Source organism: Variovorax sp. OV700 (assembly GCF_900099805.1).
In the GTDB taxonomy this organism is placed as follows: domain Bacteria; phylum Pseudomonadota; class Gammaproteobacteria; order Burkholderiales; family Burkholderiaceae_C; genus Variovorax.
Window position 1 is genome coordinate 57,376 of sequence record NZ_FNDR01000011.1, and the last position, 111,139, is coordinate 168,514.

The 111,139-nt window shown below is 67.2% G+C and carries 107 protein-coding genes (1 of these 107 cut by a window edge); 48 read left to right on the forward strand and 59 right to left on the reverse strand.

Going from position 1 to position 111,139, the window contains the following annotated elements; all coding sequences use genetic code 11:
- The 5 genes in view from hpaE to hpaR are tightly spaced (at most 44 nt apart) and all read right to left on the reverse strand, a layout consistent with a single transcriptional unit that may run on beyond the window.
- Positions 1-1,460, reverse strand: partial view of a 5-carboxymethyl-2-hydroxymuconate semialdehyde dehydrogenase gene (gene hpaE / locus BLR24_RS22965; protein WP_093021180.1) — the 5' portion only. 1 nt of this gene lie to the left of the window's left edge; 1,460 of the gene's 1,461 nt are visible here — the first part of the coding sequence; its start codon is at positions 1,458-1,460; its stop codon straddles the left edge of the window (only 2 of its three bases are visible, at positions 1-2).
- Between the two features lie 16 nt (positions 1,461-1,476).
- Positions 1,477-2,460 carry a Bug family tripartite tricarboxylate transporter substrate binding protein gene (locus tag BLR24_RS22970; protein WP_093021183.1) on the reverse strand — a complete coding sequence of 328 codons (984 nt, stop codon included), beginning with the start codon at positions 2,458-2,460 and terminating at the stop codon, positions 1,477-1,479.
- 44 nt (positions 2,461-2,504) lie between these two features.
- Positions 2,505-3,275, reverse strand: a complete 771-nt coding sequence (locus tag BLR24_RS22975; protein WP_093021186.1) for a fumarylacetoacetate hydrolase family protein — start codon at positions 3,273-3,275, stop codon at positions 2,505-2,507.
- Positions 3,272-3,913, reverse strand: a complete 642-nt coding sequence (locus BLR24_RS22980; RefSeq protein ID WP_093021189.1) for a fumarylacetoacetate hydrolase family protein — start codon at positions 3,911-3,913, stop codon at positions 3,272-3,274. Before BLR24_RS22980 ends, BLR24_RS22975 begins: the two co-directional genes overlap by 4 nt.
- On the reverse strand, positions 3,910-4,344 hold the full coding sequence (hpaR, locus tag BLR24_RS22985; protein WP_093021192.1) for a homoprotocatechuate degradation operon regulator HpaR: 435 nt from the start codon (positions 4,342-4,344) through the stop codon (positions 3,910-3,912). Before hpaR ends, BLR24_RS22980 begins: the two co-directional genes overlap by 4 nt.
- Before the next feature lie 99 nt (positions 4,345-4,443).
- Here hpaR and radA point away from each other — a divergent pair, with 99 nt between their 5' ends.
- A complete protein-coding gene (gene radA, locus BLR24_RS22990; protein WP_093021195.1) occupies positions 4,444-5,835 on the forward strand; it encodes a DNA repair protein RadA in 1,392 nt (463 codons plus the stop codon).
- 51 nt (positions 5,836-5,886) lie between these two features.
- On the opposite strand, the gene BLR24_RS22995 is transcribed toward radA, so the two are convergent.
- The gene (locus BLR24_RS22995; protein WP_093021198.1) at positions 5,887-6,342 is read right to left on the reverse strand and encodes a hypothetical protein; all 456 of its coding nucleotides are present in this window, start codon (positions 6,340-6,342) and stop codon (positions 5,887-5,889) included.
- Between the two features lie 218 nt (positions 6,343-6,560).
- On the opposite strand from BLR24_RS22995, the gene BLR24_RS23000 reads away from it, so the two are divergent.
- Entirely contained in the window at positions 6,561-6,989 is a 429-nt protein-coding gene (locus BLR24_RS23000) for a glycerate kinase (RefSeq protein ID WP_093021201.1), read from the forward strand.
- Positions 6,990-7,016: 27 nt separating this feature from the next.
- On the opposite strand, the gene BLR24_RS23005 is transcribed toward BLR24_RS23000, so the two are convergent.
- Positions 7,017-8,027: a recombination-associated protein RdgC gene (locus BLR24_RS23005; RefSeq protein WP_093021204.1), complete on the reverse strand. Its 1,011-nt coding sequence runs from the start codon at positions 8,025-8,027 to the stop codon at positions 7,017-7,019.
- A 138-nt stretch (positions 8,028-8,165) separates the two neighbouring features.
- Between BLR24_RS23005 and BLR24_RS23010 the strand changes: the two genes are divergently transcribed.
- The 3 genes from BLR24_RS23010 to BLR24_RS23020 are packed head-to-tail and all read left to right on the forward strand — an operon-like array spanning position 8,166 to position 9,750.
- The gene (locus tag BLR24_RS23010; protein ID WP_055800429.1) at positions 8,166-9,119 is read left to right on the forward strand and encodes a branched-chain amino acid transaminase; all 954 of its coding nucleotides are present in this window, start codon (positions 8,166-8,168) and stop codon (positions 9,117-9,119) included.
- Between the two features lie 8 nt (positions 9,120-9,127).
- The gene (locus BLR24_RS23015; protein WP_093021207.1) at positions 9,128-9,337 is read left to right on the forward strand and encodes a zinc-finger domain-containing protein; all 210 of its coding nucleotides are present in this window, start codon (positions 9,128-9,130) and stop codon (positions 9,335-9,337) included.
- Positions 9,334-9,750 carry an ABZJ_00895 family protein gene (locus BLR24_RS23020; protein WP_093021210.1) on the forward strand — a complete coding sequence of 139 codons (417 nt, stop codon included), beginning with the start codon at positions 9,334-9,336 and terminating at the stop codon, positions 9,748-9,750. Before BLR24_RS23015 ends, BLR24_RS23020 begins: the two co-directional genes overlap by 4 nt.
- 5 nt (positions 9,751-9,755) lie before the next feature.
- Here BLR24_RS23020 and BLR24_RS23025 read toward each other — a convergent pair whose 3' ends face one another.
- The 7 genes from BLR24_RS23025 to BLR24_RS23055 form a co-directional block, all read right to left on the reverse strand.
- Entirely contained in the window at positions 9,756-11,018 is a 1,263-nt protein-coding gene (locus BLR24_RS23025) for an O-antigen ligase family protein (RefSeq protein ID WP_093021213.1), read from the reverse strand.
- 59 nt (positions 11,019-11,077) lie between these two features.
- The gene (locus BLR24_RS23030) at positions 11,078-12,274 is read right to left on the reverse strand and encodes an ATP-binding protein (protein WP_093021530.1); all 1,197 of its coding nucleotides are present in this window, start codon (positions 12,272-12,274) and stop codon (positions 11,078-11,080) included.
- A gap of 4 nt (positions 12,275-12,278) precedes the next feature.
- Entirely contained in the window at positions 12,279-13,001 is a 723-nt protein-coding gene (locus tag BLR24_RS23035; protein WP_093021216.1) for a response regulator transcription factor, read from the reverse strand.
- A complete protein-coding gene (locus BLR24_RS23040; RefSeq protein WP_093021219.1) occupies positions 12,998-14,704 on the reverse strand; it encodes an NAD(P)/FAD-dependent oxidoreductase in 1,707 nt (568 codons plus the stop codon). The genes BLR24_RS23035 and BLR24_RS23040 overlap by 4 nt, the downstream gene beginning before the upstream one ends.
- Positions 14,705-14,710: 6 nt before the next feature.
- Positions 14,711-15,553, reverse strand: a complete 843-nt coding sequence (locus BLR24_RS23045) for a beta-ketoacyl synthase chain length factor (protein ID WP_093021222.1) — start codon at positions 15,551-15,553, stop codon at positions 14,711-14,713.
- Entirely contained in the window at positions 15,550-16,752 is a 1,203-nt protein-coding gene (locus BLR24_RS23050) for a beta-ketoacyl-[acyl-carrier-protein] synthase family protein (protein WP_175543333.1), read from the reverse strand. The genes BLR24_RS23045 and BLR24_RS23050 overlap by 4 nt, the downstream gene beginning before the upstream one ends.
- Positions 16,753-16,896: 144 nt before the next feature.
- Positions 16,897-18,282 (reverse strand): AmpG family muropeptide MFS transporter, encoded by a 1,386-nt coding sequence (locus tag BLR24_RS23055; protein ID WP_093021225.1) that lies wholly within the window; start codon positions 18,280-18,282, stop codon positions 16,897-16,899.
- 58 nt (positions 18,283-18,340) lie between these two features.
- On the opposite strand from BLR24_RS23055, the gene BLR24_RS23060 reads away from it, so the two are divergent.
- From BLR24_RS23060 to BLR24_RS23120, 13 genes are all read left to right on the forward strand, one after another.
- The gene (locus BLR24_RS23060; RefSeq protein ID WP_093021228.1) at positions 18,341-19,204 is read left to right on the forward strand and encodes a M48 family metallopeptidase; all 864 of its coding nucleotides are present in this window, start codon (positions 18,341-18,343) and stop codon (positions 19,202-19,204) included.
- A gap of 238 nt (positions 19,205-19,442) precedes the next feature.
- Positions 19,443-21,152, forward strand: a complete 1,710-nt coding sequence (gene atzF / locus BLR24_RS23065) for an allophanate hydrolase (protein ID WP_093021231.1) — start codon at positions 19,443-19,445, stop codon at positions 21,150-21,152.
- 17 nt (positions 21,153-21,169) lie between these two features.
- Positions 21,170-22,174 carry an ABC transporter substrate-binding protein gene (locus tag BLR24_RS23070; protein ID WP_093021234.1) on the forward strand — a complete coding sequence of 335 codons (1,005 nt, stop codon included), beginning with the start codon at positions 21,170-21,172 and terminating at the stop codon, positions 22,172-22,174.
- Between the two features lie 2 nt (positions 22,175-22,176).
- Positions 22,177-23,010: an ABC transporter permease gene (locus tag BLR24_RS23075; RefSeq protein WP_093021237.1), complete on the forward strand. Its 834-nt coding sequence runs from the start codon at positions 22,177-22,179 to the stop codon at positions 23,008-23,010.
- A complete protein-coding gene (locus BLR24_RS23080) occupies positions 23,007-23,840 on the forward strand; it encodes an ABC transporter ATP-binding protein (RefSeq protein ID WP_093021240.1) in 834 nt (277 codons plus the stop codon). The genes BLR24_RS23075 and BLR24_RS23080 overlap by 4 nt, the downstream gene beginning before the upstream one ends.
- Positions 23,837-24,217 (forward strand): oxalurate catabolism protein HpxZ, encoded by a 381-nt coding sequence (hpxZ, locus tag BLR24_RS23085; protein ID WP_093021243.1) that lies wholly within the window; start codon positions 23,837-23,839, stop codon positions 24,215-24,217. The genes BLR24_RS23080 and hpxZ overlap by 4 nt, the downstream gene beginning before the upstream one ends.
- A 53-nt stretch (positions 24,218-24,270) precedes the next feature.
- Positions 24,271-25,389 (forward strand): BMP family ABC transporter substrate-binding protein, encoded by a 1,119-nt coding sequence (locus tag BLR24_RS23090; protein WP_093021246.1) that lies wholly within the window; start codon positions 24,271-24,273, stop codon positions 25,387-25,389.
- Between the two features lie 19 nt (positions 25,390-25,408).
- A complete protein-coding gene (locus BLR24_RS23095) occupies positions 25,409-26,494 on the forward strand; it encodes an ABC transporter permease (protein WP_093021249.1) in 1,086 nt (361 codons plus the stop codon).
- Positions 26,491-27,414 carry an ABC transporter permease gene (locus BLR24_RS23100; protein WP_093021252.1) on the forward strand — a complete coding sequence of 308 codons (924 nt, stop codon included), beginning with the start codon at positions 26,491-26,493 and terminating at the stop codon, positions 27,412-27,414. The genes BLR24_RS23095 and BLR24_RS23100 overlap by 4 nt, the downstream gene beginning before the upstream one ends.
- A 5-nt stretch (positions 27,415-27,419) precedes the next feature.
- A complete protein-coding gene (locus BLR24_RS23105; RefSeq protein WP_093021255.1) occupies positions 27,420-28,112 on the forward strand; it encodes a biuret amidohydrolase in 693 nt (230 codons plus the stop codon).
- 7 nt (positions 28,113-28,119) lie between these two features.
- A complete protein-coding gene (locus BLR24_RS23110; protein ID WP_093021258.1) occupies positions 28,120-29,742 on the forward strand; it encodes an ABC transporter ATP-binding protein in 1,623 nt (540 codons plus the stop codon).
- Between the two features lie 28 nt (positions 29,743-29,770).
- Complete coding sequence (locus BLR24_RS23115; protein ID WP_093021261.1) at positions 29,771-30,442, forward strand: cysteine hydrolase family protein; 672 nt, start codon at positions 29,771-29,773, stop codon at positions 30,440-30,442.
- Positions 30,439-31,218 carry a GntR family transcriptional regulator gene (locus tag BLR24_RS23120; protein WP_093021264.1) on the forward strand — a complete coding sequence of 260 codons (780 nt, stop codon included), beginning with the start codon at positions 30,439-30,441 and terminating at the stop codon, positions 31,216-31,218. The genes BLR24_RS23115 and BLR24_RS23120 overlap by 4 nt, the downstream gene beginning before the upstream one ends.
- Here the strand turns inward: BLR24_RS23120 and BLR24_RS23125 are convergent, their stop codons facing one another.
- Positions 31,219-32,022 carry an exodeoxyribonuclease III gene (locus tag BLR24_RS23125; RefSeq protein WP_093021267.1) on the reverse strand — a complete coding sequence of 268 codons (804 nt, stop codon included), beginning with the start codon at positions 32,020-32,022 and terminating at the stop codon, positions 31,219-31,221.
- A gap of 12 nt (positions 32,023-32,034) precedes the next feature.
- Here BLR24_RS23125 and pyrE point away from each other — a divergent pair, with 12 nt between their 5' ends.
- On the forward strand, positions 32,035-32,718 hold the full coding sequence (pyrE, locus tag BLR24_RS23130; RefSeq protein ID WP_093021270.1) for an orotate phosphoribosyltransferase: 684 nt from the start codon (positions 32,035-32,037) through the stop codon (positions 32,716-32,718).
- A gap of 11 nt (positions 32,719-32,729) precedes the next feature.
- The gene (locus BLR24_RS23135; RefSeq protein WP_093021272.1) at positions 32,730-33,425 is read left to right on the forward strand and encodes a DUF4124 domain-containing protein; all 696 of its coding nucleotides are present in this window, start codon (positions 32,730-32,732) and stop codon (positions 33,423-33,425) included.
- A gap of 22 nt (positions 33,426-33,447) precedes the next feature.
- Here BLR24_RS23135 and gatB read toward each other — a convergent pair whose 3' ends face one another.
- Genes gatB through gatC form a run of 3 tightly spaced genes read right to left on the reverse strand, consistent with a single transcriptional unit; the run spans position 33,448 to position 36,723 of the window.
- On the reverse strand, positions 33,448-34,938 hold the full coding sequence (gene gatB / locus BLR24_RS23140; RefSeq protein ID WP_093021275.1) for an Asp-tRNA(Asn)/Glu-tRNA(Gln) amidotransferase subunit GatB: 1,491 nt from the start codon (positions 34,936-34,938) through the stop codon (positions 33,448-33,450).
- Between the two features lies 1 nt (position 34,939).
- A complete protein-coding gene (gatA, locus tag BLR24_RS23145) occupies positions 34,940-36,427 on the reverse strand; it encodes an Asp-tRNA(Asn)/Glu-tRNA(Gln) amidotransferase subunit GatA (RefSeq protein ID WP_093021278.1) in 1,488 nt (495 codons plus the stop codon).
- Entirely contained in the window at positions 36,424-36,723 is a 300-nt protein-coding gene (gene gatC / locus BLR24_RS23150) for an Asp-tRNA(Asn)/Glu-tRNA(Gln) amidotransferase subunit GatC (protein ID WP_093021281.1), read from the reverse strand. The genes gatA and gatC overlap by 4 nt, the downstream gene beginning before the upstream one ends.
- Before the next feature lie 215 nt (positions 36,724-36,938).
- On the opposite strand from gatC, the gene BLR24_RS23155 reads away from it, so the two are divergent.
- The 4 genes from BLR24_RS23155 (at position 36,939) to mrdA (ending at position 41,618) form a co-directional block, all read left to right on the forward strand.
- Positions 36,939-37,982 (forward strand): rod shape-determining protein, encoded by a 1,044-nt coding sequence (locus BLR24_RS23155; protein ID WP_007833435.1) that lies wholly within the window; start codon positions 36,939-36,941, stop codon positions 37,980-37,982.
- An 83-nt stretch (positions 37,983-38,065) separates the two neighbouring features.
- The gene (mreC, locus tag BLR24_RS23160; protein WP_093021284.1) at positions 38,066-39,067 is read left to right on the forward strand and encodes a rod shape-determining protein MreC; all 1,002 of its coding nucleotides are present in this window, start codon (positions 38,066-38,068) and stop codon (positions 39,065-39,067) included.
- Complete coding sequence (gene mreD, locus BLR24_RS23165; protein ID WP_093021287.1) at positions 39,064-39,585, forward strand: rod shape-determining protein MreD; 522 nt, start codon at positions 39,064-39,066, stop codon at positions 39,583-39,585. Before mreC ends, mreD begins: the two co-directional genes overlap by 4 nt.
- Before the next feature lie 65 nt (positions 39,586-39,650).
- Positions 39,651-41,618 carry a penicillin-binding protein 2 gene (mrdA, locus tag BLR24_RS23170; RefSeq protein WP_093021290.1) on the forward strand — a complete coding sequence of 656 codons (1,968 nt, stop codon included), beginning with the start codon at positions 39,651-39,653 and terminating at the stop codon, positions 41,616-41,618.
- A 133-nt stretch (positions 41,619-41,751) separates the two neighbouring features.
- On the opposite strand, the gene fahA is transcribed toward mrdA, so the two are convergent.
- The 5 genes from fahA to BLR24_RS23195 form a co-directional block, all read right to left on the reverse strand.
- Positions 41,752-43,023: a fumarylacetoacetase gene (gene fahA / locus BLR24_RS23175; RefSeq protein WP_093021293.1), complete on the reverse strand. Its 1,272-nt coding sequence runs from the start codon at positions 43,021-43,023 to the stop codon at positions 41,752-41,754.
- Positions 43,024-43,052: 29 nt separating this feature from the next.
- The gene (gene hmgA, locus BLR24_RS23180) at positions 43,053-44,363 is read right to left on the reverse strand and encodes a homogentisate 1,2-dioxygenase (RefSeq protein ID WP_093021296.1); all 1,311 of its coding nucleotides are present in this window, start codon (positions 44,361-44,363) and stop codon (positions 43,053-43,055) included.
- A gap of 31 nt (positions 44,364-44,394) precedes the next feature.
- Positions 44,395-44,592 carry a DUF2783 domain-containing protein gene (locus BLR24_RS23185; RefSeq protein ID WP_093021536.1) on the reverse strand — a complete coding sequence of 66 codons (198 nt, stop codon included), beginning with the start codon at positions 44,590-44,592 and terminating at the stop codon, positions 44,395-44,397.
- 8 nt (positions 44,593-44,600) lie between these two features.
- Positions 44,601-46,238, reverse strand: a complete 1,638-nt coding sequence (locus tag BLR24_RS23190; RefSeq protein WP_093021299.1) for an FAD-dependent oxidoreductase — start codon at positions 46,236-46,238, stop codon at positions 44,601-44,603.
- Positions 46,239-46,309: 71 nt separating this feature from the next.
- Complete coding sequence (locus BLR24_RS23195; protein ID WP_093021302.1) at positions 46,310-47,269, reverse strand: MBL fold metallo-hydrolase; 960 nt, start codon at positions 47,267-47,269, stop codon at positions 46,310-46,312.
- A gap of 148 nt (positions 47,270-47,417) precedes the next feature.
- Between BLR24_RS23195 and BLR24_RS23200 the strand changes: the two genes are divergently transcribed.
- The gene (locus tag BLR24_RS23200) at positions 47,418-48,281 is read left to right on the forward strand and encodes an IclR family transcriptional regulator (RefSeq protein WP_093021305.1); all 864 of its coding nucleotides are present in this window, start codon (positions 47,418-47,420) and stop codon (positions 48,279-48,281) included.
- A 39-nt stretch (positions 48,282-48,320) separates the two neighbouring features.
- Here BLR24_RS23200 and BLR24_RS23205 read toward each other — a convergent pair whose 3' ends face one another.
- The 6 genes from BLR24_RS23205 to BLR24_RS23230 all read right to left on the reverse strand — a co-directional run bounded on the left by BLR24_RS23205 (position 48,321) and on the right by BLR24_RS23230 (position 53,373).
- Positions 48,321-48,542, reverse strand: coding sequence for a hypothetical protein (locus BLR24_RS23205; RefSeq protein WP_021005054.1), 222 nt, complete (start codon positions 48,540-48,542; stop codon positions 48,321-48,323).
- A 49-nt stretch (positions 48,543-48,591) separates the two neighbouring features.
- Positions 48,592-49,266: an ABC-type transport auxiliary lipoprotein family protein gene (locus tag BLR24_RS23210; RefSeq protein WP_093021538.1), complete on the reverse strand. Its 675-nt coding sequence runs from the start codon at positions 49,264-49,266 to the stop codon at positions 48,592-48,594.
- Positions 49,267-49,280: 14 nt separating this feature from the next.
- Positions 49,281-50,252: an MlaD family protein gene (locus BLR24_RS23215; protein ID WP_093021307.1), complete on the reverse strand. Its 972-nt coding sequence runs from the start codon at positions 50,250-50,252 to the stop codon at positions 49,281-49,283.
- 14 nt (positions 50,253-50,266) lie between these two features.
- The gene (locus BLR24_RS23220) at positions 50,267-51,091 is read right to left on the reverse strand and encodes an ABC transporter ATP-binding protein (protein WP_093021310.1); all 825 of its coding nucleotides are present in this window, start codon (positions 51,089-51,091) and stop codon (positions 50,267-50,269) included.
- 61 nt (positions 51,092-51,152) lie between these two features.
- Positions 51,153-52,319: an MlaE family ABC transporter permease gene (locus BLR24_RS23225; protein ID WP_093021313.1), complete on the reverse strand. Its 1,167-nt coding sequence runs from the start codon at positions 52,317-52,319 to the stop codon at positions 51,153-51,155.
- Positions 52,320-52,467: 148 nt separating this feature from the next.
- The gene (locus BLR24_RS23230; protein ID WP_093021316.1) at positions 52,468-53,373 is read right to left on the reverse strand and encodes a LysR family transcriptional regulator; all 906 of its coding nucleotides are present in this window, start codon (positions 53,371-53,373) and stop codon (positions 52,468-52,470) included.
- A gap of 132 nt (positions 53,374-53,505) precedes the next feature.
- Here BLR24_RS23230 and BLR24_RS23235 point away from each other — a divergent pair, with 132 nt between their 5' ends.
- On the forward strand, positions 53,506-55,137 hold the full coding sequence (locus BLR24_RS23235) for a GMC family oxidoreductase (RefSeq protein ID WP_093021319.1): 1,632 nt from the start codon (positions 53,506-53,508) through the stop codon (positions 55,135-55,137).
- Between the two features lie 312 nt (positions 55,138-55,449).
- On the opposite strand, the gene BLR24_RS23240 is transcribed toward BLR24_RS23235, so the two are convergent.
- The 7 genes from BLR24_RS23240 to BLR24_RS23270 are packed head-to-tail and all read right to left on the reverse strand — an operon-like array spanning position 55,450 to position 62,125.
- Entirely contained in the window at positions 55,450-56,523 is a 1,074-nt protein-coding gene (locus BLR24_RS23240; protein WP_093021322.1) for an ABC transporter substrate-binding protein, read from the reverse strand.
- A 12-nt stretch (positions 56,524-56,535) separates the two neighbouring features.
- Positions 56,536-57,681: an NAD(P)/FAD-dependent oxidoreductase gene (locus BLR24_RS23245; RefSeq protein ID WP_093021325.1), complete on the reverse strand. Its 1,146-nt coding sequence runs from the start codon at positions 57,679-57,681 to the stop codon at positions 56,536-56,538.
- Positions 57,678-59,093 (reverse strand): FAD/NAD(P)-dependent oxidoreductase, encoded by a 1,416-nt coding sequence (locus BLR24_RS23250; RefSeq protein ID WP_093021328.1) that lies wholly within the window; start codon positions 59,091-59,093, stop codon positions 57,678-57,680. Before BLR24_RS23250 ends, BLR24_RS23245 begins: the two co-directional genes overlap by 4 nt.
- Complete coding sequence (locus tag BLR24_RS23255; protein WP_093021331.1) at positions 59,090-59,398, reverse strand: (2Fe-2S)-binding protein; 309 nt, start codon at positions 59,396-59,398, stop codon at positions 59,090-59,092. The genes BLR24_RS23250 and BLR24_RS23255 overlap by 4 nt, the downstream gene beginning before the upstream one ends.
- Positions 59,399-60,193: an ABC transporter permease gene (locus BLR24_RS23260; RefSeq protein ID WP_093021334.1), complete on the reverse strand. Its 795-nt coding sequence runs from the start codon at positions 60,191-60,193 to the stop codon at positions 59,399-59,401.
- 4 nt (positions 60,194-60,197) lie between these two features.
- On the reverse strand, positions 60,198-61,058 hold the full coding sequence (locus tag BLR24_RS23265) for an ABC transporter permease (protein ID WP_093021337.1): 861 nt from the start codon (positions 61,056-61,058) through the stop codon (positions 60,198-60,200).
- On the reverse strand, positions 61,055-62,125 hold the full coding sequence (locus BLR24_RS23270) for an ABC transporter ATP-binding protein (protein WP_093021339.1): 1,071 nt from the start codon (positions 62,123-62,125) through the stop codon (positions 61,055-61,057). The genes BLR24_RS23265 and BLR24_RS23270 overlap by 4 nt, the downstream gene beginning before the upstream one ends.
- A 205-nt stretch (positions 62,126-62,330) precedes the next feature.
- Here BLR24_RS23270 and BLR24_RS23275 point away from each other — a divergent pair, with 205 nt between their 5' ends.
- The 5 genes from BLR24_RS23275 to BLR24_RS23295 all read left to right on the forward strand — a co-directional run bounded on the left by BLR24_RS23275 (position 62,331) and on the right by BLR24_RS23295 (position 68,963).
- Positions 62,331-63,191, forward strand: coding sequence for an IclR family transcriptional regulator (locus BLR24_RS23275; RefSeq protein WP_093021342.1), 861 nt, complete (start codon positions 62,331-62,333; stop codon positions 63,189-63,191).
- A 167-nt stretch (positions 63,192-63,358) separates the two neighbouring features.
- The gene (locus BLR24_RS23280; protein WP_093021345.1) at positions 63,359-64,897 is read left to right on the forward strand and encodes an L-piperidine-6-carboxylate dehydrogenase; all 1,539 of its coding nucleotides are present in this window, start codon (positions 63,359-63,361) and stop codon (positions 64,895-64,897) included.
- 97 nt (positions 64,898-64,994) lie between these two features.
- Entirely contained in the window at positions 64,995-65,897 is a 903-nt protein-coding gene (locus BLR24_RS23285; RefSeq protein ID WP_093021541.1) for an amino acid ABC transporter substrate-binding protein, read from the forward strand.
- Positions 65,894-67,138: a pyridoxal phosphate-dependent aminotransferase gene (locus BLR24_RS23290; protein ID WP_093021348.1), complete on the forward strand. Its 1,245-nt coding sequence runs from the start codon at positions 65,894-65,896 to the stop codon at positions 67,136-67,138. Before BLR24_RS23285 ends, BLR24_RS23290 begins: the two co-directional genes overlap by 4 nt.
- A 151-nt stretch (positions 67,139-67,289) precedes the next feature.
- Positions 67,290-68,963 (forward strand): thiamine pyrophosphate-binding protein, encoded by a 1,674-nt coding sequence (locus BLR24_RS23295; RefSeq protein WP_093021351.1) that lies wholly within the window; start codon positions 67,290-67,292, stop codon positions 68,961-68,963.
- A gap of 13 nt (positions 68,964-68,976) precedes the next feature.
- Here BLR24_RS23295 and BLR24_RS23300 read toward each other — a convergent pair whose 3' ends face one another.
- Positions 68,977-69,276, reverse strand: a complete 300-nt coding sequence (locus BLR24_RS23300; protein ID WP_055800565.1) for a hypothetical protein — start codon at positions 69,274-69,276, stop codon at positions 68,977-68,979.
- Between the two features lie 426 nt (positions 69,277-69,702).
- Here BLR24_RS23300 and BLR24_RS23305 point away from each other — a divergent pair, with 426 nt between their 5' ends.
- Together BLR24_RS23305 and chrA are read left to right on the forward strand one after the other, a co-directional pair.
- Positions 69,703-70,461: a TSUP family transporter gene (locus BLR24_RS23305; protein WP_093021354.1), complete on the forward strand. Its 759-nt coding sequence runs from the start codon at positions 69,703-69,705 to the stop codon at positions 70,459-70,461.
- Positions 70,462-70,483: 22 nt separating this feature from the next.
- Positions 70,484-71,830 (forward strand): chromate efflux transporter, encoded by a 1,347-nt coding sequence (chrA, locus tag BLR24_RS23310; RefSeq protein WP_093021357.1) that lies wholly within the window; start codon positions 70,484-70,486, stop codon positions 71,828-71,830.
- Between the two features lie 6 nt (positions 71,831-71,836).
- Here chrA and BLR24_RS23315 read toward each other — a convergent pair whose 3' ends face one another.
- The 5 genes from BLR24_RS23315 to BLR24_RS23335 all read right to left on the reverse strand — a co-directional run bounded on the left by BLR24_RS23315 (position 71,837) and on the right by BLR24_RS23335 (position 75,272).
- Positions 71,837-73,348, reverse strand: a complete 1,512-nt coding sequence (locus BLR24_RS23315; protein WP_093021360.1) for a tripartite tricarboxylate transporter permease — start codon at positions 73,346-73,348, stop codon at positions 71,837-71,839.
- Positions 73,349-73,361: 13 nt separating this feature from the next.
- Positions 73,362-73,850 (reverse strand): tripartite tricarboxylate transporter TctB family protein, encoded by a 489-nt coding sequence (locus tag BLR24_RS23320; RefSeq protein WP_093021365.1) that lies wholly within the window; start codon positions 73,848-73,850, stop codon positions 73,362-73,364.
- Between the two features lie 217 nt (positions 73,851-74,067).
- Complete coding sequence (locus BLR24_RS23325; protein ID WP_093021368.1) at positions 74,068-74,478, reverse strand: RNA recognition motif domain-containing protein; 411 nt, start codon at positions 74,476-74,478, stop codon at positions 74,068-74,070.
- Positions 74,479-74,658: 180 nt separating this feature from the next.
- On the reverse strand, positions 74,659-74,892 hold the full coding sequence (locus tag BLR24_RS23330) for a DUF3820 family protein (RefSeq protein WP_082517498.1): 234 nt from the start codon (positions 74,890-74,892) through the stop codon (positions 74,659-74,661).
- 5 nt (positions 74,893-74,897) lie between these two features.
- A complete protein-coding gene (locus tag BLR24_RS23335; RefSeq protein WP_093021371.1) occupies positions 74,898-75,272 on the reverse strand; it encodes a translation initiation factor Sui1 in 375 nt (124 codons plus the stop codon).
- A 62-nt stretch (positions 75,273-75,334) separates the two neighbouring features.
- Between BLR24_RS23335 and BLR24_RS23340 the strand changes: the two genes are divergently transcribed.
- Positions 75,335-76,606, forward strand: coding sequence for a DEAD/DEAH box helicase (locus BLR24_RS23340; protein ID WP_093021374.1), 1,272 nt, complete (start codon positions 75,335-75,337; stop codon positions 76,604-76,606).
- Between the two features lie 8 nt (positions 76,607-76,614).
- Here BLR24_RS23340 and BLR24_RS23345 read toward each other — a convergent pair whose 3' ends face one another.
- The 10 genes from BLR24_RS23345 to argE form a co-directional block, all read right to left on the reverse strand.
- Positions 76,615-77,367 (reverse strand): slipin family protein, encoded by a 753-nt coding sequence (locus tag BLR24_RS23345; RefSeq protein WP_093021377.1) that lies wholly within the window; start codon positions 77,365-77,367, stop codon positions 76,615-76,617.
- An 85-nt stretch (positions 77,368-77,452) separates the two neighbouring features.
- Positions 77,453-78,616, reverse strand: a complete 1,164-nt coding sequence (locus BLR24_RS23350) for an acyl-CoA dehydrogenase family protein (protein WP_093021380.1) — start codon at positions 78,614-78,616, stop codon at positions 77,453-77,455.
- Positions 78,617-78,623: 7 nt separating this feature from the next.
- Positions 78,624-79,784 (reverse strand): acyl-CoA dehydrogenase family protein, encoded by a 1,161-nt coding sequence (locus BLR24_RS23355; protein ID WP_093021384.1) that lies wholly within the window; start codon positions 79,782-79,784, stop codon positions 78,624-78,626.
- A gap of 14 nt (positions 79,785-79,798) precedes the next feature.
- Positions 79,799-80,716: an SDR family oxidoreductase gene (locus BLR24_RS23360; RefSeq protein WP_093021387.1), complete on the reverse strand. Its 918-nt coding sequence runs from the start codon at positions 80,714-80,716 to the stop codon at positions 79,799-79,801.
- A gap of 43 nt (positions 80,717-80,759) precedes the next feature.
- Positions 80,760-82,709, reverse strand: coding sequence for an acetyl/propionyl/methylcrotonyl-CoA carboxylase subunit alpha (locus tag BLR24_RS23365; RefSeq protein WP_093021390.1), 1,950 nt, complete (start codon positions 82,707-82,709; stop codon positions 80,760-80,762).
- On the reverse strand, positions 82,706-84,316 hold the full coding sequence (locus BLR24_RS23370) for an acyl-CoA carboxylase subunit beta (RefSeq protein ID WP_093021393.1): 1,611 nt from the start codon (positions 84,314-84,316) through the stop codon (positions 82,706-82,708). The genes BLR24_RS23365 and BLR24_RS23370 overlap by 4 nt, the downstream gene beginning before the upstream one ends.
- Positions 84,317-84,388: 72 nt before the next feature.
- Entirely contained in the window at positions 84,389-85,162 is a 774-nt protein-coding gene (locus BLR24_RS23375; protein ID WP_093021396.1) for an MHYT domain-containing protein, read from the reverse strand.
- Positions 85,163-85,292: 130 nt separating this feature from the next.
- Entirely contained in the window at positions 85,293-86,945 is a 1,653-nt protein-coding gene (locus tag BLR24_RS23380; RefSeq protein ID WP_093021399.1) for an NHL repeat-containing protein, read from the reverse strand.
- Positions 86,946-87,062: 117 nt separating this feature from the next.
- On the reverse strand, positions 87,063-88,286 hold the full coding sequence (locus tag BLR24_RS23385; RefSeq protein ID WP_093021402.1) for a DUF445 domain-containing protein: 1,224 nt from the start codon (positions 88,284-88,286) through the stop codon (positions 87,063-87,065).
- 31 nt (positions 88,287-88,317) lie between these two features.
- On the reverse strand, positions 88,318-89,484 hold the full coding sequence (gene argE / locus BLR24_RS23390; protein WP_093021405.1) for an acetylornithine deacetylase: 1,167 nt from the start codon (positions 89,482-89,484) through the stop codon (positions 88,318-88,320).
- A 100-nt stretch (positions 89,485-89,584) separates the two neighbouring features.
- Here argE and BLR24_RS23395 point away from each other — a divergent pair, with 100 nt between their 5' ends.
- From BLR24_RS23395 to BLR24_RS23405, 3 genes are all read left to right on the forward strand, one after another.
- Positions 89,585-90,778: a glycerophosphodiester phosphodiesterase gene (locus BLR24_RS23395; RefSeq protein WP_093021544.1), complete on the forward strand. Its 1,194-nt coding sequence runs from the start codon at positions 89,585-89,587 to the stop codon at positions 90,776-90,778.
- A 78-nt stretch (positions 90,779-90,856) separates the two neighbouring features.
- Positions 90,857-92,059, forward strand: coding sequence for a M20 aminoacylase family protein (locus BLR24_RS23400; protein ID WP_093021408.1), 1,203 nt, complete (start codon positions 90,857-90,859; stop codon positions 92,057-92,059).
- Positions 92,056-93,150: a M14 family metallopeptidase gene (locus tag BLR24_RS23405; protein ID WP_093021411.1), complete on the forward strand. Its 1,095-nt coding sequence runs from the start codon at positions 92,056-92,058 to the stop codon at positions 93,148-93,150. Before BLR24_RS23400 ends, BLR24_RS23405 begins: the two co-directional genes overlap by 4 nt.
- Before the next feature lie 18 nt (positions 93,151-93,168).
- Here BLR24_RS23405 and BLR24_RS23410 read toward each other — a convergent pair whose 3' ends face one another.
- Positions 93,169-94,293 carry an ABC transporter substrate-binding protein gene (locus BLR24_RS23410; RefSeq protein ID WP_093021547.1) on the reverse strand — a complete coding sequence of 375 codons (1,125 nt, stop codon included), beginning with the start codon at positions 94,291-94,293 and terminating at the stop codon, positions 93,169-93,171.
- A 62-nt stretch (positions 94,294-94,355) separates the two neighbouring features.
- Here BLR24_RS23410 and BLR24_RS23415 point away from each other — a divergent pair, with 62 nt between their 5' ends.
- From BLR24_RS23415 to BLR24_RS23430, 4 genes are all read left to right on the forward strand, one after another.
- The gene (locus BLR24_RS23415; RefSeq protein WP_093021414.1) at positions 94,356-96,443 is read left to right on the forward strand and encodes a molybdopterin-containing oxidoreductase family protein; all 2,088 of its coding nucleotides are present in this window, start codon (positions 94,356-94,358) and stop codon (positions 96,441-96,443) included.
- Positions 96,440-97,567 (forward strand): aminopeptidase, encoded by a 1,128-nt coding sequence (locus tag BLR24_RS23420; protein WP_093021417.1) that lies wholly within the window; start codon positions 96,440-96,442, stop codon positions 97,565-97,567. Before BLR24_RS23415 ends, BLR24_RS23420 begins: the two co-directional genes overlap by 4 nt.
- On the forward strand, positions 97,560-97,874 hold the full coding sequence (locus BLR24_RS23425; RefSeq protein ID WP_093021420.1) for a polyhydroxyalkanoic acid system family protein: 315 nt from the start codon (positions 97,560-97,562) through the stop codon (positions 97,872-97,874). The genes BLR24_RS23420 and BLR24_RS23425 overlap by 8 nt, the downstream gene beginning before the upstream one ends.
- A 97-nt stretch (positions 97,875-97,971) precedes the next feature.
- A complete protein-coding gene (locus BLR24_RS23430) occupies positions 97,972-99,219 on the forward strand; it encodes a CaiB/BaiF CoA transferase family protein (protein ID WP_093021423.1) in 1,248 nt (415 codons plus the stop codon).
- A gap of 17 nt (positions 99,220-99,236) precedes the next feature.
- Here BLR24_RS23430 and BLR24_RS23435 read toward each other — a convergent pair whose 3' ends face one another.
- From BLR24_RS23435 to BLR24_RS23460, 6 genes are all read right to left on the reverse strand, one after another.
- Positions 99,237-99,494 (reverse strand): acyl-CoA-binding protein, encoded by a 258-nt coding sequence (locus tag BLR24_RS23435; protein WP_093021426.1) that lies wholly within the window; start codon positions 99,492-99,494, stop codon positions 99,237-99,239.
- A 92-nt stretch (positions 99,495-99,586) separates the two neighbouring features.
- Complete coding sequence (locus BLR24_RS23440) at positions 99,587-100,423, reverse strand: tetratricopeptide repeat protein (protein ID WP_175543335.1); 837 nt, start codon at positions 100,421-100,423, stop codon at positions 99,587-99,589.
- 3 nt (positions 100,424-100,426) lie between these two features.
- A complete protein-coding gene (locus BLR24_RS23445; RefSeq protein ID WP_093021429.1) occupies positions 100,427-101,137 on the reverse strand; it encodes a TetR/AcrR family transcriptional regulator in 711 nt (236 codons plus the stop codon).
- Positions 101,138-101,261: 124 nt separating this feature from the next.
- On the reverse strand, positions 101,262-101,768 hold the full coding sequence (locus tag BLR24_RS23450; RefSeq protein ID WP_093021432.1) for a phasin family protein: 507 nt from the start codon (positions 101,766-101,768) through the stop codon (positions 101,262-101,264).
- Positions 101,769-101,869: 101 nt separating this feature from the next.
- Positions 101,870-102,316 (reverse strand): acyl-CoA thioesterase, encoded by a 447-nt coding sequence (locus tag BLR24_RS23455; protein ID WP_093021435.1) that lies wholly within the window; start codon positions 102,314-102,316, stop codon positions 101,870-101,872.
- Between the two features lie 95 nt (positions 102,317-102,411).
- On the reverse strand, positions 102,412-103,308 hold the full coding sequence (locus BLR24_RS23460) for a LysR family transcriptional regulator (RefSeq protein WP_093021438.1): 897 nt from the start codon (positions 103,306-103,308) through the stop codon (positions 102,412-102,414).
- Between the two features lie 136 nt (positions 103,309-103,444).
- Between BLR24_RS23460 and gtdA the strand changes: the two genes are divergently transcribed.
- The 7 genes from gtdA (at position 103,445) to BLR24_RS23495 (ending at position 111,003) form a co-directional block, all read left to right on the forward strand.
- On the forward strand, positions 103,445-104,530 hold the full coding sequence (gene gtdA, locus BLR24_RS23465; protein ID WP_093021441.1) for a gentisate 1,2-dioxygenase: 1,086 nt from the start codon (positions 103,445-103,447) through the stop codon (positions 104,528-104,530).
- A gap of 70 nt (positions 104,531-104,600) precedes the next feature.
- The gene (locus tag BLR24_RS23470; RefSeq protein WP_093021553.1) at positions 104,601-105,305 is read left to right on the forward strand and encodes a fumarylacetoacetate hydrolase family protein; all 705 of its coding nucleotides are present in this window, start codon (positions 104,601-104,603) and stop codon (positions 105,303-105,305) included.
- 25 nt (positions 105,306-105,330) lie between these two features.
- On the forward strand, positions 105,331-106,584 hold the full coding sequence (locus tag BLR24_RS23475) for a 3-hydroxybenzoate 6-monooxygenase (RefSeq protein WP_093021445.1): 1,254 nt from the start codon (positions 105,331-105,333) through the stop codon (positions 106,582-106,584).
- A 60-nt stretch (positions 106,585-106,644) separates the two neighbouring features.
- Positions 106,645-107,628 (forward strand): Bug family tripartite tricarboxylate transporter substrate binding protein, encoded by a 984-nt coding sequence (locus tag BLR24_RS23480; RefSeq protein WP_055800658.1) that lies wholly within the window; start codon positions 106,645-106,647, stop codon positions 107,626-107,628.
- Positions 107,629-107,683: 55 nt separating this feature from the next.
- On the forward strand, positions 107,684-108,661 hold the full coding sequence (locus BLR24_RS23485) for a Bug family tripartite tricarboxylate transporter substrate binding protein (protein WP_055800661.1): 978 nt from the start codon (positions 107,684-107,686) through the stop codon (positions 108,659-108,661).
- The gene (locus BLR24_RS23490; protein WP_093021448.1) at positions 108,661-110,022 is read left to right on the forward strand and encodes an FAD-dependent oxidoreductase; all 1,362 of its coding nucleotides are present in this window, start codon (positions 108,661-108,663) and stop codon (positions 110,020-110,022) included. The genes BLR24_RS23485 and BLR24_RS23490 overlap by 1 nt, the downstream gene beginning before the upstream one ends.
- A 102-nt stretch (positions 110,023-110,124) precedes the next feature.
- Positions 110,125-111,003 carry an acyl-CoA thioesterase gene (locus BLR24_RS23495; protein ID WP_093021451.1) on the forward strand — a complete coding sequence of 293 codons (879 nt, stop codon included), beginning with the start codon at positions 110,125-110,127 and terminating at the stop codon, positions 111,001-111,003.
- Positions 111,004-111,139: the final 136 nt, after the last annotated feature.

Below are 111,139 nucleotides of genomic sequence, written 5' to 3' on the forward strand. Positions count from 1 at the left end.
CAGACACCCCAATGCGGAATATGGTGCGAACCCATCGAAACCGCAACGTTCTTCGGCTCGCAAAACACTTCGTAGCTCCAGGTGCCGCCCTCGCGTCCCGTGCCCGAGGCCTTGGTGCCGCCAAAAGGCTGGCGCAGGTCTCGTACGTTCTGGCTGTTGACGAAGCACATGCCGGCCTCCACCGCAGCCGCCACGCGGTGCGCGCGGCCGATGTTCTCGGTCCACACATAACTCGAGAGACCGTACTCGATGTCGTTGGCAAGGCGGATCGCATCGGCCTCGTCCTTGAACGGAATCAGGCAGGCCACCGGGCCGAAGATTTCCTCTTGCGCAATCCGCATGCGGTTGTCGACGTCGGCGAACACCGTCGGCATCACGTAGTTGCCGCGCTTCACGCGGTCGGGCAGGTCGGGCGTGCCGAGCCCGCCGCACAGCAGCGTCGCGCCTTCCTTCGGACCGAGCTCGATGTAGCTGCGCACCTTTGCCAGGTGGGCCTGCGAAATCATCGGGCCAACGATGGTCTTCTCGTCGAGCGGGTCGCCCACCACGATGCGCCTGGCGCGCTCGGCAAACTTCGCGGCAAAGTCCGCATAAATCGACTGCTGCACCAGGATGCGCGAGCCCGCCGTGCAGCGCTCACCGTTGTTGCTGAAGATCATGAACACCGCCGCGTCCAGGGCGCGGTCGAGGTCGGCGTCGTCGAAGATCACGAACGGGCTCTTGCCGCCCAGCTCCATGCTGAACTTCTTCAGGCCCGCACTCTTCACGATGCGGTTGCCCGTGGCGGTAGAGCCGGTGAAAGAGATCGCGCGCACGTCGGGGTGGGCCACCAGGGGCTCGCCGGCTTCCTTGCCGTAGCCGTGCACCAGGTTCAATACGCCGGGCGGAATGCCCGCTTCGAGCGCGAGCTCGCCCAGGCGCGCGGCCGTGAGCGGCGAGAGCTCGCTCATCTTCAGCACCGCGGTGTTGCCGAAGGCGAGGCACGGCGCGACCTTCCAGGTGGCCGTCATGAAGGGCACGTTCCACGGGCTGATGAGCGCGCACACGCCTACCGGATGGAACAGCGTGTAGTTCAGGTGCGTGGGCGTGGGGTAGGTGTGGCCATCGACGCGCGTGCACATCTCGGCAAAGTAATAGAAGTTGTCGGCCGCACGCGGAATCAGCTGCTTGCCGGTCTGCGCGATCACCTGGCCGCAGTCGTTTGTCTCCGTCTGCGCGATTTCGGGCACGTGCTTGGCAATCAGGTCGCCGAGCTTGCGGACCAGCTTCGCGCGCTCAGTCGCGGGCATGCCGGCCCACTTCGGAAACGCTTCCTTGGCGGCGGCCACGGCCGCGTTCACTTCGGCTTCGCCGCCGGAGGCGACCTCGGCCAGCACCTCCTGCGTAGCCGGGTTGACGGTCTGAAAGTAGTCGGTGCCGGCAACGCTCTTGCCGCCAATGAGGTGATGGATCTGTTGCATGAGGTTTCCGGTAGGGTCAATCGAGTTTGATGTCGCGCGCCTTGATCAAGGCATGCCACTTCTTGCGCTCTGCATCGACGAAGCGCGCCATCTCGGCGCCGTCGGCGGGGCGTGCCTCCCAGCCCGCGTCGTAGAGCTTCTGGCGCACGCCGGCATCGGCCATGGTCTTCTGCAGGTCGGCGCCGAGCCGGGCCTGCACATCCTTCGGCGTGGCGGCCGGCACCACGAGGCCTTGCCAGGTGTAGGCCTCGACGCCCGCATAGCCCAGCTCCTTGGCGGTCGGTACGTTGGGCAGCTGCGGAATGCGTTCGGCGCCCATGGTCATGAGCGGCACCACCTTGCCGGCCTTCACTGCGCTCACGCCGCTGGGCAGGTCGAGCATCATCAGCGGCACCTGTCCGCCCATCAGGTCTTGCAGCGCGGGCGCGCCACCCTTGTAGGGCACGTGCAGCATCGAAACACCGGCTTCGCGCTGGAACAATTCGAGCGCCAGGTGATGCGGGCTGCCAGTGCCCGGCGTGGCGATGCTGTACTTGCCCGGCGATGCCTTCAGCGCGGCGATCAGCGCCTTGGCGTCGGCCAGGCCGGCGTTGGGAGCGGCCGTGATGACGAGCGTCGAGCGGCCCATCATGCCCACGGTCGCGAAGTCTTTCTCCGCGTCGTAGGGCAGCTTCTTGTAGAGCGCGGGGTTGTACACCAGCACGCCGTTGTCGGCCGAGAACACCGTGTACCCGTCGCCGGGCGAGCGCGCCACGTTCTCCGACGCGATGATGGCGCCCGCGCCGGGGCGGTTGTCCACCAGCACCGGTTGGCCCAACTGCTGCGAGAGCTGGGCGCCGGCGGTGCGCGCGAGAAAGTCGGTGCCGCCGCCCGCGGGATAACCGACCACCCAGCGCACGGGCTTGGCGGGGAAGGCCTGGGCCTGTGCATGGGGTGCGAAGGTGGCGGTGGCGAAGGCCACCAGGGCCACCGCGAGCGCTAGCTTGTTCCTGGTCGTCATGGGGTTTGTCTCTTCTGTCGTTGGTATAAGAAAGCGGTGCGGCGCTAGGTGCCTTCGATGGTGTTGACCAGTGCGCCGATGTGCTCGATCTCGGTCACCACCACGTCGCCGGGCCGGCAATCAACCACGCCGTCGGGCGTGCCGGTAAGAATCAGGTCGCCGGGCGACAGCGTCATGAAGCGACTGAAATATTCGATGAGAAAGGGCGCGTCGAAGATCATGTCGCGCGTGCTTCCCTGCTGCGTGACGGTGCCGTTCACCGTGGTCTTGAGCGCGAGCGCCATCGGGTCGGGCACATCGGCCGCGTCGACGAACCAGGGCCCGAGCGGCGTGCAGGTGTCGCGGTTCTTCACGCGCAGATTGGGGCGATACCAGTTCTCCAGGTAGTCGCGAATGGCGTAGTCGTTGGCCACGGTGTAGCCGCCGATGAAGTCGTAGGCGTCGTCCCGCTTCACGTGGCGCGCGGTCTTGCCGACGACGATGGCGAGCTCGCATTCGTAGTGCATGAACTGCACGCCGGCCGGGCGGTGCGTGCGCTGGCGGTGGCCGGTCAGCGTGCTTTGCCCCTTGACGAACGCCAGCGGTTCCTCGGGCGCCTTGAACTCCAGTTCCTTGGCGTGGTCGGCGTAGTTGAGGCCGAGCGCAAGGATGGTGCGGGGCCGCGCCGTGGGCGCGAGCGGCGGCAGCCAGGTGAGCTGCTCCTGCGGCACCACGCGGCCGTCTTCCAGGCGCACGGCGGCATCTTGCTCGCCATTGAATTCGTGCGCGGTGCCGGTGTGTTCGCGGCCTTCGTAAATGACGCGTGCGTGCTTCATGCGGCCACCTCCTGCACCAGCGTGTTGGCCAGGGTCTCGAACCCCGCCGCGGAAATCTCGATGCGGTCGCCCGCGCGGGCCAGCGGCCGGCCGGCGTCGCAGCCCAGCATCAGCACGTCGCCATGCGCGAGCGTCATGAAATCGCCGACGTCGGCCAGAAGTTGCTGCGCCGGACGTACGAGCTGCGAAAAATCGATCGACTGCTTGAGCGTGCCGTTGATGCGCACCTCGATGCGAAAGCCCGCAGGGTCGGCCACCTCCTGCGCGTCGCGCAGCACGGGACCAATGCCGAGGAACCCGTCCACGCACTTGAACTTCACGGGAGGGCGGAAGAAGCTCGCATGCGGAATCGAGAGATCGTTCATCAGCACGAAGCCTTCCACGTCGCCCTCGGCGCCGATCACCATGCCGATGCTGGCGCCGATCTCCACGTCGGGCACGGATGAAGGCACCGCAATCGCTCTGCCGTGCGGGCTCCAGGTGTTGGCGGTCTTCACATAGAGCACCGGTGCTTTCGGCGGCGCCTTGTAGGGCAACTCTGCCATTTGCGGCGCGAGCGCGTCGAACTCGGCGCGAAAGTTCAGCAGCGTGCCGTACACGGTGCCGGTCGGAAGGTAGTGCGGGGCGCTGCTGCTCATGAAGGCTGCTCCAGTGCAATGAGTTCGTCGAGCAGCCCGTAGAGCTGTGTGAGCTTGGTCTTGCCGAGCGACTTTTCCATCCAGTCGTAGTGCGCCTCGATGCTGATCGACAGGCGCTTCACCAGCTTCATGCCGTGTGGCGTGGCCTCGACCACCGTACGTCGCTGGTCTTCGGGATCGCGGCTGCGCGTGACGAGCTTGTCGCGCTCCATGCGCGCGAGCACGCCGGTGAGGCTGGGGCCGAGGATGAACGCCTCGCGCGCCACGTGGCCGGTTTCGACGGCGCCGTGCTCGCCGAGCACGCGCAGCACGCGCCATTGCTGGTCGGACAGCGCGTGCTCGCGCAGGCTGGGCCGCGTGTGGGCCATCACGGCTTCGCGGGCCTGCAGCAGCAGGCGCGGCAAATTGCGGTGCGTGAAGGTGGTGCTCAAAAGCTGTACCTCGTTGAATTAGTTAACATGTTAAATGATTTGGAATTTCTTTCCTAGCCGTTTTCCATCAGGGTTTGTGCGGACACCTAAACTCCCCGCATGGCCAAGGAAAAAACACTCTTCGTCTGCAGCGAATGCGGCGGCACCAGCCCCAAGTGGCTCGGCAAATGCCCGAGCTGCGGCGCCTGGAACACACTCATCGAGCAGGTGGCAGGCAACGGCAGCGGCCCGGCCAACAACCGCTTCGGCACGCAATACGCCTCGCTCGCGGGCGCGTCCGAACTCGCCACGCTGTCGGAAATAGAAGCAACCGACATCGAGCGCACGCCCACCGGCCTCGAAGAACTCGACCGCGTTCTGGGCGGCGGCATCGTCTCGGGCGGCGTCACGCTCATCGGCGGCGATCCGGGCATTGGCAAGTCGACCTTGCTGCTGCAGGCGGTCGATGCGCTGCAGCGCGCGGGGCAGAACGCGCTCTACGTCACCGGCGAGGAAAGCGGTGCGCAGGTGGCGCTGCGCTCGCGGCGGCTCGGCCTTGACCATTCGCAGGTGCAGGTGCTGGCCGAGATCCAGCTCGAGAAGATCATCGCCACGCTAGACGCCACGCGCCCGGCCATCGCCGTGATCGATTCGATTCAGACGGTGTATTCCGACCAGCTCACCTCCGCGCCCGGCTCGGTGGCGCAGGTGCGCGAATGCGCGGCGCATCTCACGCGCTTTGCCAAGACCAGCGGTACGGCCGTGGTGCTGGTGGGCCACGTTACCAAGGAGGGCGCGCTCGCGGGGCCGCGCGTGCTCGAGCACATGGTCGACACGGTGCTGTACTTCGAGGGCGACACGCATTCGAGCTTTCGCCTCGTGCGTGCCATCAAGAACCGTTTCGGCGCGGTCAACGAGATCGGCGTGTTCGCCATGACCGAGCGCGGCCTGAAGGGCGTGGCCAACCCGAGCGCGATCTTCCTGAGCCAGCATGCCGAGCCGGTGCCCGGTAGCGTGGTGCTGGTCACGCTCGAGGGCACGCGGCCGATGCTGGTGGAAATCCAGGCGCTGGTCGACAACGGCGGCCCGAGCCCGCGCCGCCTTTCGGTGGGGCTTGACCGCGACCGCCTCGCGATGCTGCTGGCCGTGCTGCATCGCCATGCGGGCGTGGCCTGCATGGACCAGGACGTGTTCGTCAACGCGGTGGGCGGCGTGCGCATCAGCGAACCCGCCGCCGACCTGGCCGTGATGCTGGCCATCACCTCGAGCCTGCGCGGCAAGCCGCTGCCCAAGGGCTTCATCGCGTTCGGCGAAGTGGGTTTGGCGGGTGAAGTGCGCCCCGCGCCGCGCGGCCAGGAGCGCCTGCGCGAAGCCGCCAAACTGGGCTTCAGCGTGGCCGTGGTGCCCAAGGCCAATGCGCCGCGCAAGGGATCGAAAGAGATCGAGGGCCTGACCATCCACGCCGTCGACCGCATCGAAGAGGCGATGGACGTGGTCCGCCGCCTCGATTGATCTGCGTTGAAAAAATGCCCGGCGCGCCAGTGACGCGCCGGGCCACCCTCCCTACCCCCCGATGTGCATCGTGAACGCCGGTCCGCCGTTGAGCACGCATTGGCCGCTGCCCAACGTGGCCGAGTTCATCGTGTACTGGCAACTCAGGTTGCCGCCGCGATTGCCGCTGGCGTTCGCCAGGCCGGCACCTCGCGAGCCGGCAACCCGGGTCGCCTCTCCCTGGAACTGCTCCCCACCGATCTGCGCATTGAAATGGCCGCGGCCGTTCATGTCGTTGGTCACCGTGCCTGCGACGGTTCCGTAGCGCGCCGCTTCGGCGTTCGACGGATACAGCCGCGCACTGAAGCTCTGCGCCACCGGACCCGGTGCCACGGCATAAGCCTGCGAGGGCGGCGCCGCGGGTGCGGGTTGTCCGAGCGGCACCACGTAGCAGCCGCTGAGGACGGTGGCCGTGAGCGTGGCGGCGAGGGTGAGACGAATGAAGCTGACAGGACGCGGACTATTCATACGCTTTTCAGTGGCCCGGGCAGATGCCCGTGCGGTGAAATGTGCCGGCTCGCGCCACCGCGCCACTTGCTTTTAGCGATGAGTACCGCCCCGCGCGCCCGGCAGTAGCCATGGCCGCTACTGCCGCCTGTCATGCCAGTGCGGCAAGAAAAGCGCCGCCGATCCACATGCGAACTTTTGAATGACGCCAGGAAGGTGGGGATCGCCGGGCGGCGACAATGCGCCCCATGAATTTTCAGAAATTGCTGGTGCCCGTGGGCGGCATCGTCCTTCTCGGGCTTGCATGGCGCAGCTACGGTTGGGCCGGCGTGGCGCTGACCGGCGGCGTGATCGTGATGTTTTTGCTGTTGCACTTCAACCGCGCGATGCAGGTGCTCAAGAGGGCCGCCGACCGGCCCGTGGGCTACGTCGCGAGCGCGGTGATGCTGAACGCCAAGCTCAAGAAGGGCGCGACGCTGATGCACGTCATTGCGATGACGCGCGCACTTGGCGAGCTGCATTCGCCCAAGGACGAGCAGCCCGAGCTCTACCGCTGGACCGACACGGGCGGCTCGTATGTCGACGCCGTGTTCAACGGCGGCAAGCTGCAGAGCTGGACGCTGACGCGGCCCGAGGCGCCGCCCGAAGAAGAAACGCCGGCGAGCTGATCAGGCAAGCCGGGCGGGGCGCTTCCTTCAGAACGGCGCGTCTTCTTCTTCCTCGACGGCGTCGGCTGGCGTCGAGGTAGTGGGCGCCGCAGCAGGCACTGCCGCCGGCGTCGAGGTTTCGTCCTTCGGGGCGCCCGAGAATGCCGCTTCGCCGCCCAGCGCGTCGAGCAGCGCCGGCACCAGTTGGCCGAGTTCGCCCGTGGCAATGGCCACGTCGGCATCGAAGTTGTCTTCCTTCTTGCCGCCCGAGGCACCGTCGCCCGTGCCTTCGAGGAACACGATCTTGCGGATCAGCATGCCGTGCGTCAGCTCGAAGGACACGCGGTCGTCCCAGGTGAGCGCGAGGCGCGTGGGGCGCTTGCCGTCGGTGATGTGCTTTTGCACTTCCTCGATGTCCAGCGGGTGCTTGGCGTAGCGCACCACGGCTTTCGAATCATCCGAGGCCTTGAGTTCGCACTCGCGGTCGATGGTGAAGCCGGCCGGCGGCTCCTGCGTGAGCAGCCAGTTGGCCATGGCGGCGGCCGGCTCGATCTGCGTATTGATGAGGGCCACGGCAAAGCCGTCGAGCGACTTCACCAGGCTGGTGACCACTTCGTCGGCGCGTGCGGCATTGGCGCTGTTGATCACCAGGCGGCGCTCGGCCTGGTCGATCCACACGGCTACGCGGGCGCTTCGCGTGAAGGCCATTGGCAGCAGCTCGAGCGTGATGTCTTCCTTGAGCTCCTTCTTTTCCTTCTTGCCGGGCTTGCGGCCGGTGGTGGCCTCGATCTGCGCGCAGCGTTCGTCGAGCTTGCGGCGCACCACGGAGCCGGGGACGGCCTTGCTCTCGATCATGTATTCGACCAGCCACTGGCCGCCGATGGATTCGGCCAGCGGGCCGTTGGCCTCGCCGCGGGGCTCCACCCAGCCGGCGGACTTTTCCTGCGAGGGGCCGCAGGGCTCGAAGCGCTGCTTGCCGAGACCTTCTTCCACCTCGGTCAATGTTTGGGACCAGGCAGGTTCGATGCGATAGACGATGACGTTCTTGAATACGGACACGGAAACCCTTTTTCCACTGGTTTGGACAACCGGCCATTGTCGGGCACCCCGTTCCGGGGCCGGCCGTAAAATCGCAAGCTTTTGCGACTTCCTCTCCGTCGCACCCCCACACCGCTTCCCAAACAAAGGAATCAGGAAATGAGCTCGATCCCCCCCTCGCTGGACGACCGTGACGGCAAGATCTGGATGGACGGCGAACTCGTGGACTGGCGCGACGCCAAGATCCACGTGCTGAGCCACACGCTGCACTACGGCTGCGGCGCCTTCGAGGGCGTGCGCGCCTACAAGACGGCAGATGGCGGCACTTCCATCTTCCGCCTGGCCGAGCACACCGAGCGCCTGTTCAACAGCGCCAAGATCCTGCGCATGAAGATTCCCTTCACGCCAGAACAGCTCAACGAAGCCCAGAAGCAGGTCGTGCGCGAGAACAAGCTCGAAAGCTGCTACCTGCGTCCGCTGATCTGGATCGGCTCCGAAAAGCTGGGCGTGAGCCCCAAGGGCAACCGGATCCACGCCATGGTCGCGGCCTGGTCCTGGGGCGCCTACCTCGGTGAAGAGGGCATGCGGCGCGGCATCCGCGTGAAGACCTCCAGCTACACCCGCCACCACGTCAACATCACGATGACGCAGGCCAAGTCGGTGAGCAACTACACCAACTCCATCCTCGCCAACATGGAAGCGCTGGACGACGGCTACGACGAAGCGCTGCTGCTCGATGCGAGCGGCTTTGTCTCCGAAGGCGCGGGCGAGAATATCTTCGTGGTCAAGGGCGGCGTGGTCTACACGCCCGACCTGTCGGCCGGCGCGCTCAACGGCATCACGCGCAACACCATCCTGCACGTGTGCAAGGACCTCGGCATCGAACTCGTGCAAAAGCGCATCACGCGCGACGAGGTCTACATCTCCGACGAAGCCTTCTTCACCGGCACCGCCGCCGAAGTGACGCCCATCCGCGAACTCGACCGCATCGAGATCGGCAACCGCGGCGACGGCGGCTCGCGCGGCCCGATCACGGAGAAGATCCAGGCGGCCTTCTTCGACATCGTGAACGGCAAGAACCCCAAGTACGCCCATTGGCTCACGAAAGTCTGAGAAAACCCATGCCTACCAACGCAGTCGTCGAACTCCTGGCCAGGGAGCTCAATCATCAGGGCGGTGTGTTCTGCCCCAGCCCCAAAGCGGACATGAAGCTCTGGGACACCCATCCCAAGGTCTACCTGGACGTGGCGCGCACCGGTGAAGCCAAGTGCCCGTACTGCGGCACCGTCTATCGCCTGAGGGCGGGCGAGACGGTGTCGTCCCGGCATTGACGGTTCGCGGTCTGCTGGGCCGTTTCGGCGCCGGCTACCTGCTCCTCTTGGTCATCCTCGGCCTGGCGCTGAACCTGTTCGGCGTCAAGGCCAATGCGGGCGTGAACACGGCCGCGCTCCTTGGCGCCGTGATGTGGGTGTGCCTGGCCTTCGGCAAGAAGAACGGCCGCTACCTTGCGCGCGACGAAAAGACCCGCGCCGTGCTCGGGATGATCGCCATCGACCTGGCCATTCAGGCGGCGGTTTCGGTGTCGGCGGCCCTGGCTGCCGGGGCGTCGGTATTGCAGCTGGGGCCGATGCTGCTGGTGCTGCTTTTCGTGGGTGTGCTGCACGCCGGCGTGATCTACTTTTTCGTCGGCATGGCGGGCCGGCAGTTCGCGGCCGCCGAAGCCAAGCGAAGCAGCCGTAGCTAGCCTAGCTAGCTGGCTTGCGGCGGGGCCTCATCGAGCGCCGCTGCGATGCGGCGGCTCGGCCACAGGTCGCGCCAGGGTTGCGCATCCCGCGGTTCCTGCGCGAGCCGCAGGTAGACCATCGCGATCCAGAGCAGCGCCAGGCCGATCTGGGCGTCGCGCATTGCCGAGTTCACGCTCGACGCGATCAGCGCGATCAGCGTGGCGGCGAGCGCGTAGCGGCCCGCGATGTCAGGCCTTTTCCATGCCTGCCAGACGGCGCCGGCCATGATGACCAGCAGGCTCAGCAAGGCCGGAAGGCCCCCCTGCGCGCCGACCCACAGGAAGTCGTTGTGCGGCATGTTCGAGTCGGCAAAGAGCACCGGCCCGCGCTTGTGCCACTGGTCGGTCCAGCCGCCGATGCCCCAGCCGGTGAGCGGCCGGTCGGCAATCATGAGGCCTGTGTCTCGGTACATGTAGTAGCGGATGACCCAGCTGCCCTTGAAGATCTCGCCGGCCTGCGCCTTCTCGATTTCCTCCACGCCGGTCTCGACCTTGTGCTGCAGCTGCGGCAGCTGATACAGCGCCGCCGCCAGCACCACGGCCCCCAGCACCAGCGCGCTCACCAGCATCTTGAGGTGGCTGCGCCATTGGTGGATGCACACCACCGGAATCACCAGCATCAGCGCGAGCACCGAGGTGCGCGAGGTCAGCGGCAGCGCCACCACCAGGCCCAGCCCGAGCACCAGCGCGAAGGCGGGAATGGCGCGCAGCGGCCTGTGCGCGGCGATCTGCGCAATGCCCCACACGGCAGCCGTAGACGCCACCACGCTGAAGAGCAGCGCGTTGCTGATCGACTTGTTGCCCACCTCCATGACCACCGCGCGCAGCGGCGACCAGATCGGAAAACCGATGGCGTAATGGGCCAAGATCAGCAGGACATTCAGCGCCGCGATCAACAGGAAGCCGCGCAGCGCCCAGATCGCTTCCTCGCGCGTGAGCGCCATGGCCATCAAGATTGTGAGGCCGATGCGCAGCCCGTGGAACAGGTTCGATCCCGTCTCGGGGTAGTGCGGCCCGAAGGCCAGCACGATGAAAGTCCAGGCCAGGTACGCCACCACCGGCCACCACAGCGGGTTGGCGCGCAGCCGCGCGAAGCGTTCGCGCAACCCGCCGGCCAGCCCCATGGTGGCGAGCAGCAGCAGGGCCGAAAGGTAGGTGACGCCGACGGGCATGAACACCACCAGCCCCCAGAACATGGCCGCGGGCCTGACGATGTGCGATCTCTGCATAGGGGCGGGATTTTAGGTTGGGCCTGCTGGCCCAACCTGACTGGGCGCCCCGCGTCCGCTCAGACGGCGCCGCTTGCCGCCGGCAGCCGGATGACGAAGCTCGCGCCACCGCCCGGGCGCTCCTCGCAGCGCACGCTGCCGCCGTGCCGTTCGGCGATCGACTTCACCAGCGCCAGCCCGAGGCCGACGCCGCCATTGCGCTCGCTGGCGCCGGGGAGCCGGTAAAAGGGCTCGAAGATGCGCTCGCGCAGGGCCGCCGGCACACCCGGGCCCCGGTCGTTCACGCGCACGGTGGCAAAGCCGTTGGCGCTGCCAAGCTCGACCGAGATTTCGCCCGCACCATAGCGGCGTGCGTTCTCCAGCAGGTTGCGGATCGCGCGGCGCAGCAGGCGTGAGACGCCCGGCACCGTGAGCTTGGCGTTGTCGGTGCCTTCCACCAGGTCAAGCTCGGCATCCACCTGCGAGCACTCCTCGGCCGCGAGCCCCGTGAGGTCGACCGCCTCGATGGTGCCCATGTCGGCCTCGCTCGCATCGAGCCGGCTGGCCAGCAGGATCTCGTCGATGAGCTGGTCCAGCTCGCCGATGTTGCGCGAGATCTCGTCGCGCGCGGCGGGGCTCGGGCGCTCGCCCATCAGCTCCAGGCCCATGCGGATGCGGGTGAGCGGCGAGCGCAGCTCGTGCGATGCGTTGGCCAGCAGCGATTTATGCGAGCGCACCAGTTTTTCGATGCGTTCGGCCGACGCGTTAAAACGTTTGGAGAGATCAGCCACTTCGTCCTGCCCTTCTTCGGTCACGCGCACCGAGAGATCGCCCTCGCCCCAGCGTTGCACGCCGCGCTGCAATGTTTCCAGCCGCTGGGTGAGCCGGCGCACGATGGGGTACACGCCCAGGGCCACGGCAATGCCCACGAGCGCGATCATCCAGCCCAGCCCGAAGGGCGTGCGCCAAGGTGCGAACCCGCCGCCGGGGGGGCGGTCGCGCGGCGCCACGCGCAGCGTGATGGCCTTGCCGTCGCTCAGCGTCACGTCGAACTCCAGGCCCTGGCCCGGCACCCGCAGGGCCTTGCCGCTGCCAATGGGCCGGTCCTGCGCGTCGAGCACCACCACGTTGCGCGGCACCGGCGCCAGGCGCTCGCGCTCGGCCTCCGCCGCCTCGCGCACGATCCAGTTGGCCATCAGCGTGAGGATGACGACGCCGCCCACCACCGCGAGCCAGATGCGCACGTAGAGGCGGCGCGAATACAGGTTGCGAAGCATCAAATCAATCTTGCTGCTTGGCGAAGACGTAGCCCACGCCGCGCACGGTGAGGATGCGCTTCGGGTTCTTGGCGTCGACTTCGATCGCGGCGCGGATGCGGCCCATGTGCACGTCGATCGAGCGGTCGAAGGCTTCGAGCTCGCGGCCGCGCACCGCTTCCATGATCTGGTCGCGGGTGAGCACGCGGCCCGCGCGCTCGGCCATGGCCACGAGCAGGTCGAACTGGTAGGAGGTGAGGTCGGCCAGCGCGCCGCCCACCGACACGGTGCGCGCGTTGCGGTCGATCTCGAGCGTGCCGAAGCGCATCACCGTGCTGGCTTCGGTGTCGGTGGTGTTCTCGCTGCGCCGGCGCAGCACCGCGCGGATGCGTGCCAGCAGCTCGCGCGGCTCGAAGGGCTTGGGCAGGTAGTCGTCGGCGCCGATCTCCAGGCCGATGATGCGGTCCATCGGGTCGCCCTTGGCGGTGAGCATCAGCACCGACACCTTCGAGGCGGGGGCGGGCAGCGACCGGATGCGGCGGCAGATTTCGAGGCCGTCGGTGTCCGGCAGCATCAGGTCGAGGATCACCAGGTCCGGCGCGTGCTGCTGCAGCAGCTCGAGGCCGCTGGCGCCGTCGCCGGCATGCGAGAAGAGGAATCCCGACTGCGTCAGGTATTCGCCCACCATGTGTGCCAGGCGGGCGTCGTCTTCGATCATCAGGAGTTGGGGGGTGCTCATGCGCTTCATGGTCGTCCACGGGGGGCAACGGGGCTTGAACGCTCCGTAAAGTTGGGTAAACCCGGCGTCCGGATGTCAACCGGGGGTGCCGCGAAAAGCATGGGGCCAGCCGGTGCATCGGCAGGCGGCGTAGTCATGCTTTCCTCGAGGATGGCAGGAAGGTTGCAGCCGGCCAGCTCCGCATTGTCCGCGCGCGCCCGCGCCAGGATTTCGCCGGCCAGCTGGTGCAGCTGAAAGGTCGAAGCCCGGATGCGCGCCTTGAAGGCGGCGTCATCCAGACGCTGGTCCTTGAGGCTGCGGTTGAGTTCGGCGAACCACGGCATGGCGGCCTGGTCGAGCATGACCGGGGCGTTGCGCCGGGGGCTGGCGGCGGACCATGCGCGCATCAGTTGCTGCACCGCCAGGTTCAGGCGCTGGCAGTGCTGCAGCTCTTCCTTCAGGCTGCCCAGCAGCATCAGGTCGGTGAGCCGTTGCTGGAAGAAGATCTGCGAGAGCACGCCCCAGTAGTAGGCGTAGTCCCAGATCACCTTCACCGGCAGCACTTCGGGGTCGCCGAACAGCGGGTACTGGTCCTGGTAGAGCGCCAGCGTGCTTTCGTAGAAGGAGTGGTAGATCTGGTCGTAGAGCTGCGCGCGCGCTTCGAGCGAGCGGCCCGCGCGGTCGTGCGCCACCAGGTCGGTGATGTAGGTGTTGCTGATCGCAATGAAGTCGCTGCCGGGCGAATAGAAGGGGTCGAGAAACAACCCCGCCTCGCCCGTCAACGCCCACCGCTGGCCCGAGAACACCTGCTTGCAGCCATGCGAAAAGTGCTTGAGGAAGGCAAAGTCCTGCAGCAGGTGCCGCTTGCCGTCGAGCGCGTCGAAAAGCCGCGGCTGGTAGGTGGCAAACCACTGCATGGCTTTTTCGAAGGTGTCGATGGTGTCGAGCGGATGCAGCTTCGGGTCGGCCACGATGCCCACCGAGTGCGAGCCCGAAGCCAGCGGAATCAGCCAGGCCCAGTAGCCGGCGCCCACCAGGTGGTTGGTCGAGAGCCAGCGCGCCTGGGGATCGCAGCGTCCGCGCCAGACCGTGTCGTCGCTCCATTCGTCGATGGAAATGCGCTCGCCGATGCGGAACCACACGGCGTTCACGCCGTGCGCGTTGGCCTCTGCGAGCCCGAGCTTGCGCTTGAGCAGGCTGGCGCGGCCGCACGCATCGATCAGCCAGCGCGCCTCTGCGCTGTGGGTTTCGTCGCCGCGCGACCACTCCAGGCGGTGCGGCGCATCGGCGCCCTGGGCCAGATCGACGCGGCGCACCAGCGCGGCATCGTCGAAGCGAACGCCGCGCCGCACGGCCTCCTGGGCAAGGTAGTTCTCGAAGATGCCGCGGTCGATCTGGTAGCTGGGAACGGCCAGGTAGCGGCTGGCGCCGATCTCGGTCACCTGGTCGATGTCGCGCCGGCCTTCGCTGAAGAAGAAGCGAAAGCCGAACTTGCGCAGCTGCGCGCTGTCCATGTGGGGCTTGAGGCCGAGCACCGTGTCGAAGTAGTGCGCGCCGATCTCCACCGACGATTCGCCCACCTTGTGGGCCGCGTGCGGCACCGGATGGCTGCGCCGTTCGAGCACCAGCACATCGATGTCTTCGAAGCGCTGCTTCAGCTGCAGGGCCAGGGTCAGCCCCGCGAGCCCGCCGCCCATGATCACTGCGTCACATCGTTGCGCAGTGCCGGTCATGGAGCTTCAGTCCCGGATCGGCCGCAGTTGCAGCCGCAGCGAAAGGGTGGAAGAAGACAGCGGCAGCTCGAGCGGCGGCGGGTCGTCCTCCACGCGCGCCAGCGATTCGAACAGGCCGAGCGCATGGGCCATCGGATTGATGTGCACCAGCGTTTTCGCGGCATCGGAAGAAAGGGGCGCCGGCACGCCGCCGTCGTTTTCTTGCAGCGACCAATCGAGCGAGGCCACGGTGCGCGCAGTGCGCTCGGGCGCGATCACCAGCGCCACGGCCAGGAGGCCCTGGCTGTCGGTCACGGAGGTCAGCGCACCCACAGTGGGCGTGTCGTAGCCCACCAGCAGCACCGGCGACTGGTCGGCCGCGCATTGGACCGCCGCTTCGAGCAGGCCGGCGGCAAAGCTGTTTTCGTAGGCCGAGACGGAGTTGCTGGCCGCCATGCAGCCGGTGCCGATGGTCCAGTAGCCCACGGCCGCGTTGTGCACCGAGTTGTGAAAGCGCGTGGGCGAGAGCACCGTGGGATCGGTGGCCAGCGTGCTGCACATGTAGTCGTTGATCGAGAGATCGCCGTGCGCCGACACGAACACGCAGGGCACGTCGGCGGCATTGCGGCCCGAGCCCGCCATCGAGGCGGCGGCCACCTCGAGCGCGAGGGCCACGGTGTCGGGCGCGCGGCGGCGCTCGGCGGGCGCCAGCACCTGGGGCGACGGGCGCTTGGCGGGCGGATCGGCCAGCGTGCCTTCGCCGCGGAAGGCGGCGCGGGCGGCGTCCCATCCCGGCAGGGTGGGCGTCCAGAAGGCGGGGCCTTCGATGTAGAGAGTCGGGGGCTTCGGAGCCTGGTGGGTGACGGTCATACCGCAGCCTTGCCGAACACCAGCGAGCAGTTATTGCCGCCGAAGCCGAAAGAGTTGGTCAGCGCGTAGCGAACCTCGCCGTGCGCGGGCTGCAGCCTGATCTGCGGCCCGAAGCCCGCGTCGAGCTGGTTCGTGTTCACGGTGCCCGGCATCAGGCCGCGTTCGATGGCCAGGAGGCTGATCACCGATTCGACGATGCCCGCCGCGCCCAGCGTGTGGCCCATGAAGCCCTTGGTCGAGCTGGCATGGGTGCGCGCCGGGAAGCGCCGCGCCACCAGCGCGCCTTCGACCTCGTCGTTCTTCTGGCTCGCCGTGCCGTGCATGTTGATGTAGTCGATGGCGTCGGGCGCCAGGCCCGCGCGTGCCAGCGCCTCGTCCAGCGCCCGTTCGGCGCCCAAACCTTCGGGGTGCGGCGTGGACATGTGGTGCGCATCGCTGGCTTCGCCGTAGCCGAGCAGCCGCAGCGGCGCGCCCGCCTCGTCCTGCACCCGTTCCACCAGCGCAAAGCCGGCCGCCTCGCCCAGGCTGATGCCCTTGCGGCCGGCGTCGAAGGGACGGCACGGTTCGTTCGACACCAGCTCGAGCGAGTTGAAGCCGAACAGCACGCTGCCGCACAGCGTGTCGACCCCGCCCACCACTGCGGCGTCGGCCAGCCCGAGGCGGATCAGCCGCTCGGCCGAGGCAAACACCTTGGCGCTCGACGAGCAGGCGGTGGAAATCGTCTCGCTGGGGCCGGTGAGCCCGAGCACCTGCTGCACGAACATGGCCAGCGAATGCGGCGTATGCACCGCCGCACGGCGCTGGTTCTCGGGAAAGAGGCCATCGGCATCGAGCTGCGTGTAGGCGAGCTCGGTTTCGCCGATGCTGGACGTCGAGGTGCCCAGGATCAGCGCGATGCGCGAGGCGCCGTACCTGGCCCGCGCGGCGGCCACGGCTTCAAGAAACCCGTCCGCATGCAGGCCCAGCCAGGCGAGACGGTTGTTGCGGCAGTCCCAGGAAGCCAGGGCTTCCGGCAGGCGGATGTCTTCGAGCCCGTCGACCCGGCCGATCCACGTGGGCAGGGGCGCATCGCCGAAATCGTTGGCGCGCAGGCCGCTGCGCGAGTGAGCGAGTGCCTCGGCGAGCGGCTCCTTGCCGACGCCGACGGCCGATGTGGCCGTGAAGGCGCTGATCTGAAGAGGAGAAATGCGGGGCGGCACGTTGCTTGTTGGTTGGCAGGCGGAAGGTGAAAAACGCTTTTGTATCAGCGAGGCGAAAGGTAACCGGAAAGGTAAACGAATTGTGAAAGCCTACCAGTTGAGCGGGCCGGGCCGCGTCAGCTCTTTTCCTATAAGGCCCGTGCTCTATTGACGCTCGGCGGGGCCTGTGGTCGTGGTGATGCGGGCGGCCAGCGCCACCAGCAGCAGCACCGGCACGCCCAGGAGGGCGGTGGCGGTGAAGAACTGGGCGTAGCCGTAGGCGTCGACGAACACGCCGGAGTAGCCGGCAATGAACTTCGGCAGCAACAGCATCAGCGAGCTGAACAGGGCGTACTGCGTGGCCGAGTAGCTGATGTTCGTGAGGCTCGACAGGTAGGCGATGAAAGCCGCCGAGGCAATGCCGCCGGCCAGGTTGTCGGCCGACACCACCGCGATCAGCGCCGTCAGGTCGTGCCCGCGCGAGGCCAGCCAGGCAAAAAGCAGGTTGCTCGCGGCGCTGAGCACCGCGCCCAGCATGAGCACGCGCATCACGCCCAAGCGCATCGACAGCACGCCGCCCACGAAGGCGCCCGCCAGCGTCATGACCACGCCATAGATCTTGCTCACCGTGGCCACTTCGTCCTTGGTGAAGCCCATGTCCACGTAGAACGGGTTGGCCATGATGCCCATCACTACGTCGCTGATGCGGTAGATCGCAATCAGCGAGAGGATCAGCGCGGCCTGCCACTTGTAGCGGCGGATGAAGTCCGCAAAGGGCTCGATCAGCACGCTTTGCAGCCATTCGGCGGCATTCTTCGCCTTGGGCAGCACGCGCCGCACGGGCTCGGGCGACAGCAGCACCGTGAGCACGCCGACCGCCATCGAGGCCGCCATCACCAGGTAGGCCGTTTTCCAGGCGCCGTTCTGGTAGGCCGCAGCGCCGGTGACGGCCGCCGCCGGAGCCACCTCGGCCCAGGCCGCGACCCACAGCACGCCGGCGCCGGCCCAGATCATCGCGAGCCGGTAGCCGGTTTGGTAGGCGGCGGCGAGCGCGGCTTGCTTGCGCGTTTCGGCCGACTCGATGCGGAAGGCGTCGAGCGCGATGTCCTGCGTGGCCGAACCGAAGGCCACCAGCAGTGCGCACCAGATCAGCGGCGTAAGGCCGTTGCGGGGGTCGTTGAGCGCCATGCCGACCAGCCCCACGATCACCAGCGCCTGCGCCAGCAGCAGCCAGCCGCGCCGGCGCCCGAGCAGCGTTGTGAGCGGCGGCAGCGGCAGCCGGTCGACCAGCGGCGCCCAGACCCACTTGAAGCCGTAGGCCAGGCCGACCCAGCTCAGGTAGCCGATGGTGGTGCGGTCGATGCCCGCCTCGCGCAGCCGAAAGCTCAGCGTGCCCAGCACCAGCAGCAGCGGCAGCCCGGCGGAAAAGCCGAGTGCCAGCATGCGCAGGGTGGCGGGCTCGAGATAGACCTTCAGCGCGTCGCGCCAGGGCAGGGAGGGGGCGGTGGAAGTTTCGGCGGGCTGGGCAGACATGAGCCACGGATTGTCCATGAGGGCGCGCCTGGCGCCGAGCCGTCTTTTTGTCGGCAATTGTTCCTATGATCCGCGCATGTGCACACGATGCGAGCCTCTCCCTCCTTCCGCGGCCTTGGCTTTCCGCGCCTCGGCTTGGCAGCCGCGGCGGGCTTTTTTGCTTGCGGCGGCCGGCGCGGTGCTCACCGGGCCGGCGCTGGCGCAGGTGAACGTGGGCAATGCATCGATGGTACGCAATCTGGTGCCGGCCGACCGCATCGAGGCCGCCGGCGTGCAGCAGTACGGCCAGTTGCTCGAAAAGGCGCGCGCCAAGGGGGCGCTTGCCGGCGACGGCAACGCGCAGCTGCAGCGGCTGCGCACCATCGCGAACCGCCTGATTCCCTTCGCCACGCCGTGGAACACGCGGGCGCGCCAATGGAAATGGGAGGTCAACCTCATCGGCAGCAAGCAGATCAACGCCTTCTGCATGCCCGGCGGCAAGATCGCTTTCTTCACCGGCATCCTGGAGCAGCTCAAGCTCAGCGACGACGAGGTTGCGATGGTGATGGGACATGAGATGGCCCATGCGCTGCGCGAGCATGCGCGTGCCCGCCTGGCCAAGAGCGCCGGCACCGGCGCCGCGCTCTCCATCGGTGCGCAGCTGCTGGGCCTCGGCCAGATGGGCGACCTGGCGGCCCGTGCCGGCACGCAGCTGCTCACGCTGAAGTTCAGCCGCGGCGACGAGACCGAGGCCGATCTCGTGGGCCTGGAGCTCGCGGCTCGCGCGGGCTACGACCCCCAGGCCTCGGTGTCGCTCTGGAAGAAGATGGCCGCGGCGTCCAAGAACCAGGGCGGGCTGAGTTTCCTGTCTACGCACCCGAGCGGGCCGGATCGGATCCAGCAGCTCGAAGCCAATCTGCCGAAGGTGGAGAAGCTTTACAGGGAAGCCAAGCGGGGCTGACCACCTCTTCTAAAAGAGAGCGGGACTGACTGTCTGACTCCCTCTCCCTCCGGGAGAGGGCGGGGGTGAGGGCAGCAGCCTTCATATATGAGCCGCGCTTCATCGGCGGCACGGAGCCCTCACCCCAACCCTCTCCCAGAGGGAGAGGGAGTAATTCCTCCACCACGGCGTTGAAAGAGGGTCGATCGCCCCTGGCACATTGCTTGCATCTCGACTTGTACACAAGTTTGGATGCCTGATGATGGTGCATGAAAAAAACGGATCGGCCGCCGCAGCTTGGATCGCGCGCTTTGCGCAGCCCATGCCCGGCGCGGACACCGGCAGCGGCCCGCTCGCCGGCCTGCGCTTTGCCGTCAAGGACAACATCGACGTGGCAGGCGTGTCCACTACGGCCGCCTGTCCGACCTTCGACCGCCGGCCCTCGGCCCATGCGGCGGTGGTGCAGAAACTGCTCGATGCCGGTGCATCGCTGCTCGGCAAGACCAACCTCGACCAGTTCGCCTGCGGCCTGAACGGCACCCGCTCTCCTTATGGCGAAGTGCCCAATGCCTTCGATCCGCGCTACGTCTCGGGCGGCTCCAGTTCGGGTTCGGCCTACGTGGTGGCCGCGGGCGAGGTCGACTTCGCGCTCGGCACCGACACCGCCGGCTCGGGCCGCGTGCCTGCCGGGCTCAACAACATCGTCGGCATCAAGCCTTCGCGCGGCTTGCTGAGCGCCTTCGGCGTGGTGCCTGCCGCCCAGAGTGCGGACTGCGTGTCGATCTTCGCGCGCACCGTGGCCCTGGCCGTCGACGTGCTCCTGGCGGCTGCCGGACCCGACGCGCGCGACCCCTATTCGCGCGAGCTCGCGCTGCGCAGCGACCCCTTCCCCTCGGCCTTCCGGTTCGGCGTGCCCGACACGCTGAGCTTCTTCGGCGACAGCGTGGCCGAAGAAGCCTTCCGCGATGCGCAGGCGCGGCTTGTCGCGCTCGGCGGCACGGCAGTGACCATTCCCTACGCGCCGCTGGCCGAAGCCGCCGCGCTGCTCTATGAAAGCGCGCTGGTGGCCGAGCGCTATGCCGCGGTGCGCGAGTTCTTCGATGCGCACGGCTCCCAGGTGATCGAACCGGTGCGCGGCATTCTCGAGAGCGGCCGCGGCTACGACGCTGCCGACGTGTTCGAGGCGCAAACCCGGTTGCGCGCATTCGCGCAGCAGGCTGAGCCGATGTGGCGCGGCATCGACGTACTGCTGGTGCCGACCGCGCCCACACACTACACGCGCGAACAGATGCGCGCCGACCCGGTCGTGCTCAATCGCAACCTTGGCGCGTACACCAACTTCGTCAACCTGCTCGACTACGCCGCCATCTCGGTGCCCAGCGCGATCCGCGCCGACGGCCTGCCCTTCGGCATCACCCTGATCGGCCCCTGCGGCAGCGATCTCGCACTGGCCGATCTGGGCCAGCGCTATCACCACGCCACGGGCCTTCCGCAGGGCGCCACGGGATTGCCGCTGCCCGAACCGAAGCCCGTGCCGGGCCTGGGTGCTCCGGCGGTGCAGACCATGGCCATTGCGGTGGTCGGCGCGCATCTTTCGGGCATGCCGCTCAACGCGCAGCTCACCGAACGCGGCGCCAAGCTGCTGCGCGCCACCACCACTTCGCCCCGCTACAGCCTGCATGCCTTGCCGGGCACCGTGCCGCCCAAGCCGGGGCTGCAGCGCAGCGCCACCGGCGGAACGGCCATCGTGCTCGAAGTGTGGTCCGTTCCCCTCGCGCAGGTCGGCAGCTTCCTGGCCCTGATTCCGCCCCCGCTGGGCCTGGGCAGCGTCGAACTCGAGGACGGCAGCTGGGTGCACGGCTTCATCTGCGAAGGCCATGCACTGGCCAATGCGGAAGACGTGAGCCGCCACGGCGGCTGGCGCGCCTACATCGCGAGCCGCACCGCTTCCCAAGCCATTCCAACCTGACCGATCGAGGAGTCTTCATGCGCATCCCTGAGAAATCGCCCGCCGCCGCGTCGCGCCGCCAGTTGCTGCAGGCCGGCGCCGCGGGGCTGGCCGTGCTGGCCGCGCCCGCCATCGTGCGCGCGCAAACCGCACCGAAGATCCGCATCGGCTTCTGGCCCGTGGCCGCGGGGCTGCCCTTCTTTGCGGCGGTGGACCGCGGCTACTTCAAGGAAGCAGGGCTCGACGTGGAGCCGCTCAAGTTCGCAGGCGCGCAGCAGGTCATGGAAGGCATGCTCGCGGGCCGTTGCGACGGCAGCTCCAACGGCACCGGCTCCGCAAACCTCGCCATCGGCGAGATCGCGCAGCCGGGCCTCTTCAAGATCTTCTGCACCAACCCGAGCAACGCCAAGTTTGTGCTCGACGAATTCATCGTCGCCAAGGACAGTCCGATCAAGACCATGGCCGAGCTGGCCGGCAAGAAGATCGCGTCCGGCCCCGGCATCCAGAACGTGACCCTGTGCAAGACCATGCTCGAACGCGCCGGCGCCAAGGGCGCCACGGTGAGCGAGCTTCCCATCGGCCAGCACGTAGCCGCGCTCGTCGCAGGGCAGGTCGACGCCTGCTACACGCTCGAACCCACCGGCACCGTCGGCCGCATAAACGGCACCACGCGCGTCATCGAGGCCGGCGTGGTCGCCAAGTACATCCTCGGCGACCCGATGGCGCCATGGCATGGCGGCGCGGCCAGCCTCACCAGCGAGTTCATCAAGAAGAACCCCGACGTGGCAAAGAAATACATCGCCGCCTACGCCCGCGGCGTGGAACTGGTGCGCACCAAGCCCGACGACGCGCGCCAGCACATGAAGGGCTACACCGCCATCGAAGGCAGCCTTACGGCCGAAGTGCCGCTCGCCTCCTACATGCTCTACAACGAGTTCAAGCCGAGCGACGTGGCGTACTTCCAGAAGTTCTACGACCTGTTCACCGAGAAAGGCATCTTCGAGAAGAAGGTGCTGGTGGACGGCTTGCTCTACAAGGCTTGACCATGGCCGACGCAAGCACGACCTCGGCCGCGCCGTGGACACCGCCGGCCCCCGGCGCCAACGCGGCGGCGGTACCCAAGCCCCCGCTGCGCGACCGGCTGCTGCCCTTCATCGGACCCGTGGTGCTGTTCATCGTGTGGGACCTGGCGGTGCGGCTCGGCTTCATCAAGCCGATCCTGCTGCCCACCCCCGCCGACACCGTTGCGGCGCTCATCACGGGGCTTGCGGGCGGGCCGCTGCTCACCGACTTCGCAATGACCGTGTGGCGCACGCTGCAGGCCTTCGCGATTGCGGCGGTGGTCGGCGTGCCGCTGGGCGTGCTGCTCGGCAGCAACGAGAAGGCCTACCGCAGCGTCGAGTTCCTGATCGACTTTTTCCGCTCCACGCCGTCGTCCGCGCTGATTCCGTTGTTCCTGTTGATCTTTGGCGTGTCCGACGTCAACAAGGTGGCCATCGCGGCCTTCGGCGCGCTGCTGATCGTGGTGTTCAACAGTGCCTACGGCGTGATCAATGCTCGCAAGCAGCGCGTGATGGCCGCGCGCGTCATGGGCGCCTCGCGCTGGCAGATCTTCAAGGACGTGCTGGTGTGGGAAAGCCTGCAGCCCAGCTTCGTCGGGCTGCGCTCGGCGGTGTCGATGGCGCTGGTGATCGTCATCGTGGCCGAGATGTTCATCGGCTCCGACACCGGCCTCGGCCATCGAATCATCGATGCGCAGCAGGTGCTCAACGTGAAGAGCATGTACGCGGCCATCCTCGCGGCGGGCGCACTGGGCTATGCGCTCAACATCCTTTTCCTGGTTGCCGAGCGCCGCATCGTGCACTGGAGCGGAAGATGAAAGTGACACCCGACATCGTCGTCAACGGCCCGGTGTATGCCGATGTGCCCAAGCCCGTCTTCAAGCCCGGTCCGGCCGGCACCCACATTACGATTCGCGGCCTTACCAAGTACTTTGCGGGCTGGCCGCTGTACGAAAACTTCGACCTCGACATACCCAAGCACCGCATCGTCTCGGTGTTCGGGCCCAACGGGTGCGGCAAGTCCACTCTCATCAACATGATCGCGGGGCTCGTTCCCATCGATTCGGGCGAGATCCTGTTCGACGGCAAGCAGCGCAAGGACACCAAGATCGGCTACGTGTTCCAGAACTACCGCGAGGCGATGTTCCCGTGGATGCGCACCATCGACAACATCGCCTATCCGCTGAAGCTCGAAGGGCGCAGCAAGGCCGAGGTCGACCGCCGCATGGAAGAGCTGGTGGCGTCGTTCGACGTCAAGTTCGACCTGAAGCGCTTTCCGTACGAGCTCTCTGGCGGCCAGCAGCAGACCGCATCGATCATGCGGGCGCTCGCGCCCAACCCCGAGGTGCTGTTTCTCGACGAGCCGTTCTCGGCGCTCGACTTCGAGATGACGCTCTTCATCCGCGAGAAGCTGCAGGAGGTGTTCATGCAGACCGGCACCACCATGCTCTTGGTGTCGCACGATCTCGAAGAGGCCGTGTATCTGGCCGACGAGGTGCTGCTTTTGACCAAGCGGCCAACCAAGGTGGCGGAGATCCTGCGCTACGGCGATGCCCGGCCGCGCACGCTGGAAACGCTGAGCAGCGACAGCTTCGTCGCAATGAAGAAGCTCAGCCTCGACATCTTCCAGCGCGAGGTTCGCAGATGACCCCGGAGGTCAACATCCCCGAGGTGCTTGCCGAAGTGACCGCAGTGTTCGCGCGGTATGAAGAAGCGCTGGTCACCAACCAGCGCGAAGTGCTCGACGAGTTGTTCTGGAACAGCCCGCACACGTTGCGCTACGGCTTCTCGGAGACCCACTACGGCCACGCCGACATCAGCACCTTCCGTGCGTCGTTGCCGGTGCAGAGCCCGCCGCGCGAGCTGCTGCGGACCGTGATCACTACCTACGGCCGCGACTTTGCGACCGCCAACGTCGAGTTCCTCCGCGAAGGCAGCCGCCAGACCGGCCGCCAGAGCCAGACCTGGCTGCGCACCGCCGACGGCTGGCGCGTGGTCGCCGCGCACGTGAGCCTGATGGACTGAACACGCAGGCACATTTTTTGCACCCCACCTTGTATCCAAGATCGGAGAACGTCATGACCAGCCCCATCAATCGCCGCGATTCCCTCAAATCCCTGGCCGCGCTCGGCGCCGCCGGCACGCTGGGGGGCTGGAGCGCCCTTGCCGGTGCGCAGGCCAAGCCGCTGACCGTCGGCGTGATCTACGTCGGTGCACGCGACGACTACGGCTACAACCAGGCGCACGCCATGGCCGCGGCCGAAGTCAAGAAGCTGCCCGGCGTGAAGGTGGTCGAAGAAGAGAACGTGCCCGAGACCGCGGCCGTGCAGAAGACCATGGCCGGCATGATTTCGCAGGACGGCGCCAAGCTGCTGTTCCCCACCTCGTTCGGCTACTTTGATCCGCACATCCTCGCGGTGGCGTCCAAGAACCCCGATGTGCGCTTCTCGCATTGCGGCGGCCTCTGGACCGAAGGCAAGCACCCCAAGAACGCCGGCAGCTTCTTCGGCTACATCGACGAATGCCAGTTCTTGAACGGCGTGATCGCGGCCCACATGACCAAGAGCAACAAGATCGCCTTCGTCGCCGCCAAGCCCATTCCGCAGGTGCTGCGCAACATCAACGCCTTCACGCTCGGTGCGCGCTCGGTCAAGCCGAACATCACCTGCAGCGTGATCTTCACGGGCGACTGGTCGATGGCCGTGAAGGAAGCCGAGGCCACCAACAGCCTGGCCGACCAGGGCTGCGACGTGTTCACCATGCACGTCGACGGCCCCAAGGTGGTGGTCGAGACGGCGGCCAAACGCGGCAAGATGGTCTGCGGCTACCACGCGAGCCAGGCCAAGCTGGCGCCAAACGCCTACCTCACCGGTGCCGAGTGGAACTGGCTCACGGCCTACAAGACCGCCATCGAAGCCGCGCAAAGCGGCAAGCCGCACCCCAACTTCCTGCGCGGCGGCCTGAAGGAAGGCTACGTGAAGATGTCCGCCTACGGCCCCATGGTGCCGGACGCCGCGAAGAAGCAGGCCGACGAGATCAAGGCCAAGATGATCGCGGGCACCTTCGACATCTTCAAGGACGGCATCAAGGACAACAAAGGCGCGATCGTGGTGCCGGCCGGCAAGGTGCTCAAGCAGACCGACCTCGAGCTGGAAAAGATGAACTACCTCGTCGAAGGCGTCATCGGTTCGGCCTGATACCGGCGTCTTCATCACCATGCGCCACGCCCTCAAGGAATTCGCCCTGCCGGTGTTCGCCATTACGGCGGCGCTGCTGTTGTTCGGCGTGATGGTGGCCTTTGCCGGGGTCGATCCGGTGGAGGTCTGGGCGACGCTGTTCAAGGGCGCGTTCGGCGACTGGTTCTCGTGGCAGAACACCTTGCAGCGCGCCGCGCCGCTGATGCTCACTGCCCTGTGCGTGGCGCTGCCCGCGCGCGCGGGTCTCATCGTCATCGGCGGCGAAGGCGCGCTGGTGTTGGGCGGCCTGGCAGCGGCTGCGCTCGCGCATGCGGTGCCGCTGCCCGGCAACATGGCGGGGACGGTGATGGTCTGCCTTGCCGGTGCGTTGGCCGGCGCGCTGTGGATCGTTCTTGCGGGCTGGCTGCGCCAGTACCGCGGCATCAACGAAACCATCAGCAGCCTGCTCCTGGCTTACATCGCGATCGGCATCTTCAAGCACCTGGTCGAAGGGCCGCTGCGCGACCCGGCGAGTCTCAACAAACCCTCGACCTATGCGCTCGACTCCGGCTTGCTGATCGGCGGCATCGGCGGTTCCGACGTGCACTGGGGCTTGGCCATCGGCGTGGTGGCGTGCCTCGCGCTCGGGTGGTGGCTGCGCGCCACGGCCTCGGGCTTTTCGGTGCGCGTGGTGGGTGGCAATCCCCGCACCGCGCAGCTCGTGGGCCTGCCGGCCACGCGGCTCATCCTCGGCGCCTGCGGTTTGGGCGGTGCCTGCGCGGGGCTCGCGGGCGCGGTCGAGGTGGCGGCGGTGCACACCAACGCCAATGCCTCGCTGATCGCGGGCTACGGGTATGCGGGCATCCTCGTGTCCTTCATCGCGCGGCACAACCCGGTGGCGATCGTGCCGGTAGCGATTCTCTTCGGCGGCTTCGGTGCGGCCGGCAGCCTGCTGCAGCGCCGTCTTGGGTTGCCCGACGCCTCGGTGCTGGTGCTGCAGGGCATCGCCTTCGTGCTCATTCTCGCGAGCGAGGGGCTGCGCATGGTCGACTGGAAAGCCTTGATGAGCCGCAGGGCCGCTCCCAAGGCGGATGCCGCAGTGCGCGGCGCGGAGGCTGTCCCATGACCGCGGACCAGTGGATCGCCCTGGTGGCCGGCATCGTCGGCGGCGCCTTGCGCGTCGGCGCGCCCTTCCTGTTCGTGAGCCTGGGCGAATGCCTCACCGAAAAATCGGGCCGCATCAACCTCGGGCTCGAAGGCGTGCTGGTGCTGTCGGCCATGGCGGCCTTCGGCGGCGCGTATCTCACCGATTCGGCGTGGCTCGGCGTGCTGATCGGCGCGGTGGCGGGCGCGCTGCTTGCGCTGCTGCACGGCCTCTTGTGTTCGCTCGACCGCGTGAACGACGTGGCCACGGGCATCGCCCTGATGCTGCTCGGCACGGGGCTCGCGTTCTACCTGGGCAAGCCGCTCATCCAGCCGCAGGCGCCGCAGATTCCCGCCATACCGCTCGGCTTCTGGAGCGACAACCCGGTGGTGCGCTCCGCCTTGCAGCTCAATGCGCTGGTGCCCTTGGGCGTGGTGCTGGCCGTGCTGCTCTGGTGGGGCTTTGCCCGCACGCGCGCCGGCCTGCTCGTGCGCATGGCCGGCGATTCGGCGCAGGCCACGCGCGCGCTCGGCTACTCGGTTTCGGGTTTGCGCATTGCCGCGACGACGGCGGGCGGTTTCATCGCCGGGCTGGGCGGCGCGTCGCTCACGCTGTTCTATCCAGGGAGCTGGAACGAAGGCATTTCGAGCGGCCAAGGCCTGATCGCGGTGGCACTGGTGATCTTCGCGCGCTGGAGCCCGTTGCGCTGTGTCGGCGCGGCGCTGCTCTTCGGCGGCGCGGGCGCCATCGGACCTGCGCTGCAGTCCATTGGCGTCGGCTGGGGCTACCACCTGTTCAACACCGTGCCTTATGTGCTCACGCTGGTGATCCTGGTGCTCACCTGCAAGCCGGGCACGGCAGCCGCCGGAAGCCCCGGCGAACTTTCATCGACAAGGAGCTGAATGCCATGATCGCCCGCCACATTGCCGCCGAGCCCTATGCCTGGCCCTACAACGGCGCGCTGCGGCCCGACAACACTGCGCTCATCGTGATCGACATGCAGACTGACTTCTGCGGCAAGGGCGGATACGTCGACGTGATGGGTTACGACCTCTCGCTGGTGCAGGCGCCGATCCAGCCCATCGCGCGCACGCTTGCAGCGCTGCGGCCACTGGGCTTTCACATCATCCACACGCGCGAAGGCCATCGGCCGGACCTGGCCGACCTGCCCGCCAACAAACGCTGGCGTTCGCGGCAGATTGGCGCCGGCGGCGTGGGCATCGGCGACGACGGGCCGTGCGGGCGCATCCTGGTGCGCGGCGAGTCGGGCTGGGAGATCATTCCCGAACTTGCCCCGCTGCCCGGCGAGGTGGTGATCGACAAGCCAGGCAAGGGCTCGTTCTATGCAACGGACCTGGAGCTGATCCTGCGCACGCGCGGCATCGAGAACCTGATTCTCGCGGGCATCACCACCGACGTATGCGTGCACACGACGATGCGCGACGCCAACGACCGCGGCTTCGAATGCCTGCTGCTGTCCGACTGCACCGCCGCCACCGACCACGGCAACCACCTGGCGGCACTGAAGATGATCACGATGCAGGGCGGCGTGTTCGGTGCGCACGCGCCGTCGCAGGCGCTGTTGAGCGCGCTGGGTTGATGCGGCCATGACCCCTTCTCCCGCCGCCGCCCATGCTCCGCACGCTCCCCACGCCATTGGCGCGCTGCCGAGCGGCAGCGGCGCGCTCGCGCTCGACACCTACGAGCTGACCAAGCGCTTCGGCGCCTTCACTGCGATGGACCGCGTGACGATGCACGTCGAGCCCGGCACGGTGCATGCGCTGCTCGGAGAGAACGGCGCGGGCAAGAGCACGCTGGTCAAGTGCGTGGCCGGCTTCCAGCGCGCGGAGGAAGGCAGCATCCTGATCGACGGCCGCGAGCAGGACATTGCCAACCCCATCGTGGCGCGCGCACTCGGCATTGGCATGGTCTACCAGCACTTCACGCTGGCGCCGGGCATGACGGTGGCCGAGAACCTGCTGCTCGCGGGCGGCAAGACACCGGCGCTGATCGACTGGAAGGCGAAGCGGGCCGAGCTCAAGGCCTTTCTGGCGACCACGCCCTTCAGCCTCGACCTCGACGTGCGGCCATCGGAGCTTGCGGCGGGCGAGAAGCAGAAGCTCGAACTGCTCAAGCAGCTCTACCTGAAGCCGCGCCTCCTGATCCTCGACGAACCGACCTCGGTGCTTACGCCTCAGGAGGCCGACGAAGTGCTGGGCCATGTGCGCGAATTCGCGAAGAGCGGCCTGTGCACCGTACTCATCATCACGCACAAGTTCCGCGAGGTGATGGCGTATGCCGACAGCGTGACGGTGCTGCGACGCGGCAAGGCGGTGCACCATTGCCGCGTGGCGGACACGAGCCCGGCGCGGTTGGCAGGGGCCATGATGGGCGGCGAGGACGCTGCGGTTTCGGCACCGGCTGCATCACCTGTCGCCAGAAAGCCCGTGCCCGCTGCGGCGCCCATTGCATTGAAGGTCGAAGGACTCAAGGCGCAAGGCGACCGAGGCACCTTGGCGCTGCACGACCTGGCACTTTCCGTACGCGCGGGCGAGATCCTCGGCGTGGCGGGCGTCTCGGGCAACGGACAGCGCGAGCTGGTCGAGGCGCTGGTCGGGCAGCGCCCGCGTCTCGCCGGCAAGGTGAGCGTCATGGGCCAGCCCTACAGCGCACGTCGCGCAGAGAACCGCAGCCTCAAGGTGCGCAGCCTGCCCGAGGAGCCCCTGCGCAATGCCTGCGTGGGCGACCTCAGCGTGGCGGAGAACATGGCGCTGCGTGATTTCGACAGGCCCCCGTTGTCGCGTGGCGGCGTGTTGAATTTTCCGTTCTGGCGCAGCCGAGCGCGCGAATGGATTGCCGAATACGGGGTCAAGACGCAAGGTGAGGGCGCCGCGATTCGCAGCCTCTCGGGCGGCAACGTGCAGCGCGCGGTGCTGGCACGCGAACTCGCAGGCGACATCAATGTGCTGATCGCGGCCAATCCCGTGTTCGGCCTCGACTTCGCCGCCGTGGCCGAAATCCACGAGCGCATCGTGCAGGTGCGCGAGAAGGGCGGGGCGGTGCTGCTGATCAGCGAAGACCTCGACGAACTGCTGGAACTGGCCGACCGCATCGTCGTGATGAGCGAGGGACGGATCGTGTTCGAAACCTCGGCCGCAGGCGCCGAAAGGCATGTGATCGGGGCGCACATGGGCGGTGGGCACCACGAGCCACTGAAGGCTGCGGCATGAGCGGCCCTTTGAATCAAAGAGCAAAACCATGCGCATAGAAGAAGCCATCCCCTTCCCCTACGAGTTCGAGATCAGGAACACCGCGCTGGTCCTCATCGACATGCAGCGCGACTTCATTGAACCCGGCGGCTTCGGCGAAACCTTGGGCAACGACGTGTCCTTGCTCGAAGCGATCGTTCCCGCGACAAAGACGGCGCTGCAAGCATGGCGGGAAGCAGGCGGTCTCGTCGTGCACACCCGGGAGGCGCACAAGCCCGATCTCTCCGACTGCCCGTCCGCCAAGCGCAACCGCGGCAACCCCGCCTTGCGCATCGGCGACGAAGGCCCGATGGGCCGCATCCTCGTGGCGGGCGAACCGGGCAACCAGATCATCGAGGCGCTCGCGCCCATCGGCAGCGAGATCGTCATCGACAAGCCCGGCAAGGGCGCGTTCTACGCCACCGGCTTGCATGAACTGCTGCAACAGCGCGGCATCACGCACCTGCTGTTCGGCGGCGTCACCACCGAAGTGTGCGTGCAGACCTCGATGCGCGAAGCCAACGACCGCGGCTACGACTGCCTCTTGCTCGAAGACTGCACCGAGAGCTACTTTCCGGCCTTCAAGGCCGCCACGCTTGACATGGTCCGCGCCCAGGGCGGTATCGTCGGCTGGACCGCGCCGAGCGCCGCGTTGCTGGCGGCGCTTCGCAGCGGGCAATGACAGCGACTACCATTCCATACGTGCCTACCGTTCGTTCCCGCTCCGCTTCATCCGCATCCGCCGCTCCCGCTGCTGCCGACGCAACCGTTTTTCGTACACGCGCCGACGAGGTCTACGCGCAGCTCAAGCGCGACGTGGCCGATTTCATCCTCGTGCCCGGCGACCGCTTCACCGAGAACGAGATCAGCGAGCGGCTCGGCGTCTCGCGCACGCCCGTGCGCCAGGCCCTGTTCCGCCTCCAGCAGGAGGGTTTTGTCGAAGTGCTGTTTCGCAGCGGCTGGCGCGTGCTGCCGTTCGACTTCGACCAGTTCGAGCAGCTCTACGACCTGCGCATGGTGCTGGAGACCACCGCCGTGCACCGCTTGTGCGAAGCCGACCGCCGCGTCGACCGCAGCCTGCTCGACGCGCTGGCCGATATCTGGCTGGTGCCGGTTGCCCAGCGCAGCAGCGACACCGCGCAGGTGGCGCAATGGGACGAGGCTTTTCATTGCGCGCTCGTGGCTGCCGCGGGCAACGCCGAGATGGCGCGCGTCCACAGCGACGTGACCGACCGCATCCGCATCATCCGCCGGCTCGACTTTACCCAGCAGCCGCGCATCGACGCCACCTACGAGGAGCACGCGAAGATCCTCAAGGCCATTCGCGCCAATCGAGGAGACCAGGCTGCGATGCTGCTGCGCGCGCACATCGAGACCAGCCAGGCCGAGGTGCGCAAGATCACGCTGCACCAAGTGCACCTGGCGCGGCATGCGGGCAAGACGGCCGCGCCGCGCTGATCAGAGCGTGAAGTCGTACTCGACCGTGATCGGCGCGTGGTCGCTGAACTTGATGGTCTTGTAGATCTGCTCGGTGCGCGCCAGGGCGCCGAGCGCCGATGTGGCCAGGTGGTAGTCGAGCCGCCACCCCACGTTGTTGGCGTAGGCCTGGCCGCGGTTGCTCCACCATGTGTAGGCCTCGGCCGTGGTCTCGGGCTTGAGCATGCGGTAGACGTCCACCAGGCCCGCGCCGTCGGTGCCGGCGTCGAGCAGCCGCGTCATCCAGGCGCGCTCCTCTGGCAGGAAGCCGCTGTTCTTCTGGTTGCCGCGCCAGTTCTTGAGGTCGATCTCCTTGTGCGCGATGTTGATGTCACCGCAGAGTATGAATTCGCGCTCCTTCTTGAGGGCGACGAGGTGGGGGAAGAAGCCCTTCAGGAAGCGGAACTTGGCTTCCTGCCGCTCCTCGCCCGAACTGCCGCTCGGAAAATAGCAGCTGATGATCGACAGCTTGCGCCCCGGCGTGTCGAAGCGCAGTTCGAGATACCGGCCTTCGGCGTCGAATTCGGCGTCGCCCCAACCCACGACCACGTCGCTGGGCGCGTGTTTTGTGTAGATCGCGGTGCCGGCGTAGCCCTTTTTCTCGGCGAAATGAAAGTGGCCCTTGAGGCCTGCCATTTCTTCGAAGCGACCCTCGATGTCGCTCGCCTGGACCCGGATTTCCTGCATGCAAATACAATCCGGCGCAAGTTCGGCCACCCAGTCCGCCACCCCTTTCGTGGCGGCCGAACGCAGGCCATTGAGATTGAGGCTGGTCAGTTTGAACACAAGGAAATTCCGATGGCTGTAGATGGTGTGGAAAGCAGTGCGGTGGCGCAGGACTTCGTCCAGTTTGCACTCGACGCGGGCGTGCTGCGCTTTGGCGAGTTCAAGACCAAGGCCGGCCGGCTGAGCCCCTATTTCTTCAATTCGGGCCTCTTCGACGACGGCGCCAAGATCGCGCGGCTCGCCGGATTCTATGCAGACCGGCTGATCGAGAGCGGTGTCGAGTTCGACATGATCTTCGGCCCCGCCTACAAGGGCATTCCGCTGGGCGCCACGGTGGCCGCCGAACTGGCCCGGCGCGGCCGCAACTATCCCTTTGCCTACAACCGCAAGGAAGCCAAGGCCCACGGCGAGGGCGGCAACCTGGTGGGCGCGCCGCTCAAGGGCCGGGTGCTGATCGTCGACGACGTGATGTCGGCCGGCACCGCGGTGCGCGAATCGATCGCCGCCATCGAGGCCGCGGGCGCCACGCCGCACGCCGTGGCCATTGCGCTCGACCGGCAGGAAAAAGCCACCGAGAACGGCGTGGACGTGGACCACAGCGCCGTGCAGTACGTGCGCAACCAGCTGGGCCTGGCGGTGGTGGCTATTGCCACGCTCGACGACCTCTTGAACTACCTATCGGGCCATGCCACCGCCGACCTGGGTGCGCACCGGGAGCGCGTGCTGGCCTACCGCACGCGCTACGGCGCCCGCTGAGGTCCGCCCCCATGCCTGTGCGCAAGCTCGAGAACCAGACCGTGCGGCCGCTCGCCGCGGCGGCGCTGCTGCTGTCGATGACGGCGGTGCTGCTGATGTTGCCCGCCGAAGTGCCGGCGCAGCCTGCAACGCAGGCACCCGCCAGTATCTACACCTGCACCGACGCTCGCGGCCGCACCCTCACGGCCGACCGTCCGATTGCCGAATGCACCGACCGCGAGCAGCGCGAACTGAATCCGAGCGGCACCACGCGCCGGCGCGTCGAGCCGACGTATACCCCCCGCGAGCTGGCCGAGCGTGAAGACCGCGCCCGCGAAGCGGCGTTGCAGGCTGCGCGCCAGCTCGACGAGCGCCGGCGCGAGCGCGCACTGCTGGTGCGCTATCCCAACGCCACGGTGCATGACCGCGAGCGAGGCGAGGCGCTGGTGCAGATCGATGCGGTGATCCAGGCGGCCAGGAAGCGCCTGGAGGAACTCGCCGAGGACCGCAAGAGGGTCGAAGAGGAGCTCGAGTTCTACAAGCACGACGTCAGCAAGGCGCCGGGCGCGGTGCGCCGCAAGCTCGAGGACAACACGCAGAGCGTGGCGGTGCAGAACCGCTTCATCGGCGAGCAGGAAGACGAGAAGAAGCGCGTGAACGCGCGCTTCGACGAAGAGCGCGGGCGGCTCAGGCAGCTCTGGTCTCCCCAGAACGGCGGCGGCAAGTAGCTCGCCGCCGGAGGGCGGCCGATCAGGCCAGCTTGGCTTTGAGGAGTTCGGTGACTTGGGCGGGGTTCGCCTTGCCGCCGCTGGCCTTCATGACCTGGCCCACGAGGCCGTTGAGGGCCTTTTCCTTGCCGGCGCGGTATTCGTCTACGTTCTTCTGGTTCTTGGCAATGACCTCGTCCAGGATCTTGTCGAGCGCGCCGGTGTCGCTCATGGGCTTCAGGTCCTTGGCTTCGATGATGGCGTCCACGTCGCTGCCTTCGCCGGTCCACAGAGCGTCGAACACCTGGCGCGCGGCGTTGTTGGGCAGCGTGCCGTCGGCAATGCGCTTCACCAGCTGGGCCAGCTGCTGCGCCGTGACCGGCGCGGCCTCGATGCCGATTTCCTGTGCGTTCAGGCGGCGCGCCATCTCGCCGGTGATCCAGTTGCTTGCGAGCTTGGGCGTGGCGCCGGCTTTCACCGCGTCGTCGAAGTAGCGCGCGAGCGCGGGGCTCTGCGTGAGCTGCGCCGCGTCGTATTCGGACATGCCGTGGTCGCGCACGTAGCGCTCGGCCATGGCGCGCGGCAGTTCGGGCATGGTGGCGCGCACGCGCTCGATCCATTCGGGCTCGATGGCCAGCGGCGGCAGGTCGGGGTCGGGAAAGTAGCGGTAGTCGGCCGCGTCTTCCTTGGTGCGCATGGTGCGCGTCTCGCCGGTATCGGGGTCAAACAGCACGGTGGCCTGCTCGATCTTGCGGCCGTCTTCCAGCTCGTTGATCTGCGAGTTGATCTCGTAGTCGATCGCCTGCTGCATGAACTTGAAGCTGTTCAGGTTCTTGATCTCGCGCCGCGTGCCGAGCTTTTCGCCGGGCCTGCGCACCGACACGTTGGCGTCGCAGCGAAAGCTGCCTTCCTGCATGTTGCCGTCGCAGATGCCGATCCAGGTGACGATCTTGTGCAGCTCGCGCGCATAGGCCACGGCCTCGGCGGTGGAGCGCATGTCGGGCTCGGTCACGATCTCCAGCAGCGGCGTGCCGGCGCGGTTCAGGTCGATGCCGCTCTGACCGACGAAGTCTTCGTGCAGCGACTTGCCCGCGTCTTCCTCGAGGTGGGCGCGCACCAGGCGCACGGTCTTCTTTTCTTCACCCAGGAAGAACGAGACAGAGCCGCCTTGCACGACCGGAATCTCGTACTGGCTGATCTGGTAGCCCTTGGGCAGATCGGGGTAGAAATAGTTCTTGCGCGCGAACACGCTGCGCGGCGCAATGTGCGAGCCGAGCGCCAGGCCCAGCTTGATGGCGCGTTCGACGGCGCCCTTGTTCATCACCGGCAGCGTGCCGGGCAGGGCCAGATCCACCGCGGAGGCCTGCGTGTTGGGCTCGGCGCCAAAGGCGGTGGAGGCGCGGCTGAAGATCTTGCTCGCGGTCGACAGTTGCGCGTGCGTCTCGAAGCCGATGATGACTTCATAGCCGCGCACCAGCGGGCCGGTCGGGCGGCCTTGTTGTTGTGCTTCGAAAGTATTCACGGGTTCGCTCATCTCAAAAGCCCTCCGGCGTGCGCGTGTGCCAGTCGGTGGCCTGCTGGAAGCGGTGGGCCGCGTTCAGCAGCTTGGCTTCGCCGTAGTAGTTGCCGATCAGTTGCAGGCCCACGGGCATACCGCTGTCGAAGCCAGCAGGTACGCTCATGCCGGGAAGGCCGGCCAGCGACGCGGGCAGCGTGAAGATGTCGGCCAGGTAGTCGGCCACCGGATCGCCGCCGTGTTCGCCGATCTTCCAGGCGGTGGTCGGCGCGGCGGGGCCGGCGATCACGTCGCACTGCTTGAAGGCCTGCTGGAAATCGTCGGCGATGATGCGGCGCACCTTTTGCGCCTGCAGGTAGTACGCGTCGTAGTAGCCGTGCGAGAGTACGTAGGTGCCGATCATGATGCGGCGCTTCACCTCGTCGCCGAAGCCTTCGGCGCGCGTGCGCTCGTACATGTCGGCCAGGTCCTTGTACTGCCTGGCGCGGTGGCCGAACTTGACGCCGTCGAAGCGGCTCAGATTGCTCGAGGCTTCGGCCGCGGCCAGGATGTAATACACCGGAATCGACAGCTCGGTGAGCGGCAGCGTGACTTCGACGCGCTTCGCGCCGAGCTTCTCGTATTGCGCGAGCGCCGAATCGATGGCGGCGCGCACGCCGGGCGCCACGCCTTCGCCGAAGAATTCCTTCGGCACGCCGATGCGCAGGCCCTCGAGCGAATCGCCGAGCGAGCGGCCGAAGTTCTCGGCGGGCTTGTCGAGCGAGGTCGAGTCGCGGTCCAGGTCGGGTCCGCAGAAGGCCGACAGCAGCAGCGCGCAGTCTTCGGCCGAGCGGGCCATCGGGCCGGCCTGGTCGAGGCTCGATGCGAAAGCCACCATGCCGTAGCGCGAGGCGCGGCCGTAGGTGGGCTTGATGCCCGTGACGCCGCAGAACGAGGCCGGCTGGCGGATCGAGCCGCCGGTGTCGGTGCCGGTGGCAGCGGGCGCGAGGCGCGCCGCCACGGCGGCCGCGCTGGCGCCCGAGGAGCCGCCCGGAATGCGGTCGCGGTTCCAGGGGTTCCGCACCGGCACGGCCTTGTCGTGGCCCACAGCGGGCACGGCGACGTTCTCGTTGGCCGAGCCCATCGCGAATTCGTCGCAGCTCAGCTTGCCGAGCGTGACCGCGCCGGCCTCGGCCAGCCGGCGCACCACGGTCGCGTCGAAGGGCGAGCGGTAGCCCGCGAGCATCTTCGAGCCGGCGGTGGTGGCGAAGTCGGTGGTGACGAAAATGTCCTTGTGCGCGATCGGCACGCCGGCCAGCGCGGGCGCATTGCCCTTGGCGATCTGGGCGTCGGCCGCGCGAGCCTGGGCCAGCGTGACTTCTTCGTTCACGTCTACAAAAGTACCAAGCGATTCGTGCGCCTTCATGCGGCCGAGGAAAACCTGCGCGGTCTCGATGGCGGAAACCTTGCGCTCGGCCAATGCCTTGGCGAGGCTGACCACGCCCATCTGGTGCAATTCGCCGCTCATTCAATCACTTTCGGCACGAGGAACAGTCCGGCTTCGACGGCCGGGGCGCTCTTCTGGTTGGCTTCGCGGTTGTCGGGTTCGCTCACCACGTCGTCGCGCAGGCGCAGCGTGACGTCCTGGACGGCCGCCACCGGGTGGGCCAGCGGCTCGACGCCGGTGGTGTCGACCGAGCGCATGCGCTCGACCAGGTCAAAAAAGCCATTGATCTGGCTGAGCATGCGCTCGCTTTCGTCGGGTGCAAGCTGCAGCCGTGCCAGCGAGGCAATGCGTGCAATATCTGAAGCGGAAAGGGACATGGATGAAACCGGCCAAAAAAACCGGAGGTAATGCACGCCGGACGGGGTGCTGACACGGGATTCCAGAGGGGATTCGGGTATTATCCCGCCTTTGCCGCAACCCCCGCGAACGCGCCGGCTTTTGCGCCAAAAACGATCAATACACCCCGTCACACGACCCAAAAACAGAGCGACGACCTGCCGACGCGCAGGCCGTGCTCCAGAGGATTCCGCACATGTTTGGAGCTTTCCGTCGGTACTTTTCCACCGACCTTGCGATCGACCTCGGCACCGCCAACACACTGATATTTGCCCGCAACAAAGGCATCGTGCTGGACGAACCCTCGGTGGTCGCCATCCGCCACGAAGGCGGCCCCCATGGCAAGAAGGTGATCCAGGCCGTCGGCCGCGAGGCCAAGGCCATGCTGGGCAAGGTGCCCGGCAACATCGAGGCGATCCGCCCGATGAAGGACGGCGTGATTGCCGACTTCGTGATCACCGAGCAGATGATCAAGCAGTTCATCAAGATGGTGCACCCGCGCACGCTGCTCACGCCGAGCCCGCGCATCATCATCTGCGTGCCCTGCGGCTCCACGCAGGTCGAGCGCCGCGCCATCAAGGACGCGGCCGAAGCGGCCGGTGCGACTTCCGTCTACCTCATCGAAGAACCCATGGCCGCGGCCATCGGCGCCGGCCTGCCCGTGAGCGAGGCGTCGGGATCGATGGTGGTCGACATCGGCGGCGGCACCACCGAGGTGGGCGTCATCAGCCTGGGCGGCATGGTCTACAAGGGCTCCGTGCGCGTCGGCGGCGACCGCTTCGACGAAGCCATCATCAACTACATCCGCCGCAACTACGGCATGCTGATCGGCGAGCCGACTGCCGAAGTCATCAAGAAGAACATCGGCTCGGCATTCCCGGGCTCCGAGGTCAAGGAGATGGAAGTCAAGGGCCGCAACCTGTCCGAAGGCGTGCCGCGCAGCTTCACCATCAGCAGCAACGAAGTGCTGGAAGCCCTGACCGATCCGCTCAACAACATCGTCTCGGCCGTGAAGAACGCGCTGGAACAGACCCCGCCCGAACTCGGCGCCGACATCGCCGAGCGCGGCATGATGCTGACCGGCGGCGGCGCCCTGCTGCGCGACCTCGACCGCCTGCTGGCCGAGGAAACCGGGCTGCCGGTGCTGGTGGCCGAAGACCCGCTGACCTGCGTGGTGCGCGGTTGCGGCATTGCCCTCGAGCGCATGGACCGCTTGGGAAGCATCTTCACGAGCGAGTGAATGCGCCACCGCCATCATCGGCCGGCTCTGCTTCCGCAGGCCGGCCTTTTTGCCATCTGACGTTGCACGGCCAGGCTTGAACCATGCCCTTGGGCACGCTCGATCGCACAGCCCCGCCCCTGTTCAACCAGGGGCAGTCGGCGCTGAGCAAGCTGATCTTCTTCGGCGCGCTGGCGCTGTTCCTGATGGTGGCCGACGCGCGCTTCCATCTCGTGCAGCCCCTTCGTGCGGCCGTCGGCGCGGTGCTCTACCCGGTGCAATGGGTGGCGCTCAAGCCGGTGCAGCTGGCGGTCGGCGGCGGCCGCTATCTCGAAGACCTCCAGACCGCGCAGCGCAACGAGGACGAGGCCCGCAAGGCGCTCATGCAGCAGGCCGAACGCGCGAGCCAGGCCGACACGCTGGCGCAGGACAACGCGCGGCTGCGCGCGCTGCTCGAACTGCGCCAGACCACTCAGGCGCCGGGCCGCGCGGCCGAGGTGCTCTATGACGCGGCCGATCCGTACACGCGCAAGATCGTCATCGACCAGGGGCTCACGCAGGGCGTGGCGCCTGGCTCGCCCGTGATCGACGCGCACGGCGTGCTCGGCCAGGTGACGCAGGTGCTGCCTTTCACCAGCGAAATCACGCTGGTGATCGACCGCGATCTTTCGATCCCGGTGCAGAACACCCGCACCGGCGTGCGCAGCGTGGCCTTCGGCGACGCGTCGGCACATGGAGGTGGCCTCGAGCTGCGCTTCATGGCCGCCAATGCCGACCTGCAGGAGGGCGACCTGCTCTCTACCAGCGGTGTCGACGGCGTCTATCCGCCGGGCCTGCCGGTGGCGAAGATCGAGCGCATCGAACGGCGCGCAGACTCCGCCTTTGCGCGCATCTACTGCGTGCCGCTGGCCCGCGTGACGGCCGCGCGCTACGTGCTGGTGCTGGCGCCCACGGGCACGCCCTCGGCACCGCCGCCCGCGGCGCCCGCCGCCGCGGTGCGCAAGAAGTCCGAGGCCAAGGCCGCCAAGGCAGACAAGGGCGACAAGGGCGACAAGGGCGACAAGGGCGACAAGGCCGAGAAGAAACCCGCGGAGCGCGCCCGATGATCAAGCGCCCCGGACAACAGCAGCTCCTGCTGCCCGTGAGCCCGCTGTTCATGTGGGCGAGCCTCGTGGTGGCGCTGCTCATCAACATGATCCCGATCGGCCGGGCCGCATGGATGCCCGACCTGCTGGCCCTGGCCATCGTGTTCTGGGGCGTGCACCAGCCGATGCGTGTGGGCATTGGCGCGGCCTTCGTGTTCGGCTTGTGCATGGACGTGCACCAGGCTTCCATGCTGGGCCAGCATGCGCTGTCCTACACCACGCTGGGCTTCTTCGCGATCACCATCCACCGGCGCCTGCTCTGGTATCCGGTGTTGTCGCAGGCGCTGCAGGTGCTGCCGCTCTTCGCGGTTTCGCAGCTGATCGAGGTCGTCACGCGCCTGGTGGGCGGCGGTGTGTTTCCGGGCTGGACGGTGTTGATTTCCCCGGCGATCGAAGCCGTGCTGTGGCCCTTGGCGACCGCGCTGCTGCTTGCCCCGCAACGCCGCACCCCGGAACCCGACGAGAACCGTCCCCTCTAAAGCCAAAGCTCGCATCTGCCATCGCATTTGCCATCGCACTTGCACGCGCCTAAGCTCACGCCGCCATGACCGAGATCCGCAACGTCGCCGCCGACCTCGCACGCTTCAAGCGCCGCGTGATCGTGATCGGCATGGTGGTGCTATTCGCTTTCAGCCTGCTGGGCGCGCGGCTGGTGTACCTGCAGGTGGTGCGGCATGAAGACCTGGCCGAACAGGCCGAGAGCAACCGCACGGCCATCGTGCCCGTGGTGCCGAACCGCGGCCTCATCCTCGACCGCAACGGCATCGTGCTGGCCTCGAACTATTCGGCCTACACGCTGGAGATCACGCCCTCCAAGGTGGGCGATGTCGAGGAAACCATCGACAGCCTCACACAGGTGCTCGAGGTCTCGCCGCGCGACCGACGCCGCTTCAAGCGGCTGCGCGAGGACTCCCGCAGCTTCGACTCCATTCCGATCCGCACCCGCCTGAGCGACGAGGAGGTGGCGCGCTTCGCGGCGCAGCGCTACCGCTTTCCCGGCGTGGAGATCAAGGCGCGGCTGTTCCGCAACTACCCGCATGCCGAGATCGCCTCGCACGTGCTGGGCTACATCGGCCGCATCAACCAGCGCGAGAAGACCGCGATGGAAGACTGGGCCGAGGAAGACCAGGCCAACTACAAGGGCACCGACTACATCGGCAAGCTCGGCATCGAGCAAAGCTACGAGAAGACGCTGCACGGCCAGACCGGCGTCGAGCAGATGGAAACCTCGGCCGGCGGCCGCGCGGTGCGCCGGCTCGCGAGCCATCCGGCCACGCCGGGCAACACGGTGATGCTGTCGCTCGACATCAAGCTGCAGAAGCTGGTGGAAGACATGTTCGGCGACCGCCGCGGTGCGCTTGTTGCCATCGATCCCAAGACCGGCGAGGTGCTGGCCTTCGTGAGCAAGCCGACCTTCGACCCCAACCTGTTCGTCGAAGGCATCGACACCGAAAGCTGGAAAGAGCTCAGCGAATCGCTGGACAAGCCGCTGCTCAACCGCGCCCTGCGGGGCACCTACCCACCCGGCTCGACCTACAAGCCCTTCATGGCGCTGGCCGCGCTGCAAACCGGCAAGCGCGGCCCGAACGTGGTGGTGAACGACCCCGGGTACTTCAACTTCGGCGGGCACCGCTTCGGCAGCCCCGAAGGCAACATCGGCGGCGTCGACATGCGGCGCTCCATCCAGCTGTCGAGCAACATCTACTACTACTCGCTGGCTAACGAGATGGGCGTGGACCTGATCCACGACTTCATGAAGCCGATGGGCTTCGGCCAGATCACCGGCATCGACCTGGGCGGCGAGGTGCGCGGCGTGCTGCCCAGCACCGAGTGGAAGCGCAACGCCTACAAGCGGCCCGAGCAGAAGAAGTGGTATGCGGGTGAAACCATTTCGCTGGGCATCGGCCAGGGCTACAACGCCTTCACCATGCTGCAACTGGCGCAGGCCACGGCCATCGTGGCCGACGGCGGCATGAAGCACAAGCCGCATCTGGTGCTGGCCACGCGCAATACGGTGAGCGGGCAGGTGGCGCAGGTGCCGCAGCCACCGGCCGAGAACCTCGGCTACACCGCAGCCAACGTTGCGGTCGTTCGGGAGGGCCTCACCAGCGTGGTCACCAGCGGTACGGCGCGCGGCGTGTTCGCTGGCGCCAGCTACCAGGCGGCCGGCAAGACGGGCACCGCGCAGGCCGTGACGCAGGCGCAGAACACCAAATACAACGCGCGCGCGCTCGAGGAGCACCAGCGTGACCACGCCTTGTTCATGGCTTTTGCGCCGGTCAACGATCCGAAGATCGCCCTGGCGGTGATCGTCGAGAACGCTGGCTGGGGCGCCGGTGCCGCGGCACCCATCGCGCGCCGCGTGTTCGACTACTGGCTGCTGGACCAGTACCCGAGCGAAGCCGACATGGCCGCCATCAAGGTCGGCAAGGCCGCCGCCCCCATGGGCAAGCCGCGCGTGGCCAGCGAAGTGGCGTGGCCGGCGGCCGCCACCGCTGCAACGGCACCCTGATCTTGCTCCCTCTCCCTCTGGGAGAGGGTTGGGGTGAGGGCACTGTGCCGCCGATGAAGCGCGGCGCCCATACGATGGCCGCTGCCCTCACCCTAGCCCTCTCCCGGAGGGAGAGGGGACAGCACCGAAAGCCTCAGGCCGCCACCGTGCCGCTGACTTCCCCCAACCCGATACGCACCGCCCCCGCGCGCTCGCAGTAGCCGCGCATGATCAGCGTGTCGCCGTCTTCGAGAAAGGTGCGCTTCTCGCCGTTGGGCAAGGTGATCGCCTGCTTGCCGCCCAGTGTGAGCTCTATCAGCGAACCGGCCTCGTCGGGCTTGGGGCCCGAGAGCGTGCCCGAGCCCAGCATGTCGCCGGGTTGCAGGTTGCAGCCGTTCACCGTGTGATGCGTGACGAGCTGCGCGGCGGTCCAGTAGGCGGCCTCGGTGGTGTTGCCGCGCGTGAGGCGCACGGGGGCTTCGCCCGCAGCGTGCATCTTTGCGGTCTGCAGCAGCACCTCGAGCGTGATGTCGAGCGCGCCGCTTTCGCGGTTGGAGGATGCATCGAGGTACGGCAGCGGCTGCGGGTCTCCCGCCTGGCGCTCGAACCTGGCGCGGAATGGCGCCAACGCTTCCATCGTCACGATCCACGGGGAGAGTGTGCTCGCGAAGTTCTTCGAGAGGAACGGCCCGAGCGGCTGGTATTCCCAGGCCTGCAGGTCGCGCGCCGACCAGTCGTTAAGCAGGGCCACGCCGAACAGATGGTCTTCGGCTTCACCAATCGCAATCGGCTCGCCGAGCGCATTGCCGCGGCCGACAAAGAAGCCAAGCTCCAGTTCGTAGTCGAGCCGCTTCGACGGGCCGAAGCTGGGCTCGGCCGCATCCGGCGCCTTGGTCTGCCCCTGCGGGCGCTTGAAGACCTGGCCGCTCACGCCGATGGACGAGGCGCGGCCGTGATAGCCGATGGGCACCCACTTGTAGTTGGGCATCAGCGGCTGGTCGGGACGGAACAGCTTGCCGATGGTGGTCGCGTGATGGATGCCGGTGTAGAAGTCGGTGTAGTCGCCGATGCGGCAGGGCACGGTCATCTCGGCCTTGGCCTGCGGCAGCAGCGCCTTCGACCATGCGGCCTCTTTGCCGCTGCCTTCGGCGAGGCCGGCGGAGAGGGCGGCGCGCAGGGCCTGGCGGTCCTTCGCGCTGGCGCTCATCAGCGCGTTCATGTCGTCGGTGTCGGCCAGGCCTGCGGCACGGAGGTCGAGCACCTGGTCGCCGATGGCAACCCCGATGCGATAGCCTTCCTCGGTGCCCGCCGCGCGGAAGCGGCCAAAGGGCAGGTTCTGGATCGGAAAGTCGCAGCCGGGCTCGTTGGCCGAAGCAACCCAGCTGCGCAGCTTGGGGTCATGGGTGGCGTTCAATGCGGTGGTCATGAATGTCTTTCTGTGAGTGTCCAACGAGATCACGGCTTGAACTGGTCCTGGAGGCCAGCCCAGCAGTCCGCATAGTCGGTATCGAGCGCGGGGCTCTGGAGCGCAAAGTTGGTCGGAATGAAGCGCAAGCGGCTCTCGAACATGAAGGCCAGCGTGTTGTCCAGCTTGTGCGGCTTCAGGTCGGAATGCGCGGCCTTGTCGAAGGCTTCCTCGTCCGGTCCGTGCGGCACCATGCAGTTGTGCAGGCTCGCGCCGCCGGGCTTGAAGCCGCCCGGCTTGGCGTCGTATTCGCCCAGCACCAGGCCCATGAATTCGCTCATGAGGTTGCGGTGGAACCATGGCGGACGGAAGGTGTTCTCCATCACCATCCAGCGCGGCGGGAAGATCACGAAGTCGCAGTTCGCGGTGCCGGGCGTGTCGGTGGGCGAGGTCAGCACGGTGAAGATCGACGGATCGGGATGGTCGAAGCTGATCGAGCCGATGACCATGAAATTGGCCGTGTCGTACTTCACCGGCGCCAGGTTGCCGTGCCATGCGACCACGTTGAAAGGCGACTGCTTCGCCGGTGCTTTCCAGAAGCGGCCACCAAATTTTTTGACGAGTTCGTAGGCGCCGCCGCCGTCCTCGAAGGCCGCCACGGGCGCCTGGAAGTCGCGCGCGTTGGCCAGGCCGTTGGAGCCGATGGGCCCGAGTTCGGGCAGGCGGAAATGTGCGCCGTAGTTCTCGCAGACATAGCCGCGGGAGAGTCCGTCCGGCAGCGCCACCTTGAACGCCATGCCGCGCGGCAGCAGCGCGATTTCGCCGGGCTTGACGTCCAGCACGCCGAGCTCGGTCGTGATCACGAGGCGGCCCTGCTGCGGCACGACGAGCATCTCGCCGTCGGCGTTGACAAAAGCGCGGCGCTCCATCGAGCGGCCCGCCAGGTACATGAGCGAGCCGATGCCCACCTGCGCTTCGGCGTCGCCGTTGGCCGCGATCGTGTGCATGCCGTCGATGAAGTCGGCCTCGGCCGCGCCGTCCAGCGGCAGCGGATTCCAGCGCAGCGGCTCGGGCGGCAGCGCGATCTCGCGGTCGGCGCCGGTGGTCCAGTGCGCCTGCGCGTACTGCTGGTAGCGGCCCGACACCACCGAGGGCTGGCGGCGGTACAGCCAGGTCCGGCGGTTCTCGCGGCGCGGCGCGGTAAAGGCAGTACCCGAAAGCAATTCGGTGTACAGGTCGAAGGGCGCGCGCTGCGGGTTGTTGCGGCCCTGCGGCAGGGCGCCCGCGACGGCCTCGCTGGCGTACTCGTTGCCGAAGCCGCTTTGATAGAGCCGTTCGGTGGCGGGGGTTGCGGTGGTCATGGTGTCCTCATGAGATGGCTGTTTGGATGGGTTACTTCGCCGCGTCGAGTGCTTCGCGCAGCACGGTGAGCGAGCCAATGTGGTTGGCCAGCACCAGCACGAGGCGCGCGTTGTAGGCATTGCTCTCTTCAGTGGAAAGGCCTTGATGCGCCTCGATCAGCGCTTCGTAGAAATCATCAGGCGCTTCGAGGTTCGGCGCCGTGTTCAGGTGTTGTTGATGCTGTTGCATGGTGGTGCTCAAGTCTTCGCCAACGCGTGGTCGATGGCGGCGCGAATGTTCTCGGCCGTGGGACGCCGCCAGCGCGCACACACATGCTGGTCGGGCCGCAGCAGGTACACGGTGCCGGGTTGCGCGTCGTAGCGCTGCGTGGCAAGTTCGCCTTCGGGCGATGCGCCTTGCACGCGCACGATGTGCAGCGGAAAGTCGCATGCCTTCAGTGCCTGCAGGCTGCGCTCGGCCGCCTCGCCCTGGCCGAACACCAGTGCGGTGAACCGCAGCGCGTGGCATTCGCGCAGCAGCCAGCCGGTGCTGCCGTCGGCCTGCACGAGCGGTGCATCGGCCGCTGCGGCGCCCGGCACCATCGCACCCTTGAACACATCGGCATCGGGCGTGTTGAGCGGCGAGTCGTGCAGCACTGCGGGCACTGAAAGCCGCCCGCTGTTGACCAGCGTGCGTGCGAAGGCATGGCGCTTGGTGAGCTCCAGCACTGCGTCGCGGAACAGGCGGCTCACTTCGCTCTTGGGCGTGATGAAGTCGGTGGCGCGTGTGGAGTTGCGGATGTTCTCGTCGGCCGCGTATTCGCGCTCGCTCGCGTAGCTGTCGAGCAGCGCATCGGGCGCGTCACCCTCGAGCACGGCGGCGAGTTTCCACGCAAGGTTGTCGGCGTCCTGCACACCCGAGTTGGCGCCGCGCGCGCCGAACGGCGACACGCCATGCGCCGAGTCGCCCGCGAACAGCACTCGGCCATGGCGGAAGTGCTCCATGCGCTGGCAAGCAAAGGTGTAGACACTGGCCCAGCCGATCTGGAACTGCACACCCTCGAAGCCGATGCTGTCGAGCAGCGCGCGCACACGCGGCGTGATGTTCTCGGGCTTGCGTTCTTCCACCGGATCGGCGTCCCAGCCGAGCTGGAAGTCGACGCGCCACATGCCGTCGGCCTGCTTGTGCAGCAGCACGCTCTGGCCGGGGTGGAACGACGGGTTGAACCAGAAGCGGCGCTCTGTAGGCAAGTCCGCATCCATCGTGATGTCGGCAATCAGGAAGCGGTCGCGGAACACGCGGCCTTTGGCTTCTAGGCCCATCAGCTGTCGCAGGTTGGAGCGCGAGCCGTCGCAGGCGCCAACGTAATCGGCCGCCAGCTGGTAGCTGCCCTCGGGCGTCTCCACCGTGAGCACCGCAGCACCGCCGTTCTGTGCAATGCCGACGACCTTGTTGTTCCAGCGCAGGTCGGTCAGCGGCAGCGCCGCGGCGCGTTCGACGAGATAGCCTTCGACGTAATACTGCTGCAGGTTGATGAACGCCGGGCGCTCGTGGCCGGGCTCGGGCAGCAGGTCGAAGCGATAGACCTGTTCGTCGTGGAAGAACACCTTGCCCACATGCCACGACACGCCCTTGTCGACCATGCGGTCGCCGCAGCCGAGGCGGTCGAACACCTCGAGCGTGCGCTTGGCAAAGCAGATGGCGCGCGACCCGCTGGAGAGGGTGTTGTCGTTGTCGAGCAGCACCACCGGAATTTCGCGCTGCGCCAGGTCGATGGCCAGCGCGAGGCCGACCGGTCCGGCGCCGACGATCACCACAGGGTGGCGCACGGGCGTGGCCGCGTCCTGGTCGGCGTGGCGCTTGTAGTCGAAGCGCAGGCTTTGGTAGTCGATCACGTGTTGTCTCCGTGTCTTTGTCTTGCCCCTTCCCCCTTTGGGGGAAGGCTGGGATGGAGGGAGCAAGGCAATCAGCCTTCCAGCGCCTTCCACATCTCGATGTCCCGCTCCGCCGTCCACACGCGCGGATCGGCGTGGCCCGAGGCTTCGTCATATGCGCGGCTCACATCGAACGGCATGCAGTGGTCGAAGATCACCCACTGGCTGTACTTGGGCTTGAGCTTGGCGTAGGTGTCCTTGTAGACGGTGTTCAGGTCGCGGCCGGCCTTCACGCCCTCTTGCACGCTGGCGTACACGTCGGAGATGAAGTTGCGCGTGCCCGTCAGACCCTCGGCCACTTCGGCCGGTGTGGTGAGCGCGGCGCCACGGCCCGGCACCAGCGCGGCCGGCTTGAGCGCGGCGATGTTGTCCAGCGTTTGCGGCCAGTCCTGGAAGTAGGCATCGCCTGCATACGGCGTGGCGCCGAATTCGACCAGGTCGCCCGACAGCAGCGTGCGCTCCTCGGGCAGCCAAACCACCGTGTCGCCCTTGGTGTGGCCGCGGCCCAGCTGGATCAGCTGCACCTCGAGCTTGCCCAGCCACAGCGTCATCCTGCCGGTGAAGGTCATGGTGGGCCAGGTCAGGCCCGGCGGCACCGTCTCGACGTTCTGGAACAGGCGCGGAAAGCGGCCGATCTCGCTGGCCTTGTCCTGCTCGCCGCGCTCCACGATCAGGTCGCGCGTGTCCTGGCTGGCAAGGATGTGCTCGGCCCCGTAGCCGGCCGCGCCCAGCACGCGCACTGCGTGGTAGTGCGTGAGCACCACGTACTTGATGGGCTTGTCGGTCACTTCGCGGATGCGGCGCACCACGTCGGCCGCCATGGCGGGCGTGGCCTGGGTGTCGGCCACCAGCACGCAATCGTCACCGATCACGATGCCGGTGTTGGGATCGCCCTCGGCGGTGTAGGCCCAGGCGTGCTCGGAGATCTGGCTGAAGGTGATCTTCTTCTCTTCCAGGTCGGCCTGGCTGGCGAACTTCTTGGCTTGGCTCATTGGTCTGTCTCCGTCGAATGGTGGGTGAATTTTGATTCGTCTAAAGCGAATGAATTCATGGTTAACGAATTTTCGAAGTGTAAGCCCCAGATCGGTTAATGTCTAATCCCTTCTTCATGAACGAACAATCAGACGCCAAGGCGGGCCCATGACAGCCAGTGACACCGACCGCGCCGCCCAGCGCGGCATCCAGAGCATCGAGGTGGGTGGCCAGCTGCTGCGCGCGCTGGTGCACCACGGCCGGCCGATGGCGCTGAAAGACCTGGCGCGGGAAGCCGACATGACGGCCGCCAAGGCCCATCCCTACATGGTGAGCTTCGGGCGGCTCGGCCTGATCGAGCAGGACCGCGCCAGCGGCCACTATCTGCTCGGCCCGCTGGCCTTGCAACTGGGGCTCATCAGCCTGCAGCAGGCCGACCCGGTGCACATTGCCACGCCGCTCATCGCCGAGGTGGCCCAGCGCATCGGCCACACGGTGGCGCTCGCGGTCTGGGGCGCGCGCGGCGCCACCATCGTTCGCACGGCCGAATCGCCTTCGCCGGTGCACGTGAACATGCGGCACGGCACGGTGTTCTCGCTCACGAACACGGCATCGGGCCGAATTTTTGCCGCTTACCTCGCCGCCGACACGGTCAGGCAGCTGCTCGACGCAGAGGGCCGGCGCGAGAAGCAGCGCAAGTCCGGCGAAGAGCCGCCTGAGGCCGGCATGCCGCCGCAACCACCCCTGCCAGCGTGGAGCGAGTTCGAGCGCCAGCTGCAGGAAGTGCGGCTGCACGGCATCAGCCGTTCCGAAGGCGAGGTGATCGAAGGTGTGAGCGCCATGGCCGCGCCGGTGTTCGACCACACGGGGGCCATCGTGCTGTCGGTCACGGCCATTGGGCCGGCGGCCATCTTCGATACCGCCTGGGACGGCGAAATCGCACGCGCGCTCAAGGCCTGCGCGGGCACGGTCTCCGGGCGGCTGGGCGCCGCGCCTGCCGGAAAAAACGGTTCCGGAAAATCGGGCCCCTGACCCCGGGCCCGTCCCGCGATTCGGGCGTCCCGATCCGGCTCAGCCTTTCTTGCCGCCCAGCAGCACCAGCGCGCCGCCCACCACGATGGCGGCCACACTCGCCCAGGCGGGGAAGTTGACCTGCTGCTTCTCCTTCACCGAGAACTCCAACGGACCCAGCTTGGCCTGGTGTGTTTCCTTCGTGAAACTGAAGCCGCCGAGCCCGAGTCCCGCGATGCCTGCGACGACGAGCAGGATGCCGATGATGCGTGTTGCGTTCATGGTGGGTCTCCTCCAGTGATGAAAATTCGCCTTGCCTTGTGAGCCGAGCCTACGGCCGCGCCTGCTGGTCCACCCACTGCACGACCTCGGCCACGGCCGCATCGGTGGCCGCGGCCAGTGCCTTGACGCCGCCGGGCGCGTTGGCGCTCGGCGCGGGATGCCGTACGGTGAAGGTCCGCTGGCCCACCACGCGGTCGCCGCCGCTGCCGCCGCGGATCAGCGTGGCGCGCAGCCGGACCAGGCCGACACTGCTGCCGGCCGACTCGAAATAGTGGCTGAACTCGTCGAGCGAGATGCGCAGCGTGTCGGGCACCTTGCCCTCGGCGCGCGCGATGGTCGCGCTTTCTTCCGGGCCGAGCACCGTGCGCCGTTCGGCGAGCGCATCGCGCAGCCGCTGGCGCAGCAGCTGCGCCGGCGGCAGGCTCCAGCGCGACTGGCCGTAGGGACGCAGTTCGTTGGCATCGGCATAGCCGAGCCGGTAAAGAATCTGCGTGCCGTCGAGCCGGGTGTTGCTCTCGACCTCGGCCAAGGCCAGCGTGGGCAATGCGGCCGCGGGCGGCTGGGCGGCCGTGGCCGGTGGTGCGGCAATGCCGGGCCCGAAGTCGTACAGCGTGGCGCGCACCGGCTTGTCCGGCAGCGCGCCGCAGCCGGCGATCAGCAGCGCGAGGCCGGCGCCAACGAAGACGGCGGCAAGCGGGCGGGGGTGAAGGGCATCGTTCTTCATGGTCATCATCACCTTCAGGGGCGTGCCAGGGAATTGGTGGCCGGCGGCGCCGAGAAGCCAGGCTCGCCGGGCCCGGCGGCGGTGCCGCCGCTGCCGAACAGCAGCGATTGCGGGTTGTCGTTGATGCCGTCCGCTGCGCGGCCGAGCCGGCGCACTGCGCGGGAGGTGTCGTCGGCCACGCGGTTCACGCGCGGCAGCGTGGCGGCATTGAAGGAATCGACCGCCTGCGCCAGCGCCTTGGTGCCGTCGCTCAGCCGCTCGACCGGGCCGTCCGGCGCGTTCAATCGGCCCACGGTGGTGTTGAAGTTGTTGGCCACGCGCGAGACGTCGCCGGCCGCCTTCTTCACCGTGGTCATCGTCTCGGGAAGCGCTGCCAGCGCGGGGTTCAACCCGGTCTTCACCGTGTTGTCGAGCTGCTTGATGAGCGTGTTGGCGCTGGCCGAGGCCGCCGCAATGTTTTCGAGCGCGTCGGCCGTCCGCTTCTGGTTGTCGTCTCCCAGCAGCGTGTTGGCGCGCTTGGTCACTTCCTCGACCTGGTTGATGATCGATTCACCACGGTCCTGCAGCTGCGCCAGCATCGAAGGCTTGAGCGGAATGCGCGGCGGATCGTCGTTGTTGGGCTTGAGCACGACGTTCGATTCACCCTTGTCGTCCAGCGCGATGAAGGCCAGCCCGGTCACGCCCTGATAGCTCAGTGTGGCAAAGCTCGAGGTGGTGAGCGGCACGCGCTCGTCCACGGTGATGCGCACGCGCACGTTGCCCTTCACCTTGGGGTCGAAGTCGATCGACGTCACCTTGCCGACCGCAATGCCGCGGTAACGCACCATGGCCTGCGGCTGCAGGCCGCTGACCGCGTCGCGGGTGGAGAGTTCGTAGATGTTGCGCACGGTGTTGTCGCGCGTGAACCAGACCACCAGCCCCACGAGCACGGCGATGAGGCCGAGCACGAAGGCGCCGGCGGCGATGGCATGGGCTTTGTTTTCCATGATGTGGCTACCTTTCAGTGGCCCGCGCCGACGGGTGGCGGCGGGGCTTTGGCGGGTTTGTCATGCAGGGCCTCCAGGGCACGCTGGCCGCGCCCTCCCAGAAAATATTCGTGGATGAACGGATGCGGATACGTGATGACTTCGCGCGCCGATCCGCTGGTGATCACCTTGTGGTCGGCCAGCACCGCGATGCGGGTGCTCAGGTCGAACAGCGTGTCCAGGTCGTGCGTGACCATGACCACCGTCAGCCCCAGTTCGCGGTGCAGGCCGCGCAGCAGATCGCAGAAGCTGTCGGCGGATTCGGGGTCGAGGCCGGCCGTGGGTTCGTCGAGCAGCAGCAGCGGCGGGTCCATGATGAGCGCGCGCGCCAGCGCCACCCGCTTGATCATGCCGCCCGACAAGTCCGCCGGGCTCATGTTGGCATGCCGGGGCTGCAGGCCCACCATCTGCAGCTTGACCAGCGCCGCATTGCGGATCAGCTCGTCGGGCAGGAGCTTGAGCTCGCGCAGCGGAAAGGCAATGTTTTCGAGCACGCTGAAGGCCGAGAACAGCGCGCCGTGCTGGAACAGCATGCCCACGTTGGCCGCCCCCTTGGCGCTGAGCTCGCCGGGCGCACGGCCCAGCACCTCGACGATGCCCTTCGAGGGCTTTTCGAGCCCGAGGATCTGGCGCAGCAGCACCGTCTTGCCGGTGCCCGAGCCGCCGACCAGCGAGAGCACTTCTCCGCGCTCGATGTGCAGGTCGAGGTCGCGGTGAACGATGTTCTCGCCGTCGGCGTTCTTGAACACCGTCCAGAGTTTGCGGATGTCGACGACGACAGTGGTTGAGGATTCGGTCATTCGAATACCTCCGCGCTTCGCACTGCGGTGCGAGCCTCCTTCGGAGCGGCCGGGCGGGGGCTCATGCCCGGAACCCCACGCCTTTGAACAGCACCGCGAACAGCGCGTCGACCAGGATCACCGCGGTGATAGAGGTCACGACCGACGAGGTGGTGCCGCGCCCCAAGCTTTCGGTGTTGGGCTTCACCTTCATGCCGAAGTAGCAGCCGATCAGCGCAATCAAAATGCCGAACACCGCCGACTTCGCCAGCGCGAGCCAGAGGTTCGCGATCGGCACCGCGCGCGGCAGCGCCGACAGGAAGTACGAAGGCGAAATGTCGAGTGCGGCGTCGGCCGCGAACATGCCGCCCACGAGCGCCGCCATCGAAGTCCAGAGGCTGATCAGCGGCATGGCAATGGCCAGCGCCATCACGCGCGGCATCACCAGCCTGAAGCCATGCGGAATGCCCATCACGCGCATGGCGTCGAGCTCTTCGGTCACGCGCATCACGCCGATCTGGGCCGTGATGGCCGAGCCCGAGCGCCCCGCGATCAGCACTGCGGCAAGCACCGGCCCGAGCTCGCGGATCAGGGACAGCCCGAGGATGTTGACGACGAAGGCCTCGGCGCCGTACTGGCGCAGCTGCTGCGAGATCAGGTAGGCCAGCACCACGCCAATCAACAGGCCGACAAGTGCCGTGATGTGCAGCGCCGTCGCGCCGAACTGATAAAGATGCCCAGAAAAATCCCGCCAGGGCGCGCGGTGCGGCGCGCGCACGAGCGTGAGGGCATCGAGCGCAAGCTGGCCGATCACCCCGACGAAATCGCGCATCATTTCCAGCGCGCGGGGACCGGTGTGCGAGAAATGCTTCAGGCGCTCGGCCAGCGTGGGCGGCGGCTCGTCGGGCGTGCCGACGGTGTACAGGGCCACCTGGTCGAGCACCGCCTTGTGCTGCGGCGACATCTCGAGCGTGGCAGGCCAGGCATGGCGCCAGTGCTCCCACAACAACTGCGCGCCGATGTGGTCGAGCTGCTCGATGGGACGCAGATCCCAGGCGCGGTCTTCAGCCGGAGGCGCGCCCGCCAGGTCCCTGGTAAGTGCCTGCCACGAAGGGCGCGACGACATGGCCAGCGTGGTCCAGCGGCCGCTGGCCACGGTCCAGCGGCGGCCGTCCTCCTCGCGTTCTTCGACACGCGGCAACGCGCTGCCGGCGGCGGGTGCGTCGGCAGTCGAAGTTGCTAGGGACATGATGCGGCGGTGCAGGGCGAAGTAAGAAAAAAGAGGCGGTCTCGATGGGCGCATCGTAACCGGATGAATCGGCTTTCCTCGTGCGTTGCGCCTCCGGTTTGCGTAGGGCGGAACGCCGTCCGATGGAACATTTGCGGCTTTTTTTCGGTCAGTGCCAGGCCCGTGCCAGCGCGTTCCATGCGCTCGCGATCACGGGCTCATTGCGCCGTGCCGCCAGCGAGACGAAGCGCAGCGCGCAGTCGAGCTGAACGCGGTCGGCCATCACGAGGCCGTGCGACTGGCTCTCGCGAATGGCGATCGAGTCGCGCAAGAGGCTCAGGCCCACGCCGGACTTCAGCAGGTCGAGCATCGAGGCTTCCTGATCCACCAGCGCCACCCGTCGCGGCGAGAGCCCGAGCGGGCCGAACACCTTGTCCAGCAGCCGGTGATGCGCGGACTCCGGCGGCGTGGCGAGCCAAGGCAGCGCCGCCAGCGCCTTCCAGTCGCGGCCAAGCACCTGCGGGCCCCAGCCCGCGGGGGCGACCACGCGGTAGGTGAAGCGGGTGAGCGTGCGCGCCGCGAGCGGCGCTGGCGCGGCGGCATCGCCGTCATCCGCATCGAGGTGAAAGCCCACGTCGAGTTCGCCGCGCAGCACCTGCGCCAGCACAGTGCCGCTCATGCCGTGGCGCAGCTCGGTTTCGAGCTGCGGGGCCGACTCCACCAGTTCGCGCAGGAACACGCCAAGCCGGGTGAACTCCGGGTCGAGGATGGTGCCGATGCGCAGCGCCCCGCGCACCGTGCCCTGCAGGTTGCGTGCGGCCTGCTGCATGTCTCCCACGGCCGCGAGCACGCGCTCGGCCTGTGGCAGCAATGCCGCGCCGTCGGCCGTGAGCGCGAGCCCATGCGGCGTGCGCGTGAAGAGCTGGAGCCCGGTTTCCTCGGCCAGGCGCTTGAGCTGCAGGCTCACCGCCGGCTGCGTGAGGTGCAGCCGCTCGGCCGCGCGCGACACGCTGCCTTCGCGCGCCGCGTGCACGAAGGCGCGCAAGATCTGGAGGTCCAAGCCGGCGGCAGTCATATAAGACCAATTTATAAACTACTTGCGCCGAAATCATTGGCTTTTTAAGCGTGGCCTGGTGAAACTTCGGCCTGGGGCGCCTCATGGCGCCATGAGTATCAAAAATATCGTCCTCGGAGACAAGCAGCCGCCATGAGCAACGACAACACATTCGACTACATCGTCATCGGTGGCGGCACGGCAGGCGCTTTGATGTGCAACCGGTTGACCCGCAAATCGCAACAGCGCACGCTGCTGATCGAGGCCGGCCGCAAGGACGACTACCACTGGATCCACATTCCGGTGGGCTACCTGTATTGCATCGGCAATCCGCGCACCGATTGGCTCTACAGCACCGAGCCCGACGCGGGGCTCAACGGGCGCACGCTGCGCTACCCGCGCGGCAAGACGCTGGGCGGCTGCTCCAGCATCAACGGCATGATCTACATGCGCGGCCAGTCGCGCGACTACGACCAGTGGGCGCAGCTCACGGGCGACGACGCCTGGCGCTGGGAAAACGTGCTGCCCGATTTCAAGAAGCACGAGGACTACTACCTTGGCGCCGACGAGGTGCACGGTGCCGGCGGCGAATGGCGTGTGGAGAAGCAGCGGCTGCGCTGGGACATCCTCGACGCCTTTGCCGAAGCCGCCGTGGAGGCCGGCGTGCCGCACAGCACCGACTTCAACCGCGGCAGCAACGAAGGCGTCGGCTACTTCCAGGTCAACCAGAAGAACGGCTGGCGCTGGAACACGGCCAAGGCCTTCTTGCGGCCGGTCTGCTATGGCCGGCCCAACTTCGAGATGTGGGTCAACGCGCACGTCACCAAGCTGATCGTCGAGACCCAGCCCGACGGCAGCCGGCGCTGCACCGGCGTGCAGGTGTGGGACGGCCACGAGATGGTGACCGCGCACGCCACGCGCGAGGTAGTGCTCTGCGCCGGCAGCATCGGCTCGCCGCAGATCCTGCAGCTTTCGGGCATCGGCCCGGCCGAGCTGCTGCGGCAGCACGGCATCGATGTGGTGCTCGACGCGCCCGGCGTCGGCGCCAACTTGCAGGACCATCTGCAGATTCGCGCGGTCTACAAGATCAATGGCGCGCCCACGCTCAACGTGCTGGCTTCGTCGATGTACGGCAAGGCGAAGATCGGGCTCGAATACCTGATGAAGCGCAGCGGGCCGATGAGCATGGCGCCGTCCCAGCTCGGCGCCTTCACGCGCAGTTCACCCGATCATGAGTGGCCCAACCTCGAATACCACGTGCAGCCGCTGTCGCTCGATGCCTTCGGCGAGCCGCTGCACAGCTTTCCGGCCTTTACCGCGAGCGTGTGCAACTTGAATCCCACGAGCCGCGGCACCGTGCGCATCAAGAGCCCCCGCTTCCAGGATGCGCCCGCCATCGCGCCCAACTACCTGAGCACCGACGAAGACCGGAAGGTGGCGGCCGATTCGCTGCGCGTGACGCGCCGCATTGCGTCGCAGCCCGCACTCGCCAAGTACAAGCCCGAGGAATGGAAGCCCGGCGTGCAGTACCAGAGCGATGAGGACCTGGCGCGCCTGGCCGGCGACATCGCGACCACCATCTTCCACCCGGTCGGCACCACCCGGATGGGCGCCGATGGCGACCCGATGGCGGTGCTCGATTCGAAGCTGCGCGTGCGCGGTGTGCAGGGCCTGCGGGTGGTCGACGCGGGTGCCATGCCTACGATCACGAGCGGCAACACGAACAGCCCGACGTTGATGATGGCCGAGAAGGCTGCGGGGTGGATTTTGGAAGAGAACCGCTGAGGCGCTTGTTTGTAGGAGCTGTGTATTCGAGGCGCTGTTGTTCAGGGCGCGTGCACAGGCCACCGGGTACTCCCCTCCGCGAATGTCCCCCGGCTTCGCCTCCTCCTTTATTTCGCTGCGGGGAGTACCCGGCGCCCTGTGCACACCAGGCGCTGCTCTTGTTCCGCTCGATCAACCACCGCTCTGAACAACGGTCCCGCTGGCGGGGTGCCTTGCGCAGCGAAATAAAGGGGGAGGCCGCAGGCCGGAGGACATTCGCGGAGAAAGGTACCCCGTCGGCGGGAGCGCGCCCCGAATGCCTCCCGGTTCAAGTCACTTCTCAATAGTCTTGTTCCAGCGCGCATTCCACGCAGGACGATTGGCGTTGATGCTGTCCCAGTCAATGGTGACCGCAGTCTTCATCCACTTGTTGATGTCGGCCACCTGCTGCACACCGTCACCAACGGCAGGCGCCTTGGGGTTGGTCGGAATCTGCGCGCCGTACTGCAATACATTGGCCTGAGCCAGCGGGCTTAACAAGAACTCGGCAAGCTTTTGCGACAGCTCGGGCTCGCTGTTGTTCGCGATCACGCACTGGCCCACCATCAAAACTACCGCGCCTTCCTTCGGCGGCGCGTATTCCACCGGAATGCCCTTGGTCTTCAGCGCGGCCACGGCGGTGGGCGTCAGCGGAAAGATCGCAGCCTCGCCGGTCTGCACCATTTCCGACAGCTTGGCCGAACTGGGGATGTACTCGAGCACGTTCGGGCCGATGCTGGTGGGCCAGGCCTTGAAGCCAGGCTCCACGTTCTTGTCATTGCCGCCCTGGATGCGGTTGAACATCAGGAAGCCGTGCAGCCCGAAGGACGATGAAGACATCGACTGGAACACCACCTTGCCCTTGTACTTGGGGTCGGCCAGGTCCATCCAAGACGTGGGCGCGGCCCAGCCTTTTTCCTTGAACATCTTGGCGTTGTAGGCCAGGCCCGTCATGCCCAGGCTCACGCCGCTGGCCATGTCGTCCTTGAAGCGCGCGGCCGGGTAGATTTCTGCGAGCGAGGGGTTGGGCCGCTGCTTCTGGCACAGGCCCATGCCGATGGCGCGCACCATGATGCCGTCGTCCAGAAACATCACGTGCATCTGCGGTCGGTCCTTGTTGGCCTGGGCCTTGGCGAGGATGTCGGACGAGGTGCCCGGCACCACCACCACCTTGGCGCCGTACAGCTTCTCGAAGGCTGGGAACACGTACTGCGTGTACGCCTTCTCCATGGTGCCGCCGTTCATGCCGATGTAGAGCGTCTTGGTTTGAGCGCTGGCAGCGCCGCCGGCCGCGAGCGCGGCCACCGCCGCCGCACCGAGCACGGTCCGGCGAAGAGAGAAGAAAGAAGTCTTCTGGAAACGGGACATGGTGTTTTCCTTTCAGGGTGGGGTGGGGGTGGTTGGTTCTTCTGCGAAGAAGCGTTCGATCGAGAAGGCCTCGATCGGCGTGCTGCTGCGGCCGTCGCGCACGAGTTCGGCCAGCACTTCGCCGGCCGCGGGGCCGATCTGGAAGCCCGCGCCCGAGAAGCCGAAGCCATGGAACAGTCCGGGCGTGGTGCGGCTGGGCCCGAGCACTGGCTGGCGGTCGGGCAGATAGCCTTCGGTGCCGCTCCAGGTGCGGATGAAGTGCGCGTGGCGCAGCGCGGGCAGCAGCTCGATGGCCTGTGCCGCGAGCGTGGCGATGGCGTCGCTGCCGGCACGGGCGCGGTCGGCATCGACCGCGATGCCCGCGCCGCCGCCGAGCACGAGGTTGCCGCGCGCCACCTGCCGGCCGTAGATGCCGCCGCCCTCCACGCCGAGGCTCCAGTCCATGAAATGCGGCATCGGCTCGGTCACCACCATCACGGGGTTGCCCGAGCGCAGCGGCACGGTTTCGCCGAATCGGGTCGCGATCGGGCCGGACCAGGCGCCCGCGCAGTTGAGCAGCACGGGCGCGTGCACTTCGAGCGCATTGCCCGAGCGCAGCATGAACATCGCGCCGTCGTGCGCCACTTCGTCGACCGCGTGGCGCTCGAAGACTTGCGCGCCCGCGCGCTGCGCCGCGAGCGCGAAGGCCGGCGACACCAGCCGCGGATTGGCCTGCCCGTCTTCCACGCACAGCGAGCCGCCGACGGCGCGCGCACCGAGCCAGGGGCAGTGCTCGCGCAGGCGGGTATCGGAGATCAACTCGAGCCCGAGGTCGAAGTCCAGGCTTTGGGAGCGGTAGCGTTCGAGCGAGGCCATGTCCGACTCGCTGCGCGCGATCTTGAAGTGGCCAGAGCGCAGGTATTCGCCATCGGTGCCGATCAGCGAAGGCAGGCGGCCCCAGATCCGATGCGCGCGTTGCGCGAGTGGCAACTGGCTCAGCGGGCGCCCCTGGCGCCGCACGCCGCCGAAGTTCACGCCGCTGGAGCGCGAGCCGCAGAGGTCGCGCTCCAGCAGCGCCACGCCGATGCCCATCTGCCGCAGCGCGAGCGCGGCCGAAGAGCCGACGATGCCGCCGCCGACAATGGCCACGTCGGTGCGCAGTGTCTTGATCGAACTCATGCGCCAGCGCCTTCAGCGGGCTCGCGCACGGCAAGCTGGATTGGAATCGGCTTGATCGGCGCCTGACCGCGCAGCCGTCCCACCTGCTGCAATGGCAGCCCCGTGGCGTGCGCCAGGATCTCGGCCGCGGCGACGCCGCACATGCGGCCCTGGCAGCGGCCCATGCCCACGCGCGACAAGGCCTTGAGGCGGTTCATTTCGTCGGTGCCGTTCTCGGCAACGCTCTGGCGCAACGTGCCGGCCGTGATGTTCTCGCATCGGCAGACCACCAGTTCGTCGGGCGCTTGCGCGGCCCAGTCGGAGGGCACCGGAAAGGCGCGCTCCAGCCCCTCGCGAAATGCGCCGAGCTTGTGAAGCTTGCGTTCGAGCGTTTCGGCGCGCGCGGGGTCGACGGCCACGCCATGGTCAACCAGCAGCGCGAGCGCGGCGCGTTCGCCGGCCCATTCGGCTGCATCGGCACCCATGATGCCGGCGCCATCGCCCGCGAGGTACACGCCCCCTACGCTGGAGCGGCCGGCTGCATCGCGCACCGGCAGATGGGCGCGGTGCAGCGGCGCAAATTCGAAGCGGCAGCCGAGCAGATCGGCCAGCTGGGTTTCGGAGCGCAGCGCATAGCCGACGCCGACGGCATCGCAGGCCAGCGTGCGCTCTTCGCGGCCGTCGTGCCATGCCACGCCGGCCACGCGGCTTTCGGTGGCGTCACCGAGCACGCGCAACGGCCGCACGCCTCTGTGCAGCGCCACGCCGTGCGCGCGCAGCCAGGCCACGTAATACACGCCTTTTGCGAATACCGCGGGTTGCCGCAGCATCGCGGGCGTGGCGGCCAACTGGTCGGCGAGCCGTGCCGTGTCGAGCACCGCGGCCACCTTCGCTCCGGCCTTTGCGTACTGATAGGCCACCAGGTAGAGCAACGGACCGGTGCCCATGAACACCACGCGCTGCCCGATGGCGCAGCCCTGGAACTTGAGTGCGACTTGCGCGCCGCCCAGCGTGTAGACGCCGGGCAATGTCCAGCCGGGCACCGGCAGCACGCGGTCGGTGGCGCCGGTGGCAACGATCAGCTGGCCAAACGGCACGCTGGACGTGCTGCGCGTCGGGCCGTGCAGCACGTCCAGCCGGCCGCCGTGCGCGTTCCACACCAGGCTGTCGGGGCGGTAGTCGATGTGTTCGCGCAGTGCGTCGAAGGCAGCATGCACCGCGTCGGCACGGCCGGCCTCGAACCCATAGAGCGCCTGCGCGCTGCGCTGGGCCAGGCTCGCGGGCGGCCGCCGATAGATTTGCCCACCGGCGCGCGAAGCCTCGTCGACCACCGTTGGCCGCACACCGTGGGCCACCAGCGCCTCTGCGGCGCGCACACCCGCCGGCCCCGCGCCGACGATCACCGGCTGCAATGCGGAAGAGGAAGTCGTCATGCGCCGCTCCCTCCCGTGACCAGCGCCATGCCCGGCGCAATGAAGGTGGAGCAGGCGCGCAGGCGTTCGCCTTGCTCGGTGGCGATCCAGCAATCCTGGCAGGCGCCCATCATGCAGAAGCCCGCGCGCGGCGCGCCGCTGAATTCGTTGCGCCGCAACTGGGCGGCCTGCGTGAGCACGGCCGTGAGCACCGTGTCGCCGGCGAGCGCGGAGGCGGGTTCGCCGTCGAGCGTGAAGGGCACCGCGGCGCGGCCGGTCTCGGCCACGCGGTGCAGCAGCGGTTGATGAAGGGTTGGCAGGCTCATCTATCGACGCCCCACGAGCACGCGGTCCAGTCCGTAGACGCGGTCGAGCACCACCATGGCGATGGCGGTCACCGCCACCATCAGCGCCGACACCGCCGCCATCAGCGGATCGATCGACTCGGTGGCATACATGTACATGCGAACCGGCAGCGTCACCGTGCTGGGCGAGGTGACGAAGATCGACATCGTCACTTCGTCGAAGCTGTTGATGAAGGCCAGCAGCCAGCCGCCCGTGACGCCCGGCAGGATCATCGGCAGCGTGATGCGCCGGAACATCGTGGCCTGGCTCGCGCCCAGCGAGAGCGCGGCCTGCTCAGCGCTACGGTCGAAGCCCACGAGCGCGGCCACCACCAGGCGCAGCGTGTAGGGCGTGACGATCAGCGCGTGCGCCATCACCAGCCAGCCGAAGCTGCCCGTGCCGCCCACCAGCGCAAAGAGGCGCAGCAGCGCCACCCCCAGCACCAGGTGCGGGATGATCAGCGGCGAGAGAAACAGGCCGTTGAGAAAATCGCGCCCCGGAAACGCGTAGCGCGTGATCGCCATGCCGGCGGGTACTGCGATCAGCGTGGCGATGGTGGCCGAGGCGAGCGCGAGCCACAGGCTGTTCCAGAACGACTGCACGAAGTCCGGGTGCGCGAACACCGCATGGAACCAGCGCAGCGAGAAGTGCGTGGTCGGGATGGTCAATGTGTTCTCGGGCGTGAACGCGACGATGCACACCACCACGAGCGGCGCCAGCATGAAGGTGATGACGAGCGCGTTGAACGCGAGGGCGAGGGGGCCGTTCTTGCTCATCGGATCACCCCAATGCCTTTTTGTAGCGGCCTTCGACGAGGCGGTTGTAGCTCAGCATCACGACGAGGTTGGCTGCCAGCAGAACCAGCGCAACGGCTGCGCCGAGGGGCCAGTTGAGTTCGTGCAGGTATTCGTCGTAGACGACGGTGGCAACCATCTTCAACCGCCGCCCGCCGAGCAAGCCCGGGATCGCGAAAGAACTCGCGGCCAGGCCGAACACGATCAGGCTGCCCGAGAGAATGCCCGGCATCACCTGCGGCAGCACGATGCGCCTGAGTGTGGTGAAGGGCGAGGCCCTGAGCGACAGCGCCGCGTTCTCCACGCCCGCGTCGAGCTTCTGCAACGAGGTCCAGACCGGAATCACCATGAAGGGCAGCATCACGTGGACCAGCGCGACGATCACGGCAATCTCGGTGTAGAGCATCTTCACCGGCCCGATGCCCACCAGCCGCAGCAGGCCGTTCACCGCGCCTTCGGGCCCGAGCAGCATGCTCCAGCCGAAGGCACGCACCACCACCGAAACGAGCAGCGGCGCCAGCACCACCAAGAGCAGCACCGAGCGCCACGGGTTGCGCATGCGGCTCAGCACATAGGCCTCGGGCGCGCCGATCAGCACGCAGATCAGGGTGACGAGGCCCGAGATCCAGAAGGTGCGCCAGAAGATGCCGTGGTAGTACGAGTCGGTGAACACGTGCGCGTAGTGCTCGAGCGTGAACTCGCCGGCCTTGGGGCCGGTGGCCGGGTCGTAGACGTTGAACGACAGCACGGCGGTGAGCGCGAGCGGCACGAGCAGCAGGGCCGCGAACAGCAGCAGCGCCGGGCCCGAGAGCCACCACGGCGTGGCCGCCTTGGTCGAACCGCTCATGCCGCCACCGCCTCGTCGGCCGGCAGCAGGCGCGTGCAGTGCGCGGGCCAGTCGATGCCGGCGTTGCTGCCTTCATCGAGCGCGTCGCGGCCGTCGTTGGGGCTCAGCACGGTCATGTCGCCGGCGTGCGTGCTCAGGCGGTAGAGCCACTGGCTGCCGAGGAAGAAGCGTTCCTGCACCGTGCCGTCGAGGCGGCCGCGACCGGCCTCCACCAGCTGCAGCTTTTCGGGCCGCACGCTCATCAGCACCGCCGCGCCCGAGGCATAGCCGGTGTCGTCGACCTCCACCGTCAGCGAACCGATCTCGACATGGCAGCTGCGCGCACCGCAAGCCGAGACGCGCGCGTCCAGCAAATTGGCCTTGCCCACGAAGGTGGAGATGAAGCGCGTGCTCGGATGCTCGTAAACGCGATGCGGATGGTCGATCTGCGTGGCGCAGCCGCCTTCCATCACCACCACGCGGTCGCTGATAGACATGGCCTCGCTCTGGTCGTGCGTGACCATCACGGTGGTGGTGCCGACCTTGCGCTGAATCTGGCGCAACTCGAACTGCATCTCTTCGCGCAGCTTGGCGTCGAGGTTGGACAGCGGCTCGTCCAGCAGCAGCACCGGCGGCTCGATCACCAGCGCGCGGGCCAGCGCCACGCGCTGGCGCTGCCCGCCCGAGAGTTCGCGCGGGTAGCGCGTGGCGTGCGCTTCGAGGTGAACCAGCGCCAGCGCCTGCTTCACGCGCTCGGTGCGTTCGGACTTCGGCATCTTGCGCATCTCCAGGCCGAAGCTCACGTTGTCGGCCACCGTCATGTGCGGAAAGAGGGCGTAGGTCTGGAACACGATGCCCAGGCCGCGCGTGTTGGCCTTGGCATGCGTGATGTCCTTGCCCGCCAGCTCGATGCGCCCGCTGGAGACCGCCTCGAAGCCCGCGATCATCTGCAGCGTCGTGGTCTTGCCGCAGCCCGAAGGGCCGAGCAGCGAGACGAACTCGCCCTTTTCCACCGTGAGGTTCATGGCCGACACGGCGCGCGTGGCGCCATAGAACTTGGTCACGTCGGTGAGCCGTAGGAATGACATGGAAGGGCCTTTCTGCGCGGTCGTGGATGGCGTGCAGCACCTTGGTGCACGCCATGGACAAAGAGAGAACTTTCAATTCACTCTATTGCAACGATCACGCCAGTTCGCCTCGGGTATTCCATTAATCAGAATCTTTTTCAAATTTATTCCGTTCAATGGAATATCATGAAAGAAATCGATCTGAAGAATTCCACAGGAGCAAGGTATGGAAACCCCCTCGGCGGCCAGCGGCGGCGTGCCGCGTGTCTTTTCGGTGATCCGCGCGCTTGGTGCGGTGCAGGCCGAGGGCGGCCGCGTGACCCAGATCGCACGTTCCGTGGGCCTCACGCAGGCCACCACGCACCGGCTGCTGCAGTCGCTCATGGCCGAGGGCATGGTCGAACAGGACGAGCGCAGCAAGCTCTATCGGCTGAGCATCGATTTCTTTGCGCTCGCGGCCAGCGCCGGCAACCCCGGCGATCTGCGCTCCATCTGCCGCCCCGTGCTGCTGCGCCTGTGCGCGAGTCTGGGCGACAGCATCTTTCTCTTGGCGCGCAGCGGCTTCGACGCGATCTGCCTCGACCGCAGCGAAGGGCCGTTCCCCATCCGCTCGTTCACGGGCGACATCGGCGGACGCATTGCGCTGGGCGTGGGGCAGGGCGCGCTCGCGATCCTGGCCTTTCTGCCGGAAGCCGAGCGCGAGGAAGTGATTCGCTTCAACCTCTCGCGCGTGCGCGAGTACGGCGTGTACGACGAGGTTTATCTGCGCACCGAGATCGAGCGCGTGCGCCAGGCCGGCTACGCGGGGCGCAACACCGGCCTGCTCGAAGGCATGGCCGGCGTGGCGGTGCCCATCCTCGACCGCGAGGGCCGCGCCGTGGCCGCGCTGAGCGTGGGCACCATCGCCGATCGGCTCAATGCCGACCGCATGCCTACCGTGGTGGAACTGCTCAAGCGCGAGGCGGCCGCCATCGGCCCGAAGATCAATCCCTTCGACGCGACCTTGCGGCGGCCGGCGCAGAGCCTCGCGGGTTCGCCGGCGGGACAGCGCATCAGCCTGCCCGAGGCACCAGGGCCCTCGACCTGAACCTGTGTTTGTGCGGTCTGAGCATGAAGAGTGGCTGGGTTCCTTCCTGAAACGCACCAAGTCCTTCCGTTTTTTCGCTATGCAAGCGCGCGGGATTCGCAGATATTGACCGCCGTCGGGTCCCGTTTCCCTTCGTTCTGTTCTTTCTTCTCCACGCCGGAGCGCCCATGCCAGAAGCCAAATCCTCCCTTTCCGTCACCGCCGAAATCGAGCAGCTGCTGCAGCGCCTCGGCGTTCCGGAGTCCGCCTACACAGGCGGCGAACTGACGGTGCGGTCGCCGGTCACCGGCGAGGTGGTTGCACAGGTCCGGCAAACCACTGCCGCCCAAGCAACCGAAGCCGTCGGCCATGCGCACGAGGCCTTCAAGGCTTGGCGCAACGTGCCCGCTCCGCGTCGCGGCGAGCTGGTGCGCCTGCTGGGCGAAGAGCTGCGCGCCGCCAAGAGCGACCTCGGCCGGCTCGTCACGCTCGAAGCCGGCAAGATCCCGTCTGAAGGCGCGGGCGAGGTGCAGGAGATGATCGACATCTGCGACTTCGCGGTCGGCCTCTCGCGCCAGCTCTACGGCCTTACGCTGGCCACCGAGCGCGCCGAGCACCGCATGATGGAAACCTGGCATCCGCTGGGCGTGTGCGGCGTGATCTCGGCCTTCAACTTTCCGGTGGCCGTCTGGTCGTGGAACGCGGCGCTGGCGCTGGTGTGCGGCGATTCGGTGGTGTGGAAGCCGTCTGAAAAGACGCCGCTCACCGCGTTGGCCACGCACGCCATTGCGCAGCGCGCGCTCGCGCGTTTCGGCGATGCGCCCGAAGGCCTGCTCGGCCTCTTGCTGGGCCAGCGCGACATCGGCGAGGTGCTGGTCGACGATCACCGCGTGCCCATTCTCTCGGCCACCGGCTCCACCGCGATGGGCCGGCAGGTGGGCCCGAAGCTGGCCGCGCGCTTTGCCCGCGCGATTCTCGAACTCGGCGGCAACAACGCGGCCATCGTCACGCCGTCGGCCGACCTCGACCTCACGCTGCGCGCCATCGCGTTCTCGGCCATGGGCACGGCCGGCCAGCGCTGCACCACGCTGCGCCGACTGTTCGTGCACGACAGCGTGTACGACGCGCTGGTGCCCAAGCTTGCCAAGGTGTACGGCAACGTGCAGGTGGGCGACCCGCGCGAGGCCGGCACGCTGGTCGGCCCGTTGATCGATCGCGCCGCGTTCGACGGCATGCAGAAGGCCTTGGGCGAAAGCCGCGAGATCGGCGCCACGGTGCATGGCGGCCAGCGGGTCGACGGCATCGGCACGAAAGACGCCTACTACGTGCGCCCGGCGCTGGTGGAACTGAAGTCGCATGAGGGCCCGGTGCTGCGCGAGACCTTCGCGCCTATTCTTTACGTGGTGCGCTACGGTGCGCTCGACGACGCCATCGAATGGCACAACGCGGTGGGCGCGGGCCTGTCGTCGTCGATCTTCACGCTCAACGTGCGTGAGGCCGAGCGCTTCCTGTCGAGCGCGGGTTCCGACTGCGGCATTGCCAACGTCAACATCGGCCCGAGCGGCGCCGAAATCGGCGGTGCCTTCGGTGGCGAGAAGGAAACCGGCGGTGGACGCGAAGCCGGCTCCGACAGCTGGAAGGCCTACATGCGCCGCGCCACCAACACCATCAACTATTCGACGGCATTGCCCCTTGCCCAGGGCGTGACCTTCGAGATCAACGACTGATCGACTCCGGCCTTCTGTTCTTGCCGCGCGGCGTTTCGCTGCAGCGGCAGGGCGGCGGCCGTGCGTGCCCCAGAAAAACAACCAGGAGACAGAGAACATGAAGATGCAATTGAAGACCCTCGCCGCCGCAACGCTGATCGCGCTCGCATTCGGCGCTTCGGCGCAGCAGGCCCCCACCGGCGGCACGCTCGACAAGATCAAGAGCAGCGGCAAGGCCGTGCTCGGCGTGCGTGAAGCCTCGCCGCCCATGGCCTACATGCTGGGCGCGAACGACAAATACGTGGGCTACCACGTCGAGCTCTGCGAGCGCGTGCTGAAGGACATCGCACCCTCGGCCAAGCTCGAATACATGGCCGTGACCGCGCAGAACACCATCCCACTGGTGCAGAACGGCACGCTCGACATCGGCTGCGGCCCCACCACCAACAACACCGCGCGCCAGCAGCAGGTGGCGTTTGCGCTCACCACATACGTGAGCGAGGTGCGCATGGCCACGCGCGTCGATTCGGGCATCAGCTCGCTCGACCAGCTGGCGGGCCGCACCGTATCGGCCTCCACCGGCACCACCGCCGTGCAGCTGCTGCGCAAGCGCGAACGCGCGCAGAACACCACCATCACCACGATGCTCGGCAAGGATCACCTCGAGAGCTTTTTGCTGATGGAGTCGGGCCGCGCCGATGCCTTCGTGCTCGACGACAACCTGCTCGCCGGCATCATCGCCAACGCGAAGAACCCGGCCGCCTACCGCATCGTCGGCGATGCGCTGGGCTCCGAGCCGATCGCGCTGCTGTTCCGCAAGGACGACCCGGCCTTCAAGACCGCGGTGGACGATGCGCTGCGCCGCCTCATGAAGAGCGGCGAGCTCGAGAAGATCTACACCAAGTGGTTCGTCGCGCCGATTCCGCCGAAGAACACGAGCCTCAACCTGCCCATGAGCGCGGCCTTGAAGCAGCTCATTGCAGAACCCAACGACAAGCCGCTGGAGACCTACGCGAAGTGACATCCGCCGTTCTCGATTCCGTGCCTTTCTCTTCCTCCGCGTTCGAGCCCGCGCAGCGCGTGCGCGCCATCGGCGTGTCGGAAATCCTGCGCATCACCGACCATGCCAACGCACTCAAGCGCGCCGGCCGGCCGGTGATCGTGCTGGGCGCAGGCGAGCCGGACTTCGACACGCCCGAGCACATTCGCGCCGCCGCGACCCGCGCGATGGAGCGCGGCGACACGCGCTATACCGTGCTCGACGGCAGCCCGGCCATGAAGGCCGCGGTGCAGCTCAAGTTCAGGCGCGACAACGCGCTGGACTTTGCGCTGGACGAGATCAGCGTGGGCGCGGGTGCCAAGCAGGTGATCTTCAACGCGCTGATGGCCAGCCTGAATCCGGGCGACGAGGTGATGCTGCCCGCGCCGTACTGGACCTCTTACGCGGACATCGTGCAGATCTGCGGCGGCGTGCCGGTGAGCGTGCCTTGCAGCGAGGCCAATGGCTTCCGGTTGGAGGTCGCGCAGCTCGAAGCGGCCATCACGCCGCGTACGCGCTGGCTCTTTTTGAACTCGCCGTCGAACCCGAGCGGGGCGGCCTACAGCGTGGCGCAGCTCGCGCCGCTGTGCGAGGTGCTGCTGCGGCATCCCAAGGTGTGGGTGCTGGCCGACGACATCTACGAGCACATCCTCTACGACGGCTTGGCCTTCGCCACGCCGGTGGCCGTGGAGCCGCGGCTGCGAGATCGCACGCTCACCGTCAACGGCGTGTCGAAAGCCTATGCGATGACTGGCTGGCGCGTGGGCTACGGAGCGGGGCCGCGCGCGCTGATCGCGGCCATGGCGGTGGTGCAGAGCCAGTCGACCTCGTGCCCGTCGTCGGTGAGCCAGGCCGCCGCGATCGAGGCGCTGACCGGGCCGCAAGACATCGTGGCCGAGCGGTGCGCCGATTTCCAGGCGCGGCGCGATTTCGTGGTGGCCGCGTTGAACCGCGCCCCGGGGCTGCATTGCCGCGTGCCCGAAGGCGCCTTCTATACCTTTGCGAGCTGCGCGGGCGTGCTCGGCCGGCACACCCGTAGCGGCATGCTGCTGCAGACGGACAGCGATTTCTGCAATTACCTTCTGCAGGATTTCGAGGTGGCGGTGGTGCCGGGCAGCGTGTTCGGACTGGCGCCGTATTTCCGCATTTCGTATGCCACCTCGATGGCGCAACTCGAAGAGGCGTGTGCGCGCATCGCCGCGGCATGCGAAGCTCTCACATGATTTTCTCCCTCCCCTTCCGGGGGAGGGCAGGGGTGGGGGCAAGCGGCGCATCCATTGCTGCCAGCCTAGCCAGCGCCGTCTGCCCCCATCCCAACCTTCCCCCGGAGGGGGAAGGAGCGAATATCAAGACCTTCATTGCATTGGACACAGCATGACTTCTTCCCGCACCGGCGGCCAGATCCTGGTCGACCAGCTCATCACCCACGGCGTCGAGCAGCTCTTCTGCGTGCCCGGTGAAAGTTTCCTGGCCGTGCTCGACGCGCTGCACGACGCATCCATCGAAGTGACGGTGTGCCGCCAGGAAGGCGGCGCCACGATGATGGCCGAGGCGCAGGGCAAGCTCACCGGCAAGCCGGGCGTGTGCTTCGTCACGCGCGGTCCGGGCGCCACCAACGCGGCGGCCGGCGTGCACATCGCACACCAGGATTCGACGCCGCTGCTGCTCTTCGTGGGCCAGGTCGCGCGCGAGGCGCTTGGCCGCGAAGCCTTCCAGGAGCTGGACTACGGTGCGGTGTTCGGCACCATGGCCAAGTGGGTGGTGCAGATCGACGATCCTGCGCGCGTGCCTGAGTTGGTGTCGCGCGCCTTTCATGTCGCCACTTCGGGCCGGCCCGGCCCGGTGGTGATCGCGCTGCCGGAAGACATGCTGACCGAAGCCGCCGCGGTGGCCGATGCGCAGCCTTACGCGGTGGTCGAAACCCATCCCGGCGCGGTGCAGATCGCTGAGCTGCAGCAGCGCTTGTCGCAGGCCCAGCGGCCGGTGGTCATCCTGGGCGGCAGCCGCTGGTCCGAGGCCGCGGCCCGGCAGTTCGCGGGGTTCGCCGAGGCTTTCTCGCTGCCGGTGTACTGCTCGTTCCGCCGCCAGATGCTGTTGTCGGCGGAGCACCCCTGCTACGCGGGCGACCTGGGCCTGGGCGCGAATCCGCGCATGCTCGAGCGCATCCGCAATGCCGATTTGGTTCTGCTGGTGGGCGGGCGCCTGTCCGAGGTGCCGTCGCAAGGCTATGAATTGCTTGCCATTCCGCAGCCGAAGCAGGCGCTGGTGCACGTGCATGCCGACGCCGATGAGCTCGGCAAGCTTTACCGGCCGGCGCTGGGCATCCACGCCACGCCGCGGGCCTTCGCCGAAGCCGTGGCCGCGTTGCGCCCAGCTTCAACGCCTGTGTGGCAGGCCGAGACCCAGGCCGCGCGCGAAGACTTCCTGCGCTGGAGCGATCCAGCGCCTATCCGCATTCCGGGGCCGCTGCAGATGGGCGAAGTGATGCAGCACCTGCGCGAGGTGCTGCCGGCCGACACCATCTTTTGCAACGGCGCGGGCAACTTCGCGACCTGGGTGCACCGCTTCTGGCCGTTCCGCGCGTTTGCGAGCCAGCTGGCGCCCACCAGCGGATCGATGGGCTATGGCCTGCCGGCGGGCGTGGGCGCCAAGCGGCTGTGGCCGCAGCGCGAGGTGGTGGTGTTCGCGGGCGACGGCGACTTCATGATGCATGGCCAGGAGTTCGCCACTGCTGTGCAGTACGGGCTTCCGATCATCGTGGTGCTGCTCGACAACGCCATGTACGGCACCATCCGCATGCACCAGGAAAAGCACTATCCCGGCCGCATCAGCGCCACGCAGCTCAAGAACCCCGATTTCCGCGGCTATGCCGAGGTGTTCGGCGGACATGGCGAGCGCGTCACCACCACCGAGGAATTTGGCCCCGCCCTGGCGCGAGCGCGCGCAAGCGGCAAGCCCGCGATCCTGCATTGCCTGCTCGATCCCGAAGCCATCACGCCGGGCAGCACGCTGCAGTCGATCCGCAAGGCCGCTCTCGCTGCCGGCTGAAAGAAGAAGGGGATCAGCCCAGCCCGCCCGCGAAGCGCGGCAGCGGTATTGGCGGGTTGCCGTCGGGCGCTCGCGCCGCCAGCCGTGCGGCGCGGGCCAGCGGCTCCATGGCTTGCTCGAGCCGGGTGGCGAGCAGGTAGAGATCCTCGTCCTTGGTTTCCGCGGCATGTTCGCGCGTCATGCGGATGATTTCCGTGGCGTACTCGGCGTTGGTGGCCATCCATTCGGTGTCGGTCACGCGCCCATGCTTTCGCCGCAGCGCGACGTGAAGGCGCGCGGCGAGGGCAATGCGATCGCTTTCGGACATGGACATGGGGCGGTCCTCCAGGAATGGCTCATCCGCTTGCGTGCACAAGTCGTGCCACATCGTGGGACGCACTTCATTAACGCGTGGAAACACTTTTGTATGGGAAGAGGCCTTCGGAGGTAAGGAAAAGCGGGTTATTCCCAATGCACTGGGCCGGTGCACCCCCTAAAGTCTGCCCACTCGCGAACGGGCCCAAGCTCGTGCTGCCGAGGGTCCGAGGAGACAAATTCGGTCTACAACAAAAATTCTTCAAGGCTTCCGTTCGAGAAGCCGTGCTTGAACTTGAAAGGCGCCGCTGGTCGGCGCCTTTTTTATGCCCGTCGCATTCTGCCGGCCCTGACATTTCTCTCTGAGCAAAGAGAGCTCTTGTGCCCGTCACGCCTTTGAGTGAAGCTCCCTTTTTGATAGCGCCTCGGGTGCGACAATCCAGCCATGGAAATGCTGGTGGTAACGGGCGCTTCGCTGCTCGCGGGCTTTGTCGATTCGATCGTGGGCGGTGGCGGACTGATCCTCGTGCCGGCGCTTTTTGCGGTCTTTCCGGGCGCTCCGCCAGCCACGTTGCTGGGCACCAACAAAAGTGCTTCGATTTGGGGCACGGCGGCCGCAGCGGCCCAATTCAGCCAGCGGGTCCAGATGCGCTGGGGTGCTTTGTGGCCGGCTGCGGTGCTCGGTTTCGCGGGGTCGATGCTGGGCGCCTGGAGCGTGACGATGTTCCCGGGCGACTTCTTGCGGCGGGCGCTGCCGGTCGTGCTGGTGGGCGTGCTGATCTACACGGTGGCGCGCAAGGACCTGGGGCGCCACCACGTGCCGCGCTTCAGCGGCCGCGCCGAAACGCTGGCGGCTTGCGCCATCGGGCTGTCGATCGGCTTCTATGACGGCTTCTTCGGCCCCGGCGCAGGCAGCTTCCTCGTCTTCCTGTTCGTGCGCTGGATGGGTTACGACTTTCTCAACGCGTCGGCTTCGGCCAAAGTCATCAACACGCTCACCAATGCCGCGGCCTTGCTGCTGCTGGCGCTCAAGGGGCATGTCTGGTGGCACTATGGGCTGGTGATGGCGGTGGCCAACGTGGCCGGCAGCCTGCTGGGTACGCGTGTTGCACTGAAGCACGGGGCAGGCTTCGTGCGGGTTGTGTTCATCGTCGTCGTGAGCGCGCTGATCTTGAAGACCGCCTACGACGCATTCCTGAAATAGCAAATCGAGAAAGTCCGACATCGTGGCATTGCCAGAGCCTGTTGAACGCCCCGCACCCGTCAGCTTCTGGCAGGCCTTCGGCTATTGGCTCAAGCTTGGGTTCGTCAGCTTCGGCGGCCCGGCCGGACAGATTGCGCTGATGCACCAGGAACTGGTCGAGCGACGGCGCTGGATTTCGGAGAAGCGCTTTCTGCATGCGCTCAACTATTGCATGCTGCTGCCCGGCCCCGAAGCCCAGCAGCTGGCCACCTATATCGGTTGGCTCATGCACCGCACCTGGGGCGGCATTGCGGCGGGCGTGCTCTTCGTGCTGCCGTCGCTCTTCATCCTGATTGCGCTGTCGTGGGCCTACATGGCCTACGGCAACGTGCCGGCCGTGGCGGGCCTGCTCTATGGCGTGAAGCCCGCGGTGACGGCCATCGTGCTGTTCGCCGCCTGGCGCATCGGCTCGCGGGTGCTCAAGAACGCCTGGCTCTGGGCCATTGCGGTGGCCGCCTTCGTGGCGATCTTTGCGCTTCGCGTGCCATTTCCGCTGATCGTGCTGGCCGCGGGGGCCATCGGCTACTTCGGGAGCCGTTTTGCGCCGGCGTACTTTGCACCGGGCGGCGGACACGGGGCCGCCGCGGCATCGGCCGGCCCGGCGCTGATCGACGACGACACTCCGACGCCGCCGCACGCGCTTTTCGGCTGGGGCCGTCTCGTGCGCGTGCTGACGGTGTTTCTCTTGCTGTGGCTCGGCGCCCTTGGCGCGCTCACGGCGCTGTACGGATGGCACGGCGCACTCACGCAGATGGCCTGGTTCTTCACCAAGGCGGCGTTGCTGACCTTCGGCGGTGCCTATGCGGTGCTGCCCTACGTGTTCCAGGGGGCGGTCGACCACTATCACTGGCTCAGCGCCACGCAGATGATCGACGGGCTGGCGCTCGGAGAAACCACGCCCGGCCCACTGATCATGGTGGTGTCGTTCGTGGGTTTCGTCGGCGGCTGGGGCCAGGCGCTGTTCGGCCCGCATGCGCTGTTCGCGGCCGGCGCGACAGCGGCGGCGGTGGTGACGTTCTTCACCTTCCTGCCGTCGTTCCTGTTCATCCTGCTGGGTGGCCCTTTCATCGAGTCGACCCACGGCAATCTGAAGTTCACCGCCCCGCTGACCGCCATCACCGCGGCCGTGGTCGGCGTGATCGTCAACCTGGCGGTCTTCTTCGCCTACCACGTGCTCTGGCCCACGGGCTTGTCAGGCCCCTTCGAGATCGCCTCCGCCGTCATCGGCGTTGTCGCGGCCATCGCACTGTTTCGCTTCAAGGCCGGCGTGATTCCTGTGGTGCTTGCCTCGGCCTTTGCCGGCATGGCATGGCAACTGTTATTGCACTAGCTGCGGCTATTCCTCAACGAAGGCTTCTTCGCGCTTCGCTTTGATGGACGGCAGCAGCACGATGCCGAGCAGCAACGCCGCGGCCACCAGCAGGCCGGCCGACAGCGGCCGCGTGACGAACACGCTCCAGGCGCCGCGCGACAGCAACAGCGCGCGCCGCAGGTTCTCTTCCATCATCGGCCCGAGGATGAAGCCCAAAAGCAGCGGCGCGGGCTCGGTCTTGAGCTTCAGGAACAAGTAGCCGATGAAGCCGAAGATCGCGACCATCCACACGTCGAAGGTGTTGTTGTTGGTCGAGTACACGCCAATGGCGCAGAACAGCACGATGGCCGGGAACAGAAACTTGTAGGGCACCGTCAAGAGCTTGATCCACATGCCGATGAGCGGCAGGTTCAGGATGATCAGCATTGCGTTGCCGATCCACATCGAGGCGATCAGGCCCCAGAACAGCTCGGGGTTGCTGGTCATCACCTGCGGGCCGGGCTGGATGTTGTGGATGGTCATCGCGCCCACCATCAGCGCCATCACGGCGTTGGGCGGAATGCCCAGCGTCAGCAGCGGAATGAAGGAGGTCTGCGCACCGGCGTTGTTGGCCGATTCCGGCGACGCGACGCCGCGGATGTTGCCCTTGCCGAACGGCACTTCGCCCGGGCGCATCTTGATCTTCTTCTCGAGCGCGTAAGCCGCAAAGGCCGCCAGCAGCGCACCGCCGCCGGGCAGGATGCCCAGGGCAGAGCCCAGCGCCGTGCCGCGCAGCACAGCCGGCGTCATGCGCTTGAAGTCTTCCTTGGTGGGCCACAGGCCCTTGACCTTGTGCGTGAACACCTCGCGCTCGTCGTCGGGCTGCGAGAGGTTGCCGATGATTTCGCCGTAGCCGAACACGCCCATCGCAATCACCACGAAGCCGATGCCGTCGGTCAGTTCGGGAATGTCGAAGCTGAAGCGCGCCACGCCGGAATTGACGTCGGTGCCGACGATGCCGAGCAAGAGGCCCAGCACGATCATGGCCACCGCCTTGAGCAGCGAGCCCGAGGCCAGCACCACGGCGCCGATCAGGCCCAGCACCATCAGCGAGAAATACTCGGCCGGGCCGAACTTGAAGGCCAACTCGGTCAGCGGTGGCGCAAAGGCGGCCAGGATCAACGTACCCACGCAGCCCGCGAAGAACGAACCCAGGCCCGCAGCGGCCAGTGCAGGGCCTGCGCGGCCCTGCCTTGCCATCTGGTAGCCGTCGATGCAGGTGACCACCGAGGATGACTCGCCGGGGAGGTTGACCAGAATCGCGGTGGTGGAGCCGCCGTACTGTGCGCCGTAGTAGATGCCGGCCAGCATGATCAGCGCCGACACGGGCGGCAGCGCGTACGTGGCGGGCAGCAGCATCGCGATGGTCGCGACCGGGCCGATGCCCGGCAGCACGCCGATCAGCGTGCCCAAAATGCAGCCGACCAGGCAGTACAGCAGGTTGGTGAAGGTAAAGGCGACCCCGAAGCCGGTCGCGAGGTTATGGAACAGTTCCATGGCGGTGTGCTCCTCAACCCGAAATGAAAGTAGGCCAGACCTGGATCTGGAGCTTGAGCGCCCAGATGAAGGCCACATAGCTGCCGGCCGCCAGGATGGTGGACAGCACCAGCACGTCGCGCAGCTTGAATTGCTGGCCGGCCAGGCTCGAGATGATGGTGAGCGCGTAGATCGCGACGATCATGCCCATGGCGGGCAAGCCGATGCTCGGCAGGCCGCCGAGCAGAATGCCGAATGCCAGGTTGGCGCCGAGCACGAAGGCCAGCGGCCGCCAGGCCCATTTGCCGATCGGGTCGCCCCCCGCGGTTTCGACCACCATCGCCTGGAACATGATGAATGCCCCCAGGATGGCCAGCAGGATGCCCAGCATGAGCGGGAAGTAACCCGGCCCCATGCGGGCACCGTCTCCGATGGTGTAGGTGGTGGCGCCGATGGCGAAAGCACCACCCACGGCTGTGAACATGACTCCTGAAAAGAAGTCAGCCTGACTCTTGATCCGCATTTGTCTCGACCCTCTTGATTGGACTGGTGAGCGTCGTCGGGCGCGGCTGACCGCTGGCTGACCGACACGGTAAGGACAAATGCGTACAAGGGTTCTCCTTCCGTGTGAAAGAGAAGGAGAGGAGGCGCGGCGAAAACGAAAAAAGCTCCCGAAGGAGCTTTTTATTCATTCAGAGAGCCGGAGCTCTCTTGATGAGTGCGGGTGAGTGCGTGAGGGCTTAGTAGCCGCCGCGGCCACCGCCGCCGCCGCCGTAGCCGCCGCCACCACCGCTGCGGCCACCGCCGCCGCCGCCACCACCGTAGCCGCCGCCACCACCGCCGTAACCACCACCACCGCCGCCGCCGTAGCCGCCGCCACCACCGGTACGGGGGGGACGAGCTTCCATCGGACGTGCTTCATTCACGGTCAGGGCGCGGCCCTGGAGCGAATGGCCGTTCATGGCTTCAACGGCAGCCAGCGCTTCAGCGTCGGTGCCCATTTCCACGAAACCGAAGCCCTTGGAGCGGCCGGTGTCGCGTTCCATCATGACCTTGGCGCTGACGATCGAGCCGAACTCGCCGAAAGCCTGTTCCAGGTCGTTATCACGCACGGAGTAGGCGAGGTTGCCTACGTAGAGTTTCTTGCCCATTGAGGGACTCCTAATTCAAACCAACAATACAAAGCGATGGAGTCCCAGAATCACAACAAACAAATGCGCTGTGGCGCGAAACTGACCGATCACCGAATTACGTGCACGGGAGCATGCTCACAGACACGTAGGCCGGATTATCAATCCGAACCGGGAAAAGCGTGGCGAAATTCGCTGTTATTACGAAACATCACGTCCTGAAGGGCGGTTTCGCAACGGTTGGAGCAGCCCAGAAAGCCCGTTGTGGTCTATTTCATGCATCAAATGGAGCAGCCGGCCGATCTCGCCCGAGGGAAAACCCTCGCGTGCGAACCAATTCAGATAATTTCCGGGCAAATCGGCAATCAGCGTGCCCTTGTGTTTGCCAAAAGGCATTTGGAGCGTGACGAGGCGCTGCAGGTCTTCGGGTTTCATGCGCTTCAGCCTCCCGCGCGCTTGACCGTGTGGCCCTGTTTCACAAGGGCGGCGATCACCAGTTCGCGGTGATCGCCCTGGATCTCGATGGTGCCGTCCTTCACCGTGCCGCCCGAGCCGCAGGCTGTCTTGAGCTGCTTGCCCACGGCCGCCAGCGCGGCCGCATCGAGCGCGAGGCCCTTGACCACGGTCACGCCCTTGCCTTTGCGGCCCTTGGTCTCGTGCGATACACGCACAATGCCGTCGGTGGCCGGAATGCGCGCCTTGTTCTCCTTGCAGCGGCACTGCGCCATCGGCGCGCGGCATTCGGGGCACATGCGGCCGCCCGCCTCGGTGGAGTACACCAGGGCGCTGGCCTGATTGCTTTTCATCGTTGCCATTCGGTCGCTCTCTTCCTCACTTCGTCTTCACTGCTTCCGGTTTCATCTCTCTGTCTCTCCACATGCCATTCGACTCACTGGGCCTGGCCCCCGCGCTCGTGCAGGCTGCCGCCGAAAGCGGCTATGCCGCGCCGACCGCCATCCAGGCTGCGGCCATTCCCGCCATTCTGCAAGGCCGCGACGTCCGGGGCTCGGCGCAGACCGGTTCCGGCAAGACCGCCGCATTTTCCCTTCCGCTGCTGCAGCGCCTGGCCGCCGAACCTGCGCAATCGCCGCGCCGCGTGCGCGCGCTGGTGCTCGTGCCCACGCGCGAACTCGCGGCCCAGGTCGGCGAGACGATGCGCAGCCTGGCCCAGCACCTGCCCGAGCGGCTCAAGATCGCCATTGCCTTCGGTGGCGTGTCGATCAACCCGCAGATGATGAGCCTGCGCGGCGGCGCCGACATCGTGGTGGCCACGCCGGGCCGTCTGCTCGACCTGGTGGACCACAACGCGCTGAAGCTCAACGCGGTTTCCATGCTCGTGCTCGACGAGGCCGACCGCCTGTTCGACCTCGGCTTTGCCGAGGAGCTGGGCCGCATCCTCGCGCTGCTGCCGCCGCGGCGCCAGAACCTGTTGTTCTCCGCCACCTTTCCGCCCGCCATCCAGGCACTGGCCGACGGCACGCTGAAGGAACCGGCGGTGATCGACGTGCAGGGCGAGCCCGGCACCGAGCCCGCCATCGTGCAGCGCGTGATCGAGGTCGATGCGAACCGCCGCACGCAGCTTCTGCGCCACCTGCTGAAAGAAAACGAGTGGGACCGCGTGCTGGTCTTCGTCGCCACGCAGCATGCGGCCCAGACCGTGGCCGAGAAGCTCTACAAGAACGGCGTCTACGCGGTGCCCTTCCACGGCGACATTGCGCAGGGCACGCGCACCGGCATCCTCGCGCAGTTCAAGGAGAGCCGCTGGGACGTGGTGATTGCCACCGACCTGGCCGCACGCGGGATCGACATTGCGCAGCTCCCGGTGGTGATCAACTACGACCTGCCACGTTCGCCCACCGACTACATCCACCGCATCGGCCGCACCGGCCGCGCGGGCGAGAGCGGCCTGGCCATCAGCTTCGTGAGCGCGGCCACCGAGGCGCACTTTCGGTTGATCGAGAAGCGACAGGGCCTGAGCCTTCCGCGCGAGCGCATCGAAGGCTTCGAGCCGACCGAAGCCGCCGTGCCGATGGTCGACGCCTCGGGCACCGGCGGGATCAAGGGCAAGCGGCCCAGCAAGAAGGACAAGCTGCGCGCGGCGGCGGCGCTTGCCGCCGCACCACAGGGCGGACCCGAAAAAAGCGACTGACGGGCACGCTACGCGGGCTTCGACAGGAAAGTCGACAACAAGTCGACCGGCAGCGGGAACACGATGGTGGTGTTCTTGTCGGCGCCGATCACCGTCAGTGTTTCCAGGTAGCGCAGCTGAATGGCCTGCGGCTCCTGCGCCAGGACGCGCGCGGCCTGGAACAGCTTCTCCGAGGCCTGCAGCTCGCCCTCGGCGTGGATCACCTTGGCGCGCCGCTCGCGCTCCGCCTCGGCCTGCCGCGCAATGGCGCGGATCATCGATTCGGTGAGGTCGATCTGCTTGATCTCCACGTTGGAGACCTTGATGCCCCAGGAAGCCGTCTGCACGTCGAGCGACTCGCGCACATCCAGGTTGAGCTTTTCCCGCTCGGCCAGCATGTCGTCCAGCTGGTGCTTGCCCAGCACCGAGCGCAGCGTGGTCTGCGCCAGCTGGCTGGTTGCGTTGAAGAAGTCCTTGACCTCGATGATGGCCTTTTCAGCATCGACGATGCGGAAGTAGACGACCGCGCTGACCTTCACCGAGACGTTGTCGCGCGAGATCACGTCCTGGGTCGGAACCTCGAGCACCACGGTGCGCAGATCGACCCGCACCACCTGCTGGATGAGCGGAACCACGATCACCAGCCCGGGCCCCGCGACCCTGGTGAACCGTCCCAAGGTGAACACGACGCCCCGCTCGTATTCGCGAAAAATCCAGATGGCTGAAAAAAGCAGCACCACCAGCAAGACAAGCAAGACGGTGCCGAAGCCGTATGTGAACATGGTGGTCTCCTGCGACCCAGCGACAGTGCTGGATCGTTGGACCTCCGGCGCACGCCGGCGTTCCTGAAGTTCCTTACCCGAGGGGTTACCAACCCATCTGCCGAGCCGCAAGCTCCTTCATGATCTCCTCGGCGCCGCCGCCGATCATCATGACCTTCACTTCGCGGTAGACGCGCTCGCTCACCGTGCCGCGCATGAAGCCCATGCCGCCGAGAATCTGCACCGCCTGATCGGCGCAGAACTGCATGGTCTGCGTGGCGTGGTTCTTGAGCATGCAGACCTGCGCTACCCATTCAGGCGCGTTGAAGCGGCCCGCCGCCTCGTGCGCATCGCCTTGCGCCGACACGGCCTCCAGCCAGGCCTCGGTGGAGACAATGCGCATCTGCATGTCGACCAGCTTGTGGCGCACCGCCTGGTGCTCGATGAGCGCCGAGCCGAATGTCTTGCGCTCGCGCGACCAGGACAGCGCCTCGTCGAGGCAGGCCTGCGCAAAGCCGAGCGCGCCTGCGGCCAGGCCGATGCGCTCGCCGTTGAAGTTCCCCATGACCATGCGGAAGCCTCCGCCTTCGTTCCCTAGAAGGTAGCGCGCGGGCACACGCACGTTGTCGAAATGCAGCTGCGCGGTGTCGGAGCACCACCAGCCCATCTTCGCGAGGCGCGAGCGCGTGAGGCCGGGCGCATCGCCGGGCACCAGCAGCATCGAGATGCCGCCGGCACCGCGTTCCTCGCCCGTGCGCACGGCCACCGTGATCCAGTCGGCGCGCATGCCCGAGGTGATGAAGGTCTTTTCGCCGTTCACCACGTAGTGTTCTCCGTCCCGCCTTGCCGTGGTGCGCAATGCCGCCACGTCGGAGCCGCCGCCGGGCTCGGTGATCGCGAGCGCCGCGATCTTTTCGCCGCGCAGCACTGGCGGCACGACCTCGGCGCGCACGGCATCGGTCGCATGCAGCACCACCGGCGGCAGGCCGATGTTGTGCGAGAACAGGCTCGCGAGCACGCCGCCGCTCTTGCCGCGCCGCGCGAGCGCGATCCAAGCGGGGAGCTTGAGCGAATACGAGGCCGGCGTACCGCCGAGCGCTTCGGGATAGCCGAGACCGAGCAGCCCGAGTTCCGCGGCGCGTGCGTAGAGCGCGCGCGGAAATTCGCCCGCGTCGTCCCAGGCTTCGACATTCGGCGCGATCTCGTTCTCGGCGAAGCGCCGCACCGTGTCGGCGAGCGTCGCGCGGTCGGCTTGCAGTTCGGCGTCCATGCGCGCTTCAGCCGCGCGGTGGCCGCTTAGCGATGCCCATGGTCTTCGCGAGGATGCCGAGCATCACTTCGTCCGCGCCGCCGCCGATGGAGCCCAGCCGACCGTCGCGGTACAGGCGCGAAACGCGGTTCTCGAGCGTGAAGCCCATGCCGCCCCAGAACTGCAGGCAGGTGTCGGCCACCTGCCGCGTGAGCCGCCCGGTCTTGAGCTTGGCCATCGAGGCGAGTTCGAGCACATCCTCGCCCTGCACATGCAGATCGCAGGCGCGGTAGGTGAGGGCGCGCAGCGCTTCCACCTCGGTCTTGAGCTCGGCCAGCTTGAACTGCACCCACTGCTGGTCGGCCAGCGTGGCGCCGAACATGTGGCGCTGCTGTGCCCACTCGATGGTCTGCGCGATGCAGTCTTCCATCGGTTCGAGCGAACTCGCGGCGGCCCACAGCCGCTCTTCCTGGAACTGCTGCATCTGGTAGACGAAGCCCTGACCCTCTTCGCCGATGCGGTAGCGCTGCGGCACGCGCACGTCGTTGAAGTAGATGAGCCCTGTGTCGCTCGAATGCATGCCGATCTTGCGGATCTTCTTCGCCTTCTCGATGCCGGGGCTGTCCATCGGCACCATCACGAGCGACTTGTTGCGGTGAACCGGTCCGTCGCCGGTGTTGACCAGCATGCACATCCAGTCGGCCTGCAGGCTGTTGGTGATCCACATCTTCTGGCCACTGATGAGGTAGTCGCCGCCGTCCTTGCGCGCGTGGCTCTTGAGGCCCGCCACGTCGCTGCCCGCGCCGGGCTCGCTCACGCCGATGCAGCCGACCGTGTCGCCCGCGATGGCGGGTGCCAGGAACTCGCGGCGCAGTTCGTCGCTGCCGAAGCGCGCGAGCGCGGGGGTGCACATGTCGGTCTGCACGCCAATGGCCATCGGCACGCCACCGCAGCTCACATGGCCCAGCGCCTCGGCCATTGCCATTGCGTACGAATAGTCGAGCCCGGCGCCGCCGAATTCCTCGGGCTTGTTGAGGCCCAGCATGCCCAGGTTGCCGAGCTTCTTGAAGACCTCGTGCGCGGGGAATATCTCCGCCTCTTCCCATTCCTCGACATGGGGATTGATTTCGTCGTCGATGAAGCGGCGCAGCGTCTTCTGGATCTCGAGATGTTCGTGGGTGTACCGCATGCGGTTGTCTCCAATCAGTCGTTCGGTGATTCGCCGCCGTCCTTGAACACGCGCGGCGTCTCGGCCAGATGAAAGCCGTCGAAAGGCCGCACCGCCGCGCGCTGCCGCGCCTGTGCGTCGGGCAACGCCATCGGCCAGCCCATGCGCACCTGCGGCCGCGCGCCATCCACACGCAGCACGCTGCCGCTGATGAAGCTGGCGGCCGGACTCAGCAGGAAGGCGATGGCGGCCGAGGTCTCGGCCTCGTTGCCGAAGCGGCCCGCGGGCACGGTGTTGCGCATGGCGCGCAGCATGTCGCCGGCCTCGGGCGGGTAGTGGTCCATGCCGCTCGATGCGATGTAGCCAGGGGCTACGGCGTTCACGCGCACGCCGCTCACGGCCCATTCGAGGGCGGCCGTTTCGGTGAAGCTCACCATGCCCGCGCGCGCGGCGCCACTGTGGCCCATGTTGGGCATGGAGCCCCACATGTCGGCCACGATGTTGACGATGGCACCGCCGTGCGCCTGCATGCTTTGCACGAAGCATTCGCGCGCGACGAGAAAGCCGCCCGTGAGGTTGGTGTGGATCACCGCCTCCCAGCCCTTGGCCGAAATGGCGGCGAGCGGCGTGATGTACTGGCCGCCCGCGTTGTTGACGAGGCCGTCGATGCGGCCGTGCGTCGCAACGATGCCGGAGACCGCCGTGCGCACCGCCTCTTCCTGCCGGATGTCGAACGCCTGGATGCCTGCCTTGCCGCCTGTCTCGGCGATCTCGGCCTGTACCTGCTGCAGCTTTTCCACATTGCGGCCGACCAGCACGACCTGCGCACCCAGCGATGCGAGCTCGTGCGCCGTGCAGCGGCCGATGCCCGAGCCGCCGCCGGTAACGACGATCACCTGCCCGGCAAACACGCCGGGCGAGAACACGGAGCGGTAGCGGGAAGAGGTGCTCATTCGAAAGGCCTCCGGAAAAACTGGCAAGGTGCAGTGTGCGCCGTCATGCGTCGGCAATCTCCGCCACCACATGGCGCGCGGCCACCTGCGCGCCCACCGCCACGTGCAGCGCCGCAACGCGGCCGGCACGCGGCGCGCAGTGCACATGCTCCATCTTCATCGCTTCGAGCGTGACGAGCGGCTGGCCGGCGGCGACGGCATCGCCTTCCGCCACCAGCAGCGCAATGACGCGGCCGTTCATCGAGGCGCGAAGCAGGCCGTCGCCGCCTGCGGCTTCGGCGCGGGGCACGGCGACATGCGTGAGGTCCTGCAGTTCGAAGGCTTGGCCGCGAAAATGGAACCACGATCGATCGGCGGACATGCGCACTGCCAAAGCATGCTCCGAGACGCCGCCGCACAAGAAGCGCACGTGGCCATCGCCGGACAGCGAGAGCAACTCGACGCGGGTGGGCGTCGATGTGCCGACGGCGACATCGAAACGACCGGAACCCTGCGGCGTCACACGCAATGCATGCACCTTGCCGTTGAGTGCAAAACGCAATGCATTGGGCAGCGTGTGCGCGATCGACGAGGGCCATCCGCGTTCGCCCGTTTGGAGCAGCAGCGCGGCCAGCAACACGGTGCGCTCTTCCGTGGCGGCATCGGGCGCGAGCAATGCATCGGCATGCTCGGCAATGAAGGCCGTCGTCGCCTTGCCGTCGGCAAACACAGGGTGAGACAGGGCGCGCCGCAAGAGTTGCTGGTTGGTCGCGATGCCCAAGGCCACCGTGTCCTGCAGCCCGGCGACCAGCCGATGCCTCGCTTCGTCGCGCGTGCGGCCGTGCGCCACGAGTTTGGCGATCATCGAGTCGTAGAAGGGCGGCACCGCTGCGCCATCACGCAGCGCATGCTCGACGCGCAAGGCCGGCGAAGGCCGCCATGCGGCGAGCGTGCCGCTCTGCGGCATGAAGCCCTGTTGCGGGTCTTCGGCGCAGAGCCGGACCTCGATGGCGTGGCCGTCCATACGCACGTCTTTCTGCTCGAGCGGCAGCGGTTCGCCGGCTGCAACGCGCAGCTGCAGTTCGACCAGGTCGAGCCCGGTCACCGCCTCGGTCACCGGATGCTCCACCTGCAGCCGCGTGTTCATTTCCATGAACCAGTACTGGCCTTCGGCGTCGAGCAGGAACTCGAGCGTGCCCGCGCCTTCATAGCCAATGGCCTTTGCGGCCGCCACGGCCGTCGCGCCCATGCGTTCGCGCAAAGCTGGTGACACCGCCGGCGAAGGCGATTCCTCGATCACCTTCTGGTGCCGGCGCTGCACCGAGCAATCGCGTTCGCCGAGGTGGATGGCGTTCCCGTGCCGGTCGGCAAACACCTGGATCTCGATGTGCCGAGGTAGGGCGATGGCGCGTTCCAGGATCACGGTCGCGTCCCCGAAAGCATGCAGCGCCTCGGACTGCGCGCTTTGCAGCAGTTCGGCAAACGCCGTGGCCGAAGGCACGAACCGCATACCCCGCCCGCCGCCCCCCGCCGTCGCCTTGATCATCACCGGCCAGCCGATGCGTGCCGCCTCCGCGGCGAGCGTGGCGGTGCGCTGGTCCTCGCCTTGATAGCCCGGAATGCACGGCACGCCGGCCGCCTGCATCAGGCGCTTGGCGCCGGCCTTGTCGCCCATGGCGCGAATGGCCGCGGGCGAGGGGCCGATGAAGACCAGCCCCGCATCCAGGCAGGCCTGCGCGAACTCCGCGTTCTCGGCCAGGAAGCCGTAGCCTGGGTGTACGGCCTCAGCGCCGCTGGCATGCGCAGCCTCGATGATGGCGGCGATGTTCAGGTAGCTCTGCGCGGGCAGCGGCTCGCCGATGCACACGGCCTGGTCGGCTTGCCGCACATGCTCGGCTTCTGCGTCCGCGCTCGAATACACGGCCACCGTGCGCAAGCCCATGGCACGTGCCGTGCGCATCACGCGCACCGCGATTTCGCCGCGGTTGGCGATGAGGATCTTGTTGAAGCTCATGGCCGAGCCACCGAAAACTGCATCGCCTGCGGCACGCGCGCATCTGCCTCGCGGCAGACAGCAAGCACTTCGGCCAGCACCGCGCGCGTGTCGCGCGGGTCGATCACGCCGTCGTCGAGCAGCAGTGCGCTGGTGGTGAACACGCTGGTCTGGCGCTCGAAGCGCTCGACGATCTGCCGCTGCATGGCGTCTATCTTTGCGCGGTCGACCGTTCCCTTGCGGGACATCCCGGCTTCCATCACGATGGCCATGGTCTGTGCAGCCTTCTCGCCGCCCATCACCGCGGTGCGCGCGTTGGGCCACGAAAAGCAGAAGCGCGGCGCAAAGCCGCGGCCGCACATGCCGTAGTTGCCTGCGCCGTACGAGGCGCCGCAGTGCAGCGTGATCTGCGGCACGGTGGCGCTAGTCACGGCCTGGATCATCTTGGCGCCGTGCTTGATGATGCCGGCCTCTTCATGCGCGCGGCCCACCATGTAGCCGGTGATGTTCTGCAGGTAGACGATGGGCGTGCGCGACTGGCAACAGGCCTGGATGAAGTGCGTGGCCTTGGTGGCACCATCGGAGTCGATGGGCCCGTTGTTGGTGACGATGCCCACGGCGTGGCCTTCGAGCCGCGTGTGCCCGCACACCGTGGCGCTGCCATAGTGTTCGCTGAATTCGAGAAACTCGGAACCATCGGCGATGCGCGCGATGACTTCGCGCATGTCCACCGGCCGCCGTCCATCGCCCGGCATGATGCCGAGCAGTTCTTCGGCCTCGTACAGCGGCGGCGCAAACCGGCGCGGCGCCTCGTCGCGCGCCCAGTCGATGCCGCCGAGAATCGAGCGCGCGATGCGGATCGCGTCGCGGTCGTCCTCGGCCAGGTAGTCGCCAAGGCCGGAGACGTGGGTATGCATCACGGCGCCGCCCAGCTCTTCTTCCGTGGCGATCTCGCCAGTGGCGGCCTTCAGCAACGGTGGTCCGGCCAGGAAGGCGCGGGTGCGGTCGCGCACCATCACGATGTAGTCGGAAAGCCCGGTCTGGTAGGCGCCGCCCGCGGTGGACGAGCCGTGCGTCACCGTCACCACCGGCAGTCCCGCGGCGGAGAGCCGTGCCAGGTTGCGAAAGATGCCGCCGCCGCGCACGAAGTCCTGCACCCGGTATTGCATGAGATTGGCGCCCGCGCTTTCCACCAGCTGGACATACGGGAGCTTGTTTTCGAGCGCGATCTCCTGCACGCGCAGTTGCTTGTCCAGGCCCATGGGCTGCAGCGCGCCAGCGTCGATGCCCGAGTCGGACGCGCTGACCATGCAGCGCACGCCCGAGACCCGGCCGATGCCCGCGATCACCCCGCCGCCCGGCACGCTCTTGCCGAGGTCTTCGTTGTCGTGGCCCAGCCCCGCGAGCGAAGCCAGCGGCAGAAAGGGCGCGCCGGTGTCGAGCAGCAGCGCGAGCCGTTCGCGCGGCAGCAGCTGGCCGCGCCTGGCAAAGCGCTCGGCCGAGGCATTCGACGCCGCCGCCGAGCGGGCCTCGTGCGACCGCACCTGCCCGAGCAGCGCGAGCATGCCGGCGCGATGGGCCTGGAAGGATTCGCTGGCCGTGTGCAGCCGGGATTCGATGACGGGCATGGAGGAGTCAGTGCAGAACGCTTTCGCTCTGCACCGACTCTAGGGGGCCAATGCGCGCCCGGCTTGCGCCAATTAGCTGGTGCGGGCCCGCTGCGGCGCGGCGGGTGCGTCCAGGCTGGAGCCCGTGATCACCCAGTAGATGAAGATCAGCACCGCGCCGGCCGTGCCGAACACCGTCAGGCCCATGTAGTTGCCGCCGATTGCCAGTGCATCGGTGGGCGCCGCCGCGATGCAGATCATGCTGGCGGCGCTCATCCCCACGTAGTGCATGGTGCAGACGGCGACGCCCATCACCGCGGCGGCGGCGATCTGGTGGCTCAGCCGGCGCAGGTTGAAGGCCAGCCACAGGGCTGCGCCGGCCGCGGTGATCGCAATGGCGACCGACAGCGCCACGATGGTGGGGTCGAAGTCCATCGAGGCGCGCATGTTCATTGCGAACATGCCCATGTAGTGCATCACGCAGACGCCCACGCCGGCCAGCAGGCTGCCGGCCAGCCAGCCCGCCTTGCTGAATTTGCGCCGGCCGCCCGCCAGGTACAGCGCAATGCCCGAAATCAGGATGGCGGCCACCAGCGACACCACGGTCAGCGGCACGTTGTACGAAATGCCGACAGGCAGCCGGTATGCCAGCATGCCGATGAAATGCATCGACCAGATGCCGATGCCCCCCAGCGCCACCGCGGCGCACGCCACGACCGCGAGATTGGGTTTGCCGTCGGCGCCAACCATGCGCCCCGCACAGATCAGCGCCACCAGGGAACCTGCGAACGAGATGAGGAACGAGAGTGCCACCAGCCCGAGCGAATACTCGGGTGACAGCAGTTGGCCAACGACGAGGGGAGTCATGTTTTTATCTCCAAAAAGGATGACTCGCCGCCGACGGCCGGCTGGCCAAAAGGTGTAACGAGACGTCCGCCGAGCAGTTTGTAATACTTGTTTTTAAAAGTAAATCACTTCTTCATGCCTTGCCGGCGCCTCAGTTTTTCGGGCGGATCCGATAAATCGCATTGTTCCGGTCGGCCGACATGTAGATGGTTCCGTCGCTGCCCACCGCGACGCCCGTGACCACGTAAGGCGGTGGCAAACCGGGGCTGGCCGCGAGTCCGATCGGCAGGTTTTCCGCCACCGTGCGGCGGGATCCATTGGCAGGGTCGATCTCCACCAGCCGGCGCGCCGCGCTTTCGGCCACGATGAAGCTGCCCCAGGGCGTTTGCGCCACGCCCTCGGGCAATGCCAGGCCCTCGGCAACGGCGCGCAGCGGGGCGCTGGCATCGAGCGGAATGCGCGTCAGCTTGCCGGCCGCCTCGGTCACGTAGAGGGCCCCGTCCTGCCCGACGATCATCTGCACCGGCCCGCCCAGTCCGCTTGCGAGCACTTGCTTCTCCGCAAAGTGAAGGCCTCGCGCGCGGGTGATGGTGCCGGTGGCAATCTCGGCATAGATCACGCTGCCATCGGGCATGGGGATGGCATCGAAAGGCGCTTTCAGCCCGTGGATGGTTTCGACGGTCCGGAGCGTCTGGCGATCGACCAGCTGCACCGTGCCCGTGAACCATGAGGTCAGCGCGAAGAGCGTGCCCGAGACGCCGACCGCGAACGGATAGTCGAGCTCGGGGTCGCGCTGCATGCGGAACACGTCGCGTACTTCGCCCGTGCGCGCATTCACCTGGCGGAAGCCGAACACGTCCGCCACCCAGAGCGTGTGGCCGTCGATCTTGAGGCCCGCCGGCGCCGCGAGCTTGCCGCTGGTGAGCGTGCGCAGCGCGCCGGTGGCGGGGTCGAAGGCCTGGATTTCGTTGTTCGCCATGTTCGACACGTAGATCGTGCCGTCCGGCGCGATGGCGAGGTTGTCGAGCGAGGGACGCAGCTGCTTGGCGACGGTCTTACGGCCGGTGGCAAGGTCAACCTTGACCAACTCGCCGCTGCGCGCATCGACCACCCACAAATTGCCCTTGCCGTCCAGGTTGGCGGCCGCGGGAATCTTGAATCCATCGGCGATCACGGTCATGTTGCCGTTGGCAGGGTCGATCTTCACCACCTGGCCCTTGAACCACAGCGGCCCGTAGAGCATGCCGTCGGGGCCGACCTCGAAGCCGTTGAAACCGCCCATGTCCTTCTTGATGAGCCGCGGCGGCTTCTGGCCCATGCGGTCGATCTCCCACAGCGCATCGCCCAAAAACACCTGCGAGGCGTAGAGCTTGTGGTTGCGGCGGTCGAAGTCCAGCGAGTTGAGGCCGGGCAGGTCCTTGGCGAGCACGCGCATCGGCGCGCCGTCGTTCTCGCGGTAGCGCAGCATGCCCATGAGGTAGTTGGTCCACGCCAGCTCGCCCTTGGGGCCGACCGCGATGTCGTCGGCCTGGCCTTCCGGCGCGTCGATCAGGACCTTGGCCGCGCCGGTGTTGCGGTCGACTTCCCACAGCGTATTGCCGAGCACCGATCCTGCGAGCAGCCGGCCCTTCGAATCGATGGCCAGCCCGTGCACCCCCGCAAACGAGGATGGCGCCACCAGCGCCTCGGGCTCTGACCACGAGGCGGGCCGGGTGGGCGGCGGCTTCGGTGCAAGGCTTCCGCAGGCGCCCAGCAGCGCGAACATGGCAATCAGCGCGGCGGCGCGGAACAGGCGACGGGGCATGTCTTCTCCTTCTGGTGAATGCGCGCGCAGTCTAGAAGGAGGAAGGGGCAGTGGCGCAATCTCCACCGCGACATGCGCACTTTCGTCCGCTGCGGATTACCCGCAGTTGCGCCCCGTTCACCCGCGCAACAGCTGCGTCACTGTGTGAATAAAGAGTCCCACCAGGCCGCCCACCAGCGTGCCATTGATCCGGATGAACTGCAGGTCGCGCCCGATATGGCGCTCCAGCTCGTCGGTCATCTCGCTCGCATTCCATTCGCCGACGCGCTCCTCGATGTAGCGGCGGATGTCCTCGCGGTAGCGCTCGATGGCCAGCGGCGCGGCCGCTTCGATCTGCTCGTTGATCCAGTGCCGGATCGCCTCGTCGGCCTGCAGCCGCTGGCCCAATGCGCCTGCCATCGACGCGATGCGCCGGCCGATCGTCGAATCGCCCCGACCGAGATCGTCATGCAGCCAGGCCAAAAGCTCGCCCCAGATGCCGTGCAGATAGTCGCCGAGGGCAGGGTGCGCCATCAGCTCGGCGCGAATCTGCTCGCCGCGCTGCTGGAACTCGGGGTCGAGCTTGAGCCGCACCACGAAGTCGTCCACGAAGTGGTCGAAGCGCTTGCGCATGGGGTGGTCGGGCTCGGCCGCCAGCTCGGCGATGGTGCGGGCCACGGCCGCCACGATCTTGCGTGTCGCGAGCTTGGCCGCCACCTGGTCCAAACCCACGTAGCGCAGCGTCTTGATCTCGCGCGCAATGGCTTCCGTGATGTGCGATTGCACCTCCTCGCCCTCGACCAAGCCGGCCACCTGCTGCAGCACGTCGTCCAGCAGCGCCTGGTGGCGTCCGCCGGCCGTGAGTGCGTCCAGCGCCTGGCCCATCAGGCGCGAAAGATCGATCTTCTCGAGCCCCGCGGCGGCCGCGCGTCCCATGAAGGCGCGCACGCGCTCGTCGTCGAATGCCGAGAGGCCGTAGCGCGCAGCCGCAACGCCCCACTCGCCGAGCTTTTCGCCGCTGGCCGGGCGCGCGAGCCAGTCGGCCAGCCGTCCGGCCGCATCGAATTGCCGCAGCTTGGCAAGCACCTGCGCGGTGCTCAGGAAGTTGTTGCAGATGAAGCCGGCCAGCTTGGCGCCGATGCGGTCCTTGTTGCTCGGAATGATCGCGGTGTGCGGAATCGGCAGGCCGAGCGGGTGCCGGAACAGCGCCACCACCGCGAACCAATCGGCAATCGCGCCGACCATCGCGGCCTCGGCAAAGGCGGCCACGTAGCCCCAGGCCGGATGCTGACCCTGCAGCGCGCTGGCCAGCGCATAGAGCAGCGCGGCGGCGCACAGCAGACCCAGCGCAACGCGCTTCATGCGGCCCAACGCGAACCCTTCGGCGCCGCCATCAGCCGATCTTTGGGGTCGAGGCGAGGCGCTCCATGAACAGCTCGCAGCGCCCCAACTGCTCGAGGCTCACGAACTCGTCGGGCTGGTGCGCCTGGTTGATGCTGCCCGGGCCGCACACCACGGTGGGGATGCCGGCGTTCTTGAACAGGCCCGCCTCGGTGCCGAAAGCCACCAGCGTGGTGCGCTCTTCGCCCGAGAGGCGCTGCGCGAGCTGCGTGACCGGATCGCCCGCCGCGCCGAGGAAGCTCGGAATCTCGCAGATGGTCTCGAAGCGAAAGCCCGCGTCGGGCGCCACCTTCTTCATCGACGCTTCGAGGCTGCCGGCATAGGAGACGACCTCGTCCTGCATCTTCTTTGCGTCGGCCGTCGGCAGGTCGCGAAATTCATAGCGGAACTCGGCATCGCGGGGCACCACGTTGTCGGCAATGCCGCCATGGAACTGGCCCACGCTCGCGGTGCTGAAGGGCACGTCGAAGCCCTCGTAGCGCGGCTCGCTGCGTTCGAAGCCTTCGGCCATGTCGCGCACCTTGCCAACCACCCGCGCCGCCATCTCAATGGCGTTGACCGAGTGCGGCGTGAGCGACGAATGCGCCTCCTTGCCGCGAACGCAGCAGCGGTAGCGGTACACGCCCTTGTGCGCGATGGCCGGCACCATGCTGGTGGGCTCGCCCACGATGCAGGCAACAGGCTTGATGCCGGCGTCGCGCATGTCGGCGATGAGCTCCTTCACGCCGAAGCAGCCGATCTCTTCCTCATAGCTGAAGGCGAAATGCACCGCGAAGGGCGAATCGCTTTCCAGGAAGCGCCCGGCATTGGACAGCGCGATCGCAATGAAGCTCTTCATGTCGGCCGAGCCGCGGCCGTAGAGGCGCTCGTCCTTCACCGTGGCGGAGAGCGGATCGACGCTCCACTCCTGCCCATCCCAGGGCACGGTGTCAGTGTGGCCCGAAATGATGACGCCGGCCGGCTTGCCTTCGCCGAGCGTGGCAAACAGGTTGGCCTTGGTGCGTTCGGCGTTGTAGGTGATGCGGCTCTTCACGCCAAGGGCGGCCAGGTGGCTTTGCGCGAGGTCGATCAGCTGCAGGTTGCTGTTGGCGCTGACGGTGTTCATGCGCACCAGCGCCTGGGCGAGTGCGAGGCTTTGAGGGGAAAGCGTATGGGGCATGCAACAGATTGTCCAAGAAGTCGTCGCGCCGCGCCGATGAGCGCCCTTGCTGTCATGCGGAGCGGGTACCCTGCGCCTCTTTTGGATGGAGAAAAAGACGATGCGCACCCAACACTACGCCCTTGCCGCAACGGCCGCCCTCTGCCTTGCGGCCTGCGGCAGCACCGGCCCCGGTTCGTCCCAGAAGCTGCTGACGCTCGATGGCCAGCCGCCGCTGGTCATCGCGCACCGCGGCGCGTCGGGCTACTTGCCGGAGCAGACGCTCGAAGCCTATGCGCGCGCCATCGAACTCGGCGCCGACGTGATCGAGATGGACCTGGTCTCCACCAAGGACGGCGTGCTCATCGCCCGCCACGACCCCAACCTGGCCATCAGCACCGACGTGGCCAAGCACCCCCGCTTCGCCTCGCGCAAGAAGACCATCAAGGTCGATGGCGAAACGCAGACCGGCTGGTTCAGCAACGACTTCACGCTGGCCGAGATCAAGACGCTCGGCGGCATCTCGACAGACGCCGAGCGGCCGCAGGAGTTCAACGGCAAGTTCAAGGTCGTGACCTTCCAGGAGATCATCGACTTCGCCAAGGCCAAGTCGAAGGAAACCGGCCGCACCATCGCGATCTATCCCGAGACCAAGAACCCGACCTACTTCCGCGAGCTCGGCCTGCCGATGGAAGACAAGGTGGTCGCAGCCATCAACGCCGCAGGCTGGAACAGCAAGACCGCGCCCATCTACGTACAGTCCTTCGAGCCCGGCAGCCTCAAGTACATGAAGAGCAAGGGCCTCAATACACGGCTCATCCAGCTGATCGACGGCGACAGCGTCGACCTGAAGACCGGCGCCGTGACCTTTGCGGTGCCGAGCGACCGCCCTTATGACTGGACCAAGGCCGGCGACAAGCGCAACTTCGACGCCATGGTCACCCCCGCCGGGCTGGCGGAGATCAAGACCTATGCCGACGGCATCGGCCCGTGGAAGCGCTACATCGTGAGCGTCAAGGGCACCATTGGCGCCGACGGCAAGCCGGTGGACGTCAACAAGGACGGCAAGATCAACGACGCCGACGCGACCTCCATCGCGCCCACCACGCTCGTTGCCGATGCGCACAAGGCGGGGCTGTTCGTGCACCCGTTTACCTTCCGCAACGAGTCGCGCCGGCTCGCGGCCGATTACGGCAACGCCGGCAAGAACGAATACGCGGTGTATTACAAGCTGGGTGTGGACGGCGTATTCACCGACTTCACCGACACCGCACTGGCCGCGCGCGCCGACTACCTGAAGAGCATCGGCCGCTGATCGGGTTCTTGAACGCAGCCTGAGGGTTTGCCCGGCACAGTCTTTGCGGAGGTTTCCGCAAAGCCTAGACTGTGCCCCATGAAACTCATCGATTCGCTCGTCACGCAGGCGGCCGGCATCGCCGCCGTCCGACGTGACCTTCATGCCCATCCCGAACTCTGCTTCCAGGAAGTCCGCACCGCCGACGTGGTGGCAGGCAAGCTCACCGAGTGGGGCATTCCCATCCATCGCGGCCTGGGCACCACCGGCGTGGTGGGCATCGTCAAGAACGGCACCAGCAACCGCGCCGTCGGCCTGCGTGCCGACATGGACGCGCTGCCCGTTACCGAGCTCAACACCTTCGCCCACGCCAGCAAGCACCACGGCAAGATGCACGCCTGTGGGCACGACGGCCACACTGCCATGCTGCTGGCCGCGGCGCAGCACCTGGCGAAGCACCGCAATTTCGACGGCACGGTCTACCTGATCTTCCAGCCGGCCGAAGAGGGCGGCGGCGGCGCCCGCGAAATGATCAAGGAAGGGCTCTTCGAGCAGTTCCCCATGGACGCCGTGTTCGGCATGCACAACTGGCCCGGCATGAAGGCCGGCCAGTTCGCGGTGAGCCCGGGTCCGGTGATGGCCTCGGGCAACAAGTTCTACATCAACATCATCGGCAAGGGCGGCCATGCAGCGCTGCCGCAGACCGGCATCGACCCGGTGCCGATCGCCTGCGAGATCGTGCAGGCGTTCCAGACCATTCTCACGCGCAAGATGAAGCCGACCGACTCTGCCGTGATCTCGGTCACCACCATCCATGCGGGCGAAGCCAACAACGTGATTCCCGACAACTGCGAGATGACGGGCACCGTGCGCACCTTCTCCATCGAGGTGCTCGACCTGATCGAATCGCGCATGAGGAAGATTGCCGAGCACCTCTCTGCCGCGCATGACGCGACCTGCGACTTCCGCTTCGAGCGCTACTACCCGCCCACCATCAACACCGAGGCCGAGGCCAACTTTGCGCGCCGCGTGATGGGCGGCATCGTCGGGCCGGAGAACGTGCTGCGGCAGGAAGCTGCCATGACCTCGGAAGATTTCGCCTTCATGCTGCAGGCCAAGCCCGGCGCCTATGCCTTCATCGGCAACGGCGACGGCTCGCACCGCGACGTGCACCACGGCGAAGGGCCGTGCACGCTGCACAACGCGAGCTACGACTTCAATGACGACCTGATTCCCCTGGGCGCCACCTGCTGGGTGCAGTTGGCCGAGCAATTCCTGAAGCCCGGGGAGGCGGCCCCTTGATCGGCATCGGCGAGGCGTTTTCGCCCCGCTACGCGCAGGCGCGCCAGAAGTTCCTGCAGGCCTGCGTGAGTGCCGGCCTCGCGGTCGAGCCGCATGCGCATCCGGGCAAAGGGCAGGACGGCGAAGAGCTCTCGATGGACGTGGCGCTCGACGGCGCCGCCAATGCCGAGCGCCTGCTGATCGTCTCCAGCGCCTGCCACGGTGTCGAAGGCCATTGCGGCAGCGGCGTGCAGGTGTTTGCGCTGCACGATGCCGAATGGCGCGAGAAGGCGCGCGCCCAGGGTGTGGCGGTGCTCTATGTGCACGCGCTCAATCCACACGGCTTTTCGTTCGGGCGGCGCGTCACGCACGAAGGCGTCGACCTGAACCGCAATTTCGTCGATTTCTCGAAGCCTCTTCCTGCCAACGATGCCTACGCCAAGCTGCATCCGCTGCTCGTGCCCGAGGCCTGGCCGCCCACCCCGGAGAACCAGGCGGCCCTGGAGAAGTGGATCGGCAAGCACGGCGCCGCGGCATTCCAGGCCGCCGTAAGCGGCGGGCAATACCAGTTCGACGACGGGCTCTTCTTTGGCGGCAAGGCCGAGACCTGGGGCAACAAGACGCTGCGAAGCGTGCTGCGACGCCATGCGGGCGGCGCCCGCCGGCTGGGCTGGATCGACCTGCACACCGGGCTCGGCCCGAACGGCATCGGCGAGCGCATCTTCGCCGGCAAGGACGACAAGGCGGCCTATGCCCGCGCCAACGATTGGTGGGGCACGCCCGCGGCGCCCGTCACGTCGACCTACGACGGATCGTCCACCTCGGCGCAGTTGCGCGGCCTGATGTGCGAAGCGGTGTACCAGGAGTGCCCGGCGGCCGAGTACACGGGCATTGCGCTCGAGTACGGCACGCTGCCGCTGCTGGATGTGATGAACGCCCTGCGCGCCGACCACTGGCTGCACAAGCACCCCGAGGCGCCGGCCGACCTGGCCGACGGCATCCGCGCGCGCATGCGCGAGGCCTTTTATACGGACACCGACGCCTGGCGCGGCCAGGTCGTCAGCCAGGCCCGCCAGGCCATGTTCCAGGCCGTGGACGGCCTGGAAGCCTGAAGCCGGCGGGGCTGGGGATCAGGTCCTGACCCGGCCGTCGGCCGTGATCATCGACAGCTCGACGAACTTCGATGCAACGTGGTTCTTTGCTGAGAACGACACCTCGAAGCCGCCGAACTGCTGCCGGTCGATGCTTTCGAGCCCCGTGATGAGGCTGTCGCGCGTGGCCTTGCCCGGCGCGCGGCGCAGGCCCTCGGTCAGCACCTTGGCGGCAAGGTAGCCTTCCATGCTCGAGAAATTGGCGCTGACGCCGGCACCGGCCTTTTTCACCGCGTCGCTGAACTCGCGCGTGATCGCGTTGGCAGGGTTGTAGGGCGAGGGCACCACCTGCGTCACCATGACGCCCGCGCCCTCCTTGCCGAGTTCGTCGGCCAGCGCCTGGGTGCCCACGAAGGACACGTTGAAGAACGTGCCGCCGTAGCCCGCCTTGCGCGCCTGGCGGATGAAGGCGGCACATGCCTTGTAGGCGCCCACCTGGACCACCGCGTCGGGTTTGGCCGCCACGATGGTTTTCACCGCCGCCGCCACGTCGACCGAATTGCGCTCCACCGTGGCCAGCGCCAAGGGCCGGAGGTCCTGCTGCGAGAGCGCCAGTGTCACACCGTCGAGCCCGGCCTTGCCGTACGCATCGTTCTGGTAGAAAACCGCGATCTTCTTCAGGTGGAGGTGGGTGAGCTGCTTCACGATGAGCGCGGTCTCGTCGTTGTACGAGGCGCGCAGGTGGAACACGTTCTTGTGGAACGGCTCGCGCAGCGACATTGCACCGGTGAACGGCGCGATGAAAGGCACCTTGTCCTTCACCGCCAGCGGCAGCGCCGCCAGGCTGGTGGGCGTGCCGATGTAGCCGAAGAGCGCGAACACGTCCTCTTCGATCAGCTTCTGCGTGTTGGCGGCGCAGCGGTCGGGCTCGTAGCCGTCGTCCAGGTTCTTGATCACCACCGCGCGCCGGCCGGACTGCGCGTTGTACTGGTCCAAGAACAGCTTGGCGCCTTGGTGAAACTGGATGCCGAGCTGCGCGGCCGGCCCGGTGAAAGGCGCCGACTGGCCCAGGACCAGCGGCGTTTCGCCCTGTGCCCTGGCCAGCTGGAAGCCACCCAGTGCCGCTGCGCCTGCGGCCACTGAAAAATGTCTGCGATTCATCATGGTGAAAACCTCTTCTGCGCGCACGGTGGCGCGCCAAACCTGGAAAACTTTAGACTTGCCGGATGGTCGATGCCCCGGTCTCCACAACAGCTGTTCTCCCCACTCCCACTTCCACGGTCCTGGGCGCCTGTCCGCACGACTGCCCGGATACCTGCGCCCTTGTCACCACCGTCCAGGACGGCGTGGCCGTGAAGCTGCAGGGCAACCCGGCCCATTCGCACACGGCTGGCGTTCTTTGCACCAAGGTCTCGCGCTACATCGAACGCAACGAGCATGCCGAGCGGCTCGTCCAGCCCCTGAAACGGACCGGCCCGAAGGGCAGCGGCCAGTTCGAACCCGTGAGCTGGGAGGCCGCGCTTGACGACATCGCCGCGCATCTCCGCGCATTGCAGACAAATCCAGACACAATTGTGCCGTACAGTTACGCCGGCACCATGGGTTTGGTCCAGGGCGAGTCCATGGACCGTCGTTTTTTCCACAAGTTGGGCGCTTCGCTGCTGGATCGCACGATCTGCTCCATGGCGGGCGGCGAGGCCATGGTCCACACGCTGGGCGCCAAGGTCGGCATGCGGATCGAATTCTTCGCCGAGGCCAAGCTGATCCTGATCTGGGGCAGCAACTCCATTGCCAGCAACCTGCATTTCTGGCGCCATGCGCAGGCCGCCAAGCGCGCCGGCGCGCGGCTGGTGTGCATCGATCCGCGCAAGACCGAAACGGCTGACAAGTGCGACGAGCACATCGCCCTGCTGCCGGGCACCGACGCCGCGCTGGCCCTGGCGCTGATGCACGAACTCATCGTGCACGACTGGCTCGACCACGACTACATCGCCAGCCACACGCTGGGCTGGGAGCAGTTGCGCGAGCGTGCACTGCAGTGGCCGCCTGCACGCGCCGCCGCCGTGTGCGGCGTCCCCGAGGCACAGATCGTGGCGCTGGCAGAGGCCTACGGCACCACCAGGCCGGCCGCGATCCGACTGAATTACGGCATGCAGCGCGTGCGCGGCGGCGGCAACGCGGCGCGCGCCATCGCCTGCCTGCCCGCGCTGGTGGGCGCCTGGCGCGACCGCGCCGGCGGGCTCCTGTTGAGCAGCTCAGGCCACTTTCCGGCCGACCGCGCCGCGCTGCAGCGCCCCGATCTGCTCGCGGGCCGAAAGCCGCGCACCGTGAACATGAGCACCATCGGCGATGCGCTGCTCGACGAAGCCAAGCCGGTGAAGGCCATCGTGGTCTACAACAGCAACCCCGTCGCGGTGGCGCCCGAGTCGGGCAAGGTGGTGGCGGGCTTCGCGCGCGAAGACCTCTTCACCGTGGTGCTGGAGCAGTTCCGCACCGACACCGCCGACTACGCCGATTACCTCCTGCCCGCCACCACCCAGCTCGAGCACTGGGACATCCACTGCAGCTACGGCCACACCGACGTGCTGCTGAACCGCCCCGCGGTGGCGCCGCGCGGCGAGGCGCGCAGCAACGCCTGGGTGTTTCGCGAACTCGCGCGCCGCATGGGCTTCGACGAGCCCTGCTTCTCGGACGACGACGAGACGCTGTGCCACAGCGCGTTTGCGCCGGGCGCCATCGACTACGAACAATTGCTGGCGCAGGGCTTCACCAGCCTGAAGCTGCCCGAGGCACCCTTTGCCGACGGCAAGTTTCCGACGCCCTCGGGCCGCTGCGAATTCTTCAGCGAGCGGCTTCAGGCGCAGGGCATGGACGGGCTGCCCGACCATGTGCCCAACTACGAAGCGGCGGGCAGCTCCGCCGAGTTTCCGCTGGCCATGATCTCACCGCCGGCGCGCAACTTCCTCAATTCGACCTTCGTCAACGTGACGAGCCTGCGCGCCATCGAAGGCGAACCGCTGCTCGAGATCCATGAGGCCGACGCGGCTGCGCGCGGCATCGAGAGCGGCGCCACCGTGCGCGTCTTCAATCACCGCGGCGAGCATCGCTGCCGCGCCGAAGTCTCGCGCCGCGCGCGGCCCGGCGTGGTGCACGGCATGGGCATCTGGTGGCGCAAGCTCGGCATGGACGGCACCAACGTCAACCAGCTCACCAGCCAGCGCCTGACCGACATCGGCCGCGGCCCGACCTTCTACGACTGCCTGGTGCAGGTGGAGCGTCTCGCTCCTTCGCCCGCGGGGAGCGGGCGGGGGTGAGGGCCGCGCCCGCATTCAGCGCCGCAGCCGCCGCGCTGTTGCTGCTCGGCGGCTGCGCCGACCTGGGCTACTACTGGCAATCGGCCAGCGGCCACATCGGCATCATGCGGGCCGCCAAGCCGGTGCCCCAATGGCTCGCGGACCCGGCCGTTTCCGAGCCGCTCAAGGCCAAGCTCGAACTCGCGCAGCGTATCCGGCGCTTTGCCGTGACCGAGCTGGCCTTGCCCGACAACCCCAGCTACAAGTCGTACGCCGACCTGCGCCGACCCGCGGCCGTATGGAACGTGGTGGCCGCGCCGCCGTATTCGCTCACCCTCAAGAACTGGTGCTTTCCGGTGGCGGGTTGCGTGGGCTACCGCGGCTACTACGACGAGGCCGCGGCCAGGGCCGAAGCCGAGGCGCAGCGGGGCAAGGGCATGGAAACGGCGGTGTACCCGGTGCCCGCGTATTCCACGCTGGGGTGGATGAACTGGGCCGGCGGCGATCCGCTGCTTTCCACCTTCATCGGCTATCCCGAAGGCGAACTGGCCCGCATCGTGTTTCACGAGCTCGCGCACCAGGTGCTCTACGTGCCCGGTGACACGGTCTTCAACGAGTCGTATGCCACCGCGGTCGAGCGCATCGGCGGTGCGTTGTGGCTGCAGCGCGAAGCCAGCGACACGGCGCGCAGCGAGTACGCGCGCTTCGACGCGCAGCGCCGGCAGTTTCGCGCACTGGCGCTCGATACGCGCCGCACGCTGAACCGGGCGTACGAATCCACGGAAGCGAAGGCGGGCAACTGGGCTGCGGTCGACGCCATGAAGAAGGCGGCCATGGACGATTTCCGCGAACGCTACGCGAGGCTTCGCGCAGAATGGCAAGGTCCGCGCCAGGGCGCCTACGATGGCTGGGTGGCCCGCGCCAACAATGCGGCCTTTGCGGCCCAGGGCGCCTACGACGACCTGGTTCCGGGCTTCGAGGCGCTGTTCGAACGCGAGAGCCGCAACTGGCCGCGCTTCTACAAGGAGGTCCGTCGCATCGCCGCATTGCCGACCACCGATGAGCGGCGGAACGCCTTGCAAACGGCCACCGGAATCCAGCAGACAAATTCAAGCCACGACAACAACGGAGATCACGGTGCCTGACATCCTTATCGAAAGAAACCACGCGCTGGGCATTGCCGGCGCCCGCGAGGTCGCGCGCCAGTGGATCCAGCAGGTGGAGCAGGACTACGGCCTGGAGTGCACCTACACCGAAGGCAAGGACCGCGACCTGGCGCAGTTCAGCCGCGCGGGTATCGACGGCACGGTGGAAGTCACGGCCCGCACCTTCAAGCTGGAGGCGACGCTGGGTTTTCTGTTCGCGAGCTTCAGCCAGCAGATCGAGCAGAAGATCTCGCGCAACCTCGATGCGCTGCTCGAAGCTCCCAAAGGCGGCACACGCTTCGCGTGAGCGGGTTCTTCCGGCGACGGCGTAGCCGCTGATCATCGAAGCGCCAGAGTTCACGAAGAGACCGAAGGCCGGTGGCGGCACGGCACACTCTGGCGCCATGACGAACACCTCTTCTTTCCCTTTTGCGCCAACCGCCGGGGGTCCGCTGGCCGGACTCAAGGTGATCGAACTCGGGCAACTGATTGCCGGGCCCTTTGCCGCGCGGACGCTGGCCGACTTCGGCGCCGAGGTGATCAAGATCGAGCCGCCCGGCGCCGGCGATCCGCTGCGCACATGGCGGCTGCTGAAGGACGGCACCTCGGTCTGGTGGCAGGTGCAGTCGCGCAACAAGCGTTCGCTCGCGCTCGACCTGCGCCAGCCCGAAGCGCAGGCCATCGTGCGGCAGCTGGCCGCCGAGGCCGACGTGCTGATCGAGAACTTCCGCCCTGGCGCAATGGAAGGCTGGGGCCTCGGTCCTGACGAACTGCTGGCCGCCAACCCCGCGCTCGTGATGCTGCGCATCAGCGGCTACGGCCAGACCGGTCCCTACCGCGACCGTCCAGGCTTCGGCGTGGTCGCCGAGGCCATGGGCGGACTGCGCCACCTCACGGGCGAGCCCGGCCGCGTGCCGGTGCGCGTGGGCGTGTCCATCGGCGACACGCTGGCGTCGCTGCATGGCGTGATCGGCGTGCTGATGGCAATGCAGCACCGCCATGCCACGGTGAGCGCCGAATATCCGAAAGGCCGCGGGCAAGTCGTGGACGTGGCGCTCTACGAGGCCGTCTTCAATTGCATGGAAAGCCTGCTACCGGAGCACAGCGCGTTTGGCGTGGTGCGCGAGGCGGCCGGCAGCGCGCTGCCCGGCATCGCGCCGACCAATGCCTACCGCTGCGCGGACGGCGGCTACGCCATCGTGGCGGGCAATGGCGACAGCATTTTTCGCCGGCTCATGGCTTGCATCGGCCGGCCCGACCTCGCGGCCGATCCTGCGCTGGCCGGCAACGCGGGCAGGGTGGCGCAGGTGGAAATGCTCGATGCCGCCATCGGCGACTGGACCGCGGAGCGCACGGTGGACGAGGTGCTGGCTGCGCTCGACGCAGCCCAGGTGCCGGCCGGCCGCATCTACACCATCGCCGACATTGCGGCCGATCCGCACTACGCCGCGCGGGGCATGCTGCAGCAGGTGCGCATGTCCGACGGCAGCGCGCTGGCGGTGCCCGGCTTCGTGCCCAAGCTGTCGCTCACGCCGGCCAGCCACCGGCACAACGCGCCCGCGCTGGGCGCGGACACCGATGCCGTCTTGAAAGAGATCGGCCTCAGCGCCGAGCAGATCGCCGCGCTGCATGCGCGCGGCATCGTCGGCTGAGTGACAGGATGGGAGGGTCAGCTCCGAAGAGATTCGATCAGGTCGATGTATTTCTGCTTGGCTTCGTCGGCGCCGAGGCCTTTTTGTGCGGTCCAGGCGTCCCACTTGGCGCGCGCGACGATGTCGCTGAAGCTGGGCTTCTTGGCGGTGTTGTCGCCTTCGGTGGCCTGCTTGAAAAGGCCGTAGATCTTGAGCAGCGTCGGGTTGTCGGGACGCTCTGCCAGGAGCTTGGAATTGCCCTGGGCGGCTTCGAATTGGGCGTTGAGGTCGGACATGGCGGTGAAAAAGAAAGTGAAAAAGCGAATGGCCGCATCTTAAAGTGCGCGGTACCCGGCAGTACCGGCGGCGCCCATCGAGGGGGCGGTGCTCAGTCCGACAACCCCGCCCGCGCCAGCTCCACGTCGAGCCGTTCCTTCGCGTCCACGGGCAGCAGTGCCGCGGCTTTTTCGTACAACTGCGTGGCCTCGCGCAGGCGCGCGTCGCCGTGCAGCATGAGCAGCGCGCGGCCGTATTCCATCAGCGCGCTGGGCGAGTGGGGATGCAGCTCGAGCCCGCGCTCGAACAGCTCGACCGACATCTCGGCGCGCACGCCGTACGTCATGCGGCCGACCAGCGCACCCACCTTGTCGATCACCTCGGCATGGAAGGCGGCCAGGGCGATGTGCGCGTCGGCATGGTCCGGCTGCAGTTCAATCACCTGTTCCAAGGCGCCCTTGAGCTTGCTGCCGAGGCCCTGCGCCAGCGCGCGCGCCACGCTGATTCCCTGGCTGTAGCGGCCGAGCGCATAGGCCTGCCAGTAGAGCGCGTGACAGTTGCCGGGCTCTGATGCAACCTGCGCGGCGGCGCGCTCGATGACCTGGCGGAACATCGAAAGCCGGACCGATTCGCGCGGCTCCAGGTAGTTGGCATAGATGGCGGTGGCCTGGTTGGCCAGCACCAGGCCTTCTGCGCCGTGCAGCAGGCCGAGCGCGGCGGCGCGCTGGAACTCCCCGTTGTGGTACAGCAACCAGCCTTCGGCCAGCGGGTGTCCCTCGGCCGGCGGCGGCAAGGGGTGGCCGGCGTGCAGGCGGGGCCAATGCACAAGCAGGCTCCGCGCGTCGTAGCGCGGCACGTCGGCATAGGGCAGCGGCGTCCAGGGGTCCGCTGTCGTGCCAACCGGGCTGGCGGACATCAGCGAGAGCGGCTTGAAGTCTGGATGGGGCATGGTCTAGGACTGGGCTGCCAAATCGACTGGCGCGGCCGGAGGCGGCGCGCTGTCCGCATCATCGCCGCTGTAGGCGTGGCTCAGTGTCAGCAAATGCCGCCGCTGTTCAGGGCCGAGGTAGGGTGCGAGCAACTGAAGCGCGTGCCGGCCGCCGCGCATCAGCGCCCCCTGGGCATGGGCGGGTTCCAGTGCCTCGCGCGGGTTGCGCACGTATTCGTAGCTGAGCCAGTAGGTCAGCACCACCACCATGCTCTGGGCGAGCGTGTCGACTTCGTGCGCGTCGATCTCCAGGTGCCCGGCCCGGCTCAACCCCGCGATGAGCACGCGGATGGCGCGTGCCTTGTTCTTGAGCACGAGCTGGAACTGGGTTTCGAGATGCCGGTTCTTGCTCAGCAGGTCGTTCAGGTCGCGATAGAGAAAGCGATAGCGCCAGATTAGCTCGAACAGGCTGTGCATGAAGAACCAGGCGTCTTCCACATCGTGCACGCCTTCGCTGGCATGCAGGAGCTCGTTGAGTTCGGCCTCATAGCCTTCGTAGAGCTTGTTGATCAGCTCTTCCTTGGCGGGGTAGTGGTAGTAGAGATTGCCGGGACTGATGTTGAGCTCGCCCGCCACCAGCGTGGTGGAGACGTTCGGCTCGCCGAAGCGGTTGAACAGCTCGAGTGCGGCTTCGAGAATGCGTTGCGCTGTGCGGCGTGGCGCCTTCTTGGCCATGTCAGTCCCCGTTTGTCTTTTGAGGACACTCTAGCGTATGTGCACCGCACCACAAACCGGGAGGGCCATGTTTTTGCGGCGCCGCAGTTGTGCGCCGCCGCAAAAAGGAAGCTCGAGGCGGCGGTCAGCCAGCCTTGCCGCTGCGCCGAACGGTCTTCTTGGTGGCCGCCGCCGCGGGTGCCGCGCTGCGGCCAGCCGTCTTGCGGCTCGCGGTGCGCGTGGGAGCGGTGGTGCTCTTGCCTTGCATGCGCTGCAGCTCGGCCTCGAGGGCTGCCACGCGCGCCAGCAGCGCGGCATGGTCGGCGGCCGAAGGCAGGCCGAGTTTCTCGAGGGCGCGCGCCACGCGCTCTTCGAAGATGTTCTCGAGCTTGCCCCACTGACCTGCCGCCTTGGTGCCGAACTCGCTCGCAAAGCCGGCCATGCGCGTTTGCGCCTGGGCCAGTGTTTCTTCGGCGGCTGCCTGGGTTTTCTTCTGCATGCCGGCGCCGTCTTTCACCAGCGCCTCGAAAGCCTTGCTGCCTTCCTGCTGCATCTTGGCAAAGGCGCCCAGCCCCGCCAGCCAGATCTGTTGCGCGGAATCCTTGATGCGGTCGGAGCCCTTGTTGCCGTGATCGTCGTCCTGGGTAGCCATGCGAATGTTCCTATGAAAACTATCGGGCTACTTTAGCCGCTCGGCGCCCTCCCCGTTAGAGCTTCATGTCTACCAATCGAGCCAATCGGGGCTGCAAGCCGCTAGGCTTTTCCAGCAGCGCGGCTGGCTTCCAGGTGGGTCTTGGCCCGTTCGGCCAGCGCCATTTCACCCGGTGTGCCGGGCACGAAGGGCTGCACCGGAAGCGGCCGGCCGTGCGAATCGACCGAGACGAAGACGATCAGGCATTCGGTGGTCTTGTCCATGGTGCCGCCCTTCATGTCGCCGCTGCGCACCTCGACCGAGATGTTCATGCTGGTGGTGCCGGTGTAGGCCAGCCGGGCCTCGACCTCGACCAGGTCGCCGATCATGATCGGGTGGTGAAAGCGGATGCTGCCGATGAAGGCCGTCACGCAATAACGCTTGGCCCAGCTGGTGGCGCAGGCGTAGCCGGCTTCGTCGATCCATTTCATGACGGTGCCGCCATGGACCTTTCCGCCGAAGTTGACGGTGCTCGGCTCGGCCAGAAAACGAAGGGTGATGGAAGACATGCGCCGCCTTTTTCGTGGGCTGATGGGTGGGAACCCCAATTATGCGAGCGGCCGGCCCCTGGCCGGTTCGCCGCCGGTCGCCATGGCACGCACGTTCAGCCGCCGCCGAACAGTTCCGCCAGCGTGAGCCGGAGCCAGGCGTTGCCGGCGTCGGCATGGAAGCGCTCGTGCCAGTGCTGCTTGACGGCGTAGGCCGGCAGCTCGAAGGGCGGCTCCAGCAGCTTCACCGGTTCCTGCGTGGCCAGCACCTTGCCGAGGATGCTGGGCACGATCACGATGAGTTCGGTGTGCGCCACGATGCGCGCCACGCTCAGGAAGCTCGAAAGACTGGTCACCACGTTGCGCTTGACTCCCAGCCGGGCGATGGTCTTGTCGACGATGGCATGGCCCGTGCCCGATGACGCCACCACGGCGTGTGCCTCGGCCTCGAAGCGCTTGCGCGTGAGCCGCTCGCCGATGCGCGGATGGTTGCGTGCCGCCAGGCAGACGAAGTCCTGCATGAAGAGCGTCTGCTGGTAGAAGCCCGCGTCCAGTTGCGGCATGAAGCCGACGGCCAGGTCGACCGAGCCGTCCTCCAGCCGGCGCGCGCTTTCGGTGGAAATGATCTCGGTCTCGATGCGCACCCCCGGCGCCGCATGCCGCAAATGGCCGAGCAGCCCCGGCAGCAGCACCACTTCGCTGATGTCGGTCATGCAGATGCGAAAGCTGCGTGCCGCGGTGGCGGGGTCGAAGCTGGCGCGCCCGCCCTTGGCCCGGTTCAGCCGGTCGAGGATCTCCTGCACCAGCGGCTGGATCTGCCGTGCATAGGGCGTCGGCTCCATGCCGCGCGAGGTGCGCACGAACAGTTTGTCGCCGAAATGCGCGCGCAACCGGGCCAGTGCGGTGCTGGCCGCCGACTGCGCAATGCCGAGCCGCTCGGCCGCGCTCGACACGTTGGCCGTCTTGTAGACCTCGTCGAGCACCCGCAGCCATTCGAGATCGAGCTGGGCCATGAAAACAACTCCTTGCCGTCACTACTATCAAAAAATAAGATCAAGGCTATCGCCCTGCCTCCATTGCGCCAATAGTAGTACCGGTGGAAGATCGCCGTTTTCCGGAGACAACGGCCACGCGAAGGCCGGAACCGCCATGAATCCCACTGCCAAGAAACTTGCCGCCACCGCGCCCGCCAACGCCGCGGAGCGCCGCGGCTACTACGAGCGCATCCGTCCGCTCCACCTCACGCCGCTGTGGGAGTCGCTGCATGCGCTGGTGCCGCGCGAGCCCAGCACGCCCTGCGTGCCGGCGCTCTGGCGCTATGACGAGATCCGCCCGCTGCTGATGGAGTCGGCGGACCTCATCAACGCCGAGGAAGCCGTGCGCCGCGTGCTGGTGCTCGAGAACCCCGCGCTGCCCGGCAACTCGTCGATCACGCAGTCGCTCTACGCCGGCCTGCAGCTCATCATGCCGGGCGAGGTGGCGCCCTCGCACCGCCACGTGCAGTCGGCTTTGCGCTTCATCGTCGACGGCAAGGGGGGCTACACCACGGTGGGCGGCGAGCGCACCACCATGTACCCGGGCGACTTCATCATCACGCCGTCGTGGGCCTGGCACGACCACGGCAACGAGGGCGTCGGCGGCACGGCGGAGCCGGTGGTCTGGCTCGACGGGCTCGACATTCCGATGCTGCGCTTCTTCGATGCCGGCTTTGCCGAGAACGACGACGCCAAGGTGCAGCACGTGGCGCGCCCCGAGGGCAACAGCCTGGCGCGCTTCGGCCACAACATGGTGCCGGTGCGCCATGACCACGTGTCGTCCACCTCGCCGATCTTCAACTACCCCTACGCCCGCAGCCGCGAGGCGCTGGCCCTACTGCAGAAGCAGGAAGCGCCCGATGCCTGGCTGGGCCACAAGCTGCGCTACATCAATCCGCTGACCGGCGGCGCGCCGATGCCCACCATCGGCACCCAGCTGCAACTGCTGCCCAAGGGCTTTGCGGGCAAGACGCACCGCGCCACCGACGGCACGGTCTACAGCGTGGTCGAAGGCCGGGGCAGCGCCGACATCGCGGGCCAGCGCTTCGAGTTCGGGCCGCGCGACACCTTCGTCGTGCCTTCGTGGGCGCCGCTTCGCCTGTCGGCGACCGGCGAAGACGTGGTGCTTTTCAGCTTCTCCGACCGTCCGGTGCAACAGGCGATGGGCATCCTGCGCGAAGCCTTCCTCGACGAGGCCTGAGAGCCGGCCGGACTTTTTTCTTTTCTTGCTTTGCATTGACCCTGTGCCGCCGCGCGCGGCAGGAGCCTTCATGTCCTTCGTCTTCACGCCTCCTTCCATCGTCGGCCTGCCCATTGCCGGTTCGAGCGACTTGTTCCCGGTGCGCCGGGTCTACTGCGTGGGCCGCAACTACGCGGCGCATGCGCGCGAGATGGGCTTCGACCCCGACCGCGAGCCGCCGTTCTTCTTCTGCAAGCCCAACGACGACGCCTCCGTGGTGCCCGTGGCCGAAGGTGAAACCGGCGCCATTCCGTACCCGCCGCTCACGAGCAGCTACCACTTCGAAGCCGAGCTGGTGGTCGCGATCGGCAAGGGCGGCAAGGACATTGCGGTGGAGCGGGCGGCCAGCCACATCCATGGCTATGCCGTGGGCCTGGACATGACGCGCCGCGACCTGCAGATCAAGATGCGCGAGCAGGGCCGCCCGTGGGAGATCGGCAAGGCCTTCGACTTCTCGGCGCCCATTGCGCCGCTACGCACGCTCGCCGACGTGGGCGAGATCAATGCCGGTGCCATCACGCTCGAGGTCGACGGCCAGGTGCGCCAGAGCAGCGACATCACGCACCTGATCTGGTCCGTCAACGAGGTGATTGCCAATCTCTCGACGCTCTTCACGCTGCAGCCCGGCGACCTGATCTTCACGGGCACGCCCGAAGGCGTGGGCGCGGTGAAGCCCGGCCAGACCCTCAAGGTGAGCATCGACAAGCTCCCCTCGCTTACCGTGCGAATCGACTGATCGAGCATTGCGAAGAGGCCCCACCATGAGCACATCTCCCCCGAAGAATCCCCCCACCGTTCTGCTCGTCGGCGGCGGCATCGGCGGCATGGCGGCCGCGCTGGCGCTCGCGCGCCTCGGCGTTTCCATCGACCTGCTGGAGCAGAGCGCCACCATCGGCGAGATCGGCGCCGGCCTGCAGCTCGGCCCCAATGCCTTCGCCGCGCTCGACGCACTGGGCGTGGGCGAGGCGGTGCGCCAGAGTTCGGTGTTTACCGACAGGCTCGTGATGATGGACGCGGTCGATTGCGGCGAAGTGGCCTCCGTGCCTGTGGGCGAGGCATTTCGCGCGCGCTTCAAGAATCCGTATGCGGTGAGCCACCGCGCCGACCTGCACGGCGCCATCCACGAGGCGGTGAAGCAGCATCCGCTGATTCGCTTTCATACGTCGGCCCAGGTCGAGTCCATCGATATCGGCACGGGCAAGGCGCAAGGCGTGGTCGCCACCACGCGCGACGGCCGCCGCTTCGAGGCCGACGCCATCGTGGGTTGCGACGGCGTGAAATCGGTCGTTCGCGCCAGGCTCGTCGGCGACGAGGCACGCGTCTCGGGCCACGTGGTGTACCGCGCCGTGGTGCCGGTGGCCGACATGCCCGCCGACCTGCGCTGGAACGCGCCCGTGGTCTGGGCCGGCCCCAACTGCCACCTGGTGCACTATCCGCTGCGCCATGGCGAGCTGTACAACCTGGTCGTCACCTTCCACAGCCGCGACAAGGAAAAGTGGGGCGTGTCCGAAGGCAGCAAGGAAGAAGTGCTCTCGTACTTCGATGGGGTGCATGCGCGCCCGCGCCAATTGCTCGACCGACCCACGTCGTGGCGCCGCTGGAGCACGGCGGACCGCGATCCGGTGGAGCGCTGGAGCGAAGGCCCCGCCACGCTGCTCGGCGACGCGGCGCATCCGATGATGCAATACCTCGCGCAGGGTGCTTGCATGGCGCTCGAAGACGCGGTGACGCTGGGCGCTGCGGTGCAGGCCTGCGATTTCGACATGCCCGCCGCCTTCAAGCTCTATGAGGCCGCGCGCATTCCGCGCACCGCCCGCGTGGTGCTGTCGGTGCGCGAGATGGGCCGGCTCTATCACGCCAAGGGCGTGGAACGTCTTGTGCGCAACAGCCTCTGGGTGGGCCGCACGCCCGAACGGTTCTACGATGCGGTCGAATGGCTCTATGCCTGGCGGCCCGAGCATTGCCTGGACGATGCGCGACCGGGCTGCTCGGCCGCGGTGATTTCGGCGCACTGAATCGAACGGATTTCTTCCACCATCACCATTCGAGGCCACAGGCCCAGGAGACAAAGGACCATGAACAACAAAATTTCACGCGCACTGTGGACCGGGCTCATCGCCTTGTCGGCCAGCACCGGCGCCCTGGCGCAGGCCAGCGACTTCCCGAGCAAGCCCGTGACGCTGGTCACGCCTTTCGCAGCCGGCAGCGGGCCAGACGCGGTGCTGCGGATGGTGTCCGACAAGCTCTCGCGCCTGTGGAACCAGCGTGTGGTGATCGACAACAAGCCCGGCGGCGGCGGCTTCATCGCCATCGACCAGGCGCGCCGCGCAGCACCCGACGGCTACACGCTGCTGCAGCTGGACAGCGAGCACATTGCCGCGCTGCCGCACCTGTACAAGTCGCGCAACTTCGTGACGCTGCAGCACTTCGACCCCGTGGCCTCGCTGTTTCGCACGCCTTTCTTCGTGGCCGTGTCCAGCGAGTCGAAGTACAAGAACATGAGCGACCTGATCGCCGACGCCAAGGCCAACCCCGAAGCCATCGTCTACGGCTCGTGGGGCGTGGGCAGCCCGGGCCACTTGGGCGCACAGCAACTGGAGGCGCTCACGGGCATCCGCATGCGGCATGCGCCGTACCGCGAGGTGTCGCAGCTGTTCTCGAACGTGGGCACCGGCGACGTGCCATGGAGCTTTGCCAGCATTCCTTCGAGCCAGGGCATCTACAAGGCCGGCAAGCTGCGGTACCTGGCCATCGCCGCACCCAAGCGCATTCCGCAGCTCCCCGACGTGCCAACCATGGCCGAAGCGGGCGGGCCGGCCTCGCTCGAGGTGAACTCCTTCGTCTCGCTGCTTGCGCCCAAGGGCGTGCCGGCGGCGGTCAAGGCCAAGATCAACGCCGACGTGGCCAAGGTCATTGCCGACCCCGAAATCCGCGCCCGCTTCGACACCTTCGCATTTGAGCCGCTGGCCTGGTCGCCCGAGGAGATCGAGCGCAACGCCGAGGCCAAGTCCAAGGTCTATGGCGAACTGGTGCGCCGGGGCAACATCAGCCTCGAATAGCGGCTGCGATCAGTACCATTACGTTTTTTAACAGTCTTCTTTTTCACCTTCTTCCATGCACGCATCCAAGAGAGCCCTCCTGATCGCCTGCGGCCTGGCAGCCGCCGCCGCGCTGCCGCTGGCGGCCCAGGCGCAGAACAACGCCTGGCCGACCAAGCCCATCCGCCTGCTCGTGGGTTTTCCGGGCGGCTCGACGCCCGACATCGCCGCCCGCACCATTGCCGAGCCGCTGGCCAAGGCGCTCGGCCAGCCGGTCGTGGTGGACAACAAGCCCGGCGCCTCGGGCAACATCTCGGCCGACATGGTGGCCAAGGCCACCGACGACCACACGCTGGGCATCGTGATCAATGGCAACCTCACTTCGTCGAAGATGCTGTACCCACGGCTGCCCTACGACCCGGCGAAAGATTTCACTTATCTGTCGCTGATTGCCACGGCACCGCTCGTGCTGGTGGCGCAGAACAACCTGCCTTCAGGCACCGCCTTCTTCGATGCGGCGCGCAAGGGCGGCGACAAGTGGAACTACGGCTCGGTGGGCGTGGGCTCCGTCGGGCATCTGGGCATGGAGCTGCTCAAGAGCCGCGTGAACGGCTTCAGCCCCGAGCACGTGCCCTACCAGGGCAACCCGCAGGTCGTGACCGCGATGCTGGGCGACCAGGTGCAGATGGCCCTCATCCCTCCGGGCGTGGCCATGCCGCAGGTGCGCGCCGGCAAGCTCAAGGCGATTGGCCTCACGGGCGGCCGCAGCGCGCTGGTGCCCGAGCTGCCACCGCTGGCCGACGCCGGCGTGCGCGACTTCTCGCTCGAAGTGTGGGTGGCGCTGCTCGGGCCCGCCAACCTCTCCAAGACGGCGCAGGCGCGCATCAGCCGCGAACTCGAAGTGATCATGAAGCAGCCCGAAGTGCGCCAGAAGCTGTTCGAGCAGGGCTGGCAGGCGGTGGGCACCTCGCCCGACGGCATGCGCCTTCGCGTCAAGGAAGAGGCGGCGATCATGACCAAGATCATCTCGGCCCGCGGCATCAAGATCCAGTGATGACAGCCGCCCAGCACAAGACCCTGACCGAGCCGGCGCGCGAGCTGTCGGTGTTCGGTGAATACGACGTGGTGGTGGTCGGCGGCGGGCCCGCGGGGATTGCCGCCGCCGTCAGCGCCGCGCGCCACGGCGCCAGCACGCTGCTGGTCGAGCGCTACGGCTTTCTCGGCGGCATGGGCACTGCCGGCGGCGTGACCAACTTCGCGGGCCTGTACGGCAAGCGCGACGGCCAGATGAGGCAGCTGGTGCGCGGCGTGACCGACGACCTGCTGGCGCGCATCGACGCGCTGGGCGGCCTCAACAAGCCGCAGGACGGCATGCAGGGCCGCATTCGCGTGCGCTCCTACGACACCTCGGCCTACAAGATCGCGGCCGACCAATTGCTGCTCGATGCCGGCGTGCACCTGCTGTTCCACGCCTGGGCGGCCGCGGTGATTCGCGACGGCGATCGCATCGCGGCGCTGGTGGTCGAGACCAAGTCGGGCCGGCAGGCAATTCGCGCCAATGCCTTCGTCGATGCCAGCGGCGACGCCGACGTGGCGGCCTTTGCAGGCGTGCCTTTCGAAGTGGGAGACGGCCATGGCAGCGGCCTGTTCCCGACCACCATGTTCCGAGTCGGCCAGGTCGATGCGCCCGCGGCGCTCGCGGCCGTCGGCGAGTTCAAGGCCATCAACGACCTGATGGAGCGGGTGCAGGCGCAAAAACCCGGCGCCTACAAGTTTCCGCGCGAAGGCGCGATCCTGCGGCCCAACATCGATCCGCGCGAATGGCGCGCCAACGTCACGCAGATCCGCAATGCCGCGGGCCGCGCGATGAACGGCATCGATGCGCGCGAGCTTACCGAAGGCGAGCTCGAAGGCCGACGCCAGATTGCCGAATACTTCAAGTTCATGAAGGCCGAGGTGCCGGGCTTCGCCGAGTCGGCCATCGTGGAAATCGCGCCGCAGGTCGGAATCCGCGAAACGCGCCGCATCGAAGGCCTGTATGCGCTCACGGGCGAAGACATCCTGTCGTCGGCCAGCTTCGACGACAGCATCGGCATCAACGCCTGGCCGATGGAAATGCATGCCGACGGCCGCATCGAATGGGCCTTTCCGCGCGACGACAACCGCACCTACAACCAGTTGCCCTGGCGCATGCTGGTGCCGCGCCAGGTCGCCAACCTGCTGGTGGCCGGCCGCTGCGCCGCCATGACGCACGAAGGCCAGTCGGCCGCGCGCGCGAGCGGCGGCTGCTTTGTCATGGGGCAGGCGGCGGGTACGGCGGCGGCTTCGCTGGGCGGCAGCTCCAGGTTTGCGGACGTCGATGTGCATGCGCTTCAGAAGAAGCTGATTGCCGACGGCGCAGATATCGACCGTTGATTTCCACAGGGGGCAGCTGACCGTCCCGCGACAGTGCGCGGGCCTGGGCTTTGCTATGGTTGAGGGTTGAATCTTTTTGCTGACACCCGACCGCCATTTCCGATGACCACCGATCCCGCCACCGCCGCCCGCCTTGTCGACGAACTCGTCGCGCTCATGCAGCTCGAGCCGCTCGGGGGCGACAAGTTCCTGGCCCAGAGCGAAGACATCGGCACGCCAGCCGTGTTCGGCGGCCAGGTGCTTGGCCAGTCGCTCGCGGCCGCGAGCCTCACAGTCGGCGCCGACCGGCCGGTGCATTCGATGCATGCCTACTTCCTGCTACCGGGTGAGCATGCGCCGATCGAATACAGCGTGGACCGCGTGCGCGACGGCCGCAGCTTCACCACGCGGCACGTGGTGGCGCGCCAGCAGGAGCGAATCATCTTCGAGATGTCGGCCTCATTCCAGACAGTGGATGACGGCGTTGAACACCAGTCCGCCATGCCCACGGTGGACGGTCCCGAGGGGCTCGTGAGCGAAATCGACCAGCGCATCGCGCTCGGCGACCGCCTGCCCGAGCGCTGGCGCGTCAAGGGTCTGGAGCCGCACGGCATCGAATACCGCCGCGTCGAGGCCGACGACCTGCTGACGCCAGAGGTGCGCCCGTCCGAAAGCGCCATCTGGATGCGCGCGATTGCACCACTGCCCGACGATCCGGTCGTGCACCGTGCGCTGCTGGCCTACGCCTCAGACCACGGCCTGCTGCGCGCCGCGATGCTGCCGCACGGCCTGAGCTTCATGAGCGGCCAGGTGCGCCCCGCGAGCCTCGACCACGCCATGTGGTTCCACCGCGATTTCCGCATGGACGAATGGCTGCTCTACGTGCTCGACTCGCCAAGTGCCGGTGGCGCGCGCGGCCTGTGCCGTGGCAGCCTCTTTGCGCGTGACGGGCGGCTGGTGGCTTCTACGGCGCAAGAGGGAATGCTGCGGGTCAAGCGCTGAGAAGCTGTTTGATGGGGTTGCCATTGGAGTGCTCCTGTTCAGGGCGGCGCTCCCGCCGACGGGGTACCTTTCTCCGCGAATGTCCCCCGGCCTGCGGCCTCCTCCTTTATTTCGCTGCGCAAGGCACCCCATCGAC

Bases quoted from the DNA above. Each gene is read 5' to 3' on its own strand.
- BLR24_RS22970 (WP_093021183.1), bottom strand. From the start codon at position 2,460: ATGACGACCAGGAACAAGCTAGCGCTCGCGGTGGCCCTGGTGGCCTTC.
- BLR24_RS22975 (WP_093021186.1), bottom strand. From the start codon at position 3,275: ATGAAGCACGCACGCGTCATTTACGAAGGCCGCGAACACACCGGCACC.
- BLR24_RS22980 (WP_093021189.1), bottom strand. From the start codon at position 3,913: ATGAGCAGCAGCGCCCCGCACTACCTTCCGACCGGCACCGTGTACGGC.
- radA (WP_093021195.1), top strand. From the start codon at position 4,444: ATGGCCAAGGAAAAAACACTCTTCGTCTGCAGCGAATGCGGCGGCACC.
- BLR24_RS22995 (WP_093021198.1), bottom strand. From the start codon at position 6,342: ATGAATAGTCCGCGTCCTGTCAGCTTCATTCGTCTCACCCTCGCCGCC.
- BLR24_RS23000 (WP_093021201.1), top strand. From the start codon at position 6,561: ATGCGCCCCATGAATTTTCAGAAATTGCTGGTGCCCGTGGGCGGCATC.
- BLR24_RS23010 (WP_055800429.1), top strand. From the start codon at position 8,166: ATGAGCTCGATCCCCCCCTCGCTGGACGACCGTGACGGCAAGATCTGG.
- BLR24_RS23015 (WP_093021207.1), top strand. From the start codon at position 9,128: ATGCCTACCAACGCAGTCGTCGAACTCCTGGCCAGGGAGCTCAATCAT.
- BLR24_RS23025 (WP_093021213.1), bottom strand. From the start codon at position 11,018: ATGCAGAGATCGCACATCGTCAGGCCCGCGGCCATGTTCTGGGGGCTG.
- BLR24_RS23030 (WP_093021530.1), bottom strand. From the start codon at position 12,274: ATGCTTCGCAACCTGTATTCGCGCCGCCTCTACGTGCGCATCTGGCTC.
- BLR24_RS23035 (WP_093021216.1), bottom strand. From the start codon at position 13,001: ATGAAGCGCATGAGCACCCCCCAACTCCTGATGATCGAAGACGACGCC.
- BLR24_RS23040 (WP_093021219.1), bottom strand. From the start codon at position 14,704: ATGACCGGCACTGCGCAACGATGTGACGCAGTGATCATGGGCGGCGGG.
- BLR24_RS23045 (WP_093021222.1), bottom strand. From the start codon at position 15,553: ATGACCGTCACCCACCAGGCTCCGAAGCCCCCGACTCTCTACATCGAA.
- BLR24_RS23055 (WP_093021225.1), bottom strand. From the start codon at position 18,282: ATGGACAATCCGTGGCTCATGTCTGCCCAGCCCGCCGAAACTTCCACC.
- BLR24_RS23060 (WP_093021228.1), top strand. From the start codon at position 18,341: ATGTGCACACGATGCGAGCCTCTCCCTCCTTCCGCGGCCTTGGCTTTC.
- atzF (WP_093021231.1), top strand. From the start codon at position 19,443: ATGATGGTGCATGAAAAAAACGGATCGGCCGCCGCAGCTTGGATCGCG.
- BLR24_RS23070 (WP_093021234.1), top strand. From the start codon at position 21,170: ATGCGCATCCCTGAGAAATCGCCCGCCGCCGCGTCGCGCCGCCAGTTG.
- BLR24_RS23075 (WP_093021237.1), top strand. From the start codon at position 22,177: ATGGCCGACGCAAGCACGACCTCGGCCGCGCCGTGGACACCGCCGGCC.
- BLR24_RS23080 (WP_093021240.1), top strand. From the start codon at position 23,007: ATGAAAGTGACACCCGACATCGTCGTCAACGGCCCGGTGTATGCCGAT.
- hpxZ (WP_093021243.1), top strand. From the start codon at position 23,837: ATGACCCCGGAGGTCAACATCCCCGAGGTGCTTGCCGAAGTGACCGCA.
- BLR24_RS23090 (WP_093021246.1), top strand. From the start codon at position 24,271: ATGACCAGCCCCATCAATCGCCGCGATTCCCTCAAATCCCTGGCCGCG.
- BLR24_RS23095 (WP_093021249.1), top strand. From the start codon at position 25,409: ATGCGCCACGCCCTCAAGGAATTCGCCCTGCCGGTGTTCGCCATTACG.
- BLR24_RS23100 (WP_093021252.1), top strand. From the start codon at position 26,491: ATGACCGCGGACCAGTGGATCGCCCTGGTGGCCGGCATCGTCGGCGGC.
- BLR24_RS23105 (WP_093021255.1), top strand. From the start codon at position 27,420: ATGATCGCCCGCCACATTGCCGCCGAGCCCTATGCCTGGCCCTACAAC.
- BLR24_RS23110 (WP_093021258.1), top strand. From the start codon at position 28,120: ATGACCCCTTCTCCCGCCGCCGCCCATGCTCCGCACGCTCCCCACGCC.
- BLR24_RS23115 (WP_093021261.1), top strand. From the start codon at position 29,771: ATGCGCATAGAAGAAGCCATCCCCTTCCCCTACGAGTTCGAGATCAGG.
- BLR24_RS23120 (WP_093021264.1), top strand. From the start codon at position 30,439: ATGACAGCGACTACCATTCCATACGTGCCTACCGTTCGTTCCCGCTCC.
- pyrE (WP_093021270.1), top strand. From the start codon at position 32,035: ATGGCTGTAGATGGTGTGGAAAGCAGTGCGGTGGCGCAGGACTTCGTC.
- BLR24_RS23135 (WP_093021272.1), top strand. From the start codon at position 32,730: ATGCCTGTGCGCAAGCTCGAGAACCAGACCGTGCGGCCGCTCGCCGCG.
- gatB (WP_093021275.1), bottom strand. From the start codon at position 34,938: ATGAGCGAACCCGTGAATACTTTCGAAGCACAACAACAAGGCCGCCCG.
- gatA (WP_093021278.1), bottom strand. From the start codon at position 36,427: ATGAGCGGCGAATTGCACCAGATGGGCGTGGTCAGCCTCGCCAAGGCA.
- gatC (WP_093021281.1), bottom strand. From the start codon at position 36,723: ATGTCCCTTTCCGCTTCAGATATTGCACGCATTGCCTCGCTGGCACGG.
- BLR24_RS23155 (WP_007833435.1), top strand. From the start codon at position 36,939: ATGTTTGGAGCTTTCCGTCGGTACTTTTCCACCGACCTTGCGATCGAC.
- mreC (WP_093021284.1), top strand. From the start codon at position 38,066: ATGCCCTTGGGCACGCTCGATCGCACAGCCCCGCCCCTGTTCAACCAG.
- mreD (WP_093021287.1), top strand. From the start codon at position 39,064: ATGATCAAGCGCCCCGGACAACAGCAGCTCCTGCTGCCCGTGAGCCCG.
- mrdA (WP_093021290.1), top strand. From the start codon at position 39,651: ATGACCGAGATCCGCAACGTCGCCGCCGACCTCGCACGCTTCAAGCGC.
- fahA (WP_093021293.1), bottom strand. From the start codon at position 43,023: ATGACCACCGCATTGAACGCCACCCATGACCCCAAGCTGCGCAGCTGG.
- hmgA (WP_093021296.1), bottom strand. From the start codon at position 44,363: ATGACCACCGCAACCCCCGCCACCGAACGGCTCTATCAAAGCGGCTTC.
- BLR24_RS23185 (WP_093021536.1), bottom strand. From the start codon at position 44,592: ATGCAACAGCATCAACAACACCTGAACACGGCGCCGAACCTCGAAGCG.
- BLR24_RS23195 (WP_093021302.1), bottom strand. From the start codon at position 47,269: ATGAGCCAAGCCAAGAAGTTCGCCAGCCAGGCCGACCTGGAAGAGAAG.
- BLR24_RS23200 (WP_093021305.1), top strand. From the start codon at position 47,418: ATGACAGCCAGTGACACCGACCGCGCCGCCCAGCGCGGCATCCAGAGC.
- BLR24_RS23205 (WP_021005054.1), bottom strand. From the start codon at position 48,542: ATGAACGCAACACGCATCATCGGCATCCTGCTCGTCGTCGCAGGCATC.
- BLR24_RS23210 (WP_093021538.1), bottom strand. From the start codon at position 49,266: ATGAAGAACGATGCCCTTCACCCCCGCCCGCTTGCCGCCGTCTTCGTT.
- BLR24_RS23215 (WP_093021307.1), bottom strand. From the start codon at position 50,252: ATGGAAAACAAAGCCCATGCCATCGCCGCCGGCGCCTTCGTGCTCGGC.
- BLR24_RS23220 (WP_093021310.1), bottom strand. From the start codon at position 51,091: ATGACCGAATCCTCAACCACTGTCGTCGTCGACATCCGCAAACTCTGG.
- BLR24_RS23225 (WP_093021313.1), bottom strand. From the start codon at position 52,319: ATGTCCCTAGCAACTTCGACTGCCGACGCACCCGCCGCCGGCAGCGCG.
- BLR24_RS23230 (WP_093021316.1), bottom strand. From the start codon at position 53,373: ATGACTGCCGCCGGCTTGGACCTCCAGATCTTGCGCGCCTTCGTGCAC.
- BLR24_RS23235 (WP_093021319.1), top strand. From the start codon at position 53,506: ATGAGCAACGACAACACATTCGACTACATCGTCATCGGTGGCGGCACG.
- BLR24_RS23240 (WP_093021322.1), bottom strand. From the start codon at position 56,523: ATGTCCCGTTTCCAGAAGACTTCTTTCTTCTCTCTTCGCCGGACCGTG.
- BLR24_RS23245 (WP_093021325.1), bottom strand. From the start codon at position 57,681: ATGAGTTCGATCAAGACACTGCGCACCGACGTGGCCATTGTCGGCGGC.
- BLR24_RS23250 (WP_093021328.1), bottom strand. From the start codon at position 59,093: ATGACGACTTCCTCTTCCGCATTGCAGCCGGTGATCGTCGGCGCGGGG.
- BLR24_RS23255 (WP_093021331.1), bottom strand. From the start codon at position 59,398: ATGAGCCTGCCAACCCTTCATCAACCGCTGCTGCACCGCGTGGCCGAG.
- BLR24_RS23260 (WP_093021334.1), bottom strand. From the start codon at position 60,193: ATGAGCAAGAACGGCCCCCTCGCCCTCGCGTTCAACGCGCTCGTCATC.
- BLR24_RS23265 (WP_093021337.1), bottom strand. From the start codon at position 61,058: ATGAGCGGTTCGACCAAGGCGGCCACGCCGTGGTGGCTCTCGGGCCCG.
- BLR24_RS23270 (WP_093021339.1), bottom strand. From the start codon at position 62,125: ATGTCATTCCTACGGCTCACCGACGTGACCAAGTTCTATGGCGCCACG.
- BLR24_RS23275 (WP_093021342.1), top strand. From the start codon at position 62,331: ATGGAAACCCCCTCGGCGGCCAGCGGCGGCGTGCCGCGTGTCTTTTCG.
- BLR24_RS23280 (WP_093021345.1), top strand. From the start codon at position 63,359: ATGCCAGAAGCCAAATCCTCCCTTTCCGTCACCGCCGAAATCGAGCAG.
- BLR24_RS23285 (WP_093021541.1), top strand. From the start codon at position 64,995: ATGAAGATGCAATTGAAGACCCTCGCCGCCGCAACGCTGATCGCGCTC.
- BLR24_RS23295 (WP_093021351.1), top strand. From the start codon at position 67,290: ATGACTTCTTCCCGCACCGGCGGCCAGATCCTGGTCGACCAGCTCATC.
- BLR24_RS23300 (WP_055800565.1), bottom strand. From the start codon at position 69,276: ATGTCCATGTCCGAAAGCGATCGCATTGCCCTCGCCGCGCGCCTTCAC.
- BLR24_RS23305 (WP_093021354.1), top strand. From the start codon at position 69,703: ATGGAAATGCTGGTGGTAACGGGCGCTTCGCTGCTCGCGGGCTTTGTC.
- BLR24_RS23315 (WP_093021360.1), bottom strand. From the start codon at position 73,348: ATGGAACTGTTCCATAACCTCGCGACCGGCTTCGGGGTCGCCTTTACC.
- BLR24_RS23320 (WP_093021365.1), bottom strand. From the start codon at position 73,850: ATGCGGATCAAGAGTCAGGCTGACTTCTTTTCAGGAGTCATGTTCACA.
- BLR24_RS23325 (WP_093021368.1), bottom strand. From the start codon at position 74,478: ATGGGCAAGAAACTCTACGTAGGCAACCTCGCCTACTCCGTGCGTGAT.
- BLR24_RS23330 (WP_082517498.1), bottom strand. From the start codon at position 74,892: ATGAAACCCGAAGACCTGCAGCGCCTCGTCACGCTCCAAATGCCTTTT.
- BLR24_RS23335 (WP_093021371.1), bottom strand. From the start codon at position 75,272: ATGGCAACGATGAAAAGCAATCAGGCCAGCGCCCTGGTGTACTCCACC.
- BLR24_RS23340 (WP_093021374.1), top strand. From the start codon at position 75,335: ATGCCATTCGACTCACTGGGCCTGGCCCCCGCGCTCGTGCAGGCTGCC.
- BLR24_RS23345 (WP_093021377.1), bottom strand. From the start codon at position 77,367: ATGTTCACATACGGCTTCGGCACCGTCTTGCTTGTCTTGCTGGTGGTG.
- BLR24_RS23350 (WP_093021380.1), bottom strand. From the start codon at position 78,616: ATGGACGCCGAACTGCAAGCCGACCGCGCGACGCTCGCCGACACGGTG.
- BLR24_RS23355 (WP_093021384.1), bottom strand. From the start codon at position 79,784: ATGCGGTACACCCACGAACATCTCGAGATCCAGAAGACGCTGCGCCGC.
- BLR24_RS23360 (WP_093021387.1), bottom strand. From the start codon at position 80,716: ATGAGCACCTCTTCCCGCTACCGCTCCGTGTTCTCGCCCGGCGTGTTT.
- BLR24_RS23365 (WP_093021390.1), bottom strand. From the start codon at position 82,709: ATGAGCTTCAACAAGATCCTCATCGCCAACCGCGGCGAAATCGCGGTG.
- BLR24_RS23370 (WP_093021393.1), bottom strand. From the start codon at position 84,316: ATGCCCGTCATCGAATCCCGGCTGCACACGGCCAGCGAATCCTTCCAG.
- BLR24_RS23375 (WP_093021396.1), bottom strand. From the start codon at position 85,162: ATGACTCCCCTCGTCGTTGGCCAACTGCTGTCACCCGAGTATTCGCTC.
- BLR24_RS23380 (WP_093021399.1), bottom strand. From the start codon at position 86,945: ATGCCCCGTCGCCTGTTCCGCGCCGCCGCGCTGATTGCCATGTTCGCG.
- BLR24_RS23385 (WP_093021402.1), bottom strand. From the start codon at position 88,286: ATGAAGCGCGTTGCGCTGGGTCTGCTGTGCGCCGCCGCGCTGCTCTAT.
- argE (WP_093021405.1), bottom strand. From the start codon at position 89,484: ATGCCCCATACGCTTTCCCCTCAAAGCCTCGCACTCGCCCAGGCGCTG.
- BLR24_RS23395 (WP_093021544.1), top strand. From the start codon at position 89,585: ATGCGCACCCAACACTACGCCCTTGCCGCAACGGCCGCCCTCTGCCTT.
- BLR24_RS23400 (WP_093021408.1), top strand. From the start codon at position 90,857: ATGAAACTCATCGATTCGCTCGTCACGCAGGCGGCCGGCATCGCCGCC.
- BLR24_RS23410 (WP_093021547.1), bottom strand. From the start codon at position 94,293: ATGATGAATCGCAGACATTTTTCAGTGGCCGCAGGCGCAGCGGCACTG.
- BLR24_RS23415 (WP_093021414.1), top strand. From the start codon at position 94,356: ATGGTCGATGCCCCGGTCTCCACAACAGCTGTTCTCCCCACTCCCACT.
- BLR24_RS23430 (WP_093021423.1), top strand. From the start codon at position 97,972: ATGACGAACACCTCTTCTTTCCCTTTTGCGCCAACCGCCGGGGGTCCG.
- BLR24_RS23435 (WP_093021426.1), bottom strand. From the start codon at position 99,494: ATGTCCGACCTCAACGCCCAATTCGAAGCCGCCCAGGGCAATTCCAAG.
- BLR24_RS23440 (WP_175543335.1), bottom strand. From the start codon at position 100,423: ATGCCCCATCCAGACTTCAAGCCGCTCTCGCTGATGTCCGCCAGCCCG.
- BLR24_RS23445 (WP_093021429.1), bottom strand. From the start codon at position 101,137: ATGGCCAAGAAGGCGCCACGCCGCACAGCGCAACGCATTCTCGAAGCC.
- BLR24_RS23450 (WP_093021432.1), bottom strand. From the start codon at position 101,768: ATGGCTACCCAGGACGACGATCACGGCAACAAGGGCTCCGACCGCATC.
- BLR24_RS23455 (WP_093021435.1), bottom strand. From the start codon at position 102,316: ATGTCTTCCATCACCCTTCGTTTTCTGGCCGAGCCGAGCACCGTCAAC.
- BLR24_RS23460 (WP_093021438.1), bottom strand. From the start codon at position 103,308: ATGGCCCAGCTCGATCTCGAATGGCTGCGGGTGCTCGACGAGGTCTAC.
- gtdA (WP_093021441.1), top strand. From the start codon at position 103,445: ATGAATCCCACTGCCAAGAAACTTGCCGCCACCGCGCCCGCCAACGCC.
- BLR24_RS23470 (WP_093021553.1), top strand. From the start codon at position 104,601: ATGTCCTTCGTCTTCACGCCTCCTTCCATCGTCGGCCTGCCCATTGCC.
- BLR24_RS23475 (WP_093021445.1), top strand. From the start codon at position 105,331: ATGAGCACATCTCCCCCGAAGAATCCCCCCACCGTTCTGCTCGTCGGC.
- BLR24_RS23480 (WP_055800658.1), top strand. From the start codon at position 106,645: ATGAACAACAAAATTTCACGCGCACTGTGGACCGGGCTCATCGCCTTG.
- BLR24_RS23485 (WP_055800661.1), top strand. From the start codon at position 107,684: ATGCACGCATCCAAGAGAGCCCTCCTGATCGCCTGCGGCCTGGCAGCC.
- BLR24_RS23490 (WP_093021448.1), top strand. From the start codon at position 108,661: ATGACAGCCGCCCAGCACAAGACCCTGACCGAGCCGGCGCGCGAGCTG.
- BLR24_RS23495 (WP_093021451.1), top strand. From the start codon at position 110,125: ATGACCACCGATCCCGCCACCGCCGCCCGCCTTGTCGACGAACTCGTC.